The sequence below is a fragment of the Streptomyces sp. NPDC038707 genome (genome assembly GCF_040636485.1).
Lineage (GTDB): Bacteria > Actinomycetota > Actinomycetes > Streptomycetales > Streptomycetaceae > Streptomyces.
Map to the genome: position 1 here is coordinate 1 of NZ_JBEZUP010000036.1, position 83226 is coordinate 83226.

Sequence of the window (83226 nt, forward strand, 5' to 3'; positions counted from 1 at the left end):
ATCGACAGAACGGTCCAACAACACCGCAACCGTCGACTCCACCCCCACACCCAACCCACGCAACCGATGCGCCAGACGATTCGCCGCCACATCCAACTCACCGAACGACAACCGCCGCCCACCACACTCCACCGCCACCGCACCCGGCACACCAACAGCCCGACGAGCCACCAGATCCGGCACCGACACCTCCGGCACCACCACCGCCGTATCGTTCCAGACCCGCAGGAGCCGACGCTCGTGGACCGAGGAGATGTCGATGGCCGACAGCGCCACATCGGGGTCGGCGGCGACGCCTTCGAGGAGCCGCACGAAGTGCTCCGCCATCCGCTCCACGGTCGGCCGGTCGAAGAGTGACGTCGCGTACTCGAGCGCACCGATCAGCGAGCCGTCCGCCTGACGCCAGATGAACAGCGTCAGGTCGGTCTTGGCCACCCGCCAGGCGCCCTGGAAGGCGTCCATCAGCACACCGTCGGCGGTGACCGAGGTCGCTCCCTCGTCCTGCAGGTCGAAAGCCACCTGGTACAGCGGGGTCCGGGACAGGTCACGGACCGGCTGCAGCTCGTCCACCAGACGCTCGAACGGCAGTTCCTGGTGCCCGAATCCGGCCATGACCGTGTTCTTGGTGCGCTGCAGCAGCTCGGTGAAGGTCGGGTCACCGGTCAGATCGCACCGCATGACCAGCGAATTGAGGAAGAACCCGATGGTGTTCTGGATCTCGGGACGGAGTCGGCCGGTGACCGGGGAGCCGATGCCGAAGTCGTCCTGGCCACTGTGGCGCGAGAGCAGCGCGGCGAAGCCGGCGAGCAGCGTGGCGTACGGGGTCGCGCCGTGCCGGCGGCCGATGCCGCTGAGGGCGTCGGCGAGTCCGGCCGGTACGGAGAACCGCACACCCGCGCCGCGACCGTCGCGCTGGGCCGGCCGGGGGCGGTCCGTGTGCAGCTGGAGGTCGGGCAGTCCGTCCAGGGCGGTCTTCCAGTAGTCGAGCTGGCGGTCGAGGACCGGGTCGTCCGAGCGAGCCGCCTGCCAGGCGGCGTAGTCGGCGTACTGCACGGGCACGGGATCGAGTGCCGGCTCGCGGTCCTCCTCGAAGGCGGCGCACAGCTCGCGCAGCTCGCGCTCCAGAAGCACCGTCGACCAGCCGTCGGTGCAGATGTGGTGCGTCGTCACCAGCAGCACCGGCCCGCCGGCCGGCACCCGCACGAGCATGGCGCGCCACAGCGGGCCGTCGGTCAGGTCGAATCCGCGACGGAACTGCTCGCCGAACAGGCCCTCCAGGTCCACCTCACTGGCCTTTTCGACCCGCAGCTCGACCGGCTGCGGGTCGACGACCAGCTGGTGCGGCTCCTCACCGTTCAGCCGGTACCGGGTGCGCAGTGATTCATGACGGGCCTCCAGGGCGTCCAGCGCCCTCTGCACGGTCTCGTCGGCCGTGCCGGCGGGCAGCCGCAGGAAGAGGGGGGCCACCCATTCGTCGCTGCCCGGGTGCATCCGGTCCAGGAACCAGAGCCGGTGCTGCCCGAAGGAGAGCGGCAGCAGTTGGTCGCGTCGCACCGGCTCCACCGCGGAGACGGCGGGCCTGGCCGCGTCGAGCAGGCGCGCCTGGGCCTCCACGGTGGTGGCGCCGAAGAGTCCGCGGAGCTGGATGTCGTCACCGGAAGCCTTGCGCAGTGCGTCGGCAAGCCGGGTGAGGACCAGCGAGGAGCCGCCGAGCGCGAAAAAGTCGTCCTGGGTGCCGACCCGCTCGACCTGGAGCAGCTGCTCCCAGACCTGGGCGACCAGGCGCTCGGAGGGAGTCCGGGGCTCGATGTGGGCGGCGCCCTCGCCGTCCCGGTCCGCGCCCCGCTGCTCCGGGTCGGGCAGCGCGTTGCGGTCCACCTTGCCGTTGCTGGTGAGCGGGAAGGCGTCCACCGGTATGAAGAGGGAGGGGATCATCGGCTCCGGCAGCCGCTTGCGCAGGAAGCTGCGCAGCTCGTCGCGGGGGATCCGACGGCCCGCCGTCAGATGGGCGACCAGCCGCTTCGCTCCGCCGATGACGCGTGCGGTGACGACCGCGCCGCGTACATCGGGGTGCGCGCTCAGGGCGGCCTCCACCTCGGCCGGTTCGATCCGTACGCCGTTGACCTTGACTTGGTGGTCGACCCGGCCGAGGAAGCCCAGTGCGCCGTCGGAGCGCCAGCGGGCCAGGTCGCCCGTTCGGTACATCACGCTGCCGGCCGGGCCGTGCGGGTCCGGAATGAAGCGCTCGGCGGTCTGACCGGGCTTGCCGACGTAACCGCGGGCCGTCCCGATGCCCGCCGCGTACAGCTCGCCGACGACACCGATCGGCACCGGATCGAGGTCCTCGTCCAGGACGTACACCCGCATGTTGTCGATCGGCCGTCCGATCGGCACGGCCTCGGCGTGCAGTGCGGGATCGAACTCCTGGCCGGTGACGTCGATGGCGCACTCGGTGGGCCCGTAGGTGTTCCACACCTTGGCGCCGGTGGGCTCACCGATCCGGCGGCACAGCTCGGCGTCCAGTGCCTCCCCCGCGGAGAAGACCAGCCGGAGCCCGGTGCACTCGGCCCAGCCGGGTTCGTCGACGAGCAGCCGCAGTACGGACGGCACGCCCTGCAGCACGGTGACGCGCTGCGCGGCGACCGTCTTCACCAGCAGCGCGGGGTCCGACTCGACTCCCTCGGGGGCCATCACCACAGTGCCGCCGGCGGCCAGCGGGCCGAAGAGTTCCAGGGCCGCCGCGTCGAAGGTGACGACGGTCTTCTGCAGCATCCGGTCGTCCGCGCCCAGACCCTGGCGGCCGGTCAGCCAGGCCACCCGGTTCGCGATGCCGCCGTGCTGGACGAGCACGCCCTTGGGGCGGCCCGTCGAGCCGGAGGTGTAGGTGATGTACGCGGCGTGGTCCGGGCCGGCGACCGGGTCGAGCGGACCGTCGTCGTACGCGTCGAGTCCGTTGTCCGAATCGTCCAGGAGGACGACTCCGCCGGGCGTCGCGGTGGCGAAGTGGGCGGCCGCCGAGGCGGTGGTCACAACCGTCTGCGCGCCGCTGTCGACGGTCATGTAGGCGATGCGGTCAGCGGGGTGGCCCGCGTCCAGCGGCACGTATGCCGCGCCGGCCTTCCACACACCGAGCAGTGCCGCGATCAGTTCGCGTCCGCGCGGCAGGCAGACCGCCACCCGCGATTCGGGGCCGGTGCCGCGTGACTGGAGCAGCCGGGCGATCTGGTTCGCCCGCCCGTCCAGCTGCGCATACGTCATCGCCCCTTGTCCGTCGTCGACCGCGGTGGCGAGCGGAGTGCGGCCGGCCTGGTGAGCGATCAGTTCGTGCAGCGGGACAGACATCTCTTCTCCAGAAGTGGTGATCAGTTACTGCCTGCGGGGGGTCTGCGGGTCGCCGAGGGCGTCCTAGTGGGGCGCCGGCGCCGGCAGGAATCCGTCGATGAGGGTGCCGACGCCCCCCCGGCGTGCCGTGTCCCGGACGTAGCGGGCAAGGGCCAGGTCGAGGACGCCGAGGCCGAACGGCGAGTACACCAGCGGCCTGCCGGGGTCGGGCGTGAGCCGCGCGGTACCGCGCAGCAACGCCCCGATGCTCGCGTCGATGAAGTCGTGCCGGCCCGTCTCCTCTTCCGCGAGGTGCAGCGAGGTGCGCTCCCGCAGGACGTGGCCGGGGTCGTCGACGACGTTGTGCGAAGCGAGTACCGCGGGCACCGTGAGGTCCCGCAGCGAGATGTGCAGCACCACGGCGCTCGGCGAGCAGGCGTCGAGGTCGGTGTACGGGGTGCCGGCCGTGGTCGCGAAGGAGATCAGGTCGTGTGCGCCCAGCGCCTCCTCGAGGGAGGTGCAGTGGCGCACCTTCGCGTTGGGCAGCAGCCGCGCGTTCTGCGCGGTGAAGCGCCTGGCGCGCTCCGGGTCCTGGTCGTACACCGCGAGGCTGCTCAGTTCCGGCCGCTCGACGGCGAGGAAGCGCAGGATCTCGCGGTTGATGACGCCGGTGCCGATGAGTGTGACACCGGACGGCTTGCGGGCGCCCAGCAGCAGCCGGGCTCCGAGGGCGGCCGAGGCCGCGGTGCGCTGCGCCGAGATCAGCGAGCCCTCGATCAGCGCCTCGGGGTGCCCGTTCTTCAGGGAGTTCAGCAGGATGGCGGCGCTGGCGCGCTCCGTGCCGGCCTCGACATTGCCGGGGAACGAGGAGATCCACTTCATCCCGGCGACCTCGTCGGTGCCGCCGTCGGCCCCGCGGTCCGGGCCGGCGCCGAGGTAGCCCGGCAGGCCGATGATGCGGTCCCTCGGCCGGTCCGGGAAGCGCAGGAAGACGGAGTGCGGAAGACTCGTGCGCCCCTCGTCGTGCCGCTGGTAGGCGTCGGCTACGAGATCGATGACCTCCTTCTCGCGTCCGTCCAGCAGTCCCGCGACCTCACGGTGTCTGATGATCAGCATGCTTCCACCGCCAAGGTGTGATCCGGTTCTTTCCAGAGGTGTGAGACTTCGCCGAAGTGGGCCCGCACCCAGTCGTCGGAGTAGATCGTGTCGAGATAGCGGTCGCCGCGGTCGGGGAAGATCATCACGACGTTGCTGCCCGGCGGGACACGGTCGGCGAGCTTGCCCAGAGCGGCCACCACGGCGCCCGACGAACCGCCGGCCAGGATGGCCTCACGCCGCGCCAGGGTCCGGCAGCCGACCACGCAGTCGAGGTCGGAGACGATCACGGCCTCGTCGGCGAGCGCCGGGTCGAACAGGGCGGGACGGACCGCGGCGCCGTGTCCGGGCAGCAGCCTCGGTCCCGACACTCCGCCGAACAGCACACTGCCCAGCGCGTCGACCCCCACCAGGGTGGTGGAGAGACCGTGGTCCCGGATGTATTGCGCGCAGCCGGTCATGGTGCCGCCGGTGCCGGTCGAGGTGAGCAGATAGTCCACCTTGCCGTCCAGCGCCTGCGCGATCTCGTGCATGGTCTGCTGATGGGCGCGCGGATTGAGCGGGTTCGCGTACTGGTTGGGCCAGTACGCGCCGGGGATGGCGGCCACCAGCTCGCGTACCCGCTTGAGCCTCATGGGCAGGTACGCACCGGTCTCCGGGTCGACCTGCGTGACCATCTCCACGGTGACCTGGTAGGCGCGCAGGATGGCCAGGTTCTGCGGGGTGGTCTTGGGGTCCACCACACAGATGAAGTCGATCCCGTAGTACCGGCAGATCTGGGCGATGCCGATGGCCAGATTGCCCGAGCTGGACTCCACCACCGTGGACCGGCCCGGAATCAGCTCGCCGTCGCGGATCCTGCCGATCAGCATGCCCAGCGCCGACCGGTCCTTGACGCTGCCACCGGGATTGAAGGCCTCGAGTTTGGCGAACACCCGGGAGGAGAAGCGCGGAAGCAGGCCCCCCAGCTCCACCAGGTGGGTGTGGCCGATCGCGTCGAGAATGCCGGGAAGTACCCGTCGGCTCATGATCCGCCGCCCGGGCTGCCGCTCATCGACAGCAGAGCGGCCTTCTCCGCGTCGGACATCAGCGAGATACGGGACACCTTGCGGCCCGGGTCCGCGACTGCGGACTCCAGGATGCGGAGGAACTGCTCGTACAGGCGTTCCAGGGTGTCCCGTTCGAAGAGTTCGGTGTTGTAGCGGAAGGCCACGGTCAGTCCGTACACGTCGCGGGTGACTTCGAGCGACAGGTCGCACTGTCCCTCGAGGTGCGGGATCTCCAGATAGGTGATGGTGAGCCCGGCCACCTTCAGGGCGTCGCCGGAGACCACCCCGTCCAGGCCCGAACCGAAGCGCTCGCTGTTCACCATGGTGATGGAGACCCGGTACAGCGGATCCGGTGTCGCCGCGGCCTGCACGACCAGCGGGAACGGATAGCCGGCCCGGGACGTCGTCTGCCGGAGCCTCTCGTTGGCGGCGACGATCACCTCACCCACCGTGTCGGCCCGGTCGATCTGCGCCCTGATCAGGATCGGGTTGACGAAGTAGCCGACCACGTCCTTGGCCGCGCCACGGCGGACCGATGCGGGGCAGGCGATCAGGAAGTCGGTCTGCCCGCTCCAGCGGTGCAGCAGCGTCTGGAAGGCGCCGAGTGCCATGGCGAACTGCGACACGCCCTGCTCCGCCGCGGCGTTCTTGAGCTGCTCCGACAGCGCGCCGGGCAGCTTCCACACCAGGCTCGCGCCGCGGCCGGTGGGGATCGCGGGCCGGGGCTTGTCCAGGGGGAACTCCCCCGGTACGGAGCCCTTGCGCTGCTCCTGCCAGAACTCCGCCTGCCGGTGGGCGCGCGGCGAGTCGAGCAGCGAGCGCTCCAGCTCGACGAAGTCCTGGTACTCGCTGGTGAGCGGTGCCCAGCCGGGCTCCTTGCCGGAAGCGTACGCCTCGTACGCCTCCAGCAGGTCGCGCCAGAGGGTCCACTGGGATATCGCGTCGGTGGCGATGTGGTGGGTCAGGCACAGCAGCACCGCGTCGTTCTCGCGGCGCAGCAGTACCGGGCGGAAGGCGCCGTGCTCGGTCAGCCGGAAGGGCTTGCGGGCCTCGGCCTCGAAGATCCGCCTCAGCTCGTCGTCGTCGGCGTCCGGCACATCGCGTATCTCCAGTTCGGCGACCTCACCGGGCTCGCGTACGTAACGAACGGGGACACCGTCCGGCTCGCCGTAGACCGACCGCAGCATCGGGTGGCGCGCGGTGAGCGCCCGTACCGCCCGCGCCAGGACCACCGGGTCCGGCGCGGGCGCCATGCGGACACCACCCGCGAGGTTGTAGGTCGCGCTCTCGGGAGCCAGGGTGTGGAGCAGCCAGAGCCCCGCCTGGCCCACCGACAAGGGCATCGCCCCGCCAATGGGGTCCGTACCGTCCATCGGTCAGACTCCCGCCTTGCTGGCCGTGAGGAAGTCGACGACGTTGCTGATGCCGATCAGGTTGCCGATCTGGTCGTCGGGCACTTCGAGGCCGTACGCCTTCTCCACGGCGGCCAGCAGGTCGATCCGGGTCAGGGAGTCCATGCCCATTTCGTCGAAGCTCAGGTCGGCGGTGACGATCCCCTCCAGGTCCGGGGCGGTGCGCTCGGTCAGAGCGATGACCTCGTTGGTCAGGTCTTCTCTGGTCGTCATGTGCTTTCCGTTTCATTCCGGTGGACGTACGGGGACGTGGGGGTGTGAGGCGTGGGGTTCGAGGGGTTGGACCCTGAGGGAACGTGCGGTGCGCGCGGCGGTGGTCCGCTACGGCATCCGTACGACCTGGCCGGCGTAGGTCAGACCGGCGCCGAAGCCGAGGAGGAGCACCTTGTCCCCCGGGGTGCTGCGACCGCTCTCCTTGAGCCGGCTCAGGGCCAGCGGCACCGAGGCCGCCGAGGTGTTGCCCGTGTCGACCACGTCGTTGACGACGCGCTCGGGCGCGATCTCCAGCTGCTGGGCGAGGGTCGTGATGATGCGCTTGTTGGCCTGGTGCGGGACGAACCAGTCGATCTCGTCCATGGTGACCCCGGCGGCCGCACAGGCGCGCTGGGCGACGCCCGGCATGGTGGCCGTGGACCACTTGTAGACGAGCGGGCCGTTCATGGTGACGTACTCCTCGCCGTCGCCCTTCTCGTTGATGGCGATGGCCTCGTGCCGCTTGCCGTCACTGCCCCAGACCGAAGGACCGATGTTCGGCCCGTTCGAGTGGGAGACCACCACGGCACCGGCGCCGTCACCGAAGATGACGAAGGTGTCGGGGTCCTCGGGGTCGATCCAGTCGCTGGTCCGCTCCACACCGACGACGAGCACATGACGGGCGTCACCGACGCGGACCGCGTTGGACGCCATGGCCAGCGAGTAGGTGAAGCCGGCACAGACCGCGTTGAGGTCGTAGGCACCGGAGTTGGGCAGGCCGATACGGCTGGCCACCTCGGGGGCGATACCGGGCATCCGCTGCCTGCGGGTGGTGGTGGCGATGATCGTCAGGCCGACTTCGGTCGGGTCGATGTCCGCGTGGACCAGGGCCTTCTCGCCCGCGGCCACCGCCATGGTGACCATGTCCTCCGACTCCTCGGCGTGGTACCGGGTCTTGATGCCGGTGCGCTGCGTGATCCACTCCGGGGAGACCGTCGTCATCCCCGACAGCTCCTCGTTGGAGACCTGGCGGTTCGGCCGATATCCGGCTATGCCGGAGATGCGCGAGCCGATGATCCCGGTCATATGTTCCTCAACTCTCCTGTGCCATCAGGCGTTTGACGGCTCGGCCATGGCAACGGCGATCCGCCGCGGCCCGGTGAACGGCTCGCGTGCGTGCGCCGCGAGCATGTTGTCGACGATCAGCACGTCGTCGCGCTGCCAGTCGAAGCGGACGGTCGCCGACCGGTAAGCGGCGCGGAGATGGTCCATCACGTCGTCCGGAATGGCCCCGCCATCGCCGTAGAACGTGTTCGTGGGCAGCTCCTCGTCGGCGAAGATCGCGCGGAGTCCGGCACCGACCTCCGGGGCGAGGGTGCTGACGTGGAAGAAGGTGGCGTGGTTGAACCACACCTCTTCGCCGGTGACCGGGTGGCGGTGCACCGCGGCGCGGGTGGCGGTGGTGCGCAGCGCACCGTCCGGCAGCCACTCGGCCTCGATACGGCGGTCCCTGCAGTACCCCGCCACGGCGTTCCTGTCGGAGGTGTTGAACGCCTCCTGCCAGGGAACCCCGAAGCCGACGTGGAAGTTGCGCACCACCTGCCAGCCTCGCTTCGTGAACTCCTCGCGCACCTGCGGATCGATCGACCGCAGCACCTGCCGGATGTCGGCGAGCGGGGTGGCGCCTTCGGTGAGCGCCGGCTCGACGCAGTAGAAGTACAGCCGCTGCGGCCAGACCGCCTGGTAGGAGTTCTCGTTGTGGAGGAAGATCTCCTCCTCCCGCGGATAGTCGGTCGAGGTGTAGACCTGCCCCTTGATGGTCGAGCGAGGTGACGAACGCTCCGCATAGGCCAGCGGGGACGTGCCCGAGTACGCCTCGACGACTCCGCTGAAGCCGTCCACACCGCCGACCTCGAAGCCGCGCAGCAGCAACGAACCGCGCTCGGTGAGCAGTTCCCGCAGCTCGGCGTGGTGCTCGGTGATGTAGTCGTGGATCCCGGTACCCGCGACGGCGGGCCGGCGAAGCCCCGGTACCGTGCCGCTGCCCGCCCAGCCGGCGGGTACCTCTTCCGAGGTGATGGTCATGATCAACTCGCTCTGTCGTCGGAGGGTCTGCTGCGCAAGCCGGGGCCGGTCAGGGCCTCAGTCGGACATCGCGACCAGGATGCGGCGGTCGCCGGTGAACGACCGGCGGCCGTGTGCGAGCAGGACGTTGTCGATCAGCATCAGGTCGCCCGTGCGCCAGTCCACGTTCACCGCGGACTCCAGGCCGCGGTCGCGGATCTGGACGACGTACTCGGCGGGGATCTCGCCGCCGTCGGCGAAGGTCACCGACTGCGGCAGTTCGTCAGCCGAGAGGATCGAGTACAACTCCGCGGCGGTGTCGTCACCGAGACCGCTCGGGTGCCACTGGTCGGCCTGGTTGAACCACACCTCGACACCGGTGACCGGGTGCCTGGTGGTGGACGGCCGCTGCGACTCGACGCGCAGGCTGCCGTCCCGGCGCCACTCCCACTCGGCGCCCGCGCCCTTCAGGAAGGTCTCGACGTCCGCGCGTTCGCTGGTCTCGAAGGTGTCCTGCCAGCTCTTGCCGAGACCGTAGCCGTCATGCAGGTTCTGCACGTAACGCACGCCGCCGGCGAAGGCCTCGCGCACCTCCGGGTCCAGGATGGCGAGCCACTTGGCGGAGTCGAGGACGGGCGTCGCGCCGCCGGTGCCGGGCTGCGTCTGGCAGAAGAACGCCAGACGGCTCGGCCAGGCGTGGGCGTAGCTCATCTCGTTGTGCATCGAGATGTCGAATTCCTGCGGGTACTCGGTCGAGGTGTAGACGTTGCCGCCGACCTTGGTGCGCGGCGAGTTGCCGTGCACATACGCCAGCCGGTTCGGCAGCAGGTGGTCCAGCGCCTTGTCGAGGGTGTCCTCGGTGATGCCGAACCCCCGGAAGACCAGGCCCTTCTCGCGTACCAGGGCGTCGGCCAGGCCGCCCTCCAGCCCTTCGAGCTGGGCGAGCAGTTGATCGACCCCGCCCTCACCCTCGGCCTTGATCTCCAGTGGCGCCCATGTCTGGGTGTTCGTCACGGCGCTGCCCTCTCGCTGTAGCCGTCAGATCGTCTGTCAAACCGGGACATGGGCCAGCCGCTCCGCGATGTCCGCGGTCAGCTCCGCCTCCCGGGGGGCGAGGTAGAAGTGGTCACCGGGGAAGGACCGCAACGTGAAGCCGCCGCTGGTCAGCTCCTGCCAGGCCAGCACCCTTTCGCGGTCGCAGCCCGGGTCCCGGTCACCCTGGTACGCGACGATCGGGGCGCGCAGCCTCACCGGGTTCTCCGGCTGGTACGTCTCGATCAGCCTGTAGTCGGAGCGCAGCGCGGGCAGCAGCAGGTCGCGCAGCTCAGGGATGCCGTAGACATCCCCGCCGAGTGTCCCGAGCCGCCCCACGCCGGCGATCAGCACCTCGTCGGCGGCCCGGTGCAGCTGGGTGCGGGGGGTACGGTGCGGGGCGTCGCGACCGGAGAGCAGCACCGCCACCGGGCCTTCGCCGTCGCCGGTCTCCAGCCGTGCCGCCGCCTCGTAGGCCACCGCGGCCCCCATGCTGTGCCCGAAGAAGGCCAACGGTGTGTCGCGGTAAGGGGTGAGTGCTTCGGTGATCTCACCGACCAACTCGTCCATCGACTCGATGCACGGCTCGGAGAGCCGCTCCTGCCGGCCGGGGTAGCGGACGGCGAGCAGTTCGATCTCGGCGGGCAGCCGCGCGGGCCAGCCGTGGAAGAGCTGGGCATTGCCACCGGCGTGCGGGAAGCCGACCAGCCGGAGCCGGGGGGTGCCCTCCCGCTCGTACCTGCGGAACCAGATCTCCGAAGCGCTCACCCTCACAGCGCCATGCCTCCGTCGATCCGCAGGACCTGTCCGGTGATGTACTCGGCCTGCGAGGAGACCAGATAGGAGACCAGCGCCGCCACTTCGTCAGCGGTGCCGAAGCGCCCGAGCGGAATGCGCTTGATGGCCTCCGTAGCCATCGCCTCCGGCACCGAAGCGACCATCTCGGTGTCGATGAAACCCGGGGCCACCGCGTTGGCGCGCACACCGTACCGGCCGAACTCCTTGGCCAGCGCCTGGGTCAGGCCGATGATCCCTGCCTTGGAGGCCGAGTAGTTCGTCTGTCCCGCGTTGCCCACGACCCCGGCGACCGACGCGAGGGTGACCACCGTGCCGGCCCGGCGCCGGATCATCGCCCGCACCACCGAGCGCAGCAGGTTGTACGTACCGTCCAGATTGGTGCGCAGCACCGAGTCCCACTCGTCGTCCGACATCAGCGCCATCGGACGGTCACGGGTGATACCCGCGCTGGTGACCACCGCGGACACCGGGCCCAGCTCCGCCTCGGTCTCGGCGACGAACGTCCGGACGCCGGTCCGGTCGGCGACGTCGACCTTGCGGATCAGGGCGCGCCGGCCGAACGTCCGGATCTCCTTCTCGACCTGCTCCGCCGCCGCGTCGTCCGAGCGGTAGCAGATCGCCACATCGAAACCGTCCCGCGCGAGCCGGGCGGCGACCGCTCGACCGATGCCCCGCGACCCCCCGGTGACCAGTGCCACCCGCGCCTCTTGATCGGACACTCTTCCCCCATCCGTTCGAATGAAACGAGAGTGAGTTCCTCGGCTATATCCGGCCTATACGGCTTCCAGCACCACCGTCACCGGCCCGCCACCGTCACCGTCTGTCACCCCTGGCAGGACGACCGGCCAGGGGTCCGCCAGGTGCCTCGAAAGGGGGTCCGTGCCACCGCGAATCGATCTTGAAAACCACAAAGACCCAGGCCAGAGGATGTCTGACCTGGGTCTTCTCGGAGCCGCTTTCGGGATTCGAACCCGAGACCTACGCATTACGAGGGCCTGCATGATCGTGAAGGGTGGTGCCGAAAGGTGCCGCCAGATCCTGTTTCCCCTGGTCAGCGGCACGCGGTTGAGCGCCACATGCTGCCCTCGTCCAGCTTGTACTACCCCGTCCGTTCACGCATCGCTCACGCAGTCCTGCGCAGGATTCCAGCGGCACGAGCCGACCTGAGCTGCTTCCTTCGTCTTCCACGCAGCCCCAACCAGGCGCTGCCCCCTCCATCATGCGGTCGTCCTGAGCGCCCGCGTCACTCCGGGCCCGGCTCACCGGGGCACGCTGCACATCTCCGCGGCGCTCAGCCCTGCAACAGGCAGCGTTGCGCATGTGCCGTATATACCGACGAGACGCAAGAGGGCCCAATTGGCCACCAGCGATTAATTCCGGTCAAGTCCGAGAATTCCACTTTAGACGCCCGGGATACGTGATAATGATAACCGGGTTGAGAGCCGTTAGGGCGGGGAGTATGGGCATGCGAGACCCCTTGGACAACGTGGAACTCACTGCGGCAGTGCAGGGCTTGAGGGATCAACTTATTTCCTCTGTAGATGCATCGAATGGCCAGCCAATCAGGTTTGAGGTCGAAGAGATAAATCTCGAATTCTCCGTCGAGTTGCGTCGCGATGCTAGCGTTAAAGCAGGCTTCAAAGCTTGGGTTATTTCGAGCGACGCACTGTCGGGAGTGACACACACTGCCACCCACAAGGTGTCCGTGAAATTGAGGCCGAAAAATTTCAGAGACGGCAGGCCCGTGGAAATCGGCAGTCAGGCCGAAGTAAGCATGGATGTGTTTGAAACACCACTTGGAGGACACAGCGAATGAGCGCGCGGTCTGCCGAACGAGTTGCCATTGTTCGGGCAGCCCGGCAAGGTAGTGGCTACCTGCTGAACTCGCGCCTGATCCTCACATCGGCCCATCTATTCGATGGAAATGACAATGCACACGTCGCCGTGCCCGGCGGTACAGGCGTACAGCGTTGTCGGCTCATATGGCGGCGCTACGATGAGGCGTGTGACGCGGCATTGCTTGAGGCTAATGAAGATCTAGTGGCCGATGCATCGAAGTGTCAGATTTCTCATATCAAGTGGGGTAGAATCTCGGGCCTGTCAGCCTGGGATGGCTGTGAAGCGATCGGATACCCTCGGATTTCATTTTGGGAGGGGACAAGGCCGGACACTGAACAAATAGTGGGAACCCTGAAGCCAGGTTCTTCTGTCCTGCGCGGCCGCTACGTTTTAGATAGTGCCCATTCTGCACCCCCTATGACTGATGATTCCTCCCAATCGCCATGGCAAGGAATGTCGGGCGCCGCCCTCTTTGTTGGCGACTATCTGATTGGCGTCGTCTGCGGAGACCCTGTGCAATGGGGGCATGCTCGCGTTGAAGCGGTTCCAGTTTCCGCTCTGCTGAGCGACCCTGACTTCAAGCGAGCTGTTCGAGAAGTGGGAGGGGTGCAGCCGGAGCTGACGGAAGTCGTTAAGCAGATATCGCAAGTACTCGCCGACTCTAGCGAATTTCATTGGCAACCTGTCTCTGAAGCTGATCCGATTGGTTTTGGGGTTCATCGCGTTCCGGATTCCCCCGGCTATTCGCAAATCGTAGAATACGTTTCTCGTGCCGTTGATGGTCAGTTGGACGAGCAACTCGAGTCGCTGGCGGATGCAGGCGGCATGCTCCTGCTGACAGGGGACTCCGCGGCCGGAAAGTCGAGAGCCCTGTTTGAAGGCATGCGTCGCAAGCTAGGTGAGTGGCTAGTCTGCAAGCCAGACCCAGACGCAGAGCTGTCCTCGCTTATATCCTTCGTGAGCGGCGAAAGGAGGGTTGTGTGGCTCGATGACCTGCATGATTATTTACGCTCCGACGGGCTTACATCCTCACTACTCGACGGACTAATTAGTCGGCGAGTAGCTGTGCTCGCGACTCTACGGACGGATTTTTACGAGCACTACACCGATGAAAAAGATATCTCATCCATATCTCGAGGCGTCGGCCCCCGTCTACCCTCTTCTCCTGGCAGAATACTCCGTAGAGCACATCACATCGCTCTTGAGAGGATCTGGTCTGATGGCGAGCGAAAAATTGCTTCCCTCAGCGAGGATCCAAGAATCTCAGAGGCGCTCAAATCCGACAGAGCCTATGGATTGGCCGAATATTTGGCGGCAGGGCCACAGGTGCTCAAGCTTTGGCGATCTGCTTCCCGAGCGAAAGGTAACCCGCGGGGAGCGGCACTTGTTTCCGCCGCGATAGCCCTCGCACGCACGGGAGTGGATTCCTCTCTGCCACCTGACGCGGTGGAGCGCTTGCACAATCATTACCTAGACCAGGCAGGCGGTCCGGCTCTAAGGCCGGAAGGGCTCGAAGAAGCGTGGAACTGGGCAGCCCGAATCGTGTTGGGAGTGACTAGCCCACTGGTCCCGAGCAAGGGCGGGACGTGGAAACCATTTGATTACCTAGTATCCGACGTTGCGCGCCATTCACATCCGAGTGATCTCCCAGATCAAGTTTGGGAAGAAGCTCTGCGTGTTGTAGATAATTCGCGGCGAGTGGCGGTAGCAACTGTGGCTAGGGTCGCAGGCCGGCTAGACACTGCAAAAGATGCACTCCGTCCTCTCGTTGAAATTGATGACCCTGACGGTCTGATTAATCTTGGGGCGCTACTGGCTTCGGAAAATGACTACGAGGGCGCTAGCATATACTTTCACCGCGCTTCAGACCTCGGCGACTCAACCGGTACTCACAATATGGGCTCATTATGTTTCGCGAGAGGCGATCTGCAGGGTGCACGCGATTGGTACACGCTGGCAATTGAGCGTGGAGAATTGCAGTCAATTGGAGCTCTCGGCCTGGTCTCCGAAAAGTTGGGCAATAAAGATGAGGCGGTGGATCTTTGGAAGCGCGGTACCGAGGTCGGTGACCCAGGGAGCGCGCTTCACTATTCCGATTGGCTGACATCAAAATGGCAGTCAGACGACGCGGTAGAAGCATTGAGAGTTGCGGCTGACGGTGCGATTCCACTCGCAGCCTTGTCGTATGCTGGCGTCCTATTACGAAAGAAGGATCACAAAACAGCGAATACCTATGTATCTAAAGCGTATGATGCAGCGGTTCAACAAGGTCATTTGGGTGACCCGATTGGTTACTTGATGGCTGGGGTAACCGCCTACTCCTTCGGGAATGTCCAAATGGGAGAGGAGTGGTGGAGTCGGGCGCGCGACAAGGGATGCCAAATAGATTGGTGCGTCCTTGAAGCCCCAGACGACTTCCCTGGTCTGCGGTATCTAGCCACTAGTCTAGATACTCTGGATAAGCTTGGACATGAGGGAACTCGCCTCCTTATGCAGATCCTCTGGGCTGGAGACTGCCTCGATTGCGGGCACCCTCTAAAAGAGGGTGTACCAGCCCTGTACGTAGACGATCACTACACAAGAGCGGATGCCAGGCTATTTCACTTTGGGTTGTGCAGATTTCCCCGATGGAACGAGTCCGCCCTGACCACCTTCGCGAAGGATGCTGGGATCAGCTGGAAGTCATTCAGCGCTGGAGTGCCGGTAGGTGGACAGGTTGTTCCGGCCCTTATCGTGAACCCCTCTCTGGAGGTAGCCCAGTTGCTCTTGGACGACCAAGTCTGGACAGCAACCGGCATGTACGGGCCGCAGTCAACCTTGGGTTCAGCCCTTCATCTCCAGCCGCTCTGGGCCGGATTACCGCCGAAAAGGTCCGACTCCCTTGCCTGGGCTTTTGTTGGTGACGACGAGGTGGCGGTGGCGGTTCTTCACCAAATCTGGTCAGCTCCTGCCTCAGGGGAGCTAGTCGCACTGGTAAAGCGGTATGGCGGCTTGCTGCTCATTGTGACTAGCGCCCTTGGACCAGAAGGCTCAGCCACTATCGAGGGGCTGACGAATGTGCTGGAGTCCTGGGATTCGATGACTCGTTGGGTCCCCCTGAGGGAATCGCACGGTTAGTGTCTGGCGTCAGGTCCAACCATCAAGTGAGACCTGGTGCTCGTCGCCCAGGTAACGGTGAAGGGCGCTGGCGGTAGTGTTCACGAAATCCCCAGGGATCTCGTCGGCGTCGATCCAGCAAACCTGAGCGTGCTTGCGGGGCTCGCGATTCTCAAGTTCGCCGGTCCATTCGTGTGCAGCGAAAACGACGGTGAGGAAGCCGTTGGGGGCTTCGACGCCCCAGGCGCCGTGGATGATGTGGGCGACCTTCAGCGACTCCGGCTTCACGGTCAGGCCCGTCTCCTCATACAGCTCGCGTACGGCGGTTTCGGTGATCGGTTCGCCGGGTTCGCTCTTGCCGACGGGGAGGTCCCACATGCCCTGGGCGAACTTGGCGTTCTGGCTGCGCTGGAGGAGGACGACCCGGTTGGTGGCCGTGTCGTGGACGATGACCGCGGCAACCAGCAGGGTCATGGATTCGAGGGCGGGCGGCTGGGCTTTGGGCTGGTCATCGGTTGTCCGCTGAGCCACGGTTACGTCCCTTCATCGGCCGGTTGGTGGGCAGCTTAAGCCAGTGCTTCGCGTGCACGGCGGGCGAGTTCGGCGGCTCCGGGAACTTTGCGACGCTGGTAGACAGCGAGGGTGGAACGGAGTGAGGTGATCGCCTTGCGAGTGCGGTCGGAGGTCATGCCCTCCATCAGGCTCAGGGCCTGGGACCAGGCGGCGACGGCTTCGTCGGCGCGGGCCTGGGCGGCGAGGCTGTCGCCGAGGTCGGCGTACGTGAGGGCGTGGACGCGCTTGTACTTCTCGGGGTCCCAGCGCACCAAGGCGTCGCGGTGCTGTTGCTCGGTGCCGACGTGGTCGGCAAGGTCGGTCAGCGTGCGGGCGGTGTGGCTGGCGACGGTGCCGGCTGCCGGGCCGCTTACGCGGGAGTAGCTGGGCTGGGGGCCGTCGTCGCGCAGGAGGGCGTCTTCGGCGGCGAGCAAGGCGCGGGCCGCTGCGGGCTTCTCGCCTACAGCCGCGTAGGCGCGGGCGTGGGTGATGTGCAGCAGCGCCTCGGTCTGGCCGTCGACGTGGCCGAGACCTCGGGTGAGGGCGCCTTCGACGAGGTCAACGCAGTGGTGGGGCTGCCTGAGGCTAAGGGCCTGGTGGGCGAGGGCGCGCATCATCCAGGCGGCGTGACCGCGTGGGTCGGCTTCGCAGGCGAGCTGGTAGCCGACCTGGTAGTAACGCTGTGCGGCCCCTTCCTGGCCGAGGTCGTGGTGTTTCCACCCGGCGAGGTACGCGAGTTCAGCGACGGCGCCGAAGGCCGCTTGCCGTAAGGCTTCGCTCGGGAAGCGTCCGCGGAGCATGGGCGCTGCGGTGTCAGCAAGGTAGGCGGTGACCGTGGTCAAGCCATGGCCGCCGCCGAGGCGCTCGTCAGCCGCACTGAAGGCAGCGGTGATCTGCCGTACGACGTCCACGTCCTCGATCCCGACCAGGGAGCTACCGGTGCGCGCCCGCAGCATGCGTGCCGTGACCTCATGGTCGTAGAAGAGTGGCATAGCCACGCCAGCCGTAGTAAAAGCAGCCACGGCAAGGAAACGGCGGCGTTCGACGTCGGCTCGACCCAGATCGGTGGCGGCCAGAACAGGATCGGGCTCCTCCGACACCGCAGTTTCGGGTGCGCGAAGGCCGATCTCGGCCAAGGTGATGGTGCGGCCTGCCCGGCGAGACAGCGCCTCTACGAGGTACTGGCCGGTTCGTCCGGTGGGCTGGCGTGTGCCGTTCGCCCAGTGGGAGACGGCCGACTTGTTGGTTCGTAGAATCTCACCGTTCTCAGCCGCGATACGCCGGATGTCCTTCGCCAGAGCCTCGTACGTGCAGCCGATCGCCTCGATGACGTCACGCAAACGGGAGTTGGGGCCTCTCTGCACTGCCACGATCGCCTCCGCTGCGGAGCTGTAAACCGCGTATACCGCTTCAACTGCCTCTCACCGTACCCACTGTGCGTGACGGAAGGTTCACTAATCATCAGCCGCCCGGCCCCGGTCCGACACCGTGACCAGGCTCCCCCTTCGGTCGGGCGGCTGCCCGAAGTTCCGTACGCCCGCTCCGGGTTCGGGCATTCCTGTGCCCGAACCCGGCCGATCAGAGACGGAGACACGGTGACCACCATCGACACCATGGCCATCACGGTCGTACTGCCCGAGGCGTTCGACGAGCGCTGGAGCCGTTTGCCCGGCATCCAGGTCGACGGCCGGCGCATCACCATCGACCCGGCCGAGTACTTCTTCCGCTTCGAGTCCAGCACGTGGCTCGTCGCCGACTGGGAGCTGGTCAAGTCCCAGCTCCTGGACGTGGAGGAGACGACTGAGAGCGCGGTCGAGCAGCTCGCGCTGGAGTTCATCAAGACCCACGCCACCTCCACGACGGACGCGGCCCACGTGCTCGCCACCGCCTACGAGGTGTACGCATACCTCTTCCGCGACGAGCACCTCGCTGGCCTCGGCCTACCGCAGATCACCGCCGACCACCTGCGGATGCTGCGCCAGGCTGCCACGCTGATGGCACTGAACAAGGTCGAGCTGGACGGGCACATCTCCAACGTCGGCCCGTGCTGGTTCTTCCCCGCCGCCACCTCCGTCGTCTTCGACCTGGACGACGAGATGGGCGGCATGCTCGACGAGGTCTACCACGGCGGCTGGTTCAACGAGCACCGCCGCATCGAGTCCATCAAGGCCCACGCCGCCCTCGGCGGACGGCTCGTGCACGGCTGCCAGTCCGTGCCGGACCAGACCGGTGGGGTCGTGGCGCCCTACGGTGCCTCGATGGCCGCCTTCCGCGACGACCTCGCGGCCTTCAAGGCCGGCTGGATCGAGCAGATCTACGCCCACCGCGTGACCCCGGCCGCGTAGCACCACAGCCCTGGCTCTGGGGCGGGCCGGCACTCTTCGCCCGCCCCGGATGCCTTCAATCGCACTGGAGCCCCCTTATGGACACGACCCTCAACGCCGACCTCCTGGACAACCTCCTGACCATCACCGGCCGGTCTGCTGCTGTGCGGGAGGAGGTGCGCGTGTGGTCCATGTCCGGCGTCGAACGCCTGACCTTCACCGACGGCACCACCGCCATCTTCAAGTACGCCAAGAAGCCGTTCGACAGCGAGGACCAGGCGCTCCGGCTGGCACGCACCCTCGGTGTCCCGGTGCCTGCCGTTCACGCATCCGCAGTGGTGGACGGCTGGCTCGGGATGCTGCTGGAGGATCTCGGCGATTCCGTACGCGAAGCCGACGACCTCGACGGCGCTGCCGCTGCCGTGGTCCTGCACGGCACCCGCACGGCCACCGCCCTGCCGGTCCTGGACCAGGAGCGGCTGCGTAACCTGCCGAGCCAGGCATTGGAGCACCTCGGTCGGCCAGAAGGCCGAGCGGTGGCGGGACGCGGACGACGTCGAGGACGCTCTCGACCGGATCGCCGAGGCCGCTGAGGCACGCTCGGCCGGTGCGACGGTGGCTCCGTTCGGCTGGATGCACTCCGAGTTCCACCCCACCAGCCTCCATATCGGGCGACACGGCTGGCGGCTGCTGGACTTCGCCCGCGCCTTCACCGGCCCCGGCCTGCTCGACCTCGCCAGCTGGCACGGCACCCTCGACGCCCCTGACCCCGTGCGCCTGCGGGTCTTCCTGGAGACGTACGTCGCCGAAGGCGGCACGCCCGACGCCCTTGCCGAACGCGGCGGACTGGCTGCTGAGAAGTGGGCACTGGGCTGGCACCGCATGTGGGCCGTCGAGTGGTTCATGGAGCAGTCCATCCGCTGGATCAACGACCCGGCCACCGACCCCGCCTACATTAAGGCCGTCCGCCGCCACCTCACCGACGTCCTCCACCTCCTGGAGGTCTGACGTGCTCGCCCAGGCTTCCCCGTGGTATGTCCACGCCCTCCAGCGCACTACAGCCAGCCCTGCCGAACCGCTGTCCGTACCCGCTCGCATGGAATGGACCACGCGGCCCGGCAGCGGCCCCGGCGCCGAAATCCTCGGCCCGGATCTGCGCCGCAAGCGGCTGCTGGAACTCGGCTGCGGCCCCGGTCACAACGCCGCCCACCTCGCCACCCGCTACGGCGCCCAGGTCACCGGCGTCGACCTCGTCGGCCTCCAGGTCCGCCGAGCCCGCTCTCACTACGGCCGACTGCACAACCTGACCTTTGTCGCCGGCCACGCCCTGCACTACCTGCAAGCCTGCGACGAGCAGTTCGACGCGATCTACTCCGTCTTCGGAGCCATCGGCCTCGTAGCCCCCGAGCTTCTGCTCCCGGCCATCGCCCAGCACCTCAAACCCGGGCGCACTCTCGCCTTCTCCGTCCCCCACCCCCAGCGCGGTGGCCTACGCCCCTCCACCGACGACCGGCCCCGCCGCGACTACGTCACCCTCCCCGACCGCACCCGACTACCCATTGCCCGCTGGGACTTCGACGCCGAGCGCTGGGAGAAACACCTCGGCCGCGCGGGCCTCTGGCTCGCCTCGGCCCAGGAGTTCCACGACGCCCGTCACGGCCGCTGGCCCACCACCCTGATGATCACCGCGCGCAAGCTCTGACCCCCGCCCCGGCTCCCTTGGGAGAAACCGATGCGCCCGCCCTACCTGCTTCTCGACGTCGACGGCGTCCTCATCCCCTTCCCGGACGCGCAGGGGGCCAGCCCTGCGACCCACACCCGCCACGACGTCGTGCCCACTGGCCGGACCGCCGACGACCCAGTCGCCATCTGGCTCAACCCTGCGCACGGCCCCTTGCTCATGCACGTGATCCGGACCGGCCTGGTCACCCCCGTCTGGTGCACCAGCTGGCGCCAGGACGCCACCACGATCATCGGCCCGCTCCTCGGCCTCCCGAATCTGCCGTACATCAACCTCCCGCATCCGCAGATCACGACCAGCCACCCCAACGGCTACCTGTGGAAACGCGACCACGTCGACACCTGGCTCGGCGACGCACCCGCCATCTGGATCGACGACGACTTCACCGGCCTCGACCACGAATGGGCGACGGAACGCACCGCCCGTGGGCAGGCGACCGCCCTTGTCCAGCCTGATCCCCACGTCGGGCTGCTGGCCGAGCACCTGGTCGAGGTCCTGGCTTGGGCAGCACGCTTGCCCATCGCACGAGCTGATGCCTCAGGCGTTTCATGTGAAGCCGAAGCCGCGTAGCGCAGACAAACCGCAGGAAGCGCTGTTGCCCTCGCCACCACGAACGGCGAGAGCAACTGTGCCCCGGGGCGTATGCAGCGTTTGACCCCTACGTGATCACCGTGCTCACTCAGCTCATTCCCGCGGTCCTCGGCTTCACCTGGCTCGTCGCCCTGGGCTCTAACCGCGCCGCCCCGTGCGACCCGCCTCGCCCGGCAAAGCGACCACCATCAGAGCACCTGCGCGCCATGGCCAACCATGCCCGCGTCATCGCCGTGCTCATCGCGAAGAGGACCGGCGCCAACGGCATCTAACCGAGGCAGCAACCGGCGGGGGACCTCTGTGCCGGTCCCCCGCCGATGGATGTATACAACAGGACCGGGCGGCCAAGCCCTACTTGCGGGACTGCCCCCGCATCACGTCCAGAACATCCGACGGCGACAACCGGTCCCGGTACAGCAGGACCCAAGCCACCGCCCCGACCACGGCCACGATCTGAGTGGAACCGGCCGCCGATATCTCCGACAGACCTGCGCCGACGGCCGCGCCGGTCATCACTGTGCCCAGTACAAGCAAGCGCAGCCAGTCACGATTCACCGCCGCCTCCACACCGTTTGTGTCCTCGGGGTCCAAGAGGGCGAGCGTGCGCCCGCGGGCATACCGCTCGGCAATCTTGGTCAGCAGGTGGACCATGTCTTCGAACACCCTGCCCGTGTCCTCCTCATTGTCCTGCCGGGCCTGGACCGCACGGAGGGCCCCGACAACTTCACCCGCGTGCCGCCGGTGCTGGTGGCGGCTGGTGGGGCCGATCCACGTGTGCCGGGTTCGTGCTGCTGACCACACCACCCGCTCAGCCGCAGACAGGTTCACGCGAGGCGCCACCAACACCCAATGGTTGTCCGTCGCTGCCCTGTAGTACTGCCGCGCAGCTCCCACCTGGGCAAGGCAGTTGACCAGCACCACTACCGGACGTGTCCGGCGAGCAGAGCCGACACGCAGACTCAACAGCGACCGCACCCAGCGCCAGCGGTGGATCGGGTTGCCGAACCGTGGAGCGTGCTGCTGTTCCTGCGGGGTCTGGCCTCGCCGGAACCCGAACAGGCCGAAGAAGGCCCGCAGGGCGAGCAGGAACGCCGCTGCAAAGACGCAGGCGGCGGCACCGGTCACGGCCTTCACGGGCTTGTCGGCGGGGTCGGCGAGCGCGGATACGTACGGTGCCGCCCTATGCCACACCCACTCGGCATCACCCCGGATACCGGCTACGAAGGTTGTTACCAGATCCGATAGCCCGGTTCCCTCACCCTGATGCTTCACCAGGGCTGCCGAGTGATTTCCTGGCCCGGGAGGGCTCCACCAGGGCCGGGGAACGTTCGCTGACCGCTCCCACAACCGCGTCGACCAGCGTATGAACGCCGCTGTCAGCGCCCCCGCGTTCAGTGTCACCCGCAGGAAGACGTAAGCCTTCAACATGTAAGCGGCCAGTGCCAGGGGGGCCGCTTCGTACCAGGCCAACACCGCTGACCGTATCGGCAAGGAGAGCGGAAACAGCTGGTCGGCTTCGGGACCGAATCCACGCTGTGCCCAGACAAGATGACGCGTTGTTCGCTGTCTGCACCACTGCAGATAGCGGCCCTCCAGGCGCCGTATCGTCCGACCGTAGAGCCGCCTGGCGGCAGTGGCACCCCACTCGGCTGCTGGTTTCAGGGCATCAGCAATGGCCTTCAGAAACCAGCGCACTCGCAACTTGTCGTCACGGTCCAGTTGTTCAGACAGAGACCATGCCAGAAGTGCCAGCAGCCCGGTAACGAACGTCACGCGCAGGAGTACCGAGAACCCGTTCCAGATCATTTCGAGCACCGGCACAGTTTCGCCCAGCCCACTGACAGTCGACCTGCGCCCTCGACGGCTGTCCGGCGCTCTCGCGCGGGGATTCCACAGCCCACCGTGCCTCGCGATCTGGTTGCCGCCAAGGTGCAACGCCCTGGCCGGGCTGCTCGCCTGCCCCCTCCGGCAGCCGCCCGGCCCGGCCCAAGTACTGATCCATCCACCCAACAAAGCCGCCAGAAACGGCCTAGCGGCGCTGTCGGTGCTGCGCTTCGGTGGGAGAGGTTGTCACCGCTGGAAGGTGACCGTTTCGAGGCTGCTGGAGGGAGACCGAGACTGCGATGGTCGAGCGGCGGCGGGCAGCTTCGGCACGGCGGTTGGGTACCGGGTTGCGGCCGGTGTGCTGGATGCGGGTGATCAGGACTCGGGCGGGTTGACGGGCGGTGGTCAGCTCGCGTTGGGCGGCGGCTTCCCTGAGGAGCTGGTGGGGTTGATGGCCGCAGGATTCGGCATCGGCGAGGACGGTGGCGAGCGCCGGCCAAGCCAGGTCGGCGAGGATCCGCGCGGCGTGGTCGGGGACGGCTGCTCGCACGTCGGCGACCAGAACGCGACGGGCTTCCTCCCTGGGCGGGCAGGCTGTGAGTTCGGCGAGTGTCGGGGCGAGGGCGCGGTCCGCGGCCGTCTGAAGGTGCTGGACGGCCTGGCGGGCGGCGTCGGCCTGGTGAGCGTGGTTCTTCGCTTCGTGCCAGCGCCCGGCGACGACGGCGGCCCATGCCAGGGCTGCGATCAGGGCGGCCAGAGCGCTGCCGTCGGGGCCGGTGGCGGTGTGGACGATGTCGCGTGCCGCGCTGCGCATGGCGTGGGCGGCTCGGTCTTCGGCCCGGGTCTGGGAACGCTGGGCTCGGGCGAACGCCTTGGAAGCGGCTTGGAGTTCGGCGCGCAGGTTGGCGGGTGCCTTCTGGGCTGTGGCTTCGAGCAGCTCGCCGAGAGCCGTGATGTGGGCTTGGGCATGTGTGTCGTCGGCGAGGTTGGTGTGGAGGGTGTGGAGGGCGTCGGTGGCTTGATGCCAGGGGGTGCTGGGGCGGTTGCGGCGGGCGGTGGGGTGCTCTTCGGGCCTGCCGGATTCGAGGCGGTCCTTGATTTTGGGCAGGGAGAGGTCGGGGGCGATCTTGCCTCCGGGGTAGAAGATCTGCTCGCCGCCCTTGTTGAGGTCGCCGGGGCGGCCGGCGGCGTAGCCGAGGAGGTCTCCTGACGGGCCGCACCTGGCCTTGACCTCGATGCCGTCGGCTTGCAGGTAGGCGATGAATTCCTCGGCGTTGGTCACATGGGGGATGGCGGTGCGGATGCGGTCCTGGAGCCACTCGGGGCTGGTCTGTTCCCAGCCGAGGCGTTGGGCCTTGTGCATCTCGGCCTGGGTGGGTCGGCGGGCCCCAGTGCGGTCGCCCTTCTTGAGCCTGCGCAGCCCGTAGTCCTTCTCGATCTCGCGGCATGTGTCGCCGACGCGTATACCGCTGTCGTGGAGTTTGGGGCGGCGGCCGTCTTCGCGAACGGTGGTGGCGAGGATGTGGATGTGGTCGTCGGCGTGGCGTACGGCGATCCAGCGGCAGGCCAGGTCGTCACCCGCGGGGGCGATGCCAGCCGCCTGGACAATGCGCTGGGCGATCTCGCCCAACTCGGCGTCGGAGAGGTAGCGGTCCTCGGGGGCGGCCCGGACGGGGCAGTGCCAGACATGGTCGGTCACCTTCTTGCCGAACTCGCTGTTACGCAGCCGCACGGGCTCATCCAGGTAGCGGGCGAGTTCGGTCAGTGTGGCGTTCTCGTCGCGGCCGGGGTCAGGCATGCCGAGCAGGGCGAACCCCGCCACGATGTGCGGGTCAAGGTGCTCGTCGCGGCGGCCGGGTCCGTAGAGGTAGGCGAGCAGGCCGCGGGTGTTGGACCCGGCCGGTTTGATGGCGGCGATCACGCGGACGCCTCCGTCTCCGGATCAACGGGTTGCCACAGGGCTTCGGCGATCAGCTCCAGCAGGTGGTGGAGTTCGGTCAGGCGCTGGCGGATGTCGGGTGGAGTGTGGTCGCTGTTGAGGGCACGGGCGATCTGGTTGACGTTGACGCCGATCCGGTTGAGCTGGCGCAGGACCTGGGCGCGGAAAATGTGCGTGCGGCGGCGGTCCTCGGACAAGGGCAGGTTGGCGGTGAACCGGCCGGTGACGAAGGCAAGGACGATATCGGCGGCGAAGCCGGAGTCGCCTTTGTAGCCGTGCTCGGCGGCTGCCTCCTGAAGCTGCGTGTGCTCGTCGCCGGTGAAGCGCAGGGGGCCGACGCGGACGACGCGCTTGGTGCCGGTGAAGCGGCGGATCGTGGGCTGCACGCTCTGCACGGCGGGTTCGCTGGCGGGGGTCTCGGCGGCGCGGACGGAGTAAAGAACTTCACGCTGGATGGCATGGAGTGTGTCCGGGTCGGGGCCGCCCTCGGCACCGACCCTCTGGTCCGGCGCCCCCTGGCGCTGGGCCGTCTCCGCCACCCCCGGGGCGGAGATCCCCGAAGTCCGGCCCTGAGTCGGACTCGGGGTACTACTGGCTCCGCCAGGGGCCGGACGTCCGAACGCCTTCCGTAGACGCCCCAGCAGCGTAGGTGACTTCGCCTCATGCAGCGGCTCGTCGAGGGTGTGGTCGGGGCGGTGCGGGTCGTGCGTCATGGGCGGTTCTCCGGACGGGGCAGGGAGGGCAGGCAGGTCAGCGGGCAGGTCTGGCGAAGAGTGGGCGGCCACCGACCCGTCCACAGGTGTGGATGAGCAGGCGGCGAGTGAGGCGGTGACCGGCTGGCGGGGTGACCGGAAGGGGTTCCGGTCACCCGCTGGAGCGGGCGGTCAGCCGCTGCCGGGACCGGTATCCGCGGCGACTTCGAGTTCAGGCCGGAGGATGTTCATCACGTCGGTCTGGCGCTCGCTGCCGATCGCCAGCCCCTTGTCTTCAACGGCCGTTCGGAGAATGGCCCGGGTGAGCTTCCCCTTCTCGGCGGCCGCGATCCGCCCGATCTCCACGAGTTCCTCGAGCGTGGCGGTGGGCGGACGGCCGCCACGCGGCTTGCTCTCCGAAACCTGGGGAGGCGGTTCCGGCGGCTGGGCGGAACTGGCGTCCAGCGACTCGATGGGCGAGGCGGACGCGCTTGCCGGTGGTTCCGGTGGCCGGGCTGCAACGGTGTCCGGGTGGCCCGCGGGTTGGTCGACGAGCTGGTGGATCTGCCGCATCAGGACACCGAAGGCCAGCAGCGCGGCGGTCGGGGGAACAGCGGCGACCACGTAGTCGAGCAGAGGCACAGGGCTGGCGCCGCCCGTGCCGCTGACCCCGGCCACGTTGAGCGCGATGGAGCCGACCGACCCGGTGGCCGTAAGGGTGATCGCCCAGCCGTCGGTGACCCGGTGCAGGCCCGCGCGGAGCATGAGCAGTTCGCCCGCGACGATGAACGCGTCCAGGGTCGCCGGCCAGGTCCAGCGGCGTACTGGTGAACTTCCCAGCCCGTGCTGTCCTGCGACCTCGGCCAGGTGCGCGTACGAGAGCCAGAACGCTCCGGCGGTGAGGGCCACGATGACGACTCCGGCCGCGACGAGCGCGTACCGCTCGGTGGCTTGTTTGGTCATCATCGGCCGCCCTTCACCAGAGCCGTTGCCCGGGTGGGTGTGGAGAGGGTGGTCAAGCGGGATGCTCCTGGGGGTTGGTGGTGTGATCCGTCTTTGCCGTCTTGGCCGTTGCAAGCGCAGGTCAGGGCCGGTACGGCATGAGGGCCGGCGTTCCGTCTTGGCGGTGCTGCCGACGTCTTGATCGCCCGCGATTCGGTGAGGGCTGAGGCTCGGTGGCCGTGGACGGATCGCATTCGGCTGCCGTCCTGCACGCATGCGCCGTGACCTGCGGCGATACGGCATGGACGCGTAGGACGGCACAAGACGGATGTGGGCGATGTCCCGGCTGACAGCCCGCCGGTCGTGATCGTGTTGCCGTCTTGGCCCCGGCGGCCGTCTTGCCCGCATGCCGTTTGACCTGCGGAGTTACGGCAGGGACGGCAAGGACGGCAACCGGGGGGCGGGGCCTCAGCCCTCGCTGCTGGCGGTGCCGGTGTCGACCGGGTGGACGGTCGGGCAGTAGCGGCGCCACGCGTCGAGGAACTTGTTGCGCGTGTAGCCCTTGCGCTGGGTGCCATCGGCGAGGCGGACGTTGCTGGGCCTGATGTCGAAGTCGCGTAGCAGCGAGCCGAGGTCACGCGGGCTCAGTCCGTTGCGACCCCATTCCGCCCACGGGCCTTCCAGGTCCTGGCGCAGGTGGTGCAGGAGTTCGTCCGTGGAGAGGCTGTCGACCTCGCGCTGGGCGACGAAGACCCGGCGGATGTCGGCCAGGATCCGCGCTGAGCTGGGATGGTCCTCCTCGGCCGCCGCTTCGGCCGTGACCATCTGCGCGCACGCCGCACGAGCGAGGCGGGGCCAGGGCCCGGCGGCGAGATCGGCGACGATCACCAGGGGTTCCCAGGTGTCGGCGGCCCGGTCCTCCACTGGCATCGCCGGTTCCAGATCGGCGGCCTCATCGAGTAGTGGCCGGGCCCAAGCGGCAATGCGGTCGCGCAGGTCGTGGAGGGCCGGGGTGTCGCGGCGGGAGCGGAAGGGCTTGACGCTCTCTCCCTCGGCCCGGCGGCGCATGCGGATGACCACGGACCGGTCCATGATCGTGTCGGGCAGATCGCCGATCCCGGCTAGGGCTGCCATGGCGAAGGTGGCGAACCGATGCGGCGTGTGGTCGTTGCCGACGACACGGGTGACGTACCGGTTGCGCTGGTGCCCGGCGTTGAGCAGACCACGCATCTCCTCGTTCTTCTCCGCCTGCTTCGGCGTGCCGAAGATCGTGTCCGCCTCGTCCACCAGGAGCGTGGGCGGCTCCTCGGTGATCGACCGGAACACCGCCGCAGGCGTGGTGTTGATGGTGAGCATCGGCTCGTGCACCGTCTCGGTCAGCACGTCCAGCAGCCGCGACTTGCCGCACCGCTTCGCCGGCCCCACCACCGCCAGACGCGGCGCGTGCTGCCACGCGGGCTGCAGATGCGTCGCCGCCACCCACAGCGCGACCGCGTCCAGCGCCTCCGGCGACGGCAGGATCACGAACTTCGCTATCTGCGCACGCAGCTCGTCCAGCAGCTCGGAGCCATGCGCCGGTTCTGCGTCCGACTTCACCTCGTCGGGCTGATCCGCCGGGATCGGATCCAGATCACCGTCATCGGGGACCACGGCGGCCTCACCTGTGCTGTGGTCAGGTCGGCCGGGTACGGCAACGGGCGGCCACGAAGGCTTGTTGGGTTCGGAATAGGGCTCGGCTCCCGCATGTTCCACGGGGCAGCTCCTCGTCTGGCGGCCGCGGGCTTGCGCGCCCTGACCGCCGGGTTGGTTCTTGACGGGCCGTTCGGGGTTGCTGGGGCCTCCGGCGTTGCGCCGCCGGGGGCCCGTCCCCTTCTCGCGGGCACCAGGCCATCGCGAGGGAACACGGACCGTACGTCCACGCCCGGCAACAGTCCAGCGTTCCTGTGTCAGCTCAGCGCAGAACGGCCTGCTACGGTGCCTCGCGCTCACGCGGCCAGACCCAGCAGGTTCAACAGATCCGCGGTCACCACCCGGTACGCCTTGCCCAGGCGCAGGACCTTGCACGGGTACTCACCCCGCTTGGCCAGCTCATAACCCTTGCTCCGCCCGAGCCCCAGAGCACGGTTGCCCGTGTCCAGGTCAACAGCAGCAGGAAGGGCCAGCAGCTCCTCCCGGCTCATCCCCTTCGACTGGCCGGCCATCGCGTTTTCGCGCATGCAGCACCTCTCTCGGTACAGCCCACGGCGAACGTGCCCATCACGTCCGGCTCCAGGCGTCTGCCAACCAGGATGCGCAAGCTAATGTGTCTTCATGACACAACACGATCTCGATGATGAAGAAGACGACTTCCCGGAGTGGGCAGATCGGATCAAAGCCAACGTGGCTGGCGAAGTCCGGCGGAGAAGGAAGGAGATGGGGTGGAGCGCGCAGGACCTGGCGGACCAGTGCGAGCAACTCGGGCATCCCATCCCGCGCAACGTGATCGCCAACATGGAATCCGGACGCCGAGCCAACCTCCCGCTGGTGGACGTCATGGTCCTGGCCGCCGCCCTGGAGACGTACCCGGTCTGCCTGATCTTCCCGGTCGGGTACGTCGACCGGACCCAGGAACTCCCGTTCCAGGACCTCGTACCCACCTGGGACGCCCTACGGCGCTTCACCGGCGAGCAGGACGTACCCATGTACGACGCGGGCCTGGTCCCCGACTTCGAACTTCACGCCAGCCTCGTACGCACCGCACTCGCCGCGCTCGAAGAGGAAGATCGGGCACGCTTCGCCGCCAAGACGGCAACCAGCCGCGCCCAACAGGAAGAAGCCGAGCGCAAGCGGACCGAGTACGCCGACCAGGCCATCTCCGCCAAGTACAGCCTCCGCCACCTCCGCCGGGACCTCCGCGACGACGGAGCCACCCCGCCAGACCTGCCACCCGCACTGGGCGATGTCGACCCGCCCGAACCCGCCACCAACACCACCCTGGAGGAACGCCATTGAAGGGCTCCACCTACCGCCGCTGCTCGTGCCGCGACCCGAAGACCGGCAAGGAACTCGGCTCCTCCTGCCCGAAGCGCAACAGCAGGAACCACTGCACCTACTCCATACGCCAGGAGCTGCCACCCCATGAGGACGGCAGTCGGCGCTCCTTCGCCCGTGGTGGGTACCCCAGCCTCAAGGCGGCCCAGGCCGATCTCGATCACGTACGCGCCCTCCTGGGGCTCGCCGAGTCGGACGACCCTGAAGGCGTCCGGCTGATCGCCGAGATGCTGTCCGAGGTATGCAGCGACAAACTGCCCCTCCCCGACGTGGAGGAGACAAGGCGTCGCCTCAACGCCGGCCAGGACCTCGTGGGCAGCCTCACCCTGGGCGAGTGGCTGGACCGGTGGCTCGCGGGTAAGCGCATCCGGAAGTCGGGCATCAGCCGCTACGAGACCGACGTCCGCGTGCACCTCAAGCCCCACATCGGCGACCGGCGCCTCGATCGGCTGCGCGTGAGCCACCTCAGCGAGATGTTCACCGCCATCACCGACGCCAACGCCGAGATCCTGGAGCAGAACGCCCAGCGGCGTGCGGCGGTCGAGGAGTTGGCGACCGTGCCCTGGAAGGGCGCGGAGAACCGCGCCCGCCGCAAGGCCATGAAGGCGGCGATCGACGCGATGCCGCCCTTCCGCCGCGTAACTGGGCCGTCCACGCGCCAGCACATAAAGGCCACGCTGCGCGCTGCCCTGAACGACGCAATCGGCCAGCAGATCATCACATTCAACCCGGCGGCCCACGTCGAGATCGATTCCGTCCGCAAGCCGAAGGCTCTGGTGTGGACGGACGAGCGGGTCACCCGGTGGCAGCAGACCGGCGAGAAGCCCTCCCCGGTCATGGTCTGGACGCCGGAACAGACCGGCGCCTTCCTCGACTTCGTCGCCACAGACCGGCTCTACGCCATGTGGCACCTGATCGCCTTCCGCGGCCTGCGTCGCGGTGAGGCATGCGGCCAGCCCTGGTCGGAGACTAACCTCGACCGACACTCCCTCACGGTCACGGGCCAACTCGTCCAAGATGGCTGGGAAGTCGAGGCATCCGAGCCGAAGACCGACAGTGGATTCCGCGTCGTGGCCCTGGATGACGACACGGTGGGCGTGCTGGAGCGGCACCGCAAGCAGCAGGAGGCGGACCGCGAGGAATGGGGGTCGGCGTGGGTTGAGACGGGCCTCGCCTTCACCCAGGAAGACGGCTCCTGGCTGCACCCTGGAAAGGTCACCGATCTCTTCGAGCGGCTCGTCGCGGCCTCCGGCCTCCCGCCGATCCGGCTGCACGACCTCCGCCATGGCGCGGCCACGCTCATGCTCGCCGCCGACATCGACATCAAGATCGTGTCGGACACCCTCGGGCACAGCGACACCCGCATTACGCGGGACATTTACCAGAGCGTCCTCCCTCACGTCGGCAAGAGTGCCGCCGAGGCCACCGCCAAGCTGGTCCCGCTTCAGCGGAAGACCGCGGCGGAGGATGCCAGCAAGGCCGCCAAGAAGGCCAAGGACAAGGCGAAAGCCGAGGCCAGGGCCAAGAAGAAGGGCAAGCGGAAGAAGCCCAAGAAGTAGGGCACCGGACCGTTCCGCTCACGCATCGCTCACGCAAGCCATCTCGCGGCACCCCGGCCGTGTAGCGCGTCATGCCCCGAGCAACACAAAAGGCCAGGTCACGGGCTATGTGACCTGGCCTCTGCCGGAGCCGCTTTCGGGATTCGAACCCGAGACCTACGCATTACGAGTGCGTTGCTCTGGCCATCTGAGCTAAAGCGGCGCGCTGCCCGCACCATGGTGCGATCGGCAACGACGGTAAGTCTACACAGTTTCCGGAGGTGCTCGTACCCACCCCGGAGAGAGGGTCCCGGGGTGGGTGGGAGGGGTTATGAGCAGCGCTTTCCGCCGGGCGGCGGGGTGCCCCGCAGGAGGTAGGTGTCGACCGCCGTGTCGATGCAGCCGCTGCCGCGCCCGTACGCCGTGTGGCCGTCGCCGTCGTAGGTCAGCAGGCGGGCCGAGGAGAGCTGGCCGGCCAGGGAGCGGGCCCAGCGGTAGGGCGTCGCCGGATCGCGGACCGTGCCGACCACCACGATCGGCGCCGCCCCCTTCGCCTCGATGCGGTGCGGCTCGCCCGTGGCCCGCACCGGCCAGTACGCGCAGTTCAGCGAGGCCCAGGCCAGGCCGGGTCCGAAGACCGGGGACGCCTTCTCGAACGCGGGCAGCGCCTTCTCGACCTCCTCGGGGCCGGCGAAGGCCGACGGGAGGTCCAGGCAGTTCACGGCGGCGTTGGCCATCATCAGGTTGCTGTAGTGGCCGTCGGCGCCCCGTTCGTAGTACGCGTCCGAGAGGGACAGCAGGGCCGCCCCGTCACGCTTCCTGATCGCCGAGGTCAGCGCCTCGCGCAACTGCGGCCAGGACGCCTCGTCGTACATCGACGCGATCACCCCGGTCATGGCCAGCGCCTCCCCCAGCCTGCGGCCGGCCTTGTCGCGCGCCGGCAGCGGGCGGGCGTCCAGCTCGCGGAAGAACGCCCGCAGGCGGTCGCCGACCCGCGCGGGCGAGGTGCCCCGGCCGCCGAGCGGGCAGTCGGACCGTCGTACGCAGTCCTTCGCGAACGTCTGGAACGCCGTCTCGAAGCCCGCCGTCTGGTCCAGGTTCAGCCTGCGGGCGTCCAGGGACGGGTCCATGGCGCCGTCCAGCACGATCCGGCCGACCCGTTCGGGGAACAGCCCCGCGTAGGTCGCCCCGAGGAACGTGCCGTACGACGCCCCGACGTAGTTCAGCCTCCGGTCCCCGAGCACCGACCGCAGGATGTCCATGTCCCGGGCCGCCTCCACCGTGGAGACGTGCCGCAGCAGCCGCGCCGAGTGGGCCCCGCAGCTCTCCGCGAACCTCCGGTCCGCCGCGACCAGCGCGTCCCGCTCCCGCCGGTCGTCGGGCGTCAGGTCCGTCTGCGTGTACGCGTCCATCTGCCGCCCGTCCAGGCAGGTGACGGGCTCGCTGCGGGCGACGCCCCGCGGGTCCATCGCCACCATGTCGTAGCGGGCGCGGATCCGCGCCGGGTAGCCGAGACCCGCGTACTGCTGGAGGTACGCCACCGCCGAGCCGCCCGGGCCGCCCGGGTTGACCAGCAGCGAGCCCAGCCGCCCGGACGCGCCGGTGGCCTTCTTGCGGGCGACGGCGAGCCGGACGGTGCCCGCGCCGGGGCTGGCGTAGTCCAGCGGGGCCTTCATCGTCGCGCACTCGAATCCGGGGACACCGCACTCGCGCCAGCGCAGCCGCTGGCTGTAGTACGGCGTGAGCGCCGCCGGCGTCGTCCGCGGCAGCGCGGCGAGCGCCGCCTGCACCGTCTGGCCGGCCGACGCGGCCCGGTTCCCGGACGAGCAGGCGGACACCAGCAGCGCGGCGGCCGTGAGGAGAGCGGCCGTGAGACGGGCCGCCGTCCGGGGGCGGGCGCCGCGGATCCGGTGGGCGCGGCGGGGGCCGCGGGTACGGGGAGATGGCCTGGTTCGCATCAGGCGAGCGTAACGCTGTGCGACGACACCGGTGCGCTAGGTGGGCATTGTGCCTCCTACGGGGGACATACGGGGGACCCCCGCGTCGCCCGGACCGGTGGGTGCCCGCCCTCGGCCCACCGTCGCCGGGCGTCGGTCCCGCGGCGCCCCCGTCTCACCCCGCCCGCAGTGCCATGGTCATCGCCTCCACCGCCAGCAGCGGGGCCACGTTGCGGTCCAGGGCCTCACGGCACGCGGAGATCGCCTCGATGCGGCGGAGCGTGGACTCGGGGGTGCTGCCGCGCGCCAGCCGTTCCAGGGCGTCCTCGGCGTCGGCGTTGGCGATCGCCACGCGTGTGCCGAGCTGGAGGGCGAGGACGTCGCGGTAGAAGGCGGTGAGGTCGCCGAGTGCCACGTCCAGGCTGTCGCGCTGGGTGCGGGTTCTGCGGCGCTTCTGCATGTCCTCCAGGTCCTTCATCACCCCCGCCGTGCCGCGCGGCAGCCGGCCGCCCTGGGCCGCGCCGAGCGCCGCCTTCAGCTCCTCGGTCTCCTTGCCGTCCATCTCCTCGGCGAGCTGCTTGGCGTCCTCCGCCGCCGCGTCGACCAGTTCCTGGGCGGCCTTGAGGCAGGCGCCCACCTCGTCCAGCCGCAACGGCAGCTTCAGCACGGCGGCGCGGCGCTCGCGGGCCGCCGGGTCGGTGGCCAGCCGGCGGGCCCGGTCGACATGGCCCTGGGTGGCGCGGGCGACGGACGCGGCGACCCCGGGCTCGATGCCGTCGCGCCGGACGAGCATGTCGGCGACCGCGTCGACGGACGGTGTGCGCAGGTTCAGGTGGCGGCAGCGGGAGCGGATGGTGGGCAGGACGTCCTCGATGGAGGGGGCGCACAGCAGCCAGACCGTGCGCGGGGCGGGCTCCTCCACGGCCTTGAGGACGGCGTTGGCCGACTTCTCGTTCAGCCGCTCGGCGTCCTCGACCAGGATGATCTGCCAACGGCCGTTCGCCGGGGCGGTGAACGACTTGCGGACCGTGTCCCGCATGTCCTTGACCAGGATCTCGGCGCCGACCGCGGCGACCGTCGTGACGTCCGCGTGGGTGCCGAGCAGCGCCGTGTGGCAGCCGTCGCAGAAGCCGCAGCCGGGGGCGCCGCCGAGCGCCCGGTCCGGGCTCACGCACTGCAGGGCCGCCGCGAAGGCCCTGGCCGCCTGGTTCCGGCCCGCGCCGGGCGGGCCCGTGAACAGCCAGGCGTGGGTCATCTTCGACGCCTCGGGCAGCGGCCGGTCGGCCGAGACGGCGGTGACCAGGGCGTCGGCGTCCCGCGCGGCCGCACCGAGCACCGCGCTCACCTTCTCCTGTCCGACGAGGTCGTCCCACACGGTCATGGGTCACGCCGCCCTTCCGTCCACATTCCGCGTTCCGGAACCCATTGTGCGGGCGGGCACTGACAACGGGTGCCCGCGAAGGCCGCGGGGGCGGGGCCACAGGAGGGCAGAGCCCCGGCCGGGGTCTCGCGGAGACGACCCCGGGTCAGCCCCGCCGGCCCCGGCCCCGGCCGCCCCGCTCCTCGCTCCCGCCGCTGTAGCCGCGCTCGCCGTACTCCCCCTCGTCGTACGACCCGAGCAGTTCGTCGGCCAGCGACGGCAGGTCGTCCAGCGGGGTCTCCTCGGCCCAGTCGGGGCGCGGGCGGCGGGGCGTGCCGTCGGCACCGAGCTGGGGCATCTCACGCGTACGTGCCTCGGAGCCGTCGGGGCTCGCGGCGGGGCGCTCGTCCCGGAAGAAGCCGGGCGGCACCCGGTCCGCCGGGTCGTCGCTCCGTACGGGCGGCACCTGCGGCAGCACCGCCGTCTCCTCGCCCGGCCCGGAGCCTGCCGTCGGCGCGTCGGCCGGTCCGTCGGACACCGGCGGCAGTACGGCCGTCTCGTCCGCCGCGCCCGGAGGCACCTGCGGCAGCACCGCCGTGTCCTCGCCCGGGCCGGAGGACACCGGCGGCTGCGGCAGCTCGGCGGTCACCTCGGAGTCCGGGAGGGGGCCCCGGACGGCGCCGGCACGGCGGTCGCGCTCCTCGCGCACCGGTCGCAGCACCGTCGTGTCGTCCGTGGCCGGTCCGCTCGTACGGTCCCGGTCCGTACGGCCCGGGACCGTGCCGCGTCCCGCCGTGTCCGGGGTCCGGGCGTCCGGGGACACCACCGGGGTCGGGACGGTCTCCTCGGCGCGCGAGGCATCCGGGACACCGAAGGTGTCCTCGGCCGCGTCGGGCGCCACGCCCGGGACCGCCGGAAGCGGCGTGCTGGGCCTGCGGGCCGCCGCGTCGGCCGCCGCAGCGGCCTCGGCGGCCTGCCGGCGGGCCTCCTCGGCACGCAGCAGCGCCTCCTCGGCCTTGCGCTGCGCCTCCAGTCGCCGGGCTTCCTCCTCGGCACGCAGCTTCGCCTGCCGGGCTTCCTCCTCGGCGCGCAGCCGGGCCTGCCTGGCCTCTTCCTCGGCGCGCAGCCGGGCCTCCTCCTCGGCCTGCTTGCGGCGCCGCTCCTCCTCCGCCCTGCGGCGGGCCTCGGCCTCGGCGCGCGCCTTCTCCTCGGCGAGCAGCCGCTGCCGCTCCTCCTCCGCCCGCCGGGCCGCTTCCTCGGCCCGCTGCCGGGCCTCCTCCGCCTGCCGCTCGGCCTCGCGGCGCTGTGCCTCCTCCAGCTCGCGCCGCTTGCGCTCCTCCTCCTCGGCGCGCAGGCGGGCGAGCTGCTCCTGGCGCTCACGCTCCAGGCGCTCCTCCTCCGCCTTGCGGGCGGCCTCTTCCTCGGCCTTGCGCCGCGCCTCCTCCTCGGCCTTGCGCCGGGCCTCTTCCTGAGCCTTGATCTCGGCCTCGGAGAGCGGCAGCACGGTGTCCAGCCGGTGCCGGATCACGGTGGTGACGGCCTCCGGTTCCTGTCCGGCGTCCACCACCAGATAGCGGCCGGGATCGGACGCGGCCAGCGTGAGGAAACCGGCCCGCACGCGCGCGTGGAACTCGGCCGGCTCCGACTCCAGGCGGTCCGGCGCCTCGGTGAACCGCTCGCGGGCGGTCTCCGGGGAGACGTCCAGCAGGACGGTGAGGTGCGGGACCAGACCGTCGGTGGCCCAGCGGTTGATGCGGGCGACCTCGGTCGGGGACAGGTCCCGGCCGGCGCCCTGGTAGGCGACGGAGGAGTCGATGTAGCGGTCGGAGATGACGACCGCGCCGCGCTCCAGGGCGGGCCGTACGACCGTGTCGACGTGCTCGGCGCGGTCGGCGGCGTACAGCAGCGCCTCCGCGCGGTGCGACAGGCCGGCCGAGGACACGTCCAGCAGGATCGAGCGCAGCCGCTTGCCCACCGGGGTCGCGCCGGGTTCGCGGGTGACCACGACCTCGTGGCCCTTGGCGCGGATCCACTCGGCGAGCGCCTCGGCCTGGGTGGACTTGCCGGCGCCGTCGCCGCCCTCCAGGGCGATGAAGAAACCGTTGGACGCCGGTGCCGTGACCGGGTCGTCGCCGCCGAGCAGCGCGTCCTTCAGGTCCTGGCGCAGCGGCACACCGGAGCGGTCGTCGGCCTTGGCGAGCACCAGCGCGGCGACCGGCAGCAGCAGCGCGCCGACGAGCATCAGCGTGAAGGCGGCACCGCCGTGCGCGAAGACGAACTTGCCGTTCTCCAGCCGGTGCGGGCCGATCAGCGCCGCGAACAGCGGCGCGATCAGCACACCGAGCGCTATGAAGACGCGGACCACGGCGTGCAGGTGCTCGGTGGTGCGCGCCCGGCGGTGGTCCTCGGTCTCCTGGTCGAGCAGGGTGTGCCCGGTGTTCGCGGCGACGCCCGCGGCGGCACCGGCCAGCGTGACGATCAGCAGGACCGTGGTGACGTCCGGGACCAGCCCGGCGGCCAGCAGCGCGATGCCGGTGACGGCGATCGCCAGGGCCAGCAGGCGGCGGCGGGACAGGGAGGGCAGCAGGGCGGGGGCGGTCCGGATGCCGGCGGCGACACCGCCGGTCAGGCCCAGCACCAGCAGGCCGTAGAGCACCGGGCCGCCGCCGAGGTCCCTGGCGTGCAGCACGCACACCGAGACGGCCGCGGCGATCGCCCCGGCGACCCCGGCGCAGGCCGGGACCAGCAGCGGGGCGGCGCCCGTGCGGCCCTTGTCGACGCCGGTGCCGGTGCGCGGCCGGCGCAGGCCCTCCAGCGGGGACCGGGCGCGCGGGGTGCGCGTGCCGGGTACCTCGAGGGACGTCAGCACGGACAGGGAGGCGGCGAACAGGCCCGCGGCCAGATAGGACGCGAGGGCCGCCTGGTGCTGGTCGAACCAGGCCACGCCGGTGCCCAGCAGGTTGTTCAGCAGGGCGGCGACGATCAGGGCGGCGGCGGCCAGCGGGACCGCGAGGAAGGTGGTGCGCAGCGCCAGACGGCGCAGGGCGTCCAGGTGGTCCGGCAGCGGCCGCACGGTCGCGCCCTCGGGGGGCGGGGCCGGCAGCAGGGCGGGGGCGGCGCTCTCCCGGCACACCGTCCACAGCCGCTCGGCGACGCCGGTGACGAAGGCGGTGACCAGCAGGACGGTGAGGGCGTCGCCCGGGGTCCAGTCGATCCACAGGGGCGCGACGATCAGCAGCGCGGCGCGCAGACCGTCGGCGCCGACCATGGCCCAGCGGCGGTCGAGCGGGCCTTCCTCGCCGGTGAGCGTGGTCAGCGGGCCGAGGAGGACGGCGCCGAACAGCAGCGTGGCGAGGACGCGGGCGGCGAAGACCGTCGCCACTGCGAACGCCACGCCTCGGTAGCCGCCGCCGAAGGCGTCCTCGGTGATCGCCGCCTGGAGGACCAGCACGACGAGGACGAGAAGGGACAGGGTGTCGCCGACACCGCTCACCAGCTGCGCGCTCCACAGGCGCCTCAGCTGCGGTCGGCGCAGCAGGGAACGGACGGCGCGCTCGCGGGAGTCCGCGACCAGGGCGTCGTCCGGGGCTGTGGGGTGGGCCGTTGGCTGCTCGGCTCGCGTCATGCGTTCAGCCTATCCGCAGCCGCTGACACCACACCTCGCGTGTCCGCACGCGCGTCCGCCCCGGCACCACGCGGGCACCGGGGCGGACGTTCATTGCGCGAAGCGCCGAGCGAAGCCGGGCGCGAAGCCGAGTACGCGGCCGGGTACGAGGCCGCAGGGGCCGGCAGGACGGTCAGGGACGCCACGAACGGCCCCTGACAACGGCCGGCACCCCTTGACGGAGCCGGATTCCTCCGCTCAGTCCTCCGCCCCGGAAGCCGTCGCCTTGGAGGCGGCCGCCTTCTTCGTGGCCGTCTTCTTGGCGGTCGTCTTCTTCGCGGCGGCCGTCGTCTTCTTGGCGGCCGTCTTCTTGGCGGCGGTCTTCTTCGCCGCCGGAGCGCTCTTCTTGGCCGGAGCCTTCTTCGCGGTCTTCTTGGCCGGGCCCTTGGCGCGCTTCTCGGCGAGCAGCTCGAACCCGCGCTCAGGGGTGATCGTCTCGACGCTGTCGCCGGAGCGGAGGGTCGCGTTCGTCTCGCCGTCGGTGACGTACGGGCCGAACCGGCCGTCCTTGACCACGACCGGCTTTCCGGAGACCGGGTCCTCGCCCAGCTCCTTCAGCGGCGGCTTGGCGGCGGCCCGGCCCCGCTGCTTGGGCTGGGCATAGATCGCCTGGGCCTCCTCCAGCGTGATCGTGAAGAGCTGATCCTCGGACTGCAGCGAACGCGAGTCCGTGCCCTTCTTCAGATACGGGCCGTAGCGGCCGTTCTGCGCGGTGATCTCCACGCCGTCGGCGTCCGTGCCGACGACCCGCGGCAGCGACATCAGCTTCAGCGCGTCCTCGAGCGTCACCGTGTCGAGCGACATGGACTTGAACAGCGAGGCCGTCCGCGGCTTGACCGCGTTCTTGCCGGTCTTGGGGGTGCCTTCGGGCAGCACCTCCGTGACGTACGGGCCGTAGCGGCCGGCCTTGGCGACGATCTGGTGGCCCGTCTCCGGATCGGTGCCCAGCTCGAAGTCACCGCTCGGCTTGGCCAGCAGTTCCTCGGCCAGCTCGACGGTCAGCTCGTCCGGGGCCAGGTCGTCCGGGATGTCGGCGCGCTGGTGCTCCTCGGTGTCCTTCTCCCCGCGCTCGATGTACGGCCCGTAGCGGCCGACGCGGAGCACGATGCCGTTGCCCACCGGGAACGAGGAGACCTCGCGGGCGTCGATCGCGCCCAGGTCGGTCACCAGTTCCTTGAGGCCGCCGAGGTGGTCCCCGTCGCCGTTGCCCGCCTCGGCCGCGCTGCCGACGCCGTCGCGGCCCTCGCCGAAGTAGAAGCGCTTCAGCCACGGCACGGCCTTGGCCTCACCGGCGGCGATCCGGTCGAGGTCGTCCTCCATCTTGGCGGTGAAGTCGTAGTCGACGAGCCGCCCGAAGTGCTTCTCCAGGAGGTTGACCACGGCGAAGGACAGGAAGGACGGCACCAGGGCCGTGCCCTTCTTGAAGACGTAGCCGCGGTCCAGGATCGTGCCGATGATCGACGCGTACGTCGACGGGCGGCCGATCTCGCGCTCCTCCAGCTCCTTGACCAGGCTGGCCTCGGTGTACCGGGCCGGGGCCTTGGTGGAGTGCCCGTCGGCCGTGATCCGCTCGGCGGACAGCGCGTCGCCCTCGGCGACCTGCGGCAGCCGGCGCTCGCGGTCGTCCAGCTCGGCGTTCGGGTCGTCGGCACCCTCGACATAGGCCTTCAGGAAGCCGTGGAAGGTGATCGTCTTGCCGGACGCGCTGAACTCGACGTCCCGGCCGTCGGCGGCGGTGCCGCCGATCTTCACCGTGACGCTGTTGCCGATGGCGTCCTTCATCTGGGAGGCGACGGTGCGCTTCCAGATCAGTTCGTAGAGCTTGAACTGGTCGCCGGTCAGACCGGTCTCCGCGGGCGTGCGGAAACGATCACCCGACGGACGGATGGCCTCGTGGGCCTCCTGCGCGTTCTTGACCTTGGCGGCGTACGTACGCGGCTGCGGCGGCAGGTAGTCGGCGCCGTACAGCTGCGTGACCTGGGCGCGGGCCGCGGAGATCGCGGTCTCGCTCAGCGTCGTGGAGTCCGTACGCATGTACGTGATGTAGCCGTTCTCGTACAGCTTCTGCGCGATCTGCATCGTGGCCTTCGCGCCGAAGCCCAGCTTGCGGCTGGCCTCCTGCTGGAGCGTCGTCGTACGGAACGGGGCGTACGGCGAGCGGCGGTACGGCTTGGACTCGACGGAGCGCACGGAGAAGCGGGCGTTCTCCAGGGCGGCGGCGAGCCCGCGGGCGGTCGCCTCGTCGAGGTGGAGGATGCCCGCGCTCTTGAGCTGTCCCACCGAGTCGAAGTCGCGGCCCTGCGCGATCCGCCTGCCGTCGACGGTCTGGAGGCGTGCGACCAGCGACGACGGGTCCGACGGGTCCCCCGCGCGGCCGGTCGAGAAGGTGCCCGTCAGGTCCCAGTACTCGGCGGAGCGGAAGGCGATGCGCTCGCGTTCCCGCTCCACGACGAGCCGGGTGGCGACGGACTGCACGCGGCCGGCCGACAGCCGGGGCATGACCTTCTTCCACAGGACCGGGGAGACCTCGTAGCCGTAGAGGCGGTCGAGGATGCGGCGGGTCTCCTGGGCGTCGACCAGCTTCTGGTTGAGCTGGCGCGGGTTGGCGACGGCCGCGCGGATCGCGTCCTTGGTGATCTCGTGGAACACCATCCGCTTGACCGGGATCTTCGGCTTCAGAACCTCCTGGAGGTGCCAGGCGATCGCCTCGCCCTCCCGGTCCTCATCGGTGGCGAGGAACAGCTCGTCGGACTCCTTCAGCAGGTCCTTGAGCTTCTTGACCTGGGCCTTCTTGTCGGCGTTGACGACATAGATCGGCTGGAAGTCGTGTTCTACGTCCACACCGAGGCGGCGGACCTCACCGGTGTACTTCTCGGGCACCTCCGCGGCGCCGTTGGGAAGGTCGCGGATGTGCCCGACGCTCGCCTCGACGATGTAACCGGGGCCGAGGTAGCCCTTGATCGTCTTCGCCTTGGCAGGCGACTCGACGATGACGAGTCGGCGACCGCCGTGTGCGGTCTCGCTGGTCGGGGACAACTTCGCTCTTCTCTCCGGTCGACGCTGGGGCCTCCCCAGGCCTTGGTCCCGGGGTCGCGGCGTACTGCTGGCACGTGGTGACGCTGCGGAGTGTGACGCTACATCCCGCCCCCGTGTCAAACGGGAAAAGCCCACAACGGCCACTCGAACGGTAACCCGACTACCGGCATTCCTGCCGCCCGGACCGCCCGGCCGTCCGTGCACCCCTGTCCGGAGCGTAACGCTCCCCTTACCTTCCGGGACAACGCCCGGCGGGCTCAGAGCCGGGTCAGGCAGTACCCGCCGAGGGCCAGCGCGAGGGTTCCGGCCAGGCCGGCGACGGCGGTGGATGCGACCCGGCTCACACCGAGACCCACCGGTTCCCGGCGCCGCAGCCGCGCCCCGGTCCAGACCAGCAGACCGGCTCCGAACAGGGCGAACACCGTTCCCGCGAAGACCGCCGGCCCACTCTCCATCGCCCGCCCACCCCTTGTCCGTCGCCGGCCCTGCCCGGCGCGGGGAGCGTGGCACGCGCGGGAGGCGGGCGGGCGACATCGGGGTGAACGCCGGACCGACAGAAAATCGCACATCAGAGCGAGCAAGGGCGCCCTGGAGCCGTCGGCCATATTTTTCCGGCCGTTTTGCGGAGAGGGGTCCGTGGCGAGGCTCCCGGCGCCCTCTCCGGCCCGCGCTTGCGGCGTACGGCGGTACGCGCGGCCGGGCCGGCACGATGATCCGACCGCGCCCGGTACGGCACGGACCGCTCAGCCCGCCGGCTCCAGGAAGCCCTGCTCCACCAGCAGCCGGATCTGGGCGGGGGTGCGGTCGCGGAGCAGGACCGCGTCCTCGCCGACGAGCTGCGCGATGGCGTCCAGGATGCGGCCCGCGCTCAGCGTGCCGTCGCACACGCCCGCGAACCCGGCGCCGACCGTGTCCACCTTCGTCGCCCGCCGCATCCCGCGGTGCTGGCGCAGCACGACATGCTCGGGGTCCTCGGCGCCGGGCAGGCCGACCTGCTCCTGGACCACTTCGGGGACGAGCCGGAAACGGCTGTCCAGCAGCGCCGCGTCGTCGTGGGCCCGGAGGTAGTCGAGCCGGTCGAAGTGCGCCCGGATCGTCTCGCCGAGCGGCTGCTCGACCGGGTGCGGCCACTCCTCCACAGTGACGACGGGCTCGGCGGAACCGGTCCTGCGCAGGGTGATCCAGCCGAAGCCGACCGCCCTGACCTTGCGCGCCTCGAACTCGTCGAGCCAGGCGTCGTAGCGCGCCTGGTACTCCGCCGGGTCCCCGCGGTGGTCGCCGGCGTCCCGCAGCCACAGCTCGGCGTACTGTGTGACGTCCTGCACCTCGCGCTGCACGATCCAGGCATCGCACCCGCGCGGCACCCACGACCTGAGTCTGTCCTGCCAGTCCTCCCCCGCCACGTGCTGCCAGTTCGCGAGGAACTGCGCGAACCCGCCCTCGTTCAGCCGTTCCCCCGCCTGCTGAACGAGCGAGCGGCACAGATCGTCCCCGCCCATGCCCCCGTCCCGGTACGTCAGCCGGGCGCCCGGGGAGATCACGAACGGCGGGTTGGAGACGATCAGGTCGAACGTCTCGTCGTCCCGGACCGGCGCGAAGAGCGAGCCCTCGCGCAGCTCGGCGGCGGGTGCCCCGGACAGCGCCAGCGTGAGCGCCGTGATGTGCAGCGCGCGCGGGTTGAGGTCGGTCGCCGTCACGCGCGTGGCGTGCTGGGCGGCGTGCAGCGCCTGGATGCCGGAGCCGGTGCCGAGGTCCAGGGCCGAGGCGACGGGGGTGCGCACGGTGATGCCGGCGAGGGTGGTGGACGCGCCGCCGACGCCCAGGACGACGCCCTCGTCGCGCTGCCCGATGCCGCCGGCCCCGCCGACCGCGCAGCCGAGGTCGGAGACGATGAACCAGTCCTCGCCGCCGGGACCGCCGTAGGGCCGTACGTCCACGGTCGCGGCCACCTCGTCGCCGCCCACGCGCCGCAGCCAGCCGGCCTCCAGCGCCTCCTGGACCGGCAGTGAGGCCGCCACGCGCGCGTGCGGCACCGGCTGCTGGAGCAGGAACAGCCGTACGAGCGTCTCCAACGGCGTGTCGCCGCGCGTGGCCCGCAGGGCCGGCACGGTCTCGCTTCGGGCCAGTGCCGCGTACGCGGCGGCCCCGAGCAGGTCGAGCAGTCCGTCGGCGGTGAAGGAGGCGGCCAGCAGCGCGTCCCTCAGGCGCGCGGCGGTGTCGGGCCGGTCGGCGGCGGGCAGGGAAGCGGGTCCGGTGTCAGTCACGCCCCCATTGTGGCCCGCGACGGCCCGCCGGGGCGGACCGGGCGCGGGCCGTTCGCCGACGTCAGCCGGTCGCCGCCGAGGCCGTGGAGCGCGCCGTCGCGGACGCGGCGACCTTGCAGCTGGGCTGCTCGGCCATGGCTTCCTTGACCTCGCCCTGTTCCAGCCGCTTCAGCGCCTCGGTGCCGTCGTCACCCTGCTTGCCGACCTCCTTGGTCTGGCCGGCGACCTCCTTGAGGCCCTTGGCGAACTTGCCCTGGTCCTTCGTGTCGAGCCCCTCGACCGTCTTCTTCAGGCCGGTGTACGACGTGGAGAGGCCGGCCAGGTTCTTGGCGGCGTCCTTCTGGAGCTTGGCCCCGCCGTCGATCCCGGGGGGCGCTCCGGCGCTGTCGAGGGCGTCCGCGAGGGCCTTGTAGCCGTCGGCGAGGCTCTGGAAGGCCTCGACGTACGTCTTCTGGGCGTCCTTGGGCGGAAGGTTGCTGTCCGTGGCGATGGACGCGATCGAGGCGTTGGCCGACTTGATCCTGGCGCTCTGCGCGGGCACGGCGTCGCACACCGTCTTGGCCCAGGAGACCAGCTTGGGGTCGGGCCCCTTGTCATCGCTGCCGCCGCATCCCGTCAGCGCCACCGCCAGTACCGCACCGCCGGACAGTGCGGCCGCGAGCTTCTTGTTCACCGGATTGGTCCCTTCCATGGCTCTCGGCCCCCGGAATCTACACGGCGGACGGCCTTGCCCCCGCTACCGGGCGAGAGATCAGTCAGCTTTTATGACCTTTTGTGCCATGGGAGAGAAGGCTCACGACGTGGCCGGACCCACACGGCAGGGCGGGCGGCCGGCGCGTCCGCACGCGCCGCCCGCCCGCCCGCCCGCCGGGTCCTGCCGGCCCCGGCTAGGAAACGACCGCCGCGTCCGGCGAGTTGGTGACCCGCTCGGCGTTCTCCTCGTCCCCGACGGCGATGCCGCGCCGCTTGGAGACGTACACGGCGACGACGATCACCAAGAGGGCGAGGACCGCGATCCCGATCCGCACGCCGAGGTTCTTGTCGTCACCGTAGGAAAACTTGATCACGGCCGGTGCGATGAGCAACGACACCAGGTTCATGACCTTCAGCAGCGGGTTGATCGCGGGTCCGGCGGTGTCCTTGAAGGGGTCACCGACCGTGTCCCCGATCACCGTGGCCGCGTGCGCCTCGCTGCCCTTGCCGCCGTGGTGGCCGTCCTCCACCAGCTTCTTGGCGTTGTCCCAGGCTCCGCCGGAGTTGGCGAGGAACACCGCCATCAGCGTGCCCGCGCCGATGGCACCGGCGAGGTAGGAGCCGAGCGCGCCGACGCCGAGCGTGAACCCGATGAAGATCGGCGCCATGACGGCGAGCAGACCGGGCGTGGCCAGCTCGCGCAGGGCGTCCTTGGTGCAGATGTCGACGACCTTGCCGTACTCGGGCTTCTCGGTGAAGTCCATGATCCCGGGCTTCTCGCGGAACTGCCGCCGCACCTCGAACACCACCGAACCGGCCGAACGCGACACCGCGTTGATGGCCAGCCCGGAGAAGAGGAAGACGACCGCGGCACCCGCGACGAGACCGACCAGGTTGTTGGGCTGCGAGATGTCCAGCGACAGGCTGAGCGGCGCGCCCGGCCCGGTCAGCTTGGCGCCGACGTCCTTCACATTGGTGGTGATCGCGTCGCGGTACGACCCGAACAGCGCCGCCGCGGCGAGGACGGCGGTGGCGATGGCGATGCCCTTGGTGATGGCCTTGGTGGTGTTGCCGACCGCGTCCAGGTTGGTGAGCACCTGCGCGCCCGCGCCCTCGACGTCACCGGACATCTCGGCGATGCCCTGCGCGTTGTCGGAGACCGGCCCGAAGGTGTCCATGGCGACGATCACGCCGACCGTGGTGAGCAGACCGGTGCCGGCCAGGGCCACCGCGAACAGCGCCAGCATGATCGACGTACCGCCGAGCAGGAACGCGCCGTACACGCCGAGCCCGATGAGCAGGGCGGTGTAGACGGCCGATTCCAGGCCGACCGAGATGCCGGACAGGACGACGGTGGCCGGTCCGGTCAGGGAGGTCTTGCCGATGTCCCGCACCGGCCGGCGGGTGGTCTCGGTGAAGTAGCCGGTCAGCTGCTGGATGACGGCGGCGAGCAGGATGCCGATGGCGACCGCGACCAGCGCGAGGATGCGCGGGTCGCCGCCCTTGCCCTTGATCGCCGCGTCGGTGACGCCGTCCAGGCCGGCGTAGCTTGCCGGCAGGTAGAGGAAGACGGCCACCGCGACCAGCGCCAGCGAGATCACCGCGGAGATGAAGAAACCGCGGTTGATCGCGGTCATGCCGCTGCGGTCGGCGCGGCGCGGGGCGACCGCGAAGATGCCGATCATCGCCGTGATCACGCCGATGGCGGGCACCAGCAGCGGGAAGGCCAGTCCGGCGTCGCCGAAGGCGGTCTTGCCGAGGATCAGCGCGGCCACCAGGGTCACGGCGTACGACTCGAAGAGGTCGGCCGCCATGCCCGCGCAGTCGCCGACGTTGTCGCCCACGTTGTCGGCGATGGTCGCGGCATTGCGCGGGTCGTCCTCCGGAATGCCCTGTTCGACCTTGCCGACCAGGTCGGCGCCGACGTCGGCGGCCTTGGTGAAGATGCCGCCGCCCACCCGCATGAACATGGCGATCAGGGCGGCGCCGAGGCCGAAGCCCTCCAGCACCTTCGGCGCGTCGGCCGCGTACACCAGCACCACACAGGAGGCGCCCAGCAGGCCGAGCCCCACCGTGAACATGCCGACGACGCCGCCCGTGCGAAATGCGATCTTCATCGCGGTGTGCGAGACGGTGGTGAGATCCTTTCGCGGTTCGCCTTCCGCCGGAGTCGCCTCCCGGGCCGCCGCGGCGACCCGTACGTTGCTGCGCACGGCGAGCCACATGCCGATATAGCCGGTGGCCGCCGAGAACGCCGCGCCGATCAGGAAGAACACCGAGCGGCCGGCCCGTTGATTCCAGTCGTCGGCGGGCAGCAGCATGAGCAGGAAGAACACGACGACGGCGAATACACCGAGCGTGCGCAACTGCCGGGCGAGATAGGCCTTGGCCCCTTCCTGGACCGCCTCGGCGATCTTTTTCATGCTGTCGGTGCCCTCGCCCGCGGCGAGTACCTGCCGGACCAGGATCCCCGCGACCACCAGGGCGGCCAGGGCTACGGCCGCGATAACGGCCACGATGATCCGATTGTCGTCGGTCAGAACCGCTGCTGCGAGAGAAGTGGGATGACCTGACCGATGAGGGGTAGAAAGCCCCGCCATTCGTCCTCCTTGACGCTTGGGCTGAGCTCAAGATGTGGACGGATTGTAGGTAACCCGGAGTGATCTAAACAGGGGACGGTAAACGGATTCGGCCTGCTCGCACTCTTCAGCAAATGATCGAGAGGACGACATGGAACCCGAAAGAAGTAATGCCCTTGGAGCATTGACGGCCACATTGACCCTTGATCGAATTATCGGGCTATTGATCGTGAATACCTTCACGAATTCCGGAGCCCCCCGGAAAACACGACGAGGGCCCTGCTCGGCAGGGCCCTCGGAAGCGCGGTGGCGCCGTCGGTCAGACGAGCGCCGTGGCCGGCGGTGTGGTCGGCCAGGTCATGCGGATCAGTCCGCCGTTCGGTCCGGTGGTGACCTCGACGTCGTCGACGAGGCCGCTGATGACCGCGAGGCCCATCTCGTCCTCCTCGGCCTCGGTCTCACCGGCCTGCGCGGCGCCGGGCGTGTCGCCGCCCGCGACGGCGTGTGGCGCCTCGTCGCCGACCTCGATGGAGAACTGTTTCTCCTCTTCGACCAGCGCCACCTTCACCGGTGCCGTCACGCCGCTGCTCCGGTGCAGTCCGACCGCGCGGGAGCACGCCTCCCCCACGGCGAGACGCACCTCGTCCAGGACGGCCTCGTCCACTCCCGCCCTGCGCGCCACCGCTGCCGCCACCAGCCGGGCGGTCCGGACGTGTTCGGGCTGCGCGCTGAAGCGGAGTTCGACGGTGGCCATGCATCCCCCTCGCGACTACGGGCGTGCGGTCGGGGACGGGGCCGCCGCCGGGCGACCGCGCCCCCTGGTGTCCTTCTGATACCCCGGACCGCCCCGTGCGCAGCGTCTTGTCTGCGTCATCACACGGGCGTCCTGCGGACGTCCTCCGCGCCGGCGCGGCCCAGGACGGACCGGCCGGCGACGGAGCCCCGGCGGGGGCCCGGCGCCGGCGACCGGTCCGGAATCGGTCGGCAGCCGATCAGTCGGTGGCCTCCACCGCTTCCTCGACCGTGTTGTGGATCGGGAACACCTTGGTGAGGCCGGTGATGCGGAAGATCTTGAGAATGCGCTCCTGGTTGCAGACCAGGCGCAGCGAGCCCTCATGGGCACGCACCCGCTTCAGGCCGCCGACCAGCACGCCGAGCCCGGTGGAGTCGAGGAAGTCCACGCCCTCCATGTCGACGACGAGGTGGAAATGCCCGTCGTTCACCAGCTCGACCAGCTGCTCGCGCAGCTTGGGCGCGGTATACACGTCGATTTCGCCACCGACTCGGACGACCGTACGATCGCCGACGGTCTCGGTCGACAGGGACAGGTCCACGGATCCTCCAGCACCTTGCTATCGAGCGTTTGTCCCTCGGGCACTTCGACTTGCGGCCCCCGGGACACTTCGCCAGCCGCGATGGCATTCAATCACTTACCGGCAGGCGTGCACGACGCCTTGACTCCATTGTCCGTCACACCAGTGACACACTCGGTGCCGATGGCCAAGAATCACCGATCCGATCGAACCCCGGCGGACCCGGCGTCCCGTCCGTCTCCGGGCGCGGTCCTGGACCGGCTCGCCAGCGGGCCGAGCCGGGCTGCGCGCATCACTCATACGGAGCACTTGCCCCCGCGAGCGGGCCGGCATGCCGTCTGGCCCGACCGGATTCGCCCCGAGGTGATCGCGGCCGTCCAGGCGTGCGGGATCGAGCATCCCTGGGCGCACCAGGCACTGGCCGCCGAGCACGCCCTGGACGGCGACTCGGTGGTCGTCGCGACCGGCACCGCCTCCGGAAAGTCCCTGGCCTACCTCGTGCCCGTCCTGTCCGCTCTCCTGGACGGCAGCGAGGCCCCGAACGGCCGCGGCACCACGGCCCTCTACCTGGCCCCCACCAAGGCGCTCGCCGCGGACCAGTGCCGTTCGGTGAAGGAACTTTCACAACCTCTCGGCACCTCGGTACGCCCGGCCGTGTACGACGGCGACACCCCGTTCGAGGAACGGGAGTGGATCCGCCAGTACGCCAACTACGTCCTCACCAACCCGGACATGCTGCACCGCGGGATACTTCCCTCCCACCCGCGGTGGTCCTCCTTCCTGAAGTCCCTCCGGTACGTCGTCGTCGACGAGTGCCACACCTACCGCGGCGTGTTCGGCTCGCACGTCGCCCAGGTGCTGCGCCGGCTGCGCCGCCTGTGCGCCCGCTACGGCTCCTCCCCCGTGTTCCTGCTGGCCTCGGCGACCTCCGCCGAGCCCGCCGCCTCCGCCCGCCGGCTGACCGGCCTGCCGGTGGTCGAGGTCGCCGACGACGCCTCCCCGCGCGGGGAGCTGGTCTTCGCGCTCTGGGAGCCGCCGCTCACCGAACTCCAGGGAGAGAAGGGCGCCCCCGTCCGGCGTTCCGCCACCGCCGAGACCGCCGATCTGCTGACCGACCTGACCGTGCAAGGGGTGCGCTCGGTCGCTTTCGTGCGCTCCCGGCGCGGGGCCGAGCTGATCTCGGTCATCGCCCAGGAGCGGCTCGCCGAGGTCGACCGCTCCCTGGTCCGGCGTGTCGCGGCCTACCGCGGCGGCTACCTCCCCGAGGAACGCCGCGCCCTGGAACGCGCCCTGCACTCCGGCGAACTCCTCGGCCTCGCCGCGACCACGGCCCTGGAACTGGGCGTGGACGTCTCCGGCCTGGACGCGGTGGTGATCGCCGGCTACCCGGGCACCCGCGCGTCCCTGTGGCAGCAGGCGGGCCGCGCGGGCCGCTCCGGCCAGGGCGCCCTCGCGGTCCTCGTGGCCCGGGACGACCCGCTGGACACCTTCCTCGTCCACCACCCCGAGGCCCTGTTCGACCGACCGGTGGAATCGACGGTCCTCGACCCCGACAACCCCTACGTCCTCGCCCCCCACCTGTGCGCCGCCGCCGCGGAGCTGCCGCTGACCGAGGAGGACCTGGGCCTCTTCGGCCCCGCTTGCGCGGACGTGCTGCCGCAGCTGGAAGCCGCGAAGCTGCTGCGCCGCCGCACCCGGGCCTGGCACTGGACCCGCCGGGAGCGGGCCGCCGACCTCACCGACATCCGCGGTGCCGGGGGCCGCCCGGTGCAGATCGTGGAGACCGGCACGGGCCGGCTGCTCGGCACGGTCGACGCGGACGCCGCGCACTCCACGGTCCACGAGGGCGCCGTCCACCTGCACCAGGGCCGCACCTACCTGGTGCGCTCCTTCGACCTGGAGGACTCGGTCGCCCTGGTCGAGCAGGCCGACCCGCCGTACTCGACCGTCGCCCGCGACACCACGTCGATCTCCATCCTGGAGACGGACACCGAGATCCCGTGGGGTGCGGGCCGCCTGTGCTACGGCTCGGTGGAGGTCACCAACCAGGTGGTCTCCTACCTGCGCCGGCGCCTCATCACCGGCGAGGTGCTGGGCGAGACGAAACTCGACCTCCCTCCACGCACGCTGCGCACCCGCGCGGTGTGGTGGACGGTCACCGAGGACCAGCTGGACGAGGCCCGGGTCAACCCGGAGATCCTCGGCGGATCCCTGCACGCCGCCGAACACGCCTCCATCGGCATGCTGCCCCTCTTCGCGACCTGCGACCGCTGGGACATCGGCGGGGTGTCCGTGCCCCTGCACCCCGACACCCTCCTGCCCACGGTCTTCGTCTACGACGGCCACCCCGGTGGCGCGGGCTTCGCCGAGCGTGCCTTCCACACCGCCCGCGCCTGGCTCTCCGCCACCCGGGAGGCCATCGCCTCCTGCGAGTGCGAGTCCGGTTGCCCGTCCTGCATCCAGTCCCCCAAGTGCGGCAATGGCAACGACCCACTGCACAAGAGGGGCGCGGTACGCCTCCTCACGGCCCTCCTGCGGGGGGCACCGGAACCGGCGGAGGGGAGGACAGGGGCCGGTTAGGGGCCGGGGGCCGGTCAGAGGCCGGGGATCGGTCAGGCGTCGGAGGCCGGTCGGGCACCGGCGGCCGGTCAGAGGTCAGGCGCCGGTCAGAGGTCAGGGGTTCCGGCGGCGGGATCGATCCGGCCGGCGGTACCGTCCCGGGCGCGTCCGGGATGCCGGGCGGCACCGGTCCCGGCGGCACCGGTCCCGGCGGGCCCGCTCTCGCCCTGACCTCCGCCGCGAACGGTCCTCTCCCCACGGCCGCCGTCACCTCCGAGGTGTCGCCCACGATCGCGCACCGCACCAGCCGTACCCCCTGGGCCGCCGCCAGCCGCCCGGCGCGGGCACAGGCCGCCGTGCCGCCCTCGGCCCAGTGGTCCGCCGCCGCGAGCGCCGCCAGGTCCGCTCCGCCGGCCGCCCGGTGCCGCACGACGACGGCCTGTCCGAAAACGAGCACCGCGCCGAACACCGCGCACAGCAAGGCCATCGCCCCGAGGCTCCACACGGTGGCGGACCCCCGGTCGGACCCCCACCACCGCACCGCACGGCCCTGCCCTGCCGGCTCGATGGCGGACCCCCGGTCGGACCCCCACCGCCGCACCGGGCCCTCGCCGGCCGGCTCGCGCTCACGCTTCACGGCCCCGCCTCCCCCGTGTCCACGGTGTCCTCGCTGAGCGCCACCGCCTCCTCGCGCACCTCGATGGGCAGCGCGCCCAGGAACGGGGGCCGGGCCACCACCGTGACCCGGACCCGGTCTCCCTCGTGTGCGACGGTCACCCGCGCTCCCCGCGGAGCCGTGTCCCGCGTCACCCGCATAACCGCGTCGGGCGGATCCTGCCGGGCGGCGGCCCGGGCGCCCGAGCGGGCCGCGTCCACGCACTCGATCTGCGCTGCCACCGCGAGCAGCCCCCAGACCAGCGCCATCGTGAACGCCACCAGCACGGACAGCGCCAGGGCCGCCTCCACGGTCACGAACCCGTCGTCCCCGCCCCGCTCTGCTCCTTCCTCACATCCGCGCACTGAGGGCCTTCTTCACGATGGCCTGGAGTTCCGCCTGGACCTGGCCGCTGGTGATCACCTGATAGAGCAGCACCGCGAACCCGACGGCCGCGATGATGCCCATGGCGTACTCGGACGTCACCATTCCGGTGTCCTGACGGCACGCCCCGCGCAGCCGGGCCGCCGCTTTCCTGATCTTTCCGAACATCTCAACTCCCGTAAGGTGGTGGTCTTCGCTCGTTCTCCGTAGGTGCCTGACGGCTTCCTGCTCGTCCCTTCTCGTCCGTCCCGCTCTCACCCCCCTCCCGTCACCCCGCCCGCCAGCCCGATCACGACGGGAACCACCCCGACCGCGATGAAGGCGGGCAGGAAGCACAGCCCGACCGGCGCGGAGATCAGTACGGCCGCCCGGCGGGACCGGGCCGTCGCCGTACGGGCCCACTCCGCGCGCGCGTCCGACGCGAGACGGGCGACCGGGCCGGCCGCGGGGAGCCCGGACTCGTCGGCCCGCTCCAGCAATCGGGCCAGCGCACCGGCGCCGGGCAACAGGGCGAGGTTCCGCCAGGCGTCCGCCGGCGCGCCGCCGAGCCGGACCTCCGCGGCGCCGCGCGCCAACGCCTGCCCGACCGGCCCGCCGAGTGCCTCTCCCACGGCGTGGGCGGCGATCACCGGAGCGGCACCGGCGGCGATGCAGGCGGCCAGCAGGTCGGCCGCGAGCGGGAGCCGGCGGGCGGCCCCGGCGGTGTCGGCCGCCTCGGACCGCCCGGCCGCCGTCTGCCGTCCGCGCCACCGCCAGAGCGCGACACCGACGCCCAGCCCCAGCACCACTCCAACGGACCCGCCGGCCAGTGCCCACGCCCCGCACGCCGCCCCGGCCGGGGCCAGCAGCCGCCGTACGCCGCGCGGCAGGGCGAACGGAACTCCCTCCGCCGGTGTCGCAGGCACGTCCCGTCCCAGCAAGCCGGCCACCCGGCGGCGCGCCCGGCGCCGCCGTCGTGTCAGCACCAGCCACCAGGCCGCCCAGCCGAGGGCCGGCGCGGCACTCCCGGCCGCCCCCAGCCTGTGGACAACATCCCCGGTCACCCGGACCGCCCTCCCTTTCCCACCTCGCGGACCGGCCGTTCCGCACGGCCCGCGGCCGCACCGCCGCCGTTCACACCGCCTCCGCCCCGCGCACGATCCGCGTCGCCCACCACATCCCGGCCGCCTCGAACACCGCTCCCGCCGCCAGGCAGCCGACGCCGGCCCCGGTGTGCAGCAGTACGCGCAGTGGGTCCGCGCCCATGGCCGCGCCGAGCAGCAGCCCGAGGACGGGCAGCGCGGCCAGCAGCACCGCGGTGGCCCGGGCGCCCGCCAGCTGGGCGCGCAGATCGGCCCGGCCGTCCCGCTCGGCGCGCAGGGCCGCGTCCAGCCGGTCCAGGCCGGCGGCGAGCCCGGCGCCCTGGTCCACGGCCACCCGCCAGCACGCGGCGAGTCCGAGCAGCCCCTCGGCGCCCGGCTGCCGCGCCGCCGCGGCCAGCGCACCCGGCACGTCCCCGCCGAACCGCGCCGCCGCCACCACGGCGGCCTGAGCGTCACCGAGCCCGCCGGAGTCCCGGGCGGCCCGCAGCAGCGCCGCACCCGGCTGCCGTCCGGCCCGCACCTCCCCGGCGAGCACCCCGCACAGGGCGATCACCGCGTCGGCCCGCCGTTCCCGAGCCAGCCGCGCCTGCCGGGCCAGCCGCACCCGGCGCAGCACCGGCACCCCGGCCGCCCCCGCGACGACCGGAAGCACCGAGGCGCCCCACAGCGCGATCACCAGCCCGGCACCGAGGGCCGCCCACTCGGCCCCGCACCGGCCGCGCCATCCCCGCGCGTCCCTGAGGACGTGCTGCCAGCCAGGCGGTCCGGTCGCCACCACGCCGCCGCCGGCCAGCAGCAGCCGGGCCCGCCGGACCCCGTAGTGCCGGCCGCCCAGCAGCCAGGCCAACGCGCCCAGACAGAGCACCGCGGCCCCCATCGACATCTCACCGATCACTTCCATCGCCTCCCACACCTCTCCCCTCGCTCAGGTCACGTCCGCCCGCCGAACACGCCCGGCGCCGGCTCTCACCCGCCCGTCGGCTTCCGCCCCGGTCTCGTCCCCCGCCGCTCATCCGCCCCCGCCCTCCTCACCAGGCCCCACCAGTTCCCGCAGCCGCGCCCACCCCCGCTCCCGGACGAACGCCCGCTCGCCCCAGCGCAGGGCCGGCACCGTTCGCACCAGCCCGGTGGGGTCCCGCTCCAGGACGTGGACCTCGTCGATCCGGCGCCGCCCGGACCGGTCCCGCACGAGGTGCACCACCACCGAGAGGGCGGCCGCCAGCTGGCTGTGCAGCGCGGCCCGGTCCAGCCCGGCGGCCGTGGCCAGCGCCTCCAGCCGGGCCGGTACGTCGGCGGCGGCGTTGGCGTGGACCGTGCAGCAGCCGCCGTGACCGGTGTTGAGGGCCGCGAGCAGATGCACGACCTCGGGCCCCCGCACCTCTCCGACGACCAGCCGGTCCGGCCGCATCCGCAGCGCCTGCCGGACGAGGTCCTCCAGGGTGACCAGGCCGGCGCCCTCCTGGTTGGCGGGCCGGGTCTCCAGCCGGACCACGTGCGGGTGGTCCGGCCGCAACTCGGCCGAGTCCTCGGCGAGCACGATCCGCTCCCCCGGCCCGGCCAGCCCCAGCAGGGCGCTGAGCAGAGTGGTCTTGCCGCAGCCGGTGCCACCGCTGACCAGGAACGAGTGCCGGGAGTCGACCAGCGCCTCCAGGATCCGGTCGCCGCCGGGCGGTACCGTGCCGGCCGCGACGAGTTCCCCGACGGTGAAGGCCCGGGGCCGTACCACCCGCAGGGCGAGGCAGGTGCAGCCGACGGCGACCGGGGGCAGCACCGCGTGCAGCCGGGTGCCGTCGGGCAGCCGGGCGTCCGCCCAGGGCCGGGCGTCGTCCAGCCGGCGTCCGGCCACCGCGGCCAGCCGCTGCGCGAGACGGCGTACGGCCGCCGGGTCCGGGAAGGTGACCCGGGTCAGTTCCAGGCCGCCGCCGCGGTCCACCCACACCCGGTCGGGGGCGGAGACCAGGACGTCGGTGACGTCGGGATCGGCGAGCAGCGGCTCCAGGGGGCCGGTGCCCACGAGTTCGGACCGCAGGCGTTCGGCCGTGCCGAGGACCTCGGCGTCGCCGAGGACCCGGCCCTGTTCGCGCAGCGCCTGGGCCACGCGCGCGGGCGTGGGTTCGGCGCCGCTCTCGGCGAGCCAGCGGCGGACGCCGTCGAGCAGGGCCGCGCCGTCGGCCCGGTCGAGTCCGGGCAGGCTCATCGGCTGCCTCCCGCCTCGACCAGCGCGCGCTCCCAGAAGTGCGCGCAGAACCGGGCGAGCGGTCCGCGCCCGGTCGCGGCGGGGGCCTTCGCGCTCCCCCGCGGACGCAGCAGCGCCGGCTCGACGGGCAGTTGGCCGGCCAGTGGCAGGCCGAGCAGCCGGGACACCTCGTGGTCGTCCAGGCCGGGTGCGTAGGGCCCGCGGACCGCCACCCGCAGATCGCGCACGACCATGCCGACGGCGGAGGCGACCCGGCCTGCCGCGGCGACCGCCCGCAGCTCGGCCGGGACGACGAGGAGGACCAGGTCGAGCTGGGCGAGGGCTTCGGCCACCCCGTCGTCGAGCCGGCGGGGCAGGTCGACCACGACCGTGCCGCCGCGCCGCCGGGCGGCGGCCAGCACCGCCCGCACCGCGGGCGGGGGCACGGCGACGCAGTCCCCGCGGTCCCAGCTCAGCACGCGCAAGGAGTGCAGTTCGGGCAGTGACTCCTCCAGGGCGCCGCCGCCGACCCGGCCGCGGGAGGCCGCGAAGGCGGGCCAGCGCAGCCCGTCGGCGCTCTCACCGCCGAGGAGCACGTCGAGTCCGCCGCCGAGCGGATCGGCGTCCACCAGGAGGGTGCGCAGTCCCTCGCGAGCGGAGGTGACGGCGAGCGCGCACGCGAGCGTCGAGGCCCCCGCCCCGCCCCGGCCGCCGATCACCCCGACGGTGAGGGCGGGGCGGCCGGTGCCCTCGGCGACGTCGGCGATGCGGTCGACCAGCCAGGCCTCGCCGTCGGGGAGCATCAGGACGTGGTCGGCGCCGATCAGGACGGCCCGCTTCCACACGTCCGGGTCGTCCTGGTCGCGCCCGACCAGCACCACGCCGGGCCGGCGCGGGGCCCCGCCCAGCCGGCGGGCGGCGTCGTCGCCGACGAGCACGAGCGGGGCGGCCGCCCAGCCGCCGCCGGAGTCCGGCACGTCGTGCCGGACCTCGGGTGTGGCGCCCGCCGCCGCGCACAGGCGCAGCAGATCGTCCAGGAGAGCGGCGTCCTCGGTGATGATGAGCGGCCGTCCGGGCCGGTCCGCGGGGCCGGGCGGTGGGCGGTGGGTGACGGTTCCGGTCACGGGTGTTCCCCTTCGCTGCGTGGGCGCGCGGCCTACGCGGCCACGCGATTCCCAAAGGTGTGAAGGACCGGCGAGCGGCCTCCATATCCACGGCCGACGAAAACCGGCCATACGCGCTGCGGGCAATGAGTAACGGTCCATGAACTCGCCGCTGCCGGAGCGCTGGAATCACGGTGGCGCGGTCCGCGAAATAATGTGGATCTTGGTGGAAAACTGTGGACAACCCCGACCCTGTGAATAACTTCGTCACCCATACCGGTGACCCCTGCACCGACCTGCGGACGACTTCCACAGAGCAGCGCCACGATTACCGTAGGTAACCGATCATGGGCATGCCGAGAGCGCGGAGACGACGGCGCGACGCCGGCCGTACGACCGCGTGAAGAACGAGGAGGAACCGGAAAACCCACCCGGACATGCGACGACCCCCGCCGGGGGGGAGAGCGGGGGTCGTCCCCACGGCCGACTCGGGGGGGGAGGAGTCGGGCCGGGTTAGCACGGTCGCGAACGATCCGTGACTTCCATGGTGTACCCGAGAGCCCTCTCAGGCAAACCCACGCGCCCCACCTTACGCCGAATGGTGGGCCCCTATGCTCAGGGGTGTGGAAAACCACTCCTTGCCTCGCGCGGCAGCCTTCTTTGACCTGGACAAGACGGTCATTGCGAAGTCGAGCACACTCACCTTCAGCAAGTCCTTCTACCAAGGCGGCCTGATCAACCGCAGGGCCGCACTGCGTACCGCATACACCCAGTTCGTCTTCCTGGCCGGCGGTCTGGACCACGACCAGATGGAGCGCATGCGCGAGTATCTCTCCGCGCTGTGCCGCGGCTGGAACGTCCAGCAGGTGCGGGAGATCGTGGCCGAGACCCTGCACGACCTGATCGACCCGATCATCTACGACGAGGCCGCCTCCCTCATCGAGGAGCACCACGCGGCCGGCCGGGACGTGGTGATCGTGTCCACCTCGGGTGCGGAGGTGGTCGAGCCGATCGGCGAACTGCTGGGGGCGGACCGCGTGGTCGCCACCCGCATGGTCGTGGGCGATGACGGCTGCTTCACCGGCGAGGTGGAGTACTACGCCTACGGCCCGACCAAGGCCGAGGCCATCCGGGAACTGGCCGCGTCCGAGGGCTACGACCTCGGCCGCTGCTACGCCTACAGCGACTCGGCGACCGACCTGCCGATGCTCCGGACCGTCGGGCACCCGCACGCCGTGAACCCGGACCGCGCGCTGCGCCGCGAGGCCCTCGCGCACGGATGGCCGGTACTGGAGTTCCGCCGCCCGGTCCCGCTCAAGAAGCGGCTGCCGGCGTTCTCGGTGCCGCCCCGCCCCGCACTGGTCGCCGCGGCGGCCATAGGTGCCGCGGCGGCCACCGCCGGGCTCGTCTGGTACGCCAGCCGGCGCCGTGCCACGGCCTGAGCTGCGTCCGTTTCACCCTGTTCGAAGGGGAAAGTAAAGAAGTGCGGGCAGGGGTTCCGCTTCCTCCCGGCCGGCGGTACAAAGAACGTAGGCCCGCGAGACCAAAGGACATCCGAGAGGATCCCCTACCACTACGCACTCGGCCCCACGGACCGCGCATGGACACCGGGCACCCACGCGACGTCGACCCGTCGATTACGGGCCAGCCGCACCAGGTGACGGGCAAAGCACCCCGGCCTGATGGGCACATATCGAGGACGCTTGGTAACCCGGCGGGCATGCCAGCGGCGGTACGCGAACGCGTACCGCCGCATCTCTCTGCCCGGCCTCCACATCCCGGCCGGCGGAGAACCGCTCAGGCCGCGCCGCGCTGGAGCGCCTCGCACACCGCCGTCGACTCGCGCACGCCCAGCTCGACCGCCCGTCCGCAGTGGGCGATCCACGCCGCCATCCCCTCGGGCGTACCGGAGACATACCCCTCGAGGGCGGCCAGATAGGAGGCGCGGCCCAGTTCGGCGTAGCCGACCTCGGCGGGGCAGACCGCCTTCGGGTCCAGGCCGCTGCCGATCAGCACGATCCGCTCGGCCGCGCGCGCGACCAGGCCGTTGTACGAGGTGAAGGGGCGCAGTGCGACCAGTTCGCCGTGCACCACGGCGGCCGTGACCAGCGCGGGCGCCGAACTGCCGGCGATGATCAGGTCCGCCAGCCCCTCCAGCCGGCCGGCGACCTCCCCGGCGTCCGGCAGCGGCAGTCCGACCAGCGGCTCGTCCACCGGCTCGCCGGCCTGTCGCGGCCTGCCGACCTGCTCGGCGTCGCTCGCCGCGGCCACCAGGTGCAGCCGGGCCAGCACCCGAAGCGGCGACTGGCGCCAGATGGACAGCAGCTGTCCCGCCTCGGCGGTGAGGCGCAGGGCGGCGCCCATCACGCGGGCCTCCGCGTCGACACCGAAGTCGGTGCGCCGCCGCACCTCCTCCAGGGCCCAGTCCGCCCCGGACAGCGCCGCCGAGCCGCGGGCACCGCGCAGGGCCGCCTCGGAGGTGATCTCGTTGCTGCGGCGCCGCATGACGCGGTGCCCGTAGACCCGGTCCACGGCCTTGCGTACGGACTCCACGGATTCGGCCACACCGGGCAGCGAGCCCAGGGCGGCGAGCGGGTCGGCGGTCGCGCCTGTCGTACTCATGGGTACGACAGTACGCACCCCGGCGGTCCGCCCCACGAAGGAGTGGTCCTCTTCACTTCACGGTGACACCCACAGCAATCACACCGCTACCCTTGGTGAACATGAAAATTGCTTTCGTCGGGAAGGGCGGGAGCGGGAAGACGACGCTCTCCTCCCTCTTCGTCCGTCACCTCACCGCCGCCGGCGCCCCGGTGGTCGCCATCGACGCGGACATCAACCAGCACCTCGGCCCCGCTCTCGGCCTCGGCGAGGACGAGGCGGCGGCGCTGCCCGCCATGGGCGGACAGCTCACACTGATCAAGGACTATCTGCGCGGCACCAACCCGCGCATCGCCTCGGCCGCGACGATGATCAAGACCACCCCGCCCGGCGAGGGCTCGCGGCTGGTCCGGGTACGTGAGCCCAACCCGGTCTACGACGCCTGCGCGCGTCCGGTGGAACTCGACGGCGGCGCCGTCCGTCTGATGGTCACGGGCCCCTTCACGGACGCCGACCTCGGGGTCTCCTGCTACCACTCCAAGACCGGAGCGGTGGAGCTGTACCTGAACCACCTCGTCGACGGCCCCGACGAGTACGTGGTGGTCGACATGACGGCCGGCTCGGACTCCTTCGCCTCCGGCATGTTCACCCGCTTCGACATGACGTTCCTCGTCGCCGAACCGACCCGGAAGGGGATCTCCGTCTACCGCCAGTACAAGGAGTACGCCCGCGACTTCGGCATCGCCCTGAAGGTCGTCGGCAACAAGATCCACGAGCCGGACGACATCGACTTCCTGCGCGCGGAGGCCGGGGACGACCTGCTCGTGACGGTCGGGCGCTCGGACTGGGTGCGCGCCATGGAGAAGGGCCGCCCGCCCCGGTTCGACCTCCTGGAGGAGGCCAACGCCCGCGCCCTGGAGACCCTTCGGGCCGCCGTGGACGCCACCTACGAGCAGCGTGACTGGGAGCGCTACACCCGTCAGATGGTGCACTTCCACCTGAAGAACGCCGAGTCGTGGGGCAACGAGCGCACCGGGGCCGACCTGGCGGCGCAGGTCGACCCCGGCTTCGTGCTCGGTGAGAGCGTGGCGGCTCCCGCCTGACGCCTACCGCTGGTCCGCCGGCGCCCCGGGCACTCCCTTGGGCGCCGGGGCCGGGCTGCCGGACAGGAACGACGCCCAGCCCTGCCGGGGTGCTTCCCCGACCTCCAGGGAACGCAGCCGCGCCAGGGTCCGCGGATCCTGGGCGTCCAGCCAGTCGGCCAGCTGCCGGAAGGAGACACAGCGCACCTCGGGCTTGGAGCACACCTCCTTCACCACCTCTTCCACGGCGCGCATGTAGGTGCCGCCGTTCCAGGACTCGAAGTGGTTGCCGATGACCAGGGGCGCGCGGTTGCCGTCGTAGGCGCGGTAGAAGCCCTTGAGGAGGCCGTCGCGCATCTGGTCGCCCCAGTAGTCGAACTTGTCGGGGTCGCCCTGGGTCTGGGTGCCGGACTGGCCGGTCATGAAGTTGTAGTCCATGGTCAGCTGCTCATAGGTGTGGCCGGGGAACGGCACGAGCTGCATCGACAGGTCCCACAGCCCCTCCTTCTTCTTCGGCCAGACCTGGTCGTTGACCCCGCTGGAGTCGTAACGGAAGCCGAGGTCGCGGGCGGCCTTCACGAAGTTCTTCCGTCCCTCCAGGCAGGGGGTGCGGGCGCCGATCAGCTCCTTGTCGTAGTCGAAGGGCAGCGGGTCCTCCCCGCGCTTGCCGGTGTTGGTCCGCCAGGACTTCACGAACCTCTTGGCCTGGGCGATCTCGCTCTTCCACTCGTCCACCGACCAGGTGCCGACCCCGCCGTCGGGCCCGCAGAAGTGGCCGTTGAAGTGGGTGCCGATCTCGTTGCCCTCGAGCCAGGCCAGCCGCAGCTGCTCAAGGGTGTCGGCGATGCCCCGTTCGTCGTTGAACCCGATGTCGGAGCTGCCCGGAGAGTGCTGCGGCGGCTTGTAGAGGTCGCGTTTCTCCTCGGGCAGCAGGTACACGCCGCTGAGGAAGTACGTCATGGTCGCGTTGTTCTCCTTGGCGACCTGACGGAAGTGCGAGAACAGCTTCTGGCTGTCCTCGCCCGCGCCGTCCCAGGAGAACACGACGAACTGCGGGGGCTTCTGACCGGGGCTCAGCCGGTCCGGACCGGGTAGATGCGGCTGGGCTCCGGTGTAAGCGGTGGATCCGTCGCCGATCGGCCGGAACACGCTGCCCGGCGCCGGCGCGCCCTGCTCCGGACCGGGCGCCCCCTGCTTCACGGCGGTGGAGTCTCCCGCGCAGCCGGCGAGCGACGCCGCACAGGCCGCGGCGACCATGACGCCGACGGCGATCCTCTGGGTGGCGGCCATGTTCCGCCCACCTTCTTCCTTCTCTCAGGCACACGCTGAATGGGGTTGTTTCTGGCGGTATGCCGGGGTTGTCCCGACAGCGCGGCCAAGGTCGCACGGAACCGAGAAGGAATTAATACGACAAGCCGATCAAATGACTAATTCACCCTGAGAGGGGATCTCCTACTCCATTCACCTCGAAAACCTGTGCATTACCTTTACGTGGCATTACGATTCTTTTACCAAGCACCTTCATCGCGCCGCCGCGAGTCGGCACCCTCGCCGCCAACAGGTCTAAACCAATTTTCCGGCAACCCTTGTCATCGGCCCCCCGCGTCTGATGAGCTGTGGCCTGGGACACAACGGACACCCTTCGAAAGGGAGATGTCGTGAGCAACGAGAGCCTGGCCAACCTGCTCAAGGAAGAACGCAGGTTCGCGCCCCCCGCCGACCTGGCCGCAGGCGCCAATGTCACGGCGGAGGCGTATGAACAGGCCAAGGCTGACAGGCTCGGCTTCTGGGCCGAGCAGGCCCGCCGGCTGACCTGGGCCAAGGAACCGACCGAGACGCTGGACTGGTCCAACCCGCCGTTCGCGAAGTGGTTCAAGGACGGCGAGCTGAACGTCGCCTACAACTGCGTGGACCGCCATGTGGAGGCCGGTCACGGCGACCGCGTCGCCATCCACTTCGAGGGCGAGCCCGGCGACAGCCGCGCGATCACCTACGCGGAGCTGAAGGACGAGGTCTCCAAGGCCGCCAACGCCCTGCTGGAGCTGGGCGTGCGCAAGGGCGACCGGGTGGCCATCTACATGCCGATGATCCCGGAGACCGCGATCGCGATGCTGGCCTCGGCGCGGATCGGCGCGGCCCACTCGGTCGTCTTCGGCGGCTTCTCGGCGGACGCGCTCGCGACCCGCATCCAGGACGCGGACGCCAAGGTCGTCATCACCGCCGACGGCGGCTACCGGCGCGGCAAGCCCTCCGCGCTCAAGCCGGCCGTGGACGAGGCGCTCGGCAAGGCCGACCAGGTCGAGCACGTGCTGGTGGTCCGCCGCACCGGCCAGGAGGTCGCCTGGACCGAGGGCCGGGACCTGTGGTGGCACGACCTGGTGGGCCGGCAGTCCGCCGAGCACACCCCGGAGGCGTTCGAGGCGGAGCACCCGCTGTTCATCCTCTACACCTCCGGCACGACGGGGAAGCCGAAGGGCATCCTGCACACCTCCGGCGGCTACCTCACCCAGACGGCCTACACCCACTGGTCGGTCTTCGACCTCAAGCCGGAGACGGACGTGTACTGGTGCACGGCCGACGTCGGCTGGGTGACCGGCCACTCGTACATCGTGTACGGCCCGCTGGCCAACGGCGCGACCCAGGTGATGTACGAGGGCACGCCGGACACCCCCCACCAGGGCCGGTTCTGGGAGATCGTGCAGAAGTACAAGGTCAGCATCCTCTACACCGCGCCGACCGCGATCCGGACGTTCATGAAGTGGGGCGACGACATCCCCGCCAAGTACGACCTGTCCTCCCTGCGGATCCTCGGCTCGGTGGGCGAGCCCATCAACCCCGAGGCGTGGATCTGGTACCGCAAGCACATCGGCGCCGACCGCACGCCCGTGGTGGACACCTGGTGGCAGACCGAGACCGGCGCCATGATGATCAGCCCGCTGCCGGGCGTCACCGAGGCCAAGCCCGGATCGGCGCAGCGCCCGCTGCCCGGCATCAGCGCGACGGTCGTCGACGACGAGGCCAACGAGGTGCCCGACGGCGGCGGCGGCTACCTGGTGCTGACCGAGCCGTGGCCGTCGATGCTGCGCACCATCTGGGGTGACGACCAGCGGTTCATCGACACCTACTGGTCCCGCTTCGAGGGCAAGTACTTCGCCGGCGACGGCGCGAAGAAGGACGACGACGGGGACATCTGGCTGCTCGGCCGGGTGGACGACGTGATGCTCGTCTCCGGGCACAACATCTCCACCACCGAGGTCGAGTCGGCGCTGGTCTCGCATCCGGCGGTCGCCGAGGCCGCCGTCGTCGGCGCCGCGGACGAGACCACCGGCCAGGCCATCGTCGCCTTCGTCATCCTCCGGGGCTCGGCGTCGGAGACCGAGTCGCTCCTCGGCGAGCTGCGCGACCACGTCGGCGCCACCCTCGGCCCGATCGCCAAGCCCAAGCGGATCCTCCCGGTGGCCGAGCTGCCCAAGACCCGCTCCGGCAAGATCATGCGCCGTCTGCTGCGGGACGTCGCCGAGAACCGCCAGCTCGGCGACGTGACCACGCTGACCGACAGCACGGTCATGGACCTCATCCAGGCCAAGCTGCCCGCCGCGCCCAGCGAGGACTGAGCGGACCGGAAGGACTGGAACAACACCCTCCGGGGCACCCGGCCGCCGAACGTGCCGGGTGCCCCGGAGGGCTCCCCAGTGGAGATCATCGGACCGGCGCGCGCCACTTTAGGTAAACTAAGGAAAGTGTCGCGGCACGTGACACGTCAGGTGCGCCGGGAAGTCTGGTCGGCATGTGAATACCGCCTGCCTGCCTCCGGAGGTCTCCCGTGACCGCGCCCCGCACCCCCACCACCGCCCGCAAGGCCCTGGGCCGCCTGTCCCTGCCCGAGCGGACCTTCCTCACGGACGCGCTGCGCACCGAGACCGTCGGCGGTGTCCTGCTGCTCCTCGCCGCCGTGGCCGCGCTGCTCTGGGCGAACATCCCCGGCCTGCACCACGGCTACGAGACGGTCAGCGATTTCCACCTCGGCCCCGGCGCACTGGGCCTGCACCTGTCGGTCGCCCACTGGGCCGCCGACGGACTGCTCGCCGTGTTCTTCTTCGTCGCCGGCATCGAACTCAAGCGCGAGCTGGTCGCCGGGGACCTCCGCGACCCGAAGGCGGCCGTGCTGCCCGTGGTGGCGGCGCTGTGCGGGATGGCCGTGCCGGCCGGCGTCTACACCCTCACCAACCTCGCCGGGAACGGGTCCCTCCAGGGCTGGGCGGTGCCCACCGCCACCGACATCGCCTTCGCGCTCGCCGTGCTCGCGGTCATCGGCACCTCCCTGCCCAGCGCCCTGCGCGCCTTCCTCCTCACCCTGGCGGTCGTCGACGACCTCTTCGCGATCCTGATCATCGCGGTCTTCTTCACCGACCAGCTGAATCCGGCCGCCCTGGGCGGGGCCGCCGCCGGGCTCGCCGTCTTCTGGCTGCTGCTGCGCAAGGGCGTACGCGGCTGGTACGTGTACGTACCGCTCGCCGTCGTCATCTGGGCGCTGATGTACAACAGCGGCGTGCACGCCACCATCGCCGGCGTGGCGATGGGTCTGATGCTGCGCTGCACCACCCGGGAGGGTGAGGAGCACTCTCCGGGCGAGCACATCGAGCATCGGGTGCGGCCCCTGTCGGCCGGGCTCGCCGTACCGCTGTTCGCCCTGTTCAGCGCCGGTGTGCCGATATCCGGCGGGGCGCTCGGGGACGTGTTCGCGAAGCCCGAGACGCTCGGTGTCGTCCTCGGCCTGGTCGTGGGCAAGACGCTCGGGATCTTCGGCGGCACCTGGCTGACCGTCCGCTTCACCCGGGCGCGGCTCAGCGAGGAACTGGCGTGGGCCGACGTCTTCGCGATGTCCTCGCTCGCCGGGATCGGCTTCACGGTGTCGCTGCTGATCGGCGAGCTGGCCTTCGGGAGCGACACCGTGCTGACCGGCGAGGTGAAGGCGGCCGTCCTCATCGGATCGCTGATCGCGGCGGTGTGCGCGACGACGCTGCTGAAGCTGCGCGACAACCGGTACCGCAGGCTGTGCGAGGAAGAGGACCGCGACGAGGACCGCGACGGCATCCCGGACGTCTATGAGCAGGGCGATCCGGCGTACCACCTCCGGATGGCCGAGATCCACGAACGCAAGGCCGCCGAGCACCGGCGCCTGGCCGCCGAGGCACGCCACGGGCTTGCGGAAGTGCCGGGCGGGGCAGGCGAGGAGGGCGACCGTCCGGCATGATCTGACGAGACGGTACAGAACAAGACGGCCGCACGCGCGCGACGGCTGCCCGGGCAGCCGTACGAGCACCACGGCCGTCCCCGCAGCACATGTGCGGCACGAGAACTCTGAGGGAGAACGCGATGAGCGCACCCGACGGCAGCCCGGTCGGCGCCGAACGCAGCATCGGCCAGCTGTTCGCCTCGGCGACGACCGAATTGTCGGCGCTGGTGCACGACGAGATCGCGCTGGCCAAGGCCCAGCTCAAGCAGGACGTGAAGCGCGGCGCGGTGAGCGGCGGCGCCTTCTCGATGGCGGGCGCGGTGCTGGTGTTCTCCCTGCCGATGCTCAACTTCGCCCTGGCGTACGGCATCCGCACCTGGAGCCACTGGAACCTGGCGATCTGCTTCGTGCTGTCCTTCGCGGCCAACGTGCTGGTGGCCGGCCTGCTCGGACTCATCGGCGTGGCGTTCGCGAAGAAGGCCAAGAAGGGCAAGGGCCCGCAGAAGGTGGCCGCCTCGGTGAAGCGGTCGGCCGGCGTCCTGCAGAACGCCAAGCCGCACCCGCGCCCGGAACTGCCCGGAGAACCGGCTCCCGCCGCCATCGAGGCTGTGGCACGCTCGTCGTCATGACGGACCCAGCCGCCCCCTCACCCGTGCGGATCGACCTCCCGGACGGGAGACGGGTCACGCACCGGGATGTCGCCGCCAACGGCGCCCGCTTCCACATCGCGGAGCTGGGCGACGGCCCCCTGGTGCTGCTCCTGCACGGTTTCCCGCAGTTCTGGTGGACGTGGCGGCACCAGCTGGCCGCGCTCGCCGACGCGGGCTACCGAGCGGTGGCGATGGACCTGCGGGGCGTCGGCGGCAGCGACCGCACGCCCCGCGGGTACGACCCCGCCAACCTGGCGCTGGACGTCACCGGGGTGATCCGCTCGCTCGGTGAGCCGGACGCCGCGCTGGTCGGCCACGACCTCGGCGGCTATCTGGCGTGGACGGCGGCGGCGATGCGGCCGAAACTGGTCCGGCGCCTGGCGGTGGTGTCCATGCCGCACCCGCGGCGCTGGCGCGCGGCGATGCTGCGGGACGCCCGGCAGACGGCCGCCAACTCCTACATCTGGGGGTTCCAGCGGCCCTGGCTGCCCGAGCGTCAACTGACCGCCGACGGGGGCGCGCTGGTGGGCCGTCTCATCCGGGACTGGTCCGGGCCGCGGCTCCCGGAGGACGCGGACGTGGAGACGTACCAGCGGGCCATGTGCATCCCCTCCACGGCGCACTGCTCCGTCGAGCCGTACCGCTGGCTGGTGCGTTCCCTGGCCCGCCCGGACGGTGTGCAGTTCTACCGCCGGATGAAACGGCCCGTACGGGTGCCGACGCTGCATCTGCACGGCTCGCTGGACCCGGTGACCCGGACCCGCAGCGCGGCCGGTTCCGGGGAGTTCGTCGAAGCCCCCTACCGCTGGCGCCTGTTCGACGGCCTCGGTCACTTCCCGCACGAGGAGGACCCGGCCGCGTTCTCCGCCGAACTGGTCAACTGGCTGAAGGATCCCGAGCCGGACCGATGACCGTTCGGTGCGGGTTCCGGTGTGTTCGGCGTCCGGTTCCCCCCTGGTTGTCCCCTGGACCGCCACATGCCTTGCGCATAGGCCAATTAGGGGGCGCGCGGGTGGTTATCGACCTTCGGGCGGGGGCACACGTCGGGGTATGGGCTGGACGCACGACTACAGTGACGCACCCCGCAAGCGCCGCTCGGCCACGGGTCCGGGCACGCCCCAGCGGGTCACTCCGCAACTCGCGGTGGCCGACCCGCAGGTGGGGATCCCGCGCATCCTGCGCCGTCGGGCCCGCTGGGTCTCGATGCGTCTTCGCCACGCGCGGAGCTGACCGCCACGGCGCCGCCCTACAGGGCGCAGCTGTCCGTGCCCACCTGCTCGTTCGCCGTACGACCCCGCTCGATGTCGGCCCGGATCTCGTCCGCCGTCAGCGCGTACCCCGTGTCCGCGTCGTCGAGTGACTTGGCGAACACCACGCCGTAGACCTCTCCGTCCGGAGTGAGCAGCGGGCCGCCGGAGTTGCCCTGCCGGACGACGGCGTACAGGGAGTAGACATCGCGGCGGACCGTGCCGCGGTGGTAGATGTCCGCGCCGCTGGCCGTGATGCGCCCGCGCACGCGCGCGGCGCGCACGTCGTACGCACCGTTCTCCGGGAAGCCCGCGACGATCGCGCCGTCCCCGCCGGTCGCGTCCTCACGGGTGAACCGCAGCGCGGTCGCCCGCAGGTCAGGTACGTCGAGTACGGCGATGTCGCGCTCCCAGTCGTACAGCACCACCCGGGCGTCGTACCTGCGTCCCTCACCGCCTATCTGCACGCGCGGCGCGTCGACCCCGCCGACCACGTGCGCGTTGGTCATCACACGCCGGTCGGCGAACACGAAGCCGGTGCCCTCCAGGACCTTGCCGCAGCTCTGGGCGGTACCGGTGACCTTGACGATGGAGTTCCGGGCGCGCTGGGCCACCGGGCTGCCCGCGAGGGCCGGGTCGGGCGGCCGTACGTCCTTGATCGGCTCGTCGGCGAACGGGCTGAAGACCTGCGGGAAGCCGTTCTGCGCGAGCACGGAGGAGAAGTCCGCGAACCAGGTGTCGGCCTGCGCGGGCAGCGCCCGGGAGACGCCGAGCAGCACCTTGGAGCCGCGGACCTCCTTGCCGAGCGTGGGCAGGGTGGTGCCGGCCAGCGCGGACCCGATCAGCCAGGCCACCAGGAGCATCGCGACGACGTTGACCAGCGCGCCGCCGGTGGCGTCCAGGGCGCGCGCCGGGGACCAGGTGATGTGCCGGCGCAGCTTGTTGCCGAGGTGGGTGGTCAGGGCCTGGCCCACGGAGGCGCAGACGATCACCACGACCACGGCCACGACGGCGGCGGTGGTGCCGACCTCCTCCTTGCCGGTCGTGGCGTCCCAGATCACGGGCAGCGTGTACACGGCGAGGAGGCCGCCGCCGAGGAACCCGGTCACCGACAGGACGCCGACGACGAAGCCCTGGCGGTAACCCACCACCGCGAACCACACGGCCGCGACGAGCAACAGGATGTCCAGCACGTTCACTGCTTCAGGCCTCGCCTACTCACTCCGCTCCCAGCAGCTCGGCCGGGCCCCGGGGCCGCCCCCCGGGGATACCGCACGGGGATCACCCTGTCACGCGTGCCAGTCCAGCGGGACCCGCTTGTCCCGGTCCCAGGGGCGTTCCCAGCCCGCGTAGTGCAGCAGCCGGTCGATCACTCCGGCCGTGAAGCCCCACACCAGGGCCGACTCGACCAGGAACGCCGGGCCGCTGTGGCCTCTGGGGTGGATGGCGGTGGCGCGGTTGGCGGGGTCCGTCAGATCGGCCACGGGCACCGTGAAGACCCGGGCCGTCTCGTTCGGGTCGACCACGCCGACCGGGCTGGGCTCGCGCCACCAGCCCAGCACGGGCGTGACGACGAAGCGGCTGACCGGGATGTACAGCCGGGGCAGCACGCCGAAGATCTGGACGCCCGAGGGATCGAGGCCGGTCTCCTCCCGGGCCTCGCGCAGCGCGGCCCGCAGGGGCCCGTCGCCCTGCGGATCGCCGTCCTCCGGATCGAGCGCGCCGCCCGGGAAGGACGGCTGGCCGGCGTGCGAGCGCAGGGAGCCCGCGCGCTCCATGAGCAGCAGCTCGGGGCCGCGTTCCCCCTCGCCGAACAGGATCAGCACGGCCGACTGCCGCCCCGAGCCGTTCTCCGGCGGCAGGAAGGGGCTCAGCTGCGCCGGCTCGACCGTCTCCGCGACGCGTACGACCGGCGTCAGCCAGTCCGGCAGCCCCGCCCCGCTGAGCGTCAGCGGACCGCCCTGCGTGTCACTCGTCCTCGTCATCGCCACCCCCGTCGCTCTGCCCTCTCCAACGCCCGAGGGCACCGAGATCGTTCCGTCACGCGGCCCCCAGCGGCGGCGCCGGCCTGCCGCCGGCGTCGAGATAGGCCTGCGGGGGGTTCAGACGCTGGCCCGGGAAGCCGCCCTTCTCGTACTTGAGCAGCTTCTTCGCCTTCTCCGGGTCGGTCTCGCCCTCGCCGTACGCCGGGCAGAGCGGGGCGATGGGGCAGGCGCCGCAGGCGGGCTTGCGCGCGTGGCAGATGCGCCGGCCGTGCCAGATGACGTGGTGGGACAGGTCGGTCCACTCGCTCTTCGGGAAGAGCGCGCCCACGGCGGCCTCGATCTTGTCCGGGTCGGTCTCGTCGGTCCACCGCCAGCGCCTCACGAGCCGCTGGAAGTGGGTGTCGACGGTGATCCCGGGCCGGCCGTAGGCGTTGCCGAGGACGACGAAGGCCGTCTTGCGGCCCACGCCGGGCAGCGTGACCAGGTCCTCCAGCCGTCCGGGCACCTCGCCGCCGAAGTTCTCGACGAGCGATTTGGAGAGCCCTATGACCGACCTCGTCTTGGCCCGGAAGAAGCCGCAGGGGCGCAGGATCTGCTCGACCTCCTCCGGGTTCGCGGCGGCGAGGTCCTCGGGGGTGGGGTACCGGGCGAAGAGCGCCGGGGTGGTCTGGTTGACGCGCAGGTCGGTGGTCTGGGCCGACAGCACGGTGGCGACCAGCAGCTGGAAGGGGTTCTCGAAGTCCAGCTCGGGGTGGGCGTAGGGGTACACCTCGGCCAGCTCGCGGTTGATGCGGCGGGCGCGGCGGACCAGGGCGGTGGGGGACTCTCCGCCCGTCGGCCGGACGGCGATCTTCTTGACGGGCGCGGCCTTCTTGACGGCGGCCTCGGCGGGGACGACCACGTCGGCCGGCCTCACCTTCTTGGCGACCGCGGCCTTCTTGGCTACCGGGGCCTTCTTGGCGGCCGTCGCCTTCTTCGCGGCCGTCGCCTTCTTCGCGGAGGCGGTCTTCTTCGCGGCCGCGCTCTTCTCGGCGGCGGTGCTCTTCTTGGCGGCGGTCCTGGACGGCGCGGCCTTCTTCGCGGTCGTGGCGTTCCCCTCCGCACCGACAGTCTTTTTAGTCGATTTGCCCGTTTTACTACTTCCTTCGGGCGTGCGTTCGCCCACAGCGGAATCGCGACGTGCAACCACCCGCCCAGCCCCCTTGTCCTGTGCTCTCACCGGCGTTTTGGACACCCGGCCAGCCTAAAGCCCGGCGCCGACATCCGCCCCGGACCCGGCGCAGCGGCCCCCGATCGGACCCCTGACGCTTACCCCAGGAGACGGGTACGGCATCCTTGTGACAGATCACACTGTTTGGACCGTCCGGCAAAATGGGGAACACGGTCCCCTGGCACACGGGGGAGCAAGATCCCCTGAGCAGGTCGACAAGGAGAGAACTCGTGGACGACGTTCTGCGGCGCAACCCGCTCTTCGCGGCTCTCGACGACGAGCAGGCCGCGGAGCTTCGCGCCTCCATGAGTGAGGTGACCCTCGCACGCGGCGATTCCCTGTTCCACGAGGGCGACCCCGGGGACCGGCTGTACGTCGTCACCGAGGGCAAGGTCAAGCTGCACCGCACCTCCCCCGACGGCCGGGAGAACATGCTCGCCGTCGTCGGCCCCGGCGAACTCATCGGCGAGCTGTCGCTGTTCGACCCGGGCCCCCGCACCGCCACCGCGACCGCGCTGACCGAGGTCAAGCTGCTCGGTCTCGGCCACGGCGACCTCCAGCCCTGGCTGAACGCCCGCCCCGAGGTGGCCGGCGCCCTGCTGCGGGCGGTCGCCCGCCGTCTGCGCAAGACCAACGACGCCATGTCCGACCTGGTCTTCTCCGACGTCCCCGGCCGGGTGGCGCGCGCCCTGCTGGACCTCTCGCGCCGCTTCGGCGTGCAGTCCGAGGAGGGCATCCACGTCGTCCACGACCTGACCCAGGAGGAGCTGGCCCAGCTGGTCGGCGCCTCCCGCGAGACCGTGAACAAGGCGCTCGCGGACTTCGCCCAGCGCGGCTGGCTCCGCCTGGAGGCGCGCGCCGTGATCCTGCTGGACGTGGAGCGGCTGGCCAAGCGGTCGCGCTGACACGGCCCGGCCGCACGTCCCACCGGGGCCCCGCTCCCCTGAGCCGGGCCCCGCTGTCGTGTCCGGGCTAGATCAGCCCGTGCTCGCCCAGATAGTCCAGCTGGGCCCGGACCGACAGTTCCGCCGCCGGCCACAGCGAGCGGTCCACGTCGGCGTAGACGTGGGCGACGACCTCGGCCGGGGTGCGGTAACCGTTCTCGACGGCGGTCTCCACCTGGGCGAGCCGGTGGGCGCGGTGGGCGAGGTAGAACTCCACGGCGCCCTGGGCGTCCTCCAGGACCGGTCCGTGGCCCGGCAGGACGGTGTGCACGCCGTCGTCCACCGTCAGGGACCGCAGCCGCCGCAGGGAGTCCAGATAGTCCCCGAGCCGCCCGTCCGGGTGCGCCACGACCGTCGTACCGCGCCCGAGGACGGTGTCCCCGGTCAGCACCGCCCGGTCGGCCGGGAGATGGAAGGACAGCGAGTCCGCGGTGTGCCCGGGCGTGGGCACGACCCTCAGCTCCAGGCCGCCGACGGTGATCACGTCCCCGGCGGACAGGCCCTCGTCGCCGAGCCGCAGGGCCGGGTCGAGCGCCCGCACGCGCGTGCCGGTCAGTTCCGCGAACCGGGCGGCGCCCTCGGCGTGGTCGGGGTGACCGTGGGTCAGCAGGGTCAGGGCTATGCGCCGGCCGGCCTTCTCCGCCGTGTCCACCACGTTGCGCAGATGGCCGTCGTCCAGCGGGCCGGGGTCGATCACCACGGCCAGGTCGGAGCCGGGCTCGGCGACGATCCAGGTGTTCGTGCCGTCCAGGGTCATCGCGGAGGGGTTGGGCGCGAGGACGTTGACCGTCCGTTCGGTGGCCGGCCCGGACAGCACTCCGCCCCGGGGCTGTCCCGGCAGCGCGCTCGCGTCGGTCATGCGGGACCTCCACCGGGGGCCGAGGGGGTGGTCGTGGGCGTGGCCGGGCGGGGACCGGCCGGGGCGGCGTCCGCCGGGCCGCCCGCCGGTGTCCCGGTCGCCGTGGGCGTCGCGGGTGCCGTCGGCACCGGCCCGGCGGCCGTGGGGATGTGCTTGGTGAACTCCTCGTGCCCGGGCCAGGAGAGGACGATCTCGTCGCCCTGGAGGCGGGCGCTCGCCCGTACCGGGGTCAGCTCGCGCGCGGGCGCGTCGGCGAGGGCCTCGGCGGCCGTGCCGTAGGGCAGCAGCTGGCGCAGGGCGGCGATGGTGGGCGGCATCATCAGCAGCTCGCCCCGGTCGTAGCCGGCGGCGGCCTCGGCGGGGCGGATCCACACCGTGCGGTCGGCCTCCGTGGAGGCGTTGCGGGTCCGCTGGCCCTCCGGGAGGGCGGCCACGAAGAACCACGTGTCGTAGCGGCGGGCCTCGAACTCCGGGGTGATCCAGCGGGCCCAGGCGCCCAGCAGGTCCGAGCGCAGCACCAGGCCGCGCCGGTCGAGGAACTCGGCGAAGGACAGCTCGCGCGCGACCAGGGCGGCGCGGTCGGCCTCCCAGTCGTCCCCGGTGGTGTCGCCGACGACCGAGTCCGGGTCGGGCCCGGCGAGCAGCACGCCGGCCTCCTCGTACGTCTCCCGTACGGCCGCGCAGACGATCGCCTGGGCGCCCGCGGCGTCGACACCGAGCCGCCTCGCCCACCACGCGCGCGGGGGGCCCGCCCAGCGGATCTGACGGTCGTCGTCGCGCGGGTCGACACCGCCCCCGGGATACGCGTACGCGCCTCCGGCGAAGGCCATGGAGGCGCGTCTGCGCAGCATGTGGACGACCGGGCCGTCCGGGGTGTCCTTCAGGAGCAGCACCGTGGCCGCGCGCCGGGGGGTCACCGGGGTGAGCGAACCGTCCGCGAGCGCGCGGATGCGGTCCGGCCACTCCGGGGGGTACCACTGACCGTTCGCCATGGCCGGAGGCTATCCCGTACCGGGCGATTGTTCGAGAGGTGCCCGAGGGCCGCGGGAAGGGCGGCGCCCTACTGGGCCAGCTCCACCTGGATCTCGACCTCGACCGGCGCGTCCAGCGGCAGCACCGCGACGCCGACCGCACTGCGGGCGTGCACGCCCTTCTCGCCCAGGACCTCGCCGAGCAGTTCGCTGGCGCCGTTGACCACACCGGGCTGCCCGGTGAAGTCGGACGCGGAGGCGACGAAGCCGACGACCTTGACCACGCGCGCGACGCTGTCCAGGTCGCCGACGACGGACTTCACGGCGGCCAGCGCGTTCAGCGCGCAGGTACGGGCCAGCTGCTTGGCCTCCTCCGGGGTGACCTCGGCGCCCACCTTGCCGGTGACCGGCAGCTTGCCGTCCACCATCGGCAGCTGCCCGGCGGTGTAGACGTACGCCCCGGACCGCACGGCCGGCTGGTACGCGGCCAGGGGCGGTACCACCTCCGGCAGGGTCAGGCCCAGCTCGGCCAGCCTGGCCTCGACCGCGCTCACGCCTGCTTCTCCCGCTTCAGGTAGGCCACGAGCTGCTCCGGGTTCGGCCCGGGAACGACCTGGACGAGTTCCCAGCCGTCCTCGCCCCAGTTGTCCAGAATCTGCTTCGTGGCATGGACGAGCAGCGGCACGGTTGCGTATTCCCACTTGGTCATGGGCCGACTGTAGCCGCTGTGCCGACAGGGACGGTGACCTGCGTTGTCCACAGCCTCCCGCGTGCGAGTCGGCCGGACTGGTTAGTCTCGAAGGCGTGAGCAGGCTCCAGGTCGTCAGCGGCAAGGGCGGGACCGGAAAGACGACGGTCGCCGCCGCACTCGCGCTGGCCCTCGCGACCGAGGGGAAGCGGACGCTTCTCGTGGAGGTCGAGGGCCGGCAGGGCATCGCCCAGCTCTTCGAGACGGAGGCGATGCCCTATGAGGAGCGGAAGATCGCGGTCGCTCCGGGCGGCGGGGAGGTGTACGCCCTCGCGATCGACCCCGAACTGGCCCTTCTGGACTACCTCCAGATGTTCTACAAGCTAGGGAGCGCGGGCCGCGCCCTGAAGAAGCTCGGCGCGATCGACTTCGCCACCACCGTCGCGCCCGGCCTCAGAGACGTCCTGCTGACCGGCAAGGCGTGCGAGGCGGTGCGCCGCAAGGACCGGACCGGGCGGTTCGTGTACGACTACGTCGTCATGGACGCCCCGCCGACCGGCCGTGTCACCCGCTTCCTGAACGTCAACGACGAGGTGGCGGGCCTGGCGAAGATCGGCCCCATACACAATCAGGCGCAGGCCGTGATGCGGGTGCTGAAGTCACCGGAGACCGCGGTCCACCTGGTGACGCTGCTGGAGGAGATGCCGGTCCAGGAGACCGCCGACGGCATCGCCGAACTCCGCGCGGCCCGGCTGCCGGTGGGCCGGGTCATCGTGAACATGGTCCGGCCGCGGGTGCTGGACGAGGCCGACCTGGAACTCGTACGGACCGTGGAGCGTTCTTCTGTCGCACAGGCGCTCTCCGCGGCCGGTCTGGGCGGGGCCCGGCGCGGCGGGAACGCCGAGAAGCTGGTGGACCCCCTGCTGGAGCAGGCCGCGGAGTACGCCGAGCGGTACACGCTGGAGCAGGAGCAGCGGGCGGTCCTCACCGAACTGGGCCTGCCGCTGCACGAACTGCCGCTGCTCGCCGAGGGCATGGACCTGGCGGGCCTGTACGAACTCGCCACCGAGCTGCGGAAGCAGGGGTTGTCATGAGTACGGACCCGGCCGAGGCATCCGGGACGGCACAGGGGCCCGAGCAGGCCCGCCGTCTTTCGTCCGCGCGCGTGCTGGACGTGGACCCGCTGCTGGACGACCCGAAGACCCGGATCGTGGTGTGCTGCGGCTCGGGCGGGGTCGGCAAGACGACGACCGCGGCGGCGCTCGGGCTCAGGGCCGCCGAGCGGGGCCGCAAGGTGGTCGTGCTGACCATCGACCCGGCCAAGCGGCTGGCCCAGTCGATGGGCATCGACTCCCTCGACAACGTGCCCCGGAGGGTGAAGGGCACCGAGGGCGACGGCGAGCTGCACGCCATGATGCTCGACATGAAGCGCACCTTCGACGAGGTCGTGGAGGCGCACGCGGACCCCGCGCGGGCCGCCGCGATCCTGGCGAACCCCTTCTACCAATCGCTCTCGGCGGGCTTCGCGGGCACGCAGGAGTACATGGCGATGGAGAAGCTGGGCCAGCTGCGGGCGAGGGACGAGTGGGACCTGATCGTGGTCGACACCCCGCCGTCCCGCTCGGCGCTGGACTTCCTGGACGCGCCCAAGCGGCTCGGCTCCTTCCTGGACGGCCGGCTCATCCGCCTGCTGACCGCGCCGGCGAAGCTCGGCGGGAGGGCCGGGATGGCCTTCCTCAACGTCGGCATGTCGATGATGACGGGCACGCTGGGCAAGCTGCTGGGCGGTCAGCTACTGAAGGACGTGCAGACGTTCGTGGCCGCGATGGACACCACCTTCGGCGGTTTCCGCACCCGCGCCGACGCCACGTACAAACTCCTCCAGGCGCCCGGCACGGCGTTCCTGGTGGTGGCGGCCCCGGAACGGGACGCGCTGCGCGAGGCGGCGTACTTCGTGGAGCGGCTGGCCGCGGAGCGCATGCCGCTGGTGGGCCTGGTGCTGAACCGCGTCCATGACAGCGGTGCCGGCCGGCTGTCGGCCGAGCGGGCGCTGGCAGCCGCGGAAAATCTTGAGGACCCCCGCATTGTGGATCAGGGGGGCGGGAAAGCTGGTCTTCGTAACTCTCCCGACGCACACGGCAGTTCACGATCCTCCGCACCGGAGACCGCGGCCCCTGCTCCCGAGGAAGGCTCCCCCGCCGACACGGAGCGCTCGGTCGACCGGCTCACCGCGGGCCTGCTCAGACTGCACGCCGAGCGCATGCGGCTGCTCGCCCGCGAGCGGCGCACCCGCGACCGCTTCACCGCCCGCCACCCCGAGGTGGCGATGGTCGAGGTACCCGCGCTGCCCGGCGACGTCCACGACCTCGCGGGCCTGCGCGACATCGGAGACCTGCTGGCAGCGGCCGAGCGACCGGAACGGACGGAGCACATATAGGCACCCGCACACGGCTCATGCCGGTCCTTCACGCATGGCTGCGGCTGGCCGCGGCTGACCCCGGCCTGACCGGACGAGCCTGGAGGAGAGGCCCTCAGCTCACCGCGGCGTAGTTCTCGTACACCTCGTCGTTGTCGAGGGACACGATTCCCGCGCCCCGCTCGTACTCCGAGCGGGCGGTTTCCAGGAGCCTGCGCCAGGAGGTCACGGTGGGCCGCCGACGCAGCAGCGCACGGCGCTCACGCTCCGTCATGCCTCCCCACACGCCGAACTCGACGCGGTTGTCCAGCGCGTCGGCCAGGCACTCGGTGCGTACCGGGCATCCGGTGCACACCGCCTTGGCTCTGTTCTGCGCTGCTCCCTGAACGAACAGTTCATCCGGATCGGTAGTGCGGCAGGCGGCCTGCGCACTCCAGTCGGTTACCCAGCCCATACCGGCGCCGTCCTCTCCCGAATCGAGGCTCCCCCACGGCGGCAGCGGCATATTCACCGCCGCCAGTTGAGGACGTTACGGAAGGTGGGGACAGTGCAACACCCCCTTCGGGCCCAATCTTGAATGGCCCGAACGGACTATGGGTAAGCGGCAGATCACCCGCGGGAGTGAGCTGGCGACATATGTGATTCTCCCGGCAAACCGGGGCAGTCGCGGTGGGCCGTCCCGGGCGCCGGGCGGCCCTCGGGCCCGTCCCCCACTGGGAAAAAGGCCCGTTCCCCGAGAATTTCCGGGCGGATCCGGAACGATCCGGGGTAGCCGGGCGTAGGAATAGGTGACCGCTCGGCTGTGACAGTTGAGAGCAGCTTAGGCCAATGCCTGTGCGCGTGTCCGGCGAATGGGAACGGAGACTTCCCTCTTTGCCGGCCCGTGGCGGAGGCCCGCGCCCCGGCGAGCCCTCGGGCCGTACGTCACGATCGGCACTCGGAAACATCCCGACAAGCGGTCGCTCCCTCGGAACGCTCAACAGTACGGATTAGGCTGCCCCCATGCCAAAGAAGCGCTCGGGCGGTGGTCTGTCGCCCATGCAGCAGGCCGCCAAGTTCCTCGGTGTCAGTGTGCTCGCCGGAGCCGTCATGGCGGGCATCGCGCTGCCCGCGGCCGGAGCGCTGGGCCTCGCGGCCAAGGGCTCGGTCAAGGGCTTCGACGAGATCCCGGCCAACTTGAAGAGTCCCCAGCTGAGCCAGCGCACCACCATCCTGGACAGCCAGGGCAAGCAGATCGCGACCGTCTATTCCCGCGACCGTACGGTGGTGGACCTCAAGGACATCTCGCCGTACATGCAGAAGGCGATCGTCGCGATCGAGGATTCGCGCTTCTACAAGCACGGTGCGGTCGACCTCAAGGGCGTGCTGCGGGCCGTGAACAAGAACGCGCAGGAGGGCGGGGTCGCCCAGGGCGCCTCCACGCTCACCCAGCAGCTGGTGAAGAACTACTTCATCGAGGAGGCCGGCGACGACCCGACGAAGGTCGCCGAGGCCACCCAGCAGACCCTGGGCCGCAAGATCCGCGAGCTGAAGTACGCCATCCAGATCGAGGACAAACTCGGCAAGAAGAAGATCCTCGAGAACTATCTGAACATCACCTTCTTCGGCGAGCAGGCCTACGGCGTCGAAGCCGCCTCCCAGCGCTACTTCTCCAAGCACGCCAAGGACCTGAACCTCCAGGAGTCGGCGCTGCTGGCCGGCATCGTCCAGTCCCCGAGCCGGTACGACCCGGTCAACGACGAGGCGGAGGCCACCAAGCGGCGCAACACCGTGCTCCAGCGGATGGCTGAGCTGGGCGACATCTCCCAGAAGGAGGCCGAGCAGGCGAAGCGGAAGCCGCTCGGCCTGCACACCAGCCGCCCCAAGAACGGCTGCATCACCGCGGTCAAGGGCGCCGGCTTCTTCTGTGACTACGTCCGCCAGGTCCTCCTCACCGACCCGGTCTTCGGCAAGACCAAGGAGGCGCGGGCCAAGCTCTGGAACCGGGGCGGACTGACGATCCGCACGACGCTCGACCCGCAGGCACAGGAGTCCGTGCAGGACTCCGTCAGGGACCACGTCAACCGGAGCGATGCCGTGGCGACCGCCGCGACCGTCGTCGAGCCCGGCACCGGCAAGATCCTCGCCATGGGCCAGTCCCGCCCGTACGGCGTCAACGTCAACAACGGCGAGACGACGATCAACCTGTCCGTGAACGCGGACATGGGCGGCGGCGCCGGCTACCAGCCCGGTTCCACGTTCAAGCCGATCGTCGCCGCGGCGGCCGTCGAGGGCGGCAAACCCGCGACCCAGGAGTACTCGTCGCCGTACGAGATGGCCTACCCGAGCCCGGTGGCCGCCTGCGACGGCAAGGTGTGGCGCAACGACCCGAGGCGGCCGGAGAAGCTGAAGAACGAGAACGACTCGGAGCACGGCCCGTACGGCATGGCGGAGGCCACCGCGAAGTCGGTCAACACCTACTACGTCCAGCTGATCAGCGACATCGGTATCTGCCCGGTCATCGACATGGCCAAGAAGATGGGCGTGGCCCGCGCCGACGGCCGCAAGATCGACCAGGCGCCCTCCATCGCGCTCGGCACCCAGGAGATGTCCCCGCTGACGATGGCGAGCGCGTACGCCGCCTTCGCCTCGCGCGGCACGTACTGCACCCCGGTCGCCATCGAGTCGGTCACCCAGAAGGCCGGCAGCACGCAGAAGACGCTCCGGGTGCCGAGGACGACCTGCTCACGGGCCATGTCGGAGAACACCGCGGACACGATCAGTACGCTCCTCAAGGGCGTCGTCGAGGACGGCACGGGCAAGGAGGCCGGCCTCGGCAGCCGCCCGAGCGCGGGCAAGACGGGTACGACGGATGAGCGCTTCGCGGCCTGGTTCGTCGGCTACACCCCGAACATGGCGGGCGCGGTCTGGGTCGGCGACCCGCAGCACAAGCGCAAGATGACCAACATCACCATCGGCGGCGTCCCGCACGACAAGGTCTACGGCGGCGAGGTCCCGGGCCCGATCTGGCGCGACATGATGTCCGGCGCGCTGGAGGGCAAGCCCGCCCCGGACTTCCATCTGATCGACCTTCCCGACGACAGCCATGAGGAGGACGATCAGGGAAAAGGCGACCGGGGGGCGACGGACGACCACAACGGTGAGGCGACGGGGCAGGTGACGGGGGGACTGATCGGCGGCCTGCCGAACGGCGGCACCACTGGCGGCGGCCCCACCGCGGGCGCTCTCGGCGGCGCGTTCCCGACGCCGACGTTCTCCCTGCCCGAGCACGTCATCCAGGGGCAGGGGAATGGCGGGAACGGCCGGGACGGCGGGAACAACGGGAACGGCCACGGGGGCAGGCAGCACTAGGCCTGCTGTGACCGTGCTGGTCAGCGCGGCGGGGCCGCACCTCCGGGAGGGGGTGCGGCCCCGCGGCCGTGGAGAGGGGGTGCGGCGGTGCGGCCTCACGGTCGTAGAAAGGGAGCGGGAGCGACAGTCGGGCACCCGCTCGGGGGACCAGGGGAACCAGGGGAACCAGAGGGCGGCAGCGCGCGCAGGCCGGACCGTGCACGGTGCCGGTCCGGGGCGGTGCCGGTCCGGGTCGGGCGGTGCCGGTCCCGGGCGGGCGGTCAGCCCTGGAGGAGCTTCTTCACCGCGGCGGCGACCCGGCCGCCCTCGGCCTGGCCGGCCACCTTCGGGTTCACGATCTTCATGACGGCGCCCATGGCCCGCGGTCCCTCGGCACCGGCCGCCTTCGCCTCCGCCACGGCCTGGGCGACGATCGCGTCCAGCTCCTCGTCGGAGAGCTGCTTGGGCAGGTAGCCGGCGAGCACCTCGCCCTCCGCCTTCTCCCGCTCGGCCTGCTCGGCCCGGCCGCCCTGCGCGAAGGCATCGGCCGCCTCACGGCGCTTCTTCGCCTCGCGGGTGATCACCTTGAGGACCTCGTCGTCGGAGAGCTCCCGCTTCTCCTTGCCCGCGACCTCCTCCTTGGTGATCGCGGCGAGGGTCAGCCGGAGCGTCGAGGAGCGGAGCTCGTCGCGCTCCTTGATCGCGGCGTTGAGGTCGTCCTGCAGCTTCGACTTGAGCGTGGTGGTCATGGCCCGATTGTCGCAGGTGCACGGCAGCCCGTGCCCGTCCATTTAGCCGCCGGCGCCTGTCCCCCGGTCGCCGCCACCCGCCTCTCCAGCCGTCGGAGATGCCCCGCCCGCCCGACCCGGTGGCCGGTCCCGGTGTGCCCAACGGGTCTGACACGATGGACAGATGCGCGCGCGATACGGAATCCCCCTGGGAATCGTGGCGGCCGGCACCGCCGGCCTGGTCTATGCGGCGGGCTTCGAGGCCCGTTCCTTCCGCCTCCGACGGGTCACGGTCCCCGTCCTGCCCCCGGGCATGCGCCCGCTGCGTGTGCTCCAGGTCTCCGACATCCACATGGTCGGCGGCCAGCGCAAGAAGCAGCGCTGGCTGCAGTCACTGGCCGGGCTGCGCCCCGACTTCGTGATCAACACCGGGGACAACCTGTCGGACCCCGAGGGCGTCCCGGAGGTGCTGGACGCCCTGGGTCCGCTGATGGAGTTCCCGGGCGCGTACGTCTTCGGCTCCAACGACTACTACGGCCCCAAGCTGCGCAACCCCGCCCGCTACCTGCTGGAGAAGGCGAGCGGCCGGCACGGGCTGAACGGCAACGCGCCGGCGGTGGGCGCGATCCACAACCCGTGGGAGGACCTGCGGGACGGCTTCGACGCGGCGGGCTGGCTGAACCTCACCAACACCCGGGGGGTCCTCAAGGTCGAGGGCGTCTCCATCGAGCTGACCGGCCTGGACGACCCGCACATCAAGCGGGACCGCTACACCCGGGTGGCCGGCGGACCCACGGGGACGTACGACTTCTCACTCGGCGTGGTCCACGCGCCGTACCTGCGGGTCCTGGACGCGTTCACGGCGGACGACTACCCCCTCATCCTGGCCGGCCACACCCACGGCGGCCAGCTGTGCATCCCCTTCTACGGCGCCCTGGTCACCAACTGCGACCTGGACACGGACCGCGTGAAGGGCCTCTCCACGCACACGGCAGAGGGCCGTACGTCCTACCTCCACGTCTCGGCCGGCTGCGGCACCAACCGCTACACCCCGGTCCGCTTCGCCTGCCCACCGGAGGCGACGCTGCTGACACTGGTGGAACGGGCGTAGGGGAGAAGCGGAGGGGGCGGAGAGGGGACGACGGTCGGCCGTCGGCTGCGGCTGCGGCTGCGGCTGCGGCTGCGGCTGCGGCTGCGGCTGCGGCTGCGGTAACGACTGCGACTGCCGCTGCGGCTGCGGCTCGATCTGGACGGACGGGCGCCGAGCCGGGGCGGATCGGCCGGAAGGTCAGTCGAGAGGCCAGTCGGGAGGCCAGCCGGGAGGCCAGCCGGGAAGACTCGCACGGTGACCGGATGACCCACCCGGCCCAATCCACCTGGCCGCGCCCCTGCCCCGCTCCTAGCGTGAGGGCCATGACCGCCCCGATACCCAGGGACATCCCGGACCTGCCCGCGGTCCCGGGCCCGCCCGTCCTGCTGCCGGCCCCGGTGCCGGCCACGGCGGTGGTGGCCCCGGTCCGTCGCCCGTCGGCCGCGGTGTTCCGTCTGCTGACCGCCGTGACGGCAGCGGGCGGAGTCGCGCTGGAACTGCTGCTGGGCAGCCCGGCCCGCGTGCTGAGCTACTTCAGCGTCCAGGCCACCGCCCTGCTGGCCGTGACCATGTTCCTGTCGGCGACGACGGCCTGGCGGGCCCGCCGCCCGCTCCCGTCGGCGGTGACAGGCGCCGCGCTCCTCTACGCCGTGACCGGCGCGCTGGTCCACCACCTGCTCCTGGCCCACACCACGCCCCCGTTCTCCATGACCGGCACGACTACGGCCCCGGAACGCTGGCACGCCCAGTGGACGGCGCTCCAGATACTCCACGTGCTGGCCCCGGCGGCGGCCGTACTGGACTGGCTCCTGTTCACCCCCGCCGCCCGCCTACGCCTCCGCCAGACCGTGGCCTGGCTCCTCTACCCCCTGGCCTACCTGGCCTTCGTCTTCACCCGAGCGGCGTTCCTCCCGCCGTCCGACCCGTCCCGCCGCCTCTACCCCTTCCTGGACGTGACGTCCCACGGCTACCGCGGCAGCCTGGCGAACACCCTCCTCCTGGGCCTCGCGATCTATGCCCTGGCGCTCCTCCTGGTGGCCCTGGACCACACCCGCCCGTCCCCGACCCGCCACCGCGTCTGAACCGGATTTCGCCTACAGCCCCCAGTGGGCTAAAGTAAACGTCGTCGCCGCGGGAGCAGCGACACCGGGGTGTAGCGCAGCTTGGCAGCGCGCTTCGTTCGGGACGAAGAGGTCGTGGGTTCAAATCCCGCCACCCCGACGCCGTAGTACCAGGTCAGGGGCCTGATCCGCTTAGCGGGTCGGGCCCCTGAGTGGTTTCTGGGACCGCTCGGGAGAAATTTGGGAGAAGATCTTGGTCGAGGTCTCCCAGGGGGTGACTGGTGTGGCCGTCTCAAGTGCGGCAGCTGAGGGCACTCGGACCCCCGTGAACGGGGCTATCCAGGACGGCTGCGACGCCGTGATCACTGCTGCCATGTTGAGATCGTCCCACTACCCCGGAGCCTAGAGTTACGGAGTCAGTACCGGTCAGAAAATCGCTCGGTGGTCCCGTCACCGGCCGGTACGGTGCGATGCAGAACCAAGCGGGATGAGCTGGTGCGTCCAGTGCTGCTGGTGGATGTGGACGGACCGCTGAACCCGTATGCCGCGAAGCCGCACCGTCGGCCGGAGGGCTATCAGACGCACCGCCTGCCGACCCCTCGGTGGGAGGCTGCCGAGCGGCGCCGGCTGACTGAGTGGGGGCTGCCGAACAAGCCCGTGAAGCCGCTGCGGGTGTGGCTCAACCCGGATCACGGCCCGGCGCTGGGTGCGCTTCCTTTCGACCTGGTGTGGGCGACAACGTGGGAGGAAGAAGCCAACACCTTCGTCGCGCCCGTCCTCGGACTGCCCGAGCTGCCCTTCATTTCCTGGCCCTCGCCTCGGCCCGAGCCCGGGGACGGTGTGTTCTGGAAGACGCCCGAGGTCGTCGCGTGGGCGAAAGGCCGTGCGTTCGCCTGGATCGACGACGAGATCACAGAGGCGGATCGTACGTGGGTGAAGAAGCACCACGACGGTCCCGCCCTACTGCATCGAGTCGACCCGCGATGCGGCCTTGCCATCGACGATTTCGCCGCGCTGACGGCATGGGCAACCGGCCTGGACTGACTCCGCAACCGGTCGGCAACCGTCTGCGACGCCGCCCTGTCTGATCATTGCGGGACAAGTCTTACGCAACGGCTCCGTGGACACAAAGGGGCAGAGAAGGCGTCGCCTGCCCAGCTGTCGCTGCTTCGTGAAAACTGACCCCCTGGCAGTCTCCGAATCTTGACCCCTCCGGACTCTTGGAGGGTGCTGAACGTGGAGGACTGGGCAG

At 70.7% G+C, this 83226-nt stretch carries 68 protein-coding genes, 2 tRNA genes and 2 pseudogenes; 25 read left to right on the forward strand and 47 right to left on the reverse strand.

What is annotated here, in order from left to right; genetic code table 11:
* The 10 genes from AB0E62_RS32770 to fabG all read right to left on the reverse strand — a co-directional run.
* A partial coding sequence (locus tag AB0E62_RS32770) for an amino acid adenylation domain-containing protein (RefSeq protein ID WP_362202137.1) occupies positions 1-3342 on the reverse strand: 3342 nt, incomplete at its 3' end.
* 63 nt (positions 3343-3405) lie between these two features.
* The gene (gene sbnB / locus AB0E62_RS32775; RefSeq protein ID WP_362202140.1) at positions 3406-4437 is read right to left on the reverse strand and encodes a 2,3-diaminopropionate biosynthesis protein SbnB; all 1032 of its coding nucleotides are present in this window, start codon (positions 4435-4437) and stop codon (positions 3406-3408) included.
* Entirely contained in the window at positions 4431-5444 is a 1014-nt protein-coding gene (gene sbnA / locus AB0E62_RS32780; RefSeq protein ID WP_362202143.1) for a 2,3-diaminopropionate biosynthesis protein SbnA, read from the reverse strand. The genes sbnB and sbnA overlap by 7 nt, the downstream gene beginning before the upstream one ends.
* Complete coding sequence (locus AB0E62_RS32785) at positions 5441-6838, reverse strand: condensation domain-containing protein (protein ID WP_362202146.1); 1398 nt, start codon at positions 6836-6838, stop codon at positions 5441-5443. Before AB0E62_RS32785 ends, sbnA begins: the two co-directional genes overlap by 4 nt.
* A 3-nt stretch (positions 6839-6841) precedes the next feature.
* Positions 6842-7090 (reverse strand): acyl carrier protein, encoded by a 249-nt coding sequence (locus AB0E62_RS32790; RefSeq protein WP_362202149.1) that lies wholly within the window; start codon positions 7088-7090, stop codon positions 6842-6844.
* Positions 7091-7198: 108 nt separating this feature from the next.
* A complete protein-coding gene (locus AB0E62_RS32795; protein ID WP_362202152.1) occupies positions 7199-8155 on the reverse strand; it encodes a beta-ketoacyl-ACP synthase III in 957 nt (318 codons plus the stop codon).
* A gap of 24 nt (positions 8156-8179) precedes the next feature.
* Positions 8180-9154 carry a TauD/TfdA family dioxygenase gene (locus AB0E62_RS32800; protein WP_362202155.1) on the reverse strand — a complete coding sequence of 325 codons (975 nt, stop codon included), beginning with the start codon at positions 9152-9154 and terminating at the stop codon, positions 8180-8182.
* A gap of 57 nt (positions 9155-9211) precedes the next feature.
* Positions 9212-10147: a TauD/TfdA family dioxygenase gene (locus AB0E62_RS32805; RefSeq protein ID WP_362202158.1), complete on the reverse strand. Its 936-nt coding sequence runs from the start codon at positions 10145-10147 to the stop codon at positions 9212-9214.
* A 36-nt stretch (positions 10148-10183) separates the two neighbouring features.
* Positions 10184-10933: an alpha/beta fold hydrolase gene (locus AB0E62_RS32810; RefSeq protein ID WP_362202161.1), complete on the reverse strand. Its 750-nt coding sequence runs from the start codon at positions 10931-10933 to the stop codon at positions 10184-10186.
* 2 nt (positions 10934-10935) lie between these two features.
* Positions 10936-11682, reverse strand: a complete 747-nt coding sequence (fabG, locus tag AB0E62_RS32815) for a 3-oxoacyl-[acyl-carrier-protein] reductase (RefSeq protein WP_362202164.1) — start codon at positions 11680-11682, stop codon at positions 10936-10938.
* Positions 11683-12428: 746 nt separating this feature from the next.
* Here fabG and AB0E62_RS32820 point away from each other — a divergent pair.
* Together AB0E62_RS32820 and AB0E62_RS32825 are read left to right on the forward strand one after the other, a co-directional pair.
* Positions 12429-12779: a trypco2 family protein gene (locus AB0E62_RS32820; RefSeq protein ID WP_362202167.1), complete on the forward strand. Its 351-nt coding sequence runs from the start codon at positions 12429-12431 to the stop codon at positions 12777-12779.
* On the forward strand, positions 12776-15919 hold the full coding sequence (locus AB0E62_RS32825) for a tetratricopeptide repeat protein (protein ID WP_362202169.1): 3144 nt from the start codon (positions 12776-12778) through the stop codon (positions 15917-15919). Before AB0E62_RS32820 ends, AB0E62_RS32825 begins: the two co-directional genes overlap by 4 nt.
* 9 nt (positions 15920-15928) lie before the next feature.
* On the opposite strand, the gene AB0E62_RS32830 is transcribed toward AB0E62_RS32825, so the two are convergent.
* Together AB0E62_RS32830 and AB0E62_RS32835 are read right to left on the reverse strand one after the other, a co-directional pair.
* Positions 15929-16429, reverse strand: coding sequence for an NUDIX domain-containing protein (locus AB0E62_RS32830; protein ID WP_362202172.1), 501 nt, complete (start codon positions 16427-16429; stop codon positions 15929-15931).
* A gap of 35 nt (positions 16430-16464) precedes the next feature.
* The gene (locus AB0E62_RS32835; protein WP_362202175.1) at positions 16465-17820 is read right to left on the reverse strand and encodes a tetratricopeptide repeat protein; all 1356 of its coding nucleotides are present in this window, start codon (positions 17818-17820) and stop codon (positions 16465-16467) included.
* Between the two features lie 225 nt (positions 17821-18045).
* Here AB0E62_RS32835 and AB0E62_RS32840 point away from each other — a divergent pair, with 225 nt between their 5' ends.
* From AB0E62_RS32840 to AB0E62_RS32860, 5 genes and pseudogenes are all read left to right on the forward strand, one after another.
* On the forward strand, positions 18046-18795 hold the full coding sequence (locus AB0E62_RS32840) for a hypothetical protein (protein WP_362202178.1): 750 nt from the start codon (positions 18046-18048) through the stop codon (positions 18793-18795).
* 77 nt (positions 18796-18872) lie between these two features.
* Positions 18873-19782 (forward strand): annotated as a pseudogene (locus tag AB0E62_RS32845) (aminoglycoside phosphotransferase family protein).
* Between the two features lies 1 nt (position 19783).
* Positions 19784-20476 (forward strand): class I SAM-dependent methyltransferase, encoded by a 693-nt coding sequence (locus AB0E62_RS32850; RefSeq protein WP_362202181.1) that lies wholly within the window; start codon positions 19784-19786, stop codon positions 20474-20476.
* Between the two features lie 30 nt (positions 20477-20506).
* Positions 20507-21085, forward strand: coding sequence for an HAD domain-containing protein (locus AB0E62_RS32855; protein WP_362202184.1), 579 nt, complete (start codon positions 20507-20509; stop codon positions 21083-21085).
* A gap of 101 nt (positions 21086-21186) precedes the next feature.
* A complete protein-coding gene (locus AB0E62_RS32860) occupies positions 21187-21378 on the forward strand; it encodes a hypothetical protein (RefSeq protein ID WP_362202187.1) in 192 nt (63 codons plus the stop codon).
* Between the two features lie 79 nt (positions 21379-21457).
* On the opposite strand, the gene AB0E62_RS32865 is transcribed toward AB0E62_RS32860, so the two are convergent.
* From AB0E62_RS32865 to AB0E62_RS32890, 6 genes are all read right to left on the reverse strand, one after another.
* Positions 21458-22921: a hypothetical protein gene (locus tag AB0E62_RS32865; protein WP_362202190.1), complete on the reverse strand. Its 1464-nt coding sequence runs from the start codon at positions 22919-22921 to the stop codon at positions 21458-21460.
* A 214-nt stretch (positions 22922-23135) separates the two neighbouring features.
* On the reverse strand, positions 23136-24851 hold the full coding sequence (locus AB0E62_RS32870; RefSeq protein WP_362202193.1) for a relaxase/mobilization nuclease domain-containing protein: 1716 nt from the start codon (positions 24849-24851) through the stop codon (positions 23136-23138).
* On the reverse strand, positions 24848-25408 hold the full coding sequence (locus AB0E62_RS32875; protein WP_362202194.1) for a MobC family plasmid mobilization relaxosome protein: 561 nt from the start codon (positions 25406-25408) through the stop codon (positions 24848-24850). The genes AB0E62_RS32870 and AB0E62_RS32875 overlap by 4 nt, the downstream gene beginning before the upstream one ends.
* 345 nt (positions 25409-25753) lie before the next feature.
* On the reverse strand, positions 25754-26527 hold the full coding sequence (locus tag AB0E62_RS32880; RefSeq protein WP_362202197.1) for a DUF2637 domain-containing protein: 774 nt from the start codon (positions 26525-26527) through the stop codon (positions 25754-25756).
* 444 nt (positions 26528-26971) lie between these two features.
* Positions 26972-28255, reverse strand: coding sequence for a DUF3631 domain-containing protein (locus AB0E62_RS32885; protein WP_362202200.1), 1284 nt, complete (start codon positions 28253-28255; stop codon positions 26972-26974).
* Between the two features lie 233 nt (positions 28256-28488).
* Positions 28489-28719 carry a hypothetical protein gene (locus AB0E62_RS32890; RefSeq protein WP_362202203.1) on the reverse strand — a complete coding sequence of 77 codons (231 nt, stop codon included), beginning with the start codon at positions 28717-28719 and terminating at the stop codon, positions 28489-28491.
* Between the two features lie 94 nt (positions 28720-28813).
* Here AB0E62_RS32890 and AB0E62_RS32895 point away from each other — a divergent pair, with 94 nt between their 5' ends.
* Together AB0E62_RS32895 and AB0E62_RS32900 are read left to right on the forward strand one after the other, a co-directional pair.
* Positions 28814-29494, forward strand: a complete 681-nt coding sequence (locus tag AB0E62_RS32895) for a helix-turn-helix transcriptional regulator (protein ID WP_362202206.1) — start codon at positions 28814-28816, stop codon at positions 29492-29494.
* Positions 29491-31092 (forward strand): site-specific integrase, encoded by a 1602-nt coding sequence (locus AB0E62_RS32900; protein ID WP_362202209.1) that lies wholly within the window; start codon positions 29491-29493, stop codon positions 31090-31092. The genes AB0E62_RS32895 and AB0E62_RS32900 overlap by 4 nt, the downstream gene beginning before the upstream one ends.
* Before the next feature lie 128 nt (positions 31093-31220).
* On the opposite strand, the gene AB0E62_RS32905 is transcribed toward AB0E62_RS32900, so the two are convergent.
* The 11 genes from AB0E62_RS32905 to bldG form a co-directional block, all read right to left on the reverse strand.
* Positions 31221-31294, reverse strand: a tRNA-Thr gene (locus tag AB0E62_RS32905).
* 106 nt (positions 31295-31400) lie between these two features.
* Positions 31401-33029 (reverse strand): alpha/beta hydrolase, encoded by a 1629-nt coding sequence (locus AB0E62_RS32910; RefSeq protein ID WP_362202212.1) that lies wholly within the window; start codon positions 33027-33029, stop codon positions 31401-31403.
* 154 nt (positions 33030-33183) lie between these two features.
* The gene (locus AB0E62_RS32915; protein WP_362202215.1) at positions 33184-34389 is read right to left on the reverse strand and encodes a DNA polymerase III subunit delta'; all 1206 of its coding nucleotides are present in this window, start codon (positions 34387-34389) and stop codon (positions 33184-33186) included.
* A gap of 145 nt (positions 34390-34534) precedes the next feature.
* The gene (gene tmk / locus AB0E62_RS32920; protein WP_362202218.1) at positions 34535-37993 is read right to left on the reverse strand and encodes a dTMP kinase; all 3459 of its coding nucleotides are present in this window, start codon (positions 37991-37993) and stop codon (positions 34535-34537) included.
* A gap of 237 nt (positions 37994-38230) precedes the next feature.
* Complete coding sequence (topA, locus tag AB0E62_RS32925) at positions 38231-41068, reverse strand: type I DNA topoisomerase (RefSeq protein WP_362202221.1); 2838 nt, start codon at positions 41066-41068, stop codon at positions 38231-38233.
* Positions 41069-41325: 257 nt separating this feature from the next.
* The gene (locus AB0E62_RS32930) at positions 41326-41523 is read right to left on the reverse strand and encodes a hypothetical protein (protein WP_362202223.1); all 198 of its coding nucleotides are present in this window, start codon (positions 41521-41523) and stop codon (positions 41326-41328) included.
* 288 nt (positions 41524-41811) lie between these two features.
* Positions 41812-43332: a class I SAM-dependent methyltransferase gene (locus AB0E62_RS32935; protein ID WP_362202226.1), complete on the reverse strand. Its 1521-nt coding sequence runs from the start codon at positions 43330-43332 to the stop codon at positions 41812-41814.
* Between the two features lie 61 nt (positions 43333-43393).
* Positions 43394-44023: a small secreted protein gene (locus AB0E62_RS32940; protein ID WP_362202229.1), complete on the reverse strand. Its 630-nt coding sequence runs from the start codon at positions 44021-44023 to the stop codon at positions 43394-43396.
* Between the two features lie 196 nt (positions 44024-44219).
* A complete protein-coding gene (locus tag AB0E62_RS32945; protein ID WP_362202232.1) occupies positions 44220-46625 on the reverse strand; it encodes a sodium-translocating pyrophosphatase in 2406 nt (801 codons plus the stop codon).
* Between the two features lie 298 nt (positions 46626-46923).
* The gene (locus AB0E62_RS32950) at positions 46924-47358 is read right to left on the reverse strand and encodes an ATP-binding protein (RefSeq protein WP_362202235.1); all 435 of its coding nucleotides are present in this window, start codon (positions 47356-47358) and stop codon (positions 46924-46926) included.
* A gap of 238 nt (positions 47359-47596) precedes the next feature.
* A complete protein-coding gene (gene bldG, locus AB0E62_RS32955) occupies positions 47597-47938 on the reverse strand; it encodes an anti-sigma factor antagonist BldG (RefSeq protein WP_362202238.1) in 342 nt (113 codons plus the stop codon).
* A gap of 81 nt (positions 47939-48019) precedes the next feature.
* Between bldG and AB0E62_RS32960 the strand changes: the two genes are divergently transcribed.
* Positions 48020-50497 carry a DEAD/DEAH box helicase gene (locus tag AB0E62_RS32960; protein WP_362202241.1) on the forward strand — a complete coding sequence of 826 codons (2478 nt, stop codon included), beginning with the start codon at positions 48020-48022 and terminating at the stop codon, positions 50495-50497.
* Between the two features lie 187 nt (positions 50498-50684).
* Here AB0E62_RS32960 and AB0E62_RS32965 read toward each other — a convergent pair.
* The 7 genes and pseudogenes from AB0E62_RS32965 to ssd form a co-directional block, all read right to left on the reverse strand.
* Positions 50685-51017 (reverse strand): annotated as a pseudogene (locus tag AB0E62_RS32965) (Rv3654c family TadE-like protein); the annotation flags it as partial.
* Positions 51018-51109: 92 nt separating this feature from the next.
* The gene (locus AB0E62_RS32970) at positions 51110-51448 is read right to left on the reverse strand and encodes a TadE family type IV pilus minor pilin (protein ID WP_362202319.1); all 339 of its coding nucleotides are present in this window, start codon (positions 51446-51448) and stop codon (positions 51110-51112) included.
* Between the two features lie 34 nt (positions 51449-51482).
* Positions 51483-51683: a DUF4244 domain-containing protein gene (locus tag AB0E62_RS32975; protein ID WP_362202244.1), complete on the reverse strand. Its 201-nt coding sequence runs from the start codon at positions 51681-51683 to the stop codon at positions 51483-51485.
* An 86-nt stretch (positions 51684-51769) separates the two neighbouring features.
* The gene (locus tag AB0E62_RS32980; RefSeq protein WP_362202246.1) at positions 51770-52558 is read right to left on the reverse strand and encodes a type II secretion system F family protein; all 789 of its coding nucleotides are present in this window, start codon (positions 52556-52558) and stop codon (positions 51770-51772) included.
* A gap of 70 nt (positions 52559-52628) precedes the next feature.
* On the reverse strand, positions 52629-53498 hold the full coding sequence (locus AB0E62_RS32985; RefSeq protein WP_362202249.1) for a type II secretion system F family protein: 870 nt from the start codon (positions 53496-53498) through the stop codon (positions 52629-52631).
* A gap of 108 nt (positions 53499-53606) precedes the next feature.
* Positions 53607-54794 (reverse strand): TadA family conjugal transfer-associated ATPase, encoded by a 1188-nt coding sequence (locus AB0E62_RS32990; protein ID WP_362202252.1) that lies wholly within the window; start codon positions 54792-54794, stop codon positions 53607-53609.
* Positions 54791-55897 carry a septum site-determining protein Ssd gene (gene ssd / locus AB0E62_RS32995; RefSeq protein WP_362202255.1) on the reverse strand — a complete coding sequence of 369 codons (1107 nt, stop codon included), beginning with the start codon at positions 55895-55897 and terminating at the stop codon, positions 54791-54793. The genes AB0E62_RS32990 and ssd overlap by 4 nt, the downstream gene beginning before the upstream one ends.
* Before the next feature lie 590 nt (positions 55898-56487).
* Here ssd and AB0E62_RS33000 point away from each other — a divergent pair.
* Positions 56488-57318 carry an HAD-IB family hydrolase gene (locus AB0E62_RS33000; RefSeq protein WP_362202258.1) on the forward strand — a complete coding sequence of 277 codons (831 nt, stop codon included), beginning with the start codon at positions 56488-56490 and terminating at the stop codon, positions 57316-57318.
* A 355-nt stretch (positions 57319-57673) separates the two neighbouring features.
* Here the strand turns inward: AB0E62_RS33000 and AB0E62_RS33005 are convergent, their stop codons facing one another.
* Positions 57674-58498, reverse strand: coding sequence for an oxidoreductase (locus AB0E62_RS33005; protein ID WP_362202261.1), 825 nt, complete (start codon positions 58496-58498; stop codon positions 57674-57676).
* A 101-nt stretch (positions 58499-58599) separates the two neighbouring features.
* On the opposite strand from AB0E62_RS33005, the gene AB0E62_RS33010 reads away from it, so the two are divergent.
* Complete coding sequence (locus tag AB0E62_RS33010; RefSeq protein WP_362202263.1) at positions 58600-59580, forward strand: ATP-binding protein; 981 nt, start codon at positions 58600-58602, stop codon at positions 59578-59580.
* 3 nt (positions 59581-59583) lie between these two features.
* Here the strand turns inward: AB0E62_RS33010 and AB0E62_RS33015 are convergent, their stop codons facing one another.
* Complete coding sequence (locus AB0E62_RS33015; RefSeq protein WP_362202265.1) at positions 59584-60849, reverse strand: hypothetical protein; 1266 nt, start codon at positions 60847-60849, stop codon at positions 59584-59586.
* A gap of 368 nt (positions 60850-61217) precedes the next feature.
* Between AB0E62_RS33015 and acs the strand changes: the two genes are divergently transcribed.
* The 5 genes from acs to AB0E62_RS33040 all read left to right on the forward strand — a co-directional run bounded on the left by acs (position 61218) and on the right by AB0E62_RS33040 (position 66675).
* The gene (gene acs / locus AB0E62_RS33020) at positions 61218-63173 is read left to right on the forward strand and encodes an acetate--CoA ligase (protein WP_362202268.1); all 1956 of its coding nucleotides are present in this window, start codon (positions 61218-61220) and stop codon (positions 63171-63173) included.
* A gap of 209 nt (positions 63174-63382) precedes the next feature.
* Positions 63383-64813 (forward strand): Na+/H+ antiporter NhaA, encoded by a 1431-nt coding sequence (gene nhaA / locus AB0E62_RS33025; RefSeq protein WP_362202271.1) that lies wholly within the window; start codon positions 63383-63385, stop codon positions 64811-64813.
* 122 nt (positions 64814-64935) lie between these two features.
* A complete protein-coding gene (locus tag AB0E62_RS33030; protein ID WP_362202274.1) occupies positions 64936-65424 on the forward strand; it encodes a phage holin family protein in 489 nt (162 codons plus the stop codon).
* Positions 65421-66356: an alpha/beta hydrolase gene (locus tag AB0E62_RS33035; RefSeq protein ID WP_362202276.1), complete on the forward strand. Its 936-nt coding sequence runs from the start codon at positions 65421-65423 to the stop codon at positions 66354-66356. Before AB0E62_RS33030 ends, AB0E62_RS33035 begins: the two co-directional genes overlap by 4 nt.
* Positions 66357-66495: 139 nt before the next feature.
* Positions 66496-66675, forward strand: coding sequence for a hypothetical protein (locus tag AB0E62_RS33040; RefSeq protein ID WP_362202279.1), 180 nt, complete (start codon positions 66496-66498; stop codon positions 66673-66675).
* Between the two features lie 16 nt (positions 66676-66691).
* Here AB0E62_RS33040 and AB0E62_RS33045 read toward each other — a convergent pair whose 3' ends face one another.
* The 3 genes from AB0E62_RS33045 to nth all read right to left on the reverse strand — a co-directional run bounded on the left by AB0E62_RS33045 (position 66692) and on the right by nth (position 69842).
* On the reverse strand, positions 66692-67891 hold the full coding sequence (locus AB0E62_RS33045; RefSeq protein ID WP_362202282.1) for a MarP family serine protease: 1200 nt from the start codon (positions 67889-67891) through the stop codon (positions 66692-66694).
* 90 nt (positions 67892-67981) lie between these two features.
* Positions 67982-68677 (reverse strand): CoA pyrophosphatase, encoded by a 696-nt coding sequence (locus tag AB0E62_RS33050; protein ID WP_362202285.1) that lies wholly within the window; start codon positions 68675-68677, stop codon positions 67982-67984.
* A 55-nt stretch (positions 68678-68732) separates the two neighbouring features.
* Complete coding sequence (nth, locus tag AB0E62_RS33055) at positions 68733-69842, reverse strand: endonuclease III (protein ID WP_362202288.1); 1110 nt, start codon at positions 69840-69842, stop codon at positions 68733-68735.
* Between the two features lie 275 nt (positions 69843-70117).
* On the opposite strand from nth, the gene AB0E62_RS33060 reads away from it, so the two are divergent.
* A complete protein-coding gene (locus tag AB0E62_RS33060) occupies positions 70118-70792 on the forward strand; it encodes a Crp/Fnr family transcriptional regulator (protein ID WP_014674022.1) in 675 nt (224 codons plus the stop codon).
* Positions 70793-70859: 67 nt separating this feature from the next.
* Here AB0E62_RS33060 and AB0E62_RS33065 read toward each other — a convergent pair whose 3' ends face one another.
* From AB0E62_RS33065 to AB0E62_RS33080, 4 genes are all read right to left on the reverse strand, one after another.
* Positions 70860-71690: an MBL fold metallo-hydrolase gene (locus tag AB0E62_RS33065; RefSeq protein WP_362202292.1), complete on the reverse strand. Its 831-nt coding sequence runs from the start codon at positions 71688-71690 to the stop codon at positions 70860-70862.
* Positions 71687-72682: an NUDIX hydrolase gene (locus AB0E62_RS33070; RefSeq protein WP_362202295.1), complete on the reverse strand. Its 996-nt coding sequence runs from the start codon at positions 72680-72682 to the stop codon at positions 71687-71689. Before AB0E62_RS33070 ends, AB0E62_RS33065 begins: the two co-directional genes overlap by 4 nt.
* 68 nt (positions 72683-72750) lie before the next feature.
* On the reverse strand, positions 72751-73215 hold the full coding sequence (locus AB0E62_RS33075; RefSeq protein ID WP_362202298.1) for a RidA family protein: 465 nt from the start codon (positions 73213-73215) through the stop codon (positions 72751-72753).
* Positions 73212-73370 carry a DUF4177 domain-containing protein gene (locus AB0E62_RS33080; RefSeq protein WP_086024262.1) on the reverse strand — a complete coding sequence of 53 codons (159 nt, stop codon included), beginning with the start codon at positions 73368-73370 and terminating at the stop codon, positions 73212-73214. The genes AB0E62_RS33075 and AB0E62_RS33080 overlap by 4 nt, the downstream gene beginning before the upstream one ends.
* Positions 73371-73465: 95 nt before the next feature.
* Here AB0E62_RS33080 and AB0E62_RS33085 point away from each other — a divergent pair, with 95 nt between their 5' ends.
* Positions 73466-74443: an ArsA-related P-loop ATPase gene (locus AB0E62_RS33085; protein WP_362202301.1), complete on the forward strand. Its 978-nt coding sequence runs from the start codon at positions 73466-73468 to the stop codon at positions 74441-74443.
* Complete coding sequence (locus AB0E62_RS33090; RefSeq protein ID WP_362202304.1) at positions 74440-75786, forward strand: ArsA family ATPase; 1347 nt, start codon at positions 74440-74442, stop codon at positions 75784-75786. Before AB0E62_RS33085 ends, AB0E62_RS33090 begins: the two co-directional genes overlap by 4 nt.
* A 94-nt stretch (positions 75787-75880) precedes the next feature.
* Here AB0E62_RS33090 and wblA read toward each other — a convergent pair whose 3' ends face one another.
* Complete coding sequence (gene wblA, locus AB0E62_RS33095; RefSeq protein WP_030606400.1) at positions 75881-76219, reverse strand: transcriptional regulator WblA; 339 nt, start codon at positions 76217-76219, stop codon at positions 75881-75883.
* A gap of 548 nt (positions 76220-76767) precedes the next feature.
* Here wblA and AB0E62_RS33100 point away from each other — a divergent pair.
* Entirely contained in the window at positions 76768-79116 is a 2349-nt protein-coding gene (locus AB0E62_RS33100) for a transglycosylase domain-containing protein (RefSeq protein WP_362202307.1), read from the forward strand.
* A gap of 260 nt (positions 79117-79376) precedes the next feature.
* Here AB0E62_RS33100 and AB0E62_RS33105 read toward each other — a convergent pair whose 3' ends face one another.
* Positions 79377-79844: a GatB/YqeY domain-containing protein gene (locus AB0E62_RS33105; protein ID WP_362202310.1), complete on the reverse strand. Its 468-nt coding sequence runs from the start codon at positions 79842-79844 to the stop codon at positions 79377-79379.
* A gap of 163 nt (positions 79845-80007) precedes the next feature.
* On the opposite strand from AB0E62_RS33105, the gene AB0E62_RS33110 reads away from it, so the two are divergent.
* From AB0E62_RS33110 to AB0E62_RS33125, 4 genes are all read left to right on the forward strand, one after another.
* A complete protein-coding gene (locus AB0E62_RS33110; RefSeq protein ID WP_362202313.1) occupies positions 80008-80934 on the forward strand; it encodes a metallophosphoesterase in 927 nt (308 codons plus the stop codon).
* Between the two features lie 302 nt (positions 80935-81236).
* Positions 81237-81995 (forward strand): Pr6Pr family membrane protein, encoded by a 759-nt coding sequence (locus tag AB0E62_RS33115; RefSeq protein ID WP_362202316.1) that lies wholly within the window; start codon positions 81237-81239, stop codon positions 81993-81995.
* A gap of 65 nt (positions 81996-82060) precedes the next feature.
* Positions 82061-82134, forward strand: a tRNA-Pro gene (locus AB0E62_RS33120).
* A 332-nt stretch (positions 82135-82466) separates the two neighbouring features.
* Positions 82467-83018: a hypothetical protein gene (locus tag AB0E62_RS33125; protein WP_362202322.1), complete on the forward strand. Its 552-nt coding sequence runs from the start codon at positions 82467-82469 to the stop codon at positions 83016-83018.
* Positions 83019-83226 lie beyond the last annotated feature (208 nt).

Bases quoted from the DNA above. Each gene is read 5' to 3' on its own strand.
- sbnB (WP_362202140.1), bottom strand. From the start codon at position 4,437: ATGCTGATCATCAGACACCGTGAGGTCGCGGGACTGCTGGACGGACGC.
- sbnA (WP_362202143.1), bottom strand. From the start codon at position 5,444: ATGAGCCGACGGGTACTTCCCGGCATTCTCGACGCGATCGGCCACACC.
- AB0E62_RS32785 (WP_362202146.1), bottom strand. From the start codon at position 6,838: ATGGACGGTACGGACCCCATTGGCGGGGCGATGCCCTTGTCGGTGGGC.
- AB0E62_RS32790 (WP_362202149.1), bottom strand. From the start codon at position 7,090: ATGACGACCAGAGAAGACCTGACCAACGAGGTCATCGCTCTGACCGAG.
- AB0E62_RS32795 (WP_362202152.1), bottom strand. From the start codon at position 8,155: ATGACCGGGATCATCGGCTCGCGCATCTCCGGCATAGCCGGATATCGG.
- AB0E62_RS32800 (WP_362202155.1), bottom strand. From the start codon at position 9,154: ATGACCATCACCTCGGAAGAGGTACCCGCCGGCTGGGCGGGCAGCGGC.
- AB0E62_RS32820 (WP_362202167.1), top strand. From the start codon at position 12,429: ATGCGAGACCCCTTGGACAACGTGGAACTCACTGCGGCAGTGCAGGGC.
- AB0E62_RS32825 (WP_362202169.1), top strand. From the start codon at position 12,776: ATGAGCGCGCGGTCTGCCGAACGAGTTGCCATTGTTCGGGCAGCCCGG.
- AB0E62_RS32855 (WP_362202184.1), top strand. From the start codon at position 20,507: ATGCGCCCGCCCTACCTGCTTCTCGACGTCGACGGCGTCCTCATCCCC.
- AB0E62_RS32880 (WP_362202197.1), bottom strand. From the start codon at position 26,527: ATGATGACCAAACAAGCCACCGAGCGGTACGCGCTCGTCGCGGCCGGA.
- AB0E62_RS32890 (WP_362202203.1), bottom strand. From the start codon at position 28,719: ATGCGCGAAAACGCGATGGCCGGCCAGTCGAAGGGGATGAGCCGGGAG.
- AB0E62_RS32895 (WP_362202206.1), top strand. From the start codon at position 28,814: ATGACACAACACGATCTCGATGATGAAGAAGACGACTTCCCGGAGTGG.
- AB0E62_RS32910 (WP_362202212.1), bottom strand. From the start codon at position 33,029: ATGCGAACCAGGCCATCTCCCCGTACCCGCGGCCCCCGCCGCGCCCAC.
- AB0E62_RS32915 (WP_362202215.1), bottom strand. From the start codon at position 34,389: ATGACCGTGTGGGACGACCTCGTCGGACAGGAGAAGGTGAGCGCGGTG.
- tmk (WP_362202218.1), bottom strand. From the start codon at position 37,993: ATGACGCGAGCCGAGCAGCCAACGGCCCACCCCACAGCCCCGGACGAC.
- AB0E62_RS32930 (WP_362202223.1), bottom strand. From the start codon at position 41,523: ATGGAGAGTGGGCCGGCGGTCTTCGCGGGAACGGTGTTCGCCCTGTTC.
- AB0E62_RS32940 (WP_362202229.1), bottom strand. From the start codon at position 44,023: ATGGAAGGGACCAATCCGGTGAACAAGAAGCTCGCGGCCGCACTGTCC.
- AB0E62_RS32945 (WP_362202232.1), bottom strand. From the start codon at position 46,625: ATGGCGGGGCTTTCTACCCCTCATCGGTCAGGTCATCCCACTTCTCTC.
- AB0E62_RS32950 (WP_362202235.1), bottom strand. From the start codon at position 47,358: ATGGCCACCGTCGAACTCCGCTTCAGCGCGCAGCCCGAACACGTCCGG.
- AB0E62_RS32960 (WP_362202241.1), top strand. From the start codon at position 48,020: ATGGCATTCAATCACTTACCGGCAGGCGTGCACGACGCCTTGACTCCA.
- AB0E62_RS32975 (WP_362202244.1), bottom strand. From the start codon at position 51,683: ATGTTCGGAAAGATCAGGAAAGCGGCGGCCCGGCTGCGCGGGGCGTGC.
- AB0E62_RS32985 (WP_362202249.1), bottom strand. From the start codon at position 53,498: ATGGAAGTGATCGGTGAGATGTCGATGGGGGCCGCGGTGCTCTGTCTG.
- AB0E62_RS32990 (WP_362202252.1), bottom strand. From the start codon at position 54,794: ATGAGCCTGCCCGGACTCGACCGGGCCGACGGCGCGGCCCTGCTCGAC.
- AB0E62_RS33000 (WP_362202258.1), top strand. From the start codon at position 56,488: ATGCTCAGGGGTGTGGAAAACCACTCCTTGCCTCGCGCGGCAGCCTTC.
- AB0E62_RS33005 (WP_362202261.1), bottom strand. From the start codon at position 58,498: ATGAGTACGACAGGCGCGACCGCCGACCCGCTCGCCGCCCTGGGCTCG.
- AB0E62_RS33010 (WP_362202263.1), top strand. From the start codon at position 58,600: ATGAAAATTGCTTTCGTCGGGAAGGGCGGGAGCGGGAAGACGACGCTC.
- AB0E62_RS33015 (WP_362202265.1), bottom strand. From the start codon at position 60,849: ATGGCCGCCACCCAGAGGATCGCCGTCGGCGTCATGGTCGCCGCGGCC.
- AB0E62_RS33030 (WP_362202274.1), top strand. From the start codon at position 64,936: ATGAGCGCACCCGACGGCAGCCCGGTCGGCGCCGAACGCAGCATCGGC.
- AB0E62_RS33035 (WP_362202276.1), top strand. From the start codon at position 65,421: ATGACGGACCCAGCCGCCCCCTCACCCGTGCGGATCGACCTCCCGGAC.
- AB0E62_RS33040 (WP_362202279.1), top strand. From the start codon at position 66,496: ATGGGCTGGACGCACGACTACAGTGACGCACCCCGCAAGCGCCGCTCG.
- AB0E62_RS33050 (WP_362202285.1), bottom strand. From the start codon at position 68,677: ATGACGAGGACGAGTGACACGCAGGGCGGTCCGCTGACGCTCAGCGGG.
- AB0E62_RS33065 (WP_362202292.1), bottom strand. From the start codon at position 71,690: ATGACCGACGCGAGCGCGCTGCCGGGACAGCCCCGGGGCGGAGTGCTG.
- AB0E62_RS33070 (WP_362202295.1), bottom strand. From the start codon at position 72,682: ATGGCGAACGGTCAGTGGTACCCCCCGGAGTGGCCGGACCGCATCCGC.
- AB0E62_RS33080 (WP_086024262.1), bottom strand. From the start codon at position 73,370: ATGACCAAGTGGGAATACGCAACCGTGCCGCTGCTCGTCCATGCCACG.
- AB0E62_RS33090 (WP_362202304.1), top strand. From the start codon at position 74,440: ATGAGTACGGACCCGGCCGAGGCATCCGGGACGGCACAGGGGCCCGAG.
- wblA (WP_030606400.1), bottom strand. From the start codon at position 76,219: ATGGGCTGGGTAACCGACTGGAGTGCGCAGGCCGCCTGCCGCACTACC.
- AB0E62_RS33100 (WP_362202307.1), top strand. From the start codon at position 76,768: ATGCCAAAGAAGCGCTCGGGCGGTGGTCTGTCGCCCATGCAGCAGGCC.
- AB0E62_RS33105 (WP_362202310.1), bottom strand. From the start codon at position 79,844: ATGACCACCACGCTCAAGTCGAAGCTGCAGGACGACCTCAACGCCGCG.
- AB0E62_RS33110 (WP_362202313.1), top strand. From the start codon at position 80,008: ATGCGCGCGCGATACGGAATCCCCCTGGGAATCGTGGCGGCCGGCACC.
- AB0E62_RS33115 (WP_362202316.1), top strand. From the start codon at position 81,237: ATGACCGCCCCGATACCCAGGGACATCCCGGACCTGCCCGCGGTCCCG.